Source organism: Streptomyces rishiriensis (genome assembly GCF_030815485.1).
Lineage (GTDB): Bacteria > Actinomycetota > Actinomycetes > Streptomycetales > Streptomycetaceae > Streptomyces > Streptomyces rishiriensis_A.
This window is the reverse complement of record NZ_JAUSWV010000002.1, coordinates 740,513-853,381: the sequence shown is the minus strand read 5'-3', so window position 1 is coordinate 853,381 and position 112,869 is coordinate 740,513. Positions and strand designations below refer to the sequence as shown.

The window sequence follows — 112,869 nt, the reverse complement described above, 5'->3', positions numbered from 1 at the left end:
ACCGTCACGGTGAACGCCCTCAAGAGCGCGTTCCTGCCGTTCGACGAGCGCAAGGCCCTCATCGAGGACGTCGTCCTTCCGGGTTACGCCGCGCTCTGAAGCAGTCCGCGGACATAGGCGGCCTGTCCGACGTGCTGGAGGTCGTCGGACAGCACGCTGACCAGCCGTACGCCCAGGGTGACGGGCGGATCCCAGCGCTCGTCCACGACGCGCTCCAGGTCGGTCGCCGTCAGCGCGCGCAGGGCCTCCATGCTCTGCGCGTGCACCGCGTCGTAGTACCCGGTCAGCAGGCCGCCGTCGGAGACCCGCACCTTCGCGACCTGCGCGTCGCTGTGCCCGTACCCCGTGTCCTGGCGCGGCAGGTCGAGGCCGAACCGCTTCTCCCAGTCCTGGGCCGGCCACACCTGGTCGCGTCCGAAGGCGTCGGCGAGATGGTCGTCCTGGACGCGGGTGAGATGCCAGACGAGCCAGGAGATGGAGTTCGACCCGTCGGCGGGCCGGGCGTTCAGATCGTCGGGGTCCAGGCCCTTGACGGCGGCGTGGACCTCTTCCCGGATGCGTTGGTACCCGTCGATGAGGATGTCCTTGGCATGCATGCATCCACCATCGCGCAGTCCGCGTTCACCCGCTCCCCGTTTCCAGCAGGGCCATCAGCGCCCGGGCCGCCGGGCTGGTCGAGCGCGCGGGGGGCAGCAGCGCGACCGTCTCGTACACCGCCTCGCCGGTGCCCCTGAGGGGCAGCGCGGTGAGCGCCTCCCGCTTGTGCCGGAAGTGGCGCGGTACGACGGCCACGCCGAGGTTCTCGTCCACCAGGTCCAGGAGACTGTGCACGTCGTTGACCTCCAGGGCGACCGTGCGCCGCACCCCCGCCTCGGCGAACGCGGCGTCGGTGGCGCGGCGCGGGCCCCAGTCGGGGTGGAAGTCGACGAACACCTCGCCCGCGACGTCCTCCGGCGTCAGCGCCGCCGACGCCCCGGCGAGCCGGTGGTCGGGATGGCACAGCACGTACATCGGCTCGGTGGCCAGCCGGGCGCAGCGGAGCTGGTCGCTGTCCGCCTGGGTCCGGTAGGCGAAGGCCAGGTCGAGCCGGCCGGCCGCGACCTCCTCGCCGAGCGCGCCCGAGCCGGTCTGCCGCAGCCGGATCTCCACATCCGGATGACGCCGCCGGAACGCCGCCAGCAGCCCCGCCACATGCACCCCGGCGATGCACTGCTCGGTGCCCACGGAGAGGGTGCCGCGCACCACGCCCTGCACGGCCGCCACCGCCTCGTGGGCCGCCCGCACCTGCGCCAGGATCCGCTCGGCCTCGGCCAGCAGCGCCCGGCCCGCCTCCGTCAGCGTGACCCGGCGGGTGGTGCGGACGAACAGCGGAGCGCGCAGTTCCCGCTCCAGAGCCCGGATCGACGCCGACAGGCCCGACTGGGAGACCATCAGGCGTTCGGCGGCCCGGGTGAAGTGCTGGTCCTCGGCGACCGCGACGAAGTGCTGGAGGTGGCGCAGTTCCATGATTGAGAAGCGTAGCCGCACAATTCCATCGGATTCTTCTGTTGGACCACTACCCGCAGGTCGCGCCAGAGTGGGTAGCGGTTCCTGAAACCGATCTTCTTGGAGTCGCGTTGTACACCGCACACCCCGACCGCTACGCCGACATGCCCTACCGGCGCACCGGACGCAGCGGCCTGAAGCTCCCCGCGCTGTCGCTCGGACTGTGGCACAACTTCGGCCCGGACCGCCCGGTCGAGACGCAGCGCGCCATCCTGCGCCGCGCCTTCGACCTCGGCATCACCCACTTCGACCTGGCCAACAACTACGGGCCGCCGCCCGGTGCCGCCGAGTCCGCGCTGGGTGAGGCGCTGAAGGCGGACTTCGCGCCGTACCGCGACGAGCTGGTCGTCTCCACCAAGGCCGGCTACCTGATGTGGCCGGGCCCGTACGGCGAATGGGGCTCGCGCAAGTACCTGCTGTCCTCGCTCGACCAGAGCCTGACCCGGATGGGCCTGGACTACGTCGACATCTTCTACTCGCACCGCCCCGACCCGGAGACTCCCCTCGAGGAGACGATGGGCGCCCTGCACACCGCCGTCCAGCAGGGCAAGGCGCTCTACGTCGGCGTCTCCAACTACTCGGCGGAGCAGACCCGCGAGGCCGCCCGCATCCTCGGTGAGCTGGGCACCCCGCTGCTGATCCACCAGCCGCGCTACTCGATGCTCGACCGCCGCCCCGAGAGCGAGGGCCTGCTCGACGCCCTGGACGAGCTCCAGGTCGGGTCGATCGTGTTCTCACCGCTGGAGCAGGGACTGCTGACCGGCCGCTATCTGAACGGCATCCCGGAGGACTCGCGGGCGGCGAGCGACAGCCCGTTCCTGAACTCCGAGGCGGTCACCGAGGAGCTCACCGGCAAGCTGCGCGCCCTCGACGACATCGCCAGGTCCCGCGGCCAGTCCCTCGCCCAGCTGGCGCTGGCCTGGGTGCTGCGCGGGGGGCGGGTGACCTCCGCGCTGGTGGGCGCGAGCAGCGCCCGGCAGATCGAGGACAGCGTCGGCGCCCTCGCCCACCTGGACTTCGACGCGGAGGAGCTGACCCGGATCGACGCGGTGATCAACGGCTGAGCCGTTCCTTCAGGCGTACGGTCGCCGAATCGCCCTCACGCTTTCCGAGCGCCTTGCGGAGTTCGGCATCGACGGAAGTTCGTGGGTGCCGTTCCCGGGGGCCGTGAACGAACTCCGGAACGCGTGCCCGTCGGCCGTTCCGCGGATCTTGGCCGGTCCGCGCGTACCGAGGAATTCGACGCACTCCGGCCGGACGGCATACGTCCGGCCGCCTTTTGCCGGACTCCCGCGCGATACGTCGGTGAATTCGGCGTTCATGGTTCCGGTTGTGCCTGTGACGTCCTCCGCTCGTGGTGATCTCCATGGGGCAGATCACCGCGAGCCGAGGAATTCGTCGCCGGGCGGCCTCAGGCTCCGGCGGGCACCCGGTCGAGGAATCCGAGGACGGCGGTGATCCGGTCCTGCCCGTCCACAGTGATGACGTCCGATCCGGCCACCGGCGCCGAACCGTCGGCCTCGCTCACCAGCTCCCAGGAGAATCGGGCCGTGTCGTGGTGCCCGTCCACGGCACCGGCGAGCCGGAAGGCGAAGCCCGGGAACCGGGCGTGTGCCGCCGCGATCACCGCCGCGATCTGCTCGTGACCCCGGACGTCGGCCAGCGGGTCGGTATAACGTCCGTCCGCGGCCCATGCGGCCGTAACAGCCTTGGCCAAAGCCTCGGGGTCACGTGCGTTCCAGGCCTCGAAGTAGCGGGCGACGGCATTCTCGTGACGGTCGGTGTGGGCGGACATCGTGAATCGGCCTCCAATGAGGTCATCGATACTGGTCAGGACCCGGATTTCGGTATTCGCCGATCCGGTGTGACCAGCTTCCCCGCACCCGCCGCCCGGGTCGATTACCTCGCGGGTAATGACGACGGACTCCGGTGCTCGCAGCATTTCGGCCATGAACGGCACGGAATATGCCAAGAGACTGGCCGGAAAGTCATGGTGACAGTGTTTCAGTAGTGAACATACTCGAAGGTCAGGGGCAGTTCACCCCACAGGAGCCGCACGGAAAGCGAGGCACGACCGGCCGGCGAGCACCGGGGGAGAGAAACGTGCACGACGAATTCCTGTGCCATGTCACCGCATACGGCGTCTGCGACGGCCGGCGGATCGGCGTACCGCTCGGCACCTATCGTGCCCCGACACTGGCGCTCGCCCTGTGGTGGCTGCGGGACCGCGCCTCCTGGATGGCCGAACGGCTGGATCCGCGGCCCGAGAGCGAGCACATCCCGCAGGGCGCCCTGGTCCCCGTCGCCGACAATGTGCCGGACGTACCCGAACTGCTGCGGGCCTGGTGTGCCGACACGGGCCGGCAGGAGCTGGTCGCCGACGAGTTGGCGGGTGGCCGGCTGGTGCGGATCGCGATCAGTGACGAGACCACCGAGTACGAGCTGCTCGCCGAATCCGTCGACGCGCTGCGGATGCAGCGGACCGTCCCGGCGCTCTTCCTGCCCGTCGGCTGAGCCCGGCCGCCCATTGGGCACACGAGGGTGCGAATCGATAGAATTCGGGCATGGTGGAGCGACCGGTCTCCTCGACCGCGCCCGAACTCGTGCTGGAGACCGAGACGGGCTCCAGCGTGCTGATCCCGGGCCACGACTACCGCATCGGACGGGACCCGCTCAGCGACATCGTCGTCGACGACACCCGCGTCTCCTGGCACCACGCGGTGCTCCGGCCCGACGGCGACCACTGGACCCTCGCCGACGAACACAGCACCAACGGCACGTACACCGACGGCCTGCGCGTCCGCGAGCGGTGCGTCGGACCCGGCAGCGTGATCCGCATCGGCAGCCCGGACGACGGCCCGTACCTGGTCCTCTCGGGCCGTCCCCCGCCTGTGGCGCAACGTCCGTCGGCGGTCTCCATGCCCGGCGTGACGGGCACCTTCCGGGAGCCCACCACCGTGCGGCCGCTGCCTTCGCGCACCGTCCGCATCGGCCGGGCCGCCGACAACGACCTCGTCGTCGACGACCTCGTCGTCTCGCGCCGGCACGCGGAGCTGCGCGCGCTGCCCGGGGGCGGCCACGAGATCGTCGACCTCGGCAGCCACAACGGGACCTACCTCAACGGGCTGCCCGTCACCCGGGCTCCGCTCGACCCCGGCGACATCGTCGGCATCGGGCACTCGGACTTCTGCCTCGTCGGCGATCAGCTCCAGGAGTACGTCGACACCGGCGAGGTCTCCCTCGACGTACAGGACCTGACGGTCGCCGTGGACCGGGGCCGCAAGGTGCTGCTCGACCACGTGTCCTTCCCGGTGGGGGAGAAGTGCCTGCTCGCGGTCGTCGGCCCCAGCGGCGCCGGCAAGTCCACGCTGCTGGGCGCCCTCACCGGCCAGCGTCCCGCCGGTCACGGCACGGTCGTGTACGACGGCCGCGACCTCTACCGCGACTACGCCGAGCTGCGCCAGCGCATCGGACTGGTCCCGCAGGACGACATCCTGCACGCCCAGCTGACCGTGCGCAGCGCGCTGGCCTACGCCGCCGAGCTGCGCTTCCCGCAGGACACCGCCAAGACCGAGCGCCGTGATCGGGTCGCGGAGGTCATCCGCGAACTCGGCCTCGAACAGCGCGCCGACCAGCCCGTGCACAGCCTCTCCGGCGGCCAGCGCAAGCGCGTCAGCGTGGCCCTGGAACTGCTGACCAAGCCCTCGCTGCTCTTCCTGGACGAGCCGACCTCGGGCCTCGACCCGGGCATGGACCGCTCGGTGATGCACATGCTGCGCGGCCTCGCCGACGACGGCCGTACCGTCATCGTCGTCACGCACAGCGTCCTCAGCCTCGACGTCTGCGACCGGCTGCTGGTGCTCGCGCCGGGCGGCAGGGTCGCCTACTACGGACCGCCCGAGGACGCCCTCGCCTTCTTCGGTTTCGAACAGTGGCCGGAGGCCTTCGAGGCCTTCGACCGTGATCAGGACCGGGACTGGGCGGGGGAGTACCGCGACTCGCCGTTCCGGCGGCAGTACGTCGTCAACGACAGCGAACAGCCCCGGCTGCCCCGCTCCGGCCCGGTGATCATGCTGCCGCCGCCCCGGCCCCGCAGCAGACGCGCCCAGCTCGGCACCCTGGTCCGCCGCTACGCGACCGCGCTCGCCGCCGACCGCACCTTCCTCGCGATCATGATCGCGCTTCCGTTCGTCATGGGCGCCATGGCCCGCGCCCTGTCCGGCGGCGAGCTCGACCGGGAGCACGCGATGAACGTGCTGCTCATCCTGTGCGTCGGCGGTGTCCTCACCGGAGCGGCCAACGCCGTGCGCGAACTCGTCAAGGAACGCGTGATCTACCAGCGCGAACGCGCCGTCGGCCTGTCCAGATCGGCGTACCTGATGTCCAAGGTCGTCGTCCTCGGCACGGTGACCGTCGTACAGGCGGTGGTGCTCACCCTGGTCGCCCTGCTCGGCGTCGACCTCAACGCCCCCGGAGGCGAGGGCGTCCTGATGCCGCCCCTGGTCGAGATCACGGTCGCCGTGGCCCTGCTCGCCTTCACGGCGATGATGCTCGGCCTGCTGATCTCGGCGCTGGTCCACAAGGAGGAGGTGACGATGCCGCTGCTCGTCCTGCTCGCCATCGTCCAGGTCGTCTTCTGCGGGGCGCTGCTGACCCTGGACGGCGTGCCCGGTCTGGAACAGCTGTCGTGGCTGGTGCCCGCGCGGTGGGCGCTCGGCGCGATGGCCGGCACCATCGGGCTGGCCGGGATCGTGCCCGGGGAGATCACCGCCGATCCGCTGTTCGAGCACGCGGCGGCCGTGTGGTTGCTCGACGTGGGCATGCTCGTCGTGCTCTCGGCGCTCTGCGGAATCCTCGTCTCCCGGCTGCTGCGCCGGCACGAACCCGCCGTGATGCGGAAGTAGGGCGGCCCATGACGACGCCCGGATTCCGGCCCACCCACGTGGTCCCTCAGCACGGCATGCCCGCCTGGGAGGCCCCCGACCCGGCCCGCCCCACCGTTCCCCTCGATCCGCTGCTGCCCGTACGGCTGGAGGAGCGACGCGGCGACTGGGGGCGCGTCCTGTGCTCCAACGGCTGGTCGGCCTGGGTCGACGCCCGCTATCTGGTCGCCGTACCCCAGGACCCGCCCCGTTCCGACGCCCCGCTCGCGACCGCCGCCGACCCGCGCCCGCTCCTCGGCCGGGCCGAGCGGGCGCTCGCCCGGTACCGGGCGGCGGTGGAGGAACTGGCCGACGCCGGCCTCGACGGCGAGTCCTTCCGGCGCCGCACCCGCGGTCTGCGGATCGGCGTGGTCGTCGACGGCGAGGACGTGTGGCTGTACGACCCGGCGCGAGAGCGCTGGCTGTACGGCGACGGCACCCGACTCAGCACCTACGCGACCGACCGGGCGCCGGACGCGGCGGAGGATCGTGGCCACACCGCCACCCGCATCGTGAACCCCGACCGGGGAGCGGGATGACCCGCGGAACGACCCCCTTCTCCGGCCGGCCCTCCGAGCTGGTCGGCCGGCGCATCGCCGGGTACCGCGTCGAGAGCGAGATCGGACGCGGCGGCATGGCCGTCGTGTACCGCGCCCACGACCTGCGGCTGGACCGGACCGTCGCGCTCAAACTGCTCGCCCCGGAGCTGGCCCGCAACGACGTGTTCCGCAAGCGCTTCACCCATGAGTCGCGGGTGGCGGCCGCCATCGACCACCCGCACATCGTGCCCGTCTTCGAGGCGGACGAGACGGACGGCGTCCTGTACATCGCCATGCGGTACGTCGAGGGGAGCGATCTGCGCCACCTCCTCGACCGGGAGGGTCCGCTGCCCCCGGCGACCGCCGTCCGCATCGCCGCGCAGGTCGCCTCCGCGCTGGACGCAGCCCATGAGCACGGGCTGGTCCACCGGGACGTCAAACCCGGCAACGTCCTCGTCGCCCGGGGCACCGACAGTGACCATCCCGAGCACGTCTACCTCACCGACTTCGGCCTGACGAAGAAGTCGCTCTCCCTGACCGGCTTCACCTCGGTGGGCCAGTTCGTCGGCACCCTCGACTACGTCGCCCCCGAGCAGATCTCCGGGCAACCGGTCGACGGCCGCTGCGACGTCTACGGCCTCGCCTGCGTGGTCTACGAGTGCCTCGCGGGCCGTCCGCCCTTCCTGCGCGACGACGACGTGGCCCTGCTCTGGGCCCACCAGAACGCCGATCCGCCCCCGCTGACGGAGGTCCGCCCCGACCTGCCCCCGTACCTGGACGCGGTGTTCGCCCGGGCCCTCGCCAAGACTCCCGAGGCACGCCACCCCACCTGCGGCGCCTTCGTCGCCGGGCTGAGGCCGGCGGCGGGCGGCGGCATCGGGCTCGCTCATCCGCCGACGGAACTGGCGGCCGGCGCGCCGGCTTCGCCGCCCCAGCCTCCGAGCTGGGCACGGCCGGTCTTCCACCCGCTCGGTCCCGAGTGACCGGAAGGCCACGAGCGACCTGGGCGGCCCTGGTGATCGGAGGGATGCCGGTGGTCGAGGGGCCCCGGGGGCCGAGGCGTCCCGGGGGCCGAGGGGTCCCGGGGATCCGAGGAATTCGCCACCGCTGTCAGCGGCGCCCCGCCCCGCCCCGGCGGCGCGCCACCCCGGCCAGCAGCCCGCCCAGGAAACCGGCGGCCAGCCCCCACAGCGCGGCGAGACCCAGCGCCGGCCACACCTCGGGACGCAGGTACAGCTCCCCGGACAGGTCGCCGCCCAGGTCGCCGATGCCGAGCACGGAAAGGCCGTAATGAGCCGAGATCCGGCCCACCAGACAGATCATCAGCACCGTGAGCACCAGGGCCACCGCCATACGCACCGCGTGCCGCCAGGCGCGCGTCCCGGCGGGGGAGTGGGCCGCCATCACGAACGCGGCCACCGACAGCAGGGCCGCGTCCACGGCCACGAGCCACCACACGCGGCTGTCGTGCTCGGCGAGGGTGGCGAGATTCAGCCGGGCGTCGTCCGGGCCGCGCAGCACCTCGTCCAGCACCCGCGGCATCGGCAGCCCGAACGGACCCTCGACCCGGCCGTTCCAGGTGGCGCCCAGCCCGATCGTGAACGCGAGCCACACCAGATTGGGCAGACCGAGCAGGATCACGGCCGAGGTCTCGGCGGCGTGCCCCCGGCCGGCCGCGACGACGAGCGCGACGACGAGGCCCAGGACGACACAGCAGAGCAGCAGCAGGACCATCGCGTGGGCGGCCGGCCGCACCGACCGGTGCAGACGCAGCAGCCGTGGCGGCAACGGAGCCCCGGGCGAGACCAGCAGCGCCAGCACCAGCACACCCGCCAGCCACACGAGCCCGACGAGGAGCGTGACGGGGACGTCCGTCGTGAAGCCGGCCTCGGGGCTGACGTCGAACAGTTCGCCCAGGTCGCTCAGCGTGTCGTCACCGAGCGGAATGGCGAAGGTCTGCCGTGCGGCCAGGGACCAGCCGAGGAGGCCGAGAAGCCACACCACGGCGATCCGGGCCGCCCATCCGGCCAGTTCCGCCGCTCCCGCCACCGCCCGGTGGCGCAGCGGCCGCAGGAATCCGGCGCCCACCACGAGCGCCCCGACGAGGGTGACGGACAGCGGGATCACCGTCAGACCGGCCCGGGTGTCGGCGAGCCCACCGGCGTCGCCGGTGATCTCGACGGTGCCGCCGACGCTCGTCACCACGGTCGCCGCGATCACCCGGGGGAAGGCGCCCTGCGGCAGGTCCCCGGCTCCGGCCGCCCACAGCCCCAGCGCGGCCACCACGCCCATGGAGAGCAGGCCCGCCAGTGCCACGACGAACGCCCGCACCCAGCCGTGGCGGGGAACTGCCTGGTCGTGCGGGGTGTGCGCGCTCACCCCGCCACGCTAAGCAGCGCCAGGAGAGCGCGCCTGTCGGGAGGGCCGTCCGCGCCCCGCTTGCGAGCCGTGCCCGACCGGCGCACACAATGGTGCGTTGCGGAAGAAAGCGGCGCTCATCCGGCAAGTCGCCCTTGCCGGGGCCTGCCGGGGCCCGCCCGGCCCGGGCCGGACTTCTCGGGCCCTCCGCGGAAGCGCTGCGGGAAACCCACGTCGGGAGTGCTCGTGAGCGACGAACCGCCGTCTTCCGGCCGCCCCACGGGCCCGCCCTCCGGCCCGCTGTCGGGTCCGCCTTCCGGCCCGCCCTCCCCACCGCCCTCCGGTCCGCCTTCGGGTCCGCCCTCCTCACCTCCCTCGGGCCCGCCCTCCCAGCCGTCCGGCGCCGGCTCACCGGAGGGCGGCGACGGGGAACCGCGCCGGGGCCGGTGGTCCGTGGCCCGGATCGCGCTGATCACCACGGCGGTGGTGGCCGTGACGGCGCTGGCCCTGGTGCTCGCCCTGGGGAACGGAGGCGGCAGCGGATCCGGCGGAGGCGGCTCCGGCCAGGTCGGCGAGGTCTTCCTGCAACCGGCCGGCAAGACGGGCCCGGAGCCCTACACGGAACCCCCCACCACCGACAGTTCCTTCCCGCCGGCCTCCGTCGCGCCGTCGGGCTCCTCCCCGCCCACGGACACCGTCCCCGGTGTCGACGGCGGGGACGCAGGACTGTACGGCGGCACCCGCAACGTCTCGAGCTGTGATGTCGAGCGGCAGATCAAGGCCCTCCGGGCGGATCCCGCCAAGAACAGGGCGTTCGCCTCCGTGGCCGGCGTCGCCCCCTCCGGGGTCCCGGCCCACCTGCGCTCCCTCACCCCCGTGCAGCTGCGTCTGGACACCCGCGTCACCAACCACGGATACCGCGACGGCGCCGCCACCACCTACCAGGCCGTCCTCCAGGCCGGGACCGCCGTCCTGGTCGACCGGCACGGCGTGCCGCGGGTGCGGTGCGCCTGCGGCAACCCGCTGACCCCGCCGCTCGCCCAGCGGGCCGGATTCAAGCGGACCGGCGACCCGTGGCCCGCGTACAGTCCCGCGACCACCGTGGTGGTCAAGCCGTCGGTGACCGTGATCGACGTGTTCGTGCTCTACGACCCCGCACACGACCATCACTGGTTCGCCCGCCGACCGGGCGACAGGCCTTCTCAGGACCGGCCGACCCGCCCGCCGGCGAAGCTCACGCCGTCCATCACGGTCAGCACGCCGAGCGCGCCGAGGAGCGACGGTCCGCGGACGCCCCCGTCGTGCGTCTCGCCGCCCGCCGACCGGCCGCCGGGCTGCCCGCTGCCGCTCTCCTCCGGGTCGTCCACGTCGTCCCCGTCCTCGGAACCGCCGCCGTCGTCGGAACCGCCGTCGTCGGAGCCGCCGTCCTCGCCCTCGTCGAGCGCGGAGTCGAGAAGGTTCGCACCCCAGACGTCCGAGTCCCCGTCGTCCGAGTCCCCGCCCTCCGAGTCCCGGTCGTCGCAGCACCTGGCGCCCGACTCACCGGGCGCCGAGTCGCAGCCGACCTCACCGTCCGAACCCATGAGCGGGTCCGGCGGCTCCGGCAGCTCCTCCTCGCCGCCGCGACTTCCGCTGACCGGCGAGGGTACGAGCCATTCGCCGCCGACCTCGGCGGTTTCCTCCGGCGTCGGCTCTCCGGCCCCCGGCCCGGCGGCCGGCTCGACCGCCGTGTGAAGCATCCGGCGGCGGCCCCGGAAAGGAGAAAAAACTGACCTGGACTGTGTGGCGCGGCACGGGGTACGAGCACAGATGCACACCCAGCGGCGTCCGGCCATTTCCGGCCTTCGAGGAAGAAACGCATGATCGAGTACCTGGACGGGGCAGTGATACCTACTGGTTTCGACGTACCCGTGGAACCGCTGCGGCGAGCGGCGCACTACACCGGTGAGCCCGGCTGCATAGCCGACGCCCGCGCCTTCGCCGCGCACTTCGTCGACCAGCTCAGGACAGAGTGGTGCGCCACGATCGGCGACCGGGCCATCGGTGACGTGTTGCTGGTGGTCAGCGAGCTGATCACCAACGCCGACCGGCACAGCAACGGGCCGTACATCCTCGACCTGGAGGGTACGGAGTTGTCGGTCACGGTCTGCGTCTACGACAGCAGCGACGCACTGCCCCTGCGGTTCCCGAAGGACCCCGAGCGCATCGGCCGGCACGGTCTGGAGATCGTGCACGCGGTGGCGGCCGAGGTCACCGCCGAGCGGGTGCCGGTCGGCAAGCGGGTGCGGGCCGTGCTCACCTTCGGACCCTAGGACCGCGGGGGCGCACGCCCCCGGGCCCCGCGGCGGTCAGGCGCAGCCCAGCTCGTCCAGCATCCCGTGGCGCAGTCGCGCGATGATCCGCTTGATCAGGCGGGACACGTGCATCTGCGAGCAGCCGAGCCGCTCGCCGATCTCCGCCTGGGTGGCTTCCTCCACGAACCGCATATGGATGATCTGCCGGTCGCGGTCGCTGAGCTCGGCCATCAGCGGGGCGAGCGAATGGAAGTCCTCGACGAGCCGCAGGCCCTCTTCCTCCACGCCGATGAAGTCCGCGAGGACGGCCTCGCCGTACTCCGGACCGTCCCCGGTGAGCGCCGCGTCGAGCGAGGAGGAGTTGTAGCCGTTGGCGGCGATCTGCGCCTCGACCACCTGGCTCTCCGCCAGGTTCATCAGCGTGGCCAGTTCGGGCACGGACGGGTCCCGGTCCAGTCGGCTGGAGAGTTCGTCACGCGCCTTGGCCAGCTCGACGCGCAGCTCCTGCAGCCGGCGCGGGACGTGCACCGCCCACGTCGTGTCACGGAAGAAGCGCTTGATCTCACCGACGATGTACGGCAGCGCGAACGAGGTGAACTCCACCTCGCGGGAGACCTCGAACCGGTCGATGGCCTTGATCAGGCCGATCATCCCGGTCTGGACGATGTCCTCCATGTCGTCCCCGCGGCCGCGGAACCGGCCGGCCGCGAACCGCACCAGGGACATGTTCATCTCGATGAGGGTGTTGCGGGCGTACTGGTACTCGTGGGTCCCCTCCTCGAGCACGGCCAGCCGCTGGAAGAACTGACGGGACAGCTCCCGTGCGTCCCGCGGAGCCACGCTGCGCGGTGCCTCGATGCCCGGGAGCTGGGCGCCGGCCGTGCCGACGGCCATGGCGGTGTCCTCGACGGCCTCGGCCGCTGACCGGATCACGGCGGTGTCCATTGCCTCGCCCCTCCCAGGAAGGTCACGGTTCGACGTCTGCTGTGCTCGCTCCGTGAGCGAGCACCGGTGCGCAGACCCGCTCCCGGGGCGACTACCCCGTACGGCGGAACCCATGCATACGGACGCGCACGATCGCAACGCTTTTCCGTCACGTGATTCCACCGAGGGCGCAACGCCCCGCCCTTCCGCGGGCGGCCCGTTTTCCTAGGCTGGGGAGGTGAGCAACCAAGCGCCGAACCGAGCCCGCGTGATCCCGCTGCGCCCGCCTGCCGAGCGCCCGGGCATCGCTGCCACCGTCTCTCCCACCGCTCCCGCACAGGTTCCCCGGCCTGCCCCCCGCGAGCCCCTGTGGCGGGACCTGGTCGGGGATGTCCTGCGCCGAGAGCGCCAGGTCCAGGAACGCACGCTCAAGGACGTCGCCGACTCGGCGCGTATCTCCATGCCGTATCTCTCGGAGGTGGAGCGCGGCCGCAAGGAAGCCTCCTCGGAGGTCCTCGCGGCCGCCGCCCACGCCCTCGGTCTGAGCCTGGGCGACCTGCTGGCGCGGGCGCAGGGAGAGCTGGTCCGGCTCAGCAGCCGGTCCTCGGCACGGAGCCGTACGGCCACGTCGTCGTCGTACGACGGCCTCTGCCTGGCCGCCTGACGAGCCGCGCGGGCCGGCGTCTCACACCAGCGCGGGACGCCGGCTCAGCACCTCGTCGGCCAGGCCGTACGCCACCGCCTCCTGCGCGGTGAACACCTTGTCGCGGTCCATGTCCGTGCGCAGGGTCGCGATGTCGTGGCGGGTGTGGCGGGCCAGCACCTCCTCCACCTGGGCGCGGATGCGGACCATCTCCTTGGCCTGGAGCGTGAGGTCCGAGACGGTGCCCTGGCGGCCGCCGCTGGCCGGCTGGCCGAGCAGCACGCGCGCGTGCTCCAGGACGAGCCGCCGGCCGGGGTCCCCGCCCGCCAGCAGCACGGCCGCCGTCGACGCCGCCTGTCCGACGCACAGTGTCGCGATCGGCGCCTGGACGAACGTCATCGTGTCGTAGATCGCCATCAGCGAGGTGAACGAGCCACCGGGGGAGTTGAGGTAGATCGAGATCTCGCTGTCCGGTGACGCCGACTCCAGATGGAGGAGCTGCGCGATGACGACGTTGGCGACGCCGTCGTCGATCTCGGTGCCGATGAAGATGATCCGCTCCGACAGCAGCCGGCTGAACACGTCGTAGGACCGCTCGCCCTGCGGGGTCCGCTCGACCACGTTCGGAATCGTGTAGGTCCCCATGTCACAACCCCACCCGTCGCTTCTGCGCGGCCGGGCGGACGTCCGCGAGGGACTCCACGACCCGGTCCACGATGCCGTACTCCCTGGCCTCCTCGGCCGTGAACCAGCGGTCGCGGTCCCCGTCGCGCGAGATGGCCTCCGGGGACTGGCCGGTGTGTTCGGCGGTGATCCGCTCGATGGTCCGCTTGGTGTGCTCCAGGTTCTCCGCCTGGATCTCGATGTCCGCCGTGGTGCCGCCGATCCCGGCCGACGGCTGGTGCATCATGACCCGCGCGTTCGGCAGCGCGTACCGCTTGCCGGGCGCGCCGACGCTGAGCAGGAACTGGCCCATGCTGGCCGCGAAGCCCATGGCGAGCGTCGAGACGTCGTTGGGGATCAGCTGCATCGTGTCGTAGATGGCGAGGCCCGCGTGCACCGACCCGCCCGGGCTGTTGATGTAGAGGCCGATGTCGGTGCGCGGGTCCTCCGCCGACAGGATCAGCAGCTGCGCGCAGATCCGGTTCGCGGAGACCTCGTCGACCTGGGTACCGAGCAGTACGACGCGCTGGCCGAGCAGTTGCGCGGCGAGCAGGTCGTCGAAGCGGGAGGGCGCGGTGTCGCCCTCCTCGGCGCGGGGAGCGAGCATGGTCAGTGGAGTCATCGGTTCTCCTCGTCGTGGTGTGACTGCCGTCGACCCACTCTTGACCTCGGACCATGCCCGTACGCGGTTTCTCTGCCCCTGGCAGATTCGCCACGGGCAGAGCACTCCTCGCTCCGTCGCGGACCCACCCTTGTCGCCCAACTGCCGGAAGGACGCCCGTACATCGCCCACCGGCGGGTCGGGCACCTTCGCTGGGGACTGCGGACTCGGCGCGTGAGCGGGCGAGCGCCGTCGGCACGGTCGACGGCTCCCGGGGCGCGTGCGGGTCGTCGAGATCGCTCCGCGCGGTGTCGCGACGGAACGGCCCGCTGCCGCTGCCGCATCCGCTGCCGGACGACCGCCCGCAGCGGATGCCGGTTCCGTGGCCGGCACCGGCCGTCCGGATCGCCCCACACGGTCCGAGCGATGAGTTTCGGGGCGGCGAGGAGTCGACACCATGACCGCGTTCCACGCCCAGGAGGTATGCATGACCACCGACGGATTCACCACGTGTCTCTGGTTCGACGGCCAGGCCGAGGAAGCCGCCCACCACTACGTCTCGATCTTCAAGAACTCCAGCATCGGGAACATCGGCCGCTACAACGAGGCGGGTCCGGGCCCGGCCGGCTCCGTGCTGGCCGTGGAGTTCACGGCCAACGGGCAGAAGTTCGTCGGCATCAACGGCGGTCCGCAGTTCACGTTCAGCGAGGCGGTCTCCTTCCAGATCTACTGCGCGGACCAGGAGGAGGTCGACCACTACTGGACCCGGCTCACCGAGAACGGCGGCGAGCCCGGCCCCTGCGGCTGGCTCAAGGACAAGTACGGCCTGTCCTGGCAGGTCATCCCCGACGGACTGATCGAGATGATCAGCGACCCCGACCCCGAGAAGGCCAACCGCACCACCAAGGCCATGTACGCCATGAGCAAGCTCGACGTCGCCGCCCTGAAGAAGGCCCACGACGGCGCGTAGGCGACCGGTGACGAGGGCGCGCTAACGGGCCTCCGCCAGGATCTCGCCGATCACGTGCCGGGAGTTCTCCGCCAGCGGCGGATTGGTCTGCCAGTAGTACGGCAGCTGGATCAGCGAGATCGACAGGGCCCAGCCCCGCCCGCGCGCCCACTCCGCGTCGTCCGCGCCCACCGCCTCGCGGAAGGTTCCGCGGGCCGAGGCGGGCAGCAGGTTCCAGGCGACGATCAGGTCGACGGCCGGGTCGCCCACCCCGACACCGCCGAAGTCGATCACCGCCGTCAGCCGCCCGTCGCGCACCAGTACGTTCCCGGGCGACAGATCGCCGTGGGCCCAGACGGGCGGCTGTGCGCGCCCGGGTGCCCGCAGTGCCTCCTCCCACAGGGCGGTGACCGCGCCGGTGTCGATCCGCCCCGCGAGCCGGGAGAGGGCGTCGCGGGTGGGGGCGTCCCGTTCGGTGAGCGGCACGCCCCGGTCGTTCGGCGGCCCGCCCCGCGTCCCGAGAGCGCGCAGGGCGATGACGAACTCCGCCAGGTCCGCCGCCAGCCCGTGGGGCTTCTCGACGGCGCCGGCGACCGGGTTGGAGCCGTCCAGCCAGCGGTAGACCGACCAGGGCCAGGCGAACCCCTCACCCGGCCCGCCCAGCGCGAGCGGTACGGGCGCGGCGACGGGCAGCCCCGGCCCCAGCCGGGCCAGCCAGCGCTGCTCGTGCGCCACGCTCCCGACCGCGCCGGGATGCCGGGGCAGCCGCACCACCTTGTCGGCGCCCAGCCGGAACATCGCGTTCTCCGTCCCGGAGGACTCCAGGCGCCGCACGGGCAGTCCGGCCCACCGCGGGAACTGGGCGGCGACGAGCCGGCTCACCAGCGGGGCGTCGAGGTCGACCTCGTCCGTATGCATCCTCACCGCGCCCATGCGGCTCATTGCACGGGACGGACCTCGCCGCTGTCCAACGGAATTCAGATCCGGTCGGCCGCGATCAGCAGGTACTGGAAGCTGCCGTTGCGGTAGGCGGTCAGGAACGTCTCCTCGATGCCGGTCACCAGGTGGTCGGCCTGGCTGCGCAGCTCCCAGTAGGGGACGGCCGCCGCGGTGAGGTCCTCCACATGGACCGGCACCAGCCGGTTGCGGGCCAGCGCCCGGAAGTACGCCGAGCGCGGGTGGATGTCGCAGATGTAGTGGGCGTTGATGAGCGACACCTCGCGCGAGGCCCGGCCGTAGGCGTCGTTGTAGCAGCCCGTGATGACGACATAGCGTCCGCCGCGGCGCAGCAGCCGGGCGTGCTCGGCGAACAGCAGGTCCAGCTCGACGTACATCGTCGACTCGTTGTTCCACGACGCCGCGTAGGCGCCGGTCTCCAGGCCGGTGTCGAGCATGTTGCGGTGGTGGTAGCGCACCTGGTCGTCGATGCCCCGCTTGCGGGCCTGCTCGTTCGCGAACTCGGCCTGTTTGCCGGAGAGGGTGACGCCGTCCGCGTGGCAGCCGTAGCGCAGATGGGCCGTGACGCTGCCGCCACCGCGTCCGCAGCCGGCGTCGAAGACGCGGTCGGCGGGAGTGAGCCGGCCGAGGTGGGCGGCGAGCAGTTCGGCCTGGGCGTGCTCCAGCCGGTGCAGCTCGGCGGTGACCCGCTCCCGGCGCAGCTCGGCGTCGGGCTCGTCGAGCACGGTCCAGTCGGCCTCGCCGACACCGTAGTGGTGGTGGTAGAGGTCGTCGATCCTGCCGAGTTCGAGGTTGACCGGGTTCTCTTCCGCGTTCCAGTAGTCCGCGACGCGGTTCTGGTACGTGGACTGGGTCGGCACGGGGACGGACTTGGTGCCGGCGTCGTGGGCTGTGGTCAACGGTGGCTCCTCATGGTGCTGTGCAGGGCGGTGTGTCAGGAAGCGGGCGGTCACCAGTAGTCGGGCAGGTGGTAGCGGTGGGTGTTGGTCGCGTGCCACTCGTGGTTGCCGGCCACCCAGTCCGACAGACCCCTCAGGTAGCGCTCGAGGAGCGGCGAGGTGGCGGCGAGCAGGGCGGACTCCTCCTCGAACGCCTCCATGACCTGGTTGTGGATCTCGACCGACTTCAGATAGGCGGCCTTGAGTCCGCGCCGGTCGTTGGCGGCCACGACCTGCGGCAGGTTCAGATGGGTGGGATCGGACGCCAGCTCCTTGGTGAAGGAGTAGAGGTCGTTGACGATCGTGGTGGCGTTGCAGGCCAGCGCGGTGACCCGCTGGATCTCCGGGCGGGCGTAGAGCTGTTCGGGCAGTTCGTAGCCGTCCACCGCGTCGACGATCGACAGACACGGCCGGAAGTTGTTGAACTGCCGCATCACCAGGTACTCCCAGATCCGTGGCACATACCGCGTCTCACCCCAGGCCGCCTCGGCGAGATAGCCCAGGTGGAGGCGCGCGATGTCGTGCACGAACCGGTTGGTCTGGCTGGGGGTGGCCAGCGCCGCGTAGTCCTTGAGCGCCCAGTGGTACGAGCGCAGCGGACCGTCGGCCTGCATTCCCCGCGCCCACTCCTCCTGGTGGTGCGGCGGGCCGTGGAAGGGGTCGAGCGCCGACTGCGCGAGGATCAGCCGCCCGGCGAGACCGCTGCGCGACGCGCCCCTGCCCTCGTCCTCCTCGCAGTAACAGCTGTCGACGACGTTCTCCGCCAGCAGCAGCTTGCCGGCCGCGGTGAGACGCTCCGGGTCCGCCGCGCCCGGGTGCTGGAGGACCACGGCACGGCCGAACTGGAACCCGGCGAAGTCGCCGTTCCAGGCCGCCGGGAAGAGGTCCAGCCCGCGGGCCCACTCCTCCAGCCTGCGGTCCACCTCCGCGGCCTTCTCGGGGTCGGCGGGGGCGACCTTCCGGTAGCGCAGCCCCGGGATCGCCCCGCCGCGCCGGGCCCGCAGGGTGGCGGCGAGATTCGGCGGCCCGGGCAGCGTCCGCCCGGTGCTCACAGGCGTGCTCATCGCGAACTCCCCGTCGTCACTCGGCCGTCCGGCCGACCTGGACGTTCTCCAGGACCCCGGCGGCGTCCGGCACCAGGACGGCCATCGAGTAGTAGGCGGTCACCAGGTAGCGGATGATGGAGTTGGCGTCGATCCCCATGAACCGCACGTTCAGGCCGGGTTGGAACTCCTCCGGGATGCCCGTCTGGTACAGGCCGACGACCCCCTGGTCGGCCTCGCCGGTGCGCAGCGCGATGATGCTGCTGGTGTGCTGCGGGCTGATCGGGATCTTGTTGCAGGGGAAGATCGGCACCCCGCGCCAGGCCGGGATCTCGTGCCCCTCGACGGTGGCCGTGCCCGGCGTCAGACCGCGTCGGTTGCACTGCCGGAAGAAGGCCGCCATCGCCTTGGGATGGGCGAGGAACAGCTTGGTCCCGCGCCGCATCGACAGCAGCTCGTCCATGTCGTCCGGGGTCGGCGGTCCGGTGAACGTGCTGACCCGCTGGGAGTGGTCGGCGTTGTGCAGCAGCCCGAACTCCCGGTTGTTCACCAGCTCCCACTCCTGCCGTTCGCGGATCTCCTCGACGGTCAGACGCAGTTGCTGGTGCGTCTGGTCCATCGGGTTGTTGTAGAGGTCGGCGACCCGGGTGTGGACCTTCAGCACGGTCTGGGTCAGCGACAACTCGTACTCACGGGGCGAGAGTTCGTAGTCGACGAAGCCCGCCGACAGCGTCGGCTCCCCGGTGTGGCCGGCCTGGACCGGCACTTCGGCCTCGCCCTTGCGGTTCATCGGAAGCCGCTGCCGGGCGGCGTAGGCCTCCAAGTGGGCGGCGAGGGACGGCACCCGCCCGACGAACTCCCGCAGGTCTTCCCAGGGCAGTGCCAGCAGCACGCCCGAGGTCTCGGCGCGCACCGAGCTCAGCCACAGCGGGTCGTCCTGCCCGAGGGCCTCGTCGCCCAGCTGGTCGCCGCCGGAGACGACCCCGACGATCTCCTCCTCGCCGTACTTGCCGGCGGTGAAACGGGTGAACCGGCCGTGCACCACGAGGTAGGTCTCGGTGACCGGCTGTCCGGCCTCGAAGACGACCTGACCGGCCCGGACCTCCCGCGTCCGGAAGCGGGAGGAGAGCTCCGCGAGGGTTCCGTTGTCGGAGTAGCCGCGCAGCACGGGCAGCTCGGTGAGGGTCTGCGGGATGACCCGTACGTCGTTCCCGCCGTTCTGCTCGAACTGCACCCGACCCCGGCCGACGCGCAGCTGGAGCCGTCGGTTGACCCGGTAGGTGCCGCCCTTGACGTCCACCCAGGGCAGCATGCGCAGCAACCAGCGCGAGCTGATGGCCTGCATCTGCGGTTCGGACTTGTGGGTGGTGGCGAGCTGGCGGGCCGCCTGGGTGCTGAGACTGGTGAGCTGCGCGTCGGCGGGGGGTTCGGGGGCGGGTTCGTCCAGGGCTGGACCGGTGGCGCTGTCCGGTGTGGACACATTCCCTCCAGGAAGGTGCACGGAGATGAGCGGACCCGTCGAGAGGTTCGGTTCGAAGATCCGCGTGCACCAGCCAAGCACCCTGAGTGACGAGGGGGTACGGCGTGAAGGGGGCGGTTTCATGGTCCGGCGGGTGCAAACCTGCCTGATGGGGCGGAAGAGGCCTCGCGTGTGCCACGGCTTGCTTCGCGTGCTCCCACGCGCCGGAGCGCTCGGGGATCACTTTGGGTTACCCGTGTGTTCGGCGCGCGAGCGGACGGCCGGGTGACTAGCGTGAGAAACCGGACAACCCGTCTCATCGGAAGGCTGCGGTCATGGTCGTACGTCCAGAGGGAATCCCTTGTTGGGCCGACGCGATGTTCAGCGATGTGGAGGCCGCCAAGACCTTCTACGGCGAGGTCCTCGGCTGGACCTTCGGCGATGCGTCGTCGGAGTTCGGCAACTACACCCAGGCGTACGCGGACGGCAAGGCGGTGGCCGCCGTCGTCCCGCCGATGCCCGGCCAGGAGGGCCAGTCGCAGTGGTGCCTGTACTTCGCCTCCCCGGACGCCGCCGCGACCGCCGGCAAGATCCGTGAGAACGGCGGCGAGGTGCTGATGGAGCCGATGCGGGTGGGCGACTTCGGCACGATGTGCCTGGGCCGCGAACCCGGCGGCGCCGTGTTCGGCGTCTGGCAGGCGGGCGTCCACGAGGGCTTCGAGGCGCCGCCCGAGCAGCCCGGCGCGTACTGCTGGGCCGAGGTCTTCACCCGCGAACCGGAGAAGACGGACGCGTTCCTGCCGGCCGTGTTCCCCTACACGGCGAAGCAGCTCCTGGACGACGCGGTCGACTTCCGGCTGTTCGAGGTGGACGGCGACATGGTCCTGGGCCGTATGAAGATGACGGACGAGTTCCCGCCCGAAGTGCCGTCGTACGTCAACGTGTACTTCACGGTCGACGACTGCGACGACGCCGTGGCCCGGGCCACCAAGCTCGGCGGTGTCCTGCGCTTCGGCCCGATGGACACTCCGTTCGGACGGTTCGCGGCGATCAGCGACCCGCAGGGCGCGAGCTTCTCCGTGATCGACGTCACCACCACCGCGGGCGACATGCCGCAGACCGCGGACGTCTCCTAGCCGCCGGACGGGGCGCCGGCAGGGCCGTGGCATGATCGGGAGTATGCGTGAACGAGTGGTGGCCGCGTGCGACGGGGCTTCGAAGGGGAATCCGGGACCGGCGGGCTGGGCCTGGGTGGTCGCGGACGACGCGGAGACACCGGCCCGCTGGGAGGCGGGACCGCTCGGCAGGGCGACCAACAACGTCGCCGAACTCACCGCCCTCGAACGCCTGCTGGCCTCGACCGACCCGGCCGTGCCGCTCGAGGTCCGGATGGACTCGCAGTACGCCATGAAGGCCGTCACCACCTGGCTGCCGGGCTGGAAGCGCAACGGCTGGAAGACGTCCGCGGGGAAGCCGGTGGCCAATCAGGAACTGGTCGTCCGCATCGACGAACTGCTCGACGGCCGTTCGGTCGACTTCCGCTATGTGCCGGCCCACCAGGTCGACGGCGACCCGCTCAACGACTTCGCCGACCGCGCCGCCAGCCAGGCGGCCGTCGTCCAGCAGCCGGCCGGCAGCGAGCAGGGCTCGCCGGAGCCGCCGGCCTCGCCGGACACCCCGAAGGCGAAGTCCGCGAAGACAGACCGCTCCGCCGGGGGCAAGTCCCCCCGGCGGAGCGGTGGTTCGGCATCGGCGTCGCGCACGCTCAAGGCCAGGTTCCCCGGCCGCTGCGTATGCGGCCGCCCGTACGCGGCCGGCGAGCAGATCGCCAAGAACGCGCAGGGCTGGGGACATCCGGAGTGCCGTACGGCGGACGCCGACGCGGGCTGAGCGGCGCGCGGATCACACCACGCCGCGCCAGGCCCCGGTCTCCAGGCCGCGCTCCTCGATGAACTCCTTGAAGCGCTCCAGATCGCCCTTGGTCTGCCGCTTCACGAAACCCAGCTTGTCGCCGACGGTCTCGGTGACGCCCTCCGGCTGGAACTCCATCTGGAGCATCACCTTGGTGTGGCTGTCGTCGAGCCGGTGGAAGGTCACCACGCCGGCCTGCCGGGCCTCGCCGGAGACCGTGGTCCAGGCGACCCGTTCGTCCGGGATCTGCTCGGTGATCTCCGCATCGAACTCCCGGCGCACGCCGTTCACACTGGTCACCCAGTGGGTGAGCGTGTCCGTGCGCTGCTCGATGCGGTCCACCCCGCTCATGAACGCGGGGAAGGTCTCGAACTGCGTCCACTGGTCGTAGGCCGTGTGCACGGGCACGCCGACCTCGATGGATTCCTCGACCTGCGACACGATCGTCTCCTCCTTGGTTGTGATGGTGCGCCTCGACGCTGAGTGTCCGTCGCGGGTACCCGGGGCGCGTGGTGCAAACCCGTGGCCGCTGATCAGTCCGTGTCGAAGGTGTAGTGGGCGGTGTGGTCGAGGAGGTCCGCCGGGGCGGTGTCGTTCCAGGGCTTCATCGTGTCGTGGAGATCGACGACGTCCGGCGTCCCGCCGGCCGGGAGGTACGCCGACCCTGGATGCCGGCGCTGCCACTGGGCCCACAGCTTGTCGATGTAGGCGTGGTGCAGCCAGAACACCGGGTCGTTGGGGGAGACCCCGGTCGCCATCTGCCCGCCGACCCAGACATGGACCCGGTTGTGCAGATTGACCCCGCGCCAGCCCTCCAGATGGTTGCGGAAGCCGTCGGAGCCGCTGTTCCAGGGAGCCATGTCGTACGTCGCCATCGACAGCACCGACTCGACCTCGGCCCGGGTCGGCAGCTCACGGACGCCCGCTCCCAGGGCGCGCCGGAGGTAGGTGCGGCCGTCCACGCGGACGTTCACGGCCCACTTGCCGGCCGACGCGGCGAACGGACCGTCCATCACCTGGCCGTCCCGGCTGCGCCCGCTGCCGCCGAGGAAGTCCGGCGCCCACAGCGAGGAACGCGGTGAACGGTCGGTGGACCAGTCCCAGTACGGCAGCGCCACCGAGGCGTCCACGGCCTGCAGCGCCCGCTCGAACTCCAGCAGGAATCTGCGGTGCCACGGCAGGAAGGAAGGGGAACGGTGGCCGGTGCGCTCGCCGTTGTCGGTGTCGCCGAGGATGAAGCCGTTGTGCGTGGTGACGAAGGCGTCGTAGCGGCCGCTGCGCTTGAGTTCGAGGACGGCGGCGACGAACCGCCGCTTCTCGTCGGAGGTCAGGGACGCCTGGTTCTTGCGGACGGTCATGTGCGGTGCTCCAAGGGTGCGCGGAAGGAGGGTGGTTCGGCCGGTCAGCCGGTGGGGAACGGTACGAGCCGCGCGCCCTGGAGCTCGTCGACCGCGGCCCGTGCGGCGGCCCGCGGGGTGGGCATCGGGTCGTAGTGGCTGACCACGCTGATCCAGGTCCCGTCGGCGTTGCGCATCACGTGCAGTTCGACGCCGTCGACGTACACGCCGTAGCCGCCGCCGTGGTGATGGCCGCCGCCGTCGGTGGGCCGGCCCTGTATTCGGCGGCCCTTGTAGACCTCGTCGAAGGAATCGGGGGAGCCGTGGGGGTCGTGGTGATGGTCGTCCGCGCGGGCGGCGGGGGCGGCGACCAGTACGGCACCGGTGAGGGCGGCGGCCGCGGTGAGTGCGCGACGGCGGCTGAGTTCCGGCATGCGGGACCTCCGGGGGTTGCGTTCGGTTGACGACCCCGTATGCCTATCGACCTCGGGGAGAAAGGGAGAAACCGCCCGGGAGGGGTTGGCTGTGATCAGGACAATCAATTACATGTCGTGCAATCCTCAACGAAGATGATCTTGTTGTGGGTGAGGGGCGGGGGTGGGCGGAAGGGGCAATTCCTTTCCGCGAACCCACCGCTTCCGGTGATCTTTCGCGCGCCGACCCGTCCGCGGTGGTGTGGCCCACGTGGGGAAAGTGGCGCGATCGGGCAGGTGGGGCGTCCGGGTGCGGGCGCCGTGCACTGCTACCCTGCGTCGTCAATCAACCACGACTGGTAACTCCTGGGAGTGTGCGTGAAGGTCGCCTGTGTCGGCGGCGGGCCCGCCGGCCTGTATCTCTCGATCCTGCTCAAGCGGCAGGATCCGTCCCACGACGTCACCGTCCACGAGCGCGACCCGGAGGGCTCGACCTACGGCTGGGGTGTCACGTACTGGCAGGGCCTCCTCGACAGACTCCGCGTCTGCGACCCCGAGTCGGCGCACGCGATCGAGGAGGAGTCCGTCCGCTGGAACGAGGGCGTCGCCCACGTACGGGACCTGGCGACCCGTCAGCCGGGCGACGAGGGGCACGGCATCGGCCGGCACAAGCTGCTGGAGATCCTCGCCGCCCGGGCCCGCGCGCTCGGCGTACGGCTGGAGTACGAGAGCGGGATCACCGCAGAGAACCTCCCGGACGCCGATCTGGTCGTCGCCGGCGACGGTGTCCACAGTGCCCTGCGCACGCACCACGCCGACGACTTCGGCGCCGAACTCACGCCGGGGCGCAACTCCTACATCTGGCTCGGCACCACCAAGGTCTTCGACTCCTTCACCTTCGCCTTCGTGGAGACCGAGCACGGCTGGATCTGGTGCTACGGCTACCCCTTCAGCTCCGAGCAGAGCACCTGCGTCATCGAGTGCGCCCCCGAGACCCTGGCCGGACTCGGCCTCGACCGGGCGAGCGAGGGCGGACGGACTGGCCCGGCTGGAGAAGCTCTTCGCGCACATCCTCGACGGCCGGTCCCTGATCGGCCGCGCCGCCGCCGACGGCAGCACCCAGTGGCTGACCTTCCGCACCCTCACCAATCGCAGCTGGTACCGCGGCAAGCTCGTGCTCCTCGGCGACGCCGCCCACACCACCCACTACTCGATCGGCGCCGGCACCACCCTCGCCCTGGAGGACGCCATCGCCCTGGCCGACGCCCTGCGTGACTGCGCCGACCTGCCGGAAGCCCTCGCCCGCTACGAGCGGGAACGCAAGTCGGCCCTGCTGTCGCTCCAGAGCGCGGCCCGCTACAGCGCCCAGTGGTACGAGAACCTCGCCCGCTACATCGACCTCCCCCCGGAGCAGATGTTCGCCCTGCTCGGCCAGCGGCACTCACCCCTGCTGCCCTATGTCCCGCCCCAGCTCTACTACCGGCTCGACCGGGCAGCCGGGCAACTGGAGGCCCTGCGCCGGCTCAAGCGCTGGCTGGGCCCGAGGCTGGCGCGCGGCGCGCACGCCAGGGCGCTGACCTCCCGGAAGTAGCCGGGAGGCAGGTGCAGCGGCTGGACCGGGGCATGAGGTGAATGGCAATTCACTGATACGGTGAATTGCCATTCACCTTTTTTGTTTCCTTCAGGCCGCTGGAGTGCTCATCGCGTCGCCCGCTCCGATACCCGCCCCGGCCGGGAGGGCCGCCGGTCTGCGGGCCCGGCTCACCATCCCGGTCCTGGCCTACTGCGGCATCCTCATGGCGGTCATGCAGACCGTCGTCGTCCCCCTGCTGCCCGACCTGCCCCGGCTGACCGGCGCCTCGGCTGGCGCGGTCTCCTGGATGGTCACCGCCGCGCTGCTGTCCGGCGCCGTCCTCACCCCCGTCCTCGGCCGCGCCGGGGACATGTACGGCAAGCGGCGGGTGCTGCTCGTCTCGTTCGCCCTGATGGCCGCCGGGTCGGTGATCTGCGCCCTGACCTCCGACATCGGCGTGCTGATCGCGGCCCGCACCCTTCAGGGCGCCGCGTCCTCCGTCGTCCCGCTGTCCATCAGCATCCTGCGCGACGAACTGCCGCCCGAGCGCCGGGGATCCGCCGTGGCGCTGATGAGCTCCACCGTGGGTATCGGCGCCGCGCTCGGGCTGCCGGCGGCGGCCGTGATCGTGCAGTACGCCGACTGGCACGTGATGTTCTGGGTGACCGCCGCGCTGGGCGCGACCGGTGTCGCGCTGATCCGCTGGGCGGTACCGGAGTCGCCCGTGCGCGAGCCCGGCCGGTTCGACGTGACGGGGGCGCTCGGGCTGGCCACCGGGCTGATCAGCCTGCTCCTCGCCGTGTCCCAGGGCGGCCAGTGGGGCTGGGGAAGCCCCCGGATCGTCGGCCTGTTCCTCGCCGCCGTGACCGTCCTCGGCCTGTGGTGGTGGCACCAACTGCGCGCCCGACAGCCGCTGGTGGACCTGCGCCTGGTGTCCCGGCCGAGGGTGGGCCTGTCCCATGTGGCAGCGCTCCTGACCGGCTTCGCCTTCTACGCGAACTCCCTGGTGACCGCCCAGTTGGTGCAGGCGCCGGAGGCGACCGGGTACGGCCTGGGGCTGTCCATCGTCCAGACGGGCCTGTGCCTGCTGCCCGGCGGCATCACCATGCTGCTGTTCTCGCCGCTCTCCGCCCGCATCTCGCAGACACGGGGGCCGCGGATCACCCTCGCTCTCGGGGCCGTCGTCATCGCCTGCGGCTACGCCCTGCGCGTCGTCGACAGCCGTGACCTGTGGATGATCATGGTGGGGGCGACGGTCGTGGCGACCGGTACCACCCTCGCGTACTCGGCGCTGCCCTCGCTGATCCTGCGCGCCGTCCCGCCCGGGCAGACCGCCTCGGCGAACGGCGTCAACGTCCTGATGCGCACGATCGGCCAGGCCACCTCCAGCGCCGCCGTCGCCGCCGTCCTCGTGCACCACACCGGCCTCGTCGGCGGAGCCCCGGTGCCGACCCTGCACGGCTATCTGCTGGCGTTCGGCGTCGCGGGCGCGGTGGCCCTGGCCGCGTGCGCGGTGGCGCTCACCATCCCCGGCGACGCCGGACCGGACGACACGCGGCGGGTCCGCGGCCGCACCCGCTCCGTCGGCGACGGGGCGCTGGAGGGAGCATGAGTGCCGTGAGCACTCCATCCGACGCCCCGGCCGCGACCGATCCGCCGGCCCCCGCCCGGCGCGACGCCGAGGCGACCAAGGCGGCGATCCTGCGCGCCGCCCGGTACCTCCTCGCCCGCCAGGCGCACGCCGACATCACCCTCAAGGCCGTCGCTGAGCGCGCCGGGGTGAGCGCGCCGCTGGTCCTGAAGTACTTCGGCAACAAGGACGCCCTGTTCGCCCGGGTGATGTCCTTCGCACAGGACGCCGACGCCCTGCTGGACGCCCCCCTGGCGGCGCTGGGCCCGCACATGGTCCGGCACGTGGTGGCGAGCCAGCGCGAGCGCGGCGCCGACCCCTTGCTGCGCATCGCGTTCGCGCCCCTGCACGGCGACCACGGTGACATCCTGCGCGCCAACTTCCGCACCCAGGTGACCGAACGCCTGGCCGCCCGCCTCACCGGCCCCGACCCGGGGCTGCGCGCCGAACTCGCGGTGGCCACCGTGCTCGGGCTGGGCGTGATGGTCGGCATCGCCCGCGGGACCGAGCTCAGGGCGACGCCGGTCGAGCACATCGTCGAGCGGTACGGGCCGACGGTGCAGGTCCAGCTGGACGGTCCCCCACCGTCCCAGGCCGTCCCCGGCAGCCCCTAGGGGAACAGCCGCTCGTGCAGGGGCGCGCGGAACACCCGGTGCGGGTCCAGCCGCTCGAGCACGGCCGCCGCCTCGTCCCAGGCGCCCCCGAAGGACTCCGGCACCGCGGTCCCGAGCACCTCCCCGTCGCTCCATGCGGCCTCGTCCGTGTAGGCCCAGCCCTTCGACCACTCCACCCGGGCGCGGGCGTACGTGCCGTCGTACGACGAGAGCAGGAAGCGCTCCAGCTCGCGGTAGAACGCGTCGGCGTACGGCGTCCCCGGCAGCGTGAGCACGTCCAGCCACACGGCCGTGTCCCACTCGGGGTGGTCCGGGTCGGGCCGCAGCGCGGAGAGCGACGGCGCCAGGGCGCCCGCGAGTCCCGCCTCCGCCGGATCGTCGAGCCCGGTCACCCGGATCTCCACGGATCCGTTGACGGGGAAGCGTCCCCGGGCGGCGTACGCGGTCAGCCGCTCCCGGTAGAAGGAGGTGAACTCGGAGACGACACGCTGGACCCGGTCCCGGCCGGTCAGGACCGCGTACCCGTTGGCGTGCACGCGCAGGGTGGTCGGCCTGATGTAGAGCAGCGTGTTCTTGGACGGCCCCCAGATGTCCGCCGACAGGGTCGCCACGAGCCCGAGCGCGGCCACGTCGAGCTGGGCGTTGCCGAGCACCGGCGCGAGGTACCAGGCCGCGTCCGCCACCATCCGCCCGGCCAGGTCGGCCACCGGCGTCGGCACGTTGTCGGAGAAGGGATAGGGGTACGGCGACGTCACGCGCCGCGAGGTGAGCGGCTTGGCCGGTTCGACGGACCACACCTTGAGCCAGGGGAACTCGGTGAACGCGAACCAGATCGCCTCGACCCGCCCCTCGGCCTCCAGGAAGTCCGCCAGGCTCCGCCCGCCCGCGCCGGGCGCCGCGAACAGTTCCTTCGCCGGAATGTCCGTACGGCTCACGCACCGCAGGTTGCTGTTCGCCCCCACCCGCAGCACCACCTCGGTGACCAGCGACCGCCCGAGATGCGTGAGCAGCGCCGCGCAGTCCGCCTCGTCCCGGCGGTACGTCCGCAGGGCGTAGGCAGCGGTGTCCGCGTCCCACACCACGGCCGTCAGGGAGAGCACGCGGTTGCTGAGCGAGCCGTACGTCTGGCCGGGCAGCCGTTGCTCGCCCCGTGCCGGTACGGCGGTGCCGTGCGCGTCGATGGCGAGGGCGCCGCCGAGGGTCAGGTCGCCGGGAGCCGGCGCGGCGGTGACGCCGAGTCCGTGCCCTTCCAGGAAGGTGAGCAGGGCCTCCAGCGTGACCCCCGCCCCGGCCCGCACCTCGTCCGCCGACTCCAGGGCGAAGCCGGTCAGATGCGCCGAGGTGTCGAGGAGCAGGACCGGTGCGTCCGGGGACAGGCCCTCCGGGACGGTCAGCGGCGACCAGCCGTGCGAGGCGCCCCGGGGCCGGACCGTCCAGCCGTGCCGCCAGGCCCAGTTGACGACGTCCACGGCCTGGGCCGGGTCCTCGGGCGCGCAGGCCCACAGGCCGGTCACGGTGATCTCGCCGTCCCAGTTGCGGTACGCGGTACGGGAGAGGGACACGTCCGGGGGGAAGTCCGGCAGCTCCTGCGCCGCGACGGCCGGATCGGCGGCCACCAGGAGAGGCGTGCCGAGCAGGGCGGCGGCCGCGGTGCCCAGGAAGCCACGGCGGGTCCAGGAGGGGTGTTCCGGCAGATGGTTGCTCACTGAACGATCAGTCACGCGTTCACGGTAGGGGCCGGTCGGCGCGTCCGGTCGCCGTGTCGAACACCGTCACTCCTGAGGGGGAAATATTCACAGGTGGCGCCCGGAGCGGCCGGTTCCGCACCAGGTCACGGCGGATGACAGACTGACGTCATGGACGAGCGCGAATTCGGTAGGTCTGGTCAGCACGCATCCGTCGTCGGTCTCGGCACCTGGCAACTGGGCGCCGACTGGGGAGACGTCGACGACAAGGAGGCCCTGACCGTTCTGGAGGCGGCGGCCGAGTCGGGGGTGACCTTCTTCGACACCGCCGACGTCTACGGGGACGGCCGCAGCGAGCAGACCATCGCCGCGTTCCTCAGCGGCCGGCCCGACCTGCACGTGCTGGTCGCCACCAAGATGGGCCGCCGCGTCGACCAGATCCCCGAGAACTACGTCCTGGACAACTTCCGCGCCTGGAACGACCGCTCCCGCCGCAACCTCGGCGTCGACCGCATCGACCTGGTGCAGCTGCACTGCCCGCCCACCCCCGTCTACTCCAGCGACGAGGTCTTCGACGCCCTCGACACCCTCGTCGAGGAGGAGCGCATCGCGCACTACGGCGTCAGCGTGGAGACCTGCGCCGAAGCCCTCACCGCGATCGCCCGGCCGGGCGTCGCGAGCGTGCAGATCATCCTCAACCCGTTCCGGCTGAAGCCCCTGTACGAGGTGCTCCCGGCGGCCCGTGAGGCCGGGGTCGGCATCATCGCCCGCGTCCCGCTCGCCTCCGGCCTGCTCTCCGGCAAGTACACCAAGGACACCGTCTTCCCGGAGAACGACCACCGCGCCTACAACCGGCACGGCGAGGCCTTCGACCAGGGCGAGACCTTCTCCGGTGTCGACTACGTCACCGGGGTCGAGGCCGCCGTCGAGTTCGCGGCCCTCGCGCCCGAGGGGTACACGCCGGCCCAGCTCGCGCTGCGGTGGATCGTCCAGCAGCCCGGCGTGACCACCGTCATCCCGGGCGCGCGCTCGGCCGAGCAGGCCCGTGCCAACGCCGCCGCCGCCAAGCTCCCGGAGCTGACCGAGGAGACGCTCGCGGCGGTCCGCGAACTCTACGACCGGCGCGTCAAGGAGCAGGTCGAAGGACGCTGGTAGCCGGAAACGGGGCGGCGGGCCGGAGAGAACCGCCGCTCACGGGGTACTCGCGGGGAGAGGGGACCGACCACTCGAACCGGGAGGACGACACACGTGACGGACACGGCGGCCAAGGCCGAGCAGCGCAGGGGGCGGAACGAGACCGAAGAGGAAAGAGCCGACCGCATGTGGGGGGAGCTCATCCAGGAGATCCGGGTCGCCCAGACGGGCGTGCAGATCCTCTTCGGCTTCCTGCTGACCGTCGTGTTCACCCCGCGCTACGCCGACCTGCAACACGTCGACCAGGTCATCTACATCGTGACCGTGGTCCTGGGCGCCTGCGCGACCGGCGCTCTCATAGGCCCCGTCTCCCTGCACCGCCTGGTCTCCGGGCGGCGGGTGAAACCGCAGGCGGTGCGGTGGGCGTCCCGGCTGACCCTCGTCGGACTGCTCCTGCTGCTCGCCACCATGACCGCCTCGCTGCTGCTGATCCTGCGCGTGGCCACCCACAACGACTTCGTGCCGTATCTCGTCGCGGGTGTGGTCGCGTGGTACGCGCTGTGCTGGTTCGTGCTGCCGCTGTGGACCCGGCGCCGCTACACGACGCGCGGCTAGCCGGCTTCGGGCGCGGCGCCCCGGGCGCCGCGCAGCGCGGTGATACAGCTGCCGATCGCCTGCTGAAGCTCCTCCAGCCGCTGGACCATGTCGTCCTCGTAGAACTCCTGCGCGTCGACGTCGTCGAAGGTCAGCTCCTCGAACACCTTCGTCGCCCGCTGGAGGCTGCTGTAGAACTTCGTGCGCCGCTCCTGGACGCGCAGCTCGGGGTCCGCCTCGACGGTCTCCACGACGAGACTCTTCATCGTGTCGTAGGCATCGCCGGCCCACTCGCCGGCGTCCTCGTCGTCGTTCAGCTCGTCGAGCAGTGAGAGGTGCCGTTCGGCCTCCTGGCGCAGTTCGGCCGGCGCGTCGAGGATCTGTCCGGCGGGCGTCCTGATCCGGCCGGACTCGGCGATCTGACGCACGTACCCGATGCGGTCGGCCGAGCGGCTCTCGGTGGCCACGGCCTTCTTCAGGTCGTCGGTGCGTACCACGTCCCGGGCCAGCTCCAGCTGGAGATCGGGGTCCTCCTTGACGCGGTCCAGGAGGGCGGCGCGGGCCGCGCGGGCGGTCGAGGGGTCGGCGAGGATCGCGGCGCGCAGGGCGGTGGGGTTCTCCGCGACCTCCAGCGCCTTGGTCGGGCGGATGCCCTCGGCCTCGGCGGCCTCGGCGATGGCGGTACCGCGCTCGGAGCCGGCGCCGGACCGGGACACGTAGTAGGTCAGCCACACCTCCGCGTCCGGCAGCTCGACCTGCTGGCCCGGCGCGAGCTCCTCGAAGTGCGGCACGAGACCGTCGTCGGCGGCCCGGTCCCAGGCCTTGTAGTACCGCATGACGCGGTCGGGGGAGCAGCCGGCCAGCTTCGCGAACTCCTTCGCCGACACCTTCGGCGTCTCGTCCGCGCCCTGCCCGCCCGGCCGGACGCTGCGCGCCACCATCAGGCCGAAGGCCCACCCGCCGGTCCGCGCGTAGACGCCGAACTCACGGGCGTCCCGCGCCACGAGGTCGGACAGGGGCGCGGGAGGCGTTTCGGGGGACGTCTCGGGCAGGTCGATCGCCAGGGTCACGGATGACTCTCCTCTACGGCTGCTGGACGGAGTACCGGCACTGCGGCAGTGCGGAACGGCAGCCTATATGCACCTCTTGGCGATGCTTTGCCAGACCCGTGTGCGGGCCGCGCGGCCCGTCGGCGGCCCGTCAGCCGAACGCGCTGCGCAGCGCGGGCAGCAGGGTCTTCTCCGACCAGTCCAGGTACGCGTGCTGGGCGTCCCCGCCGATCTGCACCAGGGCGACCTCCGTGAAACCGGCCTCGACGTACGGTCGTACGGCCTCGACGAAGTCGTCCGGGTCGTCGCCGCAGGGGATCGAGGCGGCGACGTCGTCGGGCGTCACGAACTGGGTCGCCGCCTCGAAGGAGTCCGGGTGGGGCAGCTCGGAGTTCACCTTCCAGCCGTTGCCGAACCAGCGGAACTGGGAGTGCGCCCGCTTCACGGCGGTGTCCCGGTCGGCGTCGTGGCAGATCGGCAGCTGACCCACCCGCGGCTTGCCCTCGCCGCCGTTGCGGTCGAACGCCTCCAGCAGACCCGCCTGGGGCTCGGTGGCGATCACGAGGTCGGCCAGCCGGCCCGCGAGGGCGCACGACCGCTCGCCGGAGACGGCGACGCCGATCGGCGGCGGTTCGTCGGGCAGGTCCCACAGCCGGGCGGAGTCCACGTCGTAGTGGGTGCCGTGCCGTGTCACGTGGCCACCCTCGAACAGCGCGCGGATGATCTCCACGGCCTCCTCGAACATCTCGTGGCGCACGTCCACGGAGGGCCAGCCACCGCCGACCACATGTTCGTTCAGATTCTCCCCGGCGCCGAGTCCCAGCCGGAAGCGTCCCTCGGACAGCAGTTGCATCGTCGCGGCCTTCTGCGCCACCACCGCCGGGTGGTAGCGGAAGGTCGGGCACGTCACGTACGTCATCAGCGGGATGCGTGACGTGGCCTGGGCGGCGGCGCCGAGCACGGTCCAGGCGTACGGCGAGTGGCCCTGGGCGCGCAGCCACGGAAAGTAGTGGTCCGAGGTCACCGAGAAGTCGAAACCCGCCTCCTCGGCACGCACCACGTGGTCGACCAGGTCACGGGGGCCGGCCTGTTCGGTCATCATCGTGTATCCGATTTGCACCATGAGGCCCGAGTCCCCGGCCGCCGGATGAGGAAACGGGCGCCCGGAGAGGAAACAGAACCGCCGTCCGTGGTCCGTAGTCCGATCGGGACCCCGCACCGCCTGCGGGTGACCTGCTTCCTCGACGGACGGTACGTTCACCGCCCGCTGGGACACGAAACCCCTGCACGGCGGCCCGCTGCGCGCACCACGCCGGTCGCCCCGGTCAGGCGGCTGAACCGGGCCGGAAGGTCCGCAGGAACGTCTCCAGCGCCTCGCCGTTGGCGCGCTTGCCCCAGTCCGCGGCGGGCGTCGTCCAGCGCAGCGAGAAGCTGCGGTGCCCGCCGAGCAGGAAACCGCGGCCGAAGGTGCGCACCTGGGTGCCGTCGGCGTTCATGAGCCACTCCATGTCGGCGGCCTCGTATCCCTGGTACGTCGTCGCCTCGATGGCGCCGAGCCGACGGAAACCGTCGTCGTTCTTCAGGCCGGGCTCGACGTCCTCGCGCCAGACGGCCACCGGGTCCGGTCCCGCGCTCTCGCTGTAGGTCACCGCGAGGGTGCGCGGATCGCCGGACGCCCCGAAGGTGACGCGGTAGGCCTCGTCGGCGCCGCGCGTGGTCTCCAGCGGCTTCCAGCCCCCGGGAAGCGCGACCGAGAAGCCCTCGGGCGCGCGGTAGACGCGGTAGCCCTCGGGGAGGGCGTCGGCGGTGGCGGACGCCGAAGGGGAGACATCCGGGGGCGTGCTCGGCGCCGGGCTGCTCGGCGCGGTCGGGCTCGGCGCCGGGGAGTCTCTTTCGCCGGCGTCCTCGCCGGGTCCCGCGGCGGACGCGGACGGCCGGGCCGGCGCACCGCTCCCCGCCGTGTCGTCGGTGTCGGGCAGCGTGTGGGTGACGGCGAGGGCGGCGACCGCCACGGTCACGACGGCCAGTGCCGTCCCGGCCGCCATGGCCCGGCCGCTCCACCGCGGACCGACGTACCGGGCTGCGGCACAGGCACGCTTCAGCGCGGGAGCCTGGAGGACGGCGTGCGGATCCTCCTCCAGCACCCGGGTGAGCGACTGGCGTACGACGGTTCTGGTCAGCCGTTCCCGGGAGTCCTTGCGCAGCAGCCCCTGCACGGTCGGGGTGAGCGGACCGGCCCGCAGCGGGGTGCGCAGCGGCAGCCGGTCCACGCCCTTCAGCGTGCTCTCGGGCCGGTCCCGGTCCCGGTACGGCGGCCTTCCCTCGACCATCGTGTAGAGGATCGCGCCCAGCGCCCACAGGTCGGCCGCCGGGCCGATCCGGTCGTCCCGGGCCTGCTCGGGGGAGGCGTACGCCGGGGCCGCCACCCGGGGGGCGAGGGTCGCGCCCGCCAGCCCGAACCCGGTGAGCACGAGGGGCCCCCGGGACCGCACGAAGAGCTGACCGGGGCTCAGCTCGCCGTGGGTGATGCCCTCGCCGTGCGCCACCTCGAGCACGTCGAGCAGCTCCAGCCCGACTGAGGCGGCCTTGGCCGGACTGAACGCCCCCTTCTGGGAGAGGAGTTGACTCAGAGGCAGACCGTCGATCCACTCCGTGACGGTCCACAGGGAACCCGCCTCCGCCACGGCGTCCACGACCGCGGCGATCCGGCCGGGACACAGCCGCGCCATCGTCTCGGACATGCGCAGGACCCGGTCGGCGGCCTGGCGGGCCTTCTCCTCGCCCTGGCCGGCCGGCAGCCCGATCCTGGTGACCAGGCACGGCCGCGCCGTCCCGGTGTCCTCGACGTACTCGCCGTACCAGCCGACGCGGTTCGTCTCCCGGTGGACGACGTCGAGCAGCCGGTACCTCCCGGCGACCAACTCGTGCGTGGAGACGTGCGTCTTGACCATGGTCATCCCTCGCTGAAACGCCGGCACTCACCTTTCCCAGTGGTACGACCGGCGCGAGGGGGTCCGTTCAATTGACGGGCGACTCCGGTGTGTTTTCTGTCTTTTATTCAAAAAAGGCGCCGCTTCGGCCCGAGCGCATGTACGAGAAAAGGAATTGCCGGCCGTCGTCCTGGGTCGGTCCTGCGGTGTAACCAGCGGTAAACGCGCCGGACGGGCTCTGCGGGGTTCCCGGGAACGCACCCTCTCGACCGCGCTGCATTCCTGCTCGGAAGTGATCCCGTCGATTTCCCCGATCCGGCCGGTCGCCTTCGCACAGCGATCCGGCCGGGACGACCGGAACCTCGTTCCGGGGATCCACGCCCACACGCCCGGCATCCCGTCAGCGGCGCCCGTCCAGCACGCCACGCGCCGTCCCGTTCGTCGCGCCCGTCTCGTTCGTCGCGCCCGTGCCGTCCGTCGCGGCCGGGCCGGGGCCGGCCGGGTCAGCGCGGCGCGCCCGGCTGCGGTTCGAGCAGCCGCTCGCGATAGGCGATCGCCACGGCCTCCGTGCGGCTCGCCGCGCTCAGCTTGGCGAGGATGTTGGAGACGTGGACGCTCGCCGTCTTGCCGCTGATGAACAGCTCCTCGCCGATCTGCCGGTTGCTCCGGCCGAGCGCGAGCAGCCCGAGCACGTCCCGCTCCCGGGCCGTCAGGGGCGCCGGACCGCCCCCGGCCGTGGACCCGGCGTCGGTGAGGCGCCCGCGCCGGAGCAGGTCGTCCGCCCGTTCCAGCAGGGGCGTGGCGCCCAGCCGTACGGCCGTCTCCCGGGCGGCGCGGGCCTCGGCGGCCGCCTCCTCGCGCCGCCCGGCCGCCAGCAGGGCCTGCGCGTACCGCAGTCGGCAGCGGGCGAGCTCGTAGGCGTCGCCGTAGCCGAACGCCGCCACGGTCCTCTCCCAGGCCGCCGGGTCCGGCCCGCTGGTGGCCCACGCCCACTCGGCCTCCGCGCGGGCCAGCCAGGCGCGCCCCTCCGGGCCCTGCGGCACGCCGGTCGCGCCCCGCCGGGCCACCGCCCGCGCCGGTTCCAGGAGCTGCGTCGCCACCGCCGACCAGCGGTCGGCCGCCGCCGCGTCACCGCCGCGCCGTGCCCCGGCCGCCGCCTCGGCGACCGCGGTGAGGGCGAGCGCGGTCAGCCGGACCGTGACGTCCGGGAGCGTGCCCGCGTCGTCCGTCAGGGCTTCGACCGAGGACCGCAGCCGGGCCACCGCCGCCTCGGCGTCACCGCTCAGCACCGCCGCGTCGGTCAGCACGATCCCCGCGACGAGCGCCGCCATCCAGTCGAAGCGCCCCCCGATCAGAGCCCGGGCCCGGTCCGCGACGCCCTTGTCGCCGCGCGCGAGGCCCACATACAGGGCGGGACCCACCGCGTAGCCCCCCGACGCCGGCAGCACCGCCAGGTCGGTCGCCGCCGTCTGCAGGCACTCGTCCCAGCGGCCCAGCGTGTAGAGCACCAGCAGTTGGAGGTACCGCATCTCCAGCGGATACGGCGAGGACAGCAGCCCCGCCCGGCGGGCCCGGTCCAGGCCCTCGGAGAGCCAGGGCAGGCACTCCTCCAGCTCCCCGGCCTCGTAGGCGCCGATGGCCAGGGTGAACAGGGCGCGCATCTCCACCGGCGCGTTGCCGCCGCGCCGGGCCAGTTCGCGCGCCTGCGTCAGCCGCGCGCGCCCCTCTGCGGAGCGCCGGCCGTCGCCCTCGAGGTTGGCCAGGGAGACCAGGAGGTCGGCACGCGCGTCCGTCAGATCGAGCCGCTCGGCGGCGCGCAGCGCCCGGCGCGCGACCCGCAGGGCGGTCGGCAGCTCACCGACCTGCCGGGCCGCCAGCACATGCGTGGCGGCGGCCCACACCCAGGTCGGCGACGGCGGTTCGGCGGGGATCATCGCCAACGCCTCGCTGCTGTAGGCGAACGCGGCCGTCAGACTGTCGACGCCCATGAGGGTGCCGGCCAGCGTGTACCGCACACGGGCGGCGAGTTCGGAGTCGGCGTCCTGGCCCACGCCGGCGAGCGCGGCCCGGGTCAGGGAGACCGCGCGGTGCGCCTCCCCGGCGTGCGCGGCGGCGGCCGAGGCGCGCAGCATCAGCGTGACGCGGTCGGCCCCGTCACCGGAGGGGAGGGCCGTCGCGGGCACCGACTCCCAGAGGTCGAGCAGGGCTTCCAGCTGGCGGAGTTCCTCGGCGGGCGCGCCGACCCGCCGGGCGTGGTCGGCGGCCTCCAGCGAGGCGGCGAGGGCCTGGCCCAGATCGTGGCTCTCGCGGTAGTGGTGGGCGCGTTCCGCCGCGGTCTCGGCACGGTGGCCCCGGTCGGCCAGCAGCGCGGCGAACGCGCCGTGCAGCCGCGACCGTTCACCCGGCAGCAGATCCGCGTACACCGCCTCGCGGGCGAGGGCGTGCCGGAAGGCGTACGCGCCGTCCTCGCCCGCGACCAGGAGCTGGTGGCCGACTGCCTCCCGCAGCGCCGACTCCAGCTCGTCCTCGGGCAGTCCGACCGCGTCCCGCAGCAGATCGTGTTCCACACGCCGCCCCGCGACGGCGGCGGTGCGCAGCACCTGCTGGGCGGTTTCGGGGAGTTGCTCCACGCGGATGAGGAGGAGGTCGGCGAGCCCGCTGGGCATTCCGCCGGCCCCTGTGTCCGTGGCCGCCAGCAACTCCTCCGCGTAGAAGGCGTTGCCTTCCGCGCGCTCGACGATCCGGCGCACCGTGGCGTCCGGCAGCGGCCGGTCCTCCAGGGCGCGCAGCAACCGGGCCACCTCCGCGTCCGCCAGCGGCCGCAGCTCCAGCCGGTCCACGGCCGGCAGCCGCACCAGCTCGGCCAGCAGCGGGCGCAGCGGGTGCCGGCGGTGCAGGTCGTCCGCGCGGTAGGAGGCAAGGATCGCCAGCCGGTGACCGGTGCCGTTGCCCGCGGGCCGCTGGAGGAAGCCCCGGCTGAGCAGGAAGCGCAGCAGGTCCCGGGAGGACTGGTCGGCCCAGTGCAGGTCCTCGAGAACGAGGAGCAGCGGTGTGACGCCCGACAGGTCGGCGAGCAGCGCCGCCATCCCCTCGAACAGCCTCAGCCGGCCTTCCCCGCTGCCGGACCGCGGGCCGGGACCCGCCTCGTCGGGGTCCGTGTCGCCCGCGCCGAGCAGCCGGTCGACCAGGGGGTGTGCGGCGAGCACGGCGGAGAACCGCTCGTCGGCGGCGAGCAGGCCCAGGATCTCGGTGAACGGCAGATACGGCAGCCCCACGTCACCGAGGTCGACGCAGTGTCCGGTGAGCACGGTCATGCCGGCAGCGGCCGCCCGTGCGGCGGCCTCGCCCAGCACCCGGGTCTTGCCCACGCCGGCGTCCCCGGCGATCAGCACCGCGCGCGACGCACCGCCCCGGGCGCCCTCCAGCACGTCGGAAAGCCGGGCGAGTTCCTCTTCCCGGCCGATGAACGGGGTGGCGAACACGGTCTGCGACACGACTCCATCCTGGCATGCGCCACCGACGACGCGGCCCCCGACCAGGAACGGAGCCCTGCCGGGACGATCTCGACAGCGCTCTTCCAGGCGCTCTTTCCTGTGTGCGCCCAGCAGTGCGCACTCGACGGTGCGGTCTCAGCGGCGCGCACGCAGCGGCGCGCACTCGTCGGGCGCCCTCGGCGGGGCGGTCTTGAAGGCGGCCCTAGCGGTGCAGTGACCGCGCCCAGTCCTCCGGCACCCGGCCTGTCGGACCCGGGGCGGGCTGGTCGGCGGGATGACTGGCCGGAGGGGCGAGCTCGGGCCCCGACTCGTACAGTTCGTCGCTCGAGTAGTCCCAGAACCACTCCTCGCCCGGCTCGAAGCTGCGGACCAGGGGATGCCCGGTCGCCTTGTAGTGCGCGGTGGCGTGCTGCGCGGGGGAGGAGTCGCAGCAGCCGACATGTCCACAGCTCGCGCAGCGCCGCAGGTGGAACCACCAGCCGCCCGCCGCCTCGCAGTCCACGCAGCCGGCGCTGCTGGGCGGGACGCTCGGGTCGATCGCGTCTACGTCGGTCATACGGGCTCCTCGGCGGTCTCGGCGTCCGGTGCGCTGTCGGGGTCGGGGGCGGTGAGCGGCAGCAGCACCTGGAAGCGGGTGTCGCCCGGCACGGACTCCACATGGAGGCTGCCGTGATGCTTGTTGACGACGATCCGCCAGGAGATGTCCAGGCCGAGCCCGGTGCCCTGGCCCACCGGCTTGGTGGTGAAGAACGGGTCGAAGATGCGGCCCCGCACGTCCGGCGCAATGCCGGGGCCCGTGTCGCGGAACTCCACCAGCAGCCGGTCGCCCTCGCGTGCCGTCCGCACGGTCAACGTGCCCTCGCCGCCCGCACTGTCCATGGCGAAGACGGCGTTGTCGACGAGGTTCGTCCACACCTGGTTGAGTTCCGCGGGGTAGGCGGGGATCGCCGGGAGCGTACGGTCGTAGTCCTTGACGACCTCGATGCGCTGCCCGATCTTGCCCGACAGCATCAGCAGAGTGCTGTCGAGGAGTTCGTGCACGTCGACGACCCGGTAGGGGGCGCGGTCGAGCTGCGAGTACTGCTTGGCGGCGTCGACGAGGTGCGAGATGCGGTTGGTGGAGTCGTCGATCTCGTCCATCAGCAGCTCGGTCTCGACCGTGTAGTTGAGCCAGCCCACCGCGCTCGGCAGGGTGTCCTCGTCGACGGTGGCCGCGACCTGCTCCAGCCAGTCCACGTCCAGGCCGGCCTGGACGAAGGTCGGCGCGAGCCGCCAGCCCTCCTGGATCCCGTGGTCGTCGAGCCAGTCGGCGAGGTCGTCCTCCCGGTCGGAGGCCTCCAGCGGGCTCAACGCCGGTGCCTTGGCCACCAGTTCGGCCGTGCGCTCCTGGATCTCGATCAGCCGGGCCAGTGCCTCCGGGTCGTACGCTCCGGAGGCGATGACGGCCAGCTTGTGCCGCATCTTCCCCACCCGCTCCCGCAGCGTCGCGGTGGCGCGTACGGCGGCCGCGGCCGGGTTGTTGAGCTCATGGGTGAGCCCCGCCGACAACGAGCCCAGGGCGAGCAGCCGTTCACGCTGCCCGACGGCCCGCTGGGTGTTCTTCGAGCCGAAGAACAGTCCCTCCAGCAGATGGGCCGCCATCGGGAACCACTCCCGCATGACGGCCGAGAACGACTCGGCGGGCAGGACGAAGAACCGCGTCGGCTCGGTCACCCGCATCGAGTTGTTGTAGACCTGCGGCACCTGGTCGCCCAGGTACGCCTGCATGGCCCCGGCGTACACCCCGCGCTGCGAGGTCCGGCTGACCTCGACGTCGTCCCCGCCGACCCGGCGGTACAGCACGACCGTGCCCTCGACCATCACGTAGAAGCACGTCGCCGGATCGCCCTCGGTGTACACCGGACCGGGCTCGAACCTCTCCACCCGGCCCTCGCTGCACAGCCGTCCGAGCTGTTCGGGGGAGAGCTTCTCGAACAGGAAGAGCGAGCTGATCTCGGTCGGGCTGCACGGCATCACCTGCCCGCTCATGACTGCTCCAGGTACCGGTGGACGAGCATCACGGCCATGGCTCCCTCTCCTACGGCGGACGCGACGCGCTTGGCGGACTCGGCGCGCGCGTCGCCCGCCACGAACACGCCGGGAATGCTGGTCTCCAGGTGGTACGGCGGCCGGTCCAGCGCCCAGTCCGCCGGTGGCCGCCCGTCGGGCGTGAGGTCGGGCCCGGCGAGGATGAACCCGCGCCCGTCGCGCAGCACGGTGCCCTCCAGCCAGTCGGTCAGCGGGGCCGCGCCGATGAACACGAACATCCACTGCGCGTCGACGAGTTCGGTCTCGCCCGTCGTCACGTCCCGCAGCGTCAGCTGCTCCAGGTGCCCGTCCCCGTGCGCGGCGTCGACGACGGTGCCGGGGCGCACGGTGATGTTGGGCGACTCGTCGATCTGCTGGATCAGGTAGTGCGACATCGACGCGGTCAGGGACTCCCCGCGCACCAGCAGGGTGACGGACTTGGCGCCCCTCGCCAGGTACATGGCCGCCTGGCCGGCGGAGTTGGCGCCGCCCACGATGTAGACGTCCTGCCCCTGGCAGGAGGCCGCCTCGGTGAGCGCCGACCCGTAGAACACCCCGCAGCCGGTCAGGTCTTCGCAGCCGGGCGCCGCCAGTTGCCGGTAGGACACGCCCGTCGCGAGGATCACGCTGTGCGCGGCCACCGCCGAGCCGTCCGAGAACCGCACGACGCGCGCGGAGCCGTTGACCTCGAGCCCGGTCACCTCGCGCGCGGTGAGGATCTCGGCGCCGAACCTGGTGGCCTGCCGTCGCGCCCGGTCGGTGAGCTGGGCCCCGGACACGCCGTCGGGGAAGCCCAGGTAGTTCTCGATACGGGAGCTCTGCCCGGCCTGTCCGCCGGTCGCGGACCGCTCCACGAGCACCGTCCGCAGGCCCTCGGAAGCCCCGTACACCGCCGAGCCGAGCCCGGCCGGGCCGCCGCCGATCACCACCAGGTCGTAGAAGTCGGCCGTCGGCGTCGTCGCCAGCCCCACCCGGGCGGCCAGTTCGGGCGCGTCCGGTTCGACCAGGGGCGTGCCGTCCGCGGTGACCACCAGCGGAAGCCGCTGCCCGTCGACCCCGGCCGCGGCCAGCAGCCGCTGCCCCTCCGGCTCGTCGGCGGAGTACCAGCGGTACGGCACCTGGTTGCGGGCCAGGAACTCCCGCACCTCCGACGACCGGGCCGACCAGCGGTGCCCGACCACCTTCGTGGCGGGCACGGGCCGGTAGTCGCTGGAGCGCCAGGCGTCCAGCAGATCGTCCAGGACGGGGTAGAGCTTCTCCTCCGGCGGGTCCCACGGCTTCAGCAGATAGTGGTCGAGGTCGACGACGTTGATCGCGTCGATCGCCGCGCTCGTGTCGGCGTACGCGGTCAGCAGCACGCGCCGGGCACCCGGGTACACGTCCAGGGCCTGTTCGAGGAACTCGATGCCGTTCATCCGGGGCATCCGGTAGTCGGCGAGGATGACGGCGACCAGGTCGCCGCGGAGCTTCAGCTCGCGCAGCGCCTCCAACGCGGACTCCCCGGACTCGGCGCGCACGATCCGGTACCCGGCGCCGTAGCGGCGCCGCAGGTCACGGGCGACGGCACGGGAGACACCCGGGTCGTCGTCCACGGTCAGGATGACGGTCCGCGCCGAATCGGCGGCCTGTGCCATACGTCTCCCACCCCGAGAGGGTCGTCACTCACGGCGGCACGGCGAAGCCCGCGCCGGCTTCGCCCATCGTATGTTCGATCGCCCCGGTCCGCTCCGGGATATCGGCGGGCCGTGCGCTGTGGGGCCAGTACAGGGCACCCCCGGTCAAGAAGGCCGCCGCTCGCCCAGTACGCAGAACTCGTTGCCCTCGGGGTCGGTCATCGTCACCCACGGCTGCTCGCCCTGTCCGATGTCCGCGCGGCGGGCGCCCAGGGACAGCAGACGGGTCACCTCGGCCTGCTGGTCGTCAGGGCGGAAGTCCAGGTGGAGCCGGTTCTTGACCGTCTTCCGCTCCGGCACCGGGACGAAGAGCAGGCCCGGCGTCCGGTCCTGCTCCGGTCGGATCTCGTACTCGTCGGGTGCGTCGTTGACCACGACCCAGCCGAGGGCCGCCGCCCACCAGCGTCCCAGCGCCGACGGGTCGGCCGCGTCGACGATCACCTGCTCCCAGTCCAAAGCCATGCCCGAAGCGTAGTGAAGACTGGGGTCCGACGGATGTGATCACGACTGAAGGAGGCGGCGGGATGACGGTCCCGATCACGGCAGGGGTCGACGGGACGGACGAGAGCCTCGCGGCGCTCGCCTGGGCGGCCCGCGAGGCCGTCCGGCGCGACCTGGGACTGCGGGTGGTGCACGCCTGGCGGTTCCAGCCGAACGCGGCGGCCGACGTGGCCGACCGGGACGCCCAGGAGCAGTGGGTGCGGGACTCCGTGCGGCAGGCCGTCGCGACGGTCGCCGAGCGGTACCCGGCGCTCGCCGTCACCACCGACGTCCAGGAGGGCACCCCGATCGGGACGCTCGTCGCCGCCGCGGCGGACGCGGAACTGCTGGTCCTCGGCTCGCGCGGGCACGGGCCGGTGGTCGGGTTCCTGCTCGGCTCGGTCGGCCAGCAGGTGATCGCCGAGGCCGCACGCCCGGTCGTGCTCGTCCGCGCCGGTGACGAGCCGTCGTCCGAGGCGGCCGGCCACGAGATCGTCGTCGGCCAGCACGGCGAGCCCGAGGACAGCGCGCCGGCGCTGCGCTTCGCGTTCGAGACGGCGGCCGCCCGGGGCGCGGGCGTCCGCGCGGTGCGGGCCTGGACGCTCCCGCCGGTGTTCGCCTACAGCCCCGGCTCGCTCCGGCTCGCCGACGAAGCCGGCGGTCTGGAGCCGTACGAGAAGAAGGCGCTGGCGGCGGCCCTGGATCCGTGGCGGGAGCGGTTCCCCGACGTGCCGGTGGTGGAGCACGTGGAGATGGGCAGCGCCGGGCAGGTGCTGCTGTCGGTGTCCGGGCGGGCGCAGCTCATGGTGGTCGGCCGCCGCGCCCACCGCACGGCCGTGGGCGCCCGGATCGGCTCCGTGGCACACGGTGTGCTGCACCACGCGGGCTGCCCGGTCGCCGTCGTGCCCCACGACTGACTCACTCCGGGAGGGTCGGCTCCAGGGTCTCCCGGGCCTTGGGCAGGATCCTCTTGATGTAGTCCTCGACCACCGTGCCGAGACCGATGTCGTGCTGCGCGTGCTCCGAGAGGTACCAGCGGTGCTCGAGGAGCTCGTGGTAGATCTCCGCCGCGTCCATGGAGCCGCGCAGCTCGAGGGGGACCGCCCGTACGGTGGGCCGGAAGACGTCCCGCACCCAGCGGTGCGCCAGCACCTCGGGGCGGGCGGCGAGGGGGTCGCCCGGGGCGTAGTCGTCCTGGGTCGCCATCCAGCTCTCGAGGTCGTTCAGCAGTCGCCGGGCCTGGTTCTCCTCGGTGTCCAGACCGGTGAGGCGCAGCAGCTGACGCTGGTGGTGGCCCGCGTCCACGACCTTCGGCACGAAGGTGACCGTGTCGCCGTTGGAGGAGTGCTCGATCTGCATCTCGGCGACGTCGAAGCCGAGCTCGTTGAGCCGGCGGATCCGGCGCTCGATGTAGTGGTACTTGCCGGCGGGGTAGACCGAGGTGCGGGTCAGTTCCTGCCACAGGGCCCCGTAGCGGGCGCAGATCTCCCTGCCGAACTCGATCGGATCCACCGAGGGATGCAGCGCCCCGGACGCCTCCAGGTCGAGCAGTTCGCCGCTGATGTTGACGCGGGCGAGGTCGAGGTCGTAGTCCCGTTGGCCGGGGCTCAGCTGGGGGTGCAGGTCGCCGGTCTCGGCGTCGACGAGGTAGGCGGCGTAGGCGCCCGCGTCCCGCCGGAACAGCGTGTTGGACAGTGAGCAGTCGCCCCACGCGAAGCCGGCCAGGTGCAGCCGCACCAGCAGCACCGCGAGGGCGTCCATGAGCCGGTGCATGGTCGCCGGGCGCATCGTCGTCTCGAACATCGAGCGGTACGGCATCGAGCCGCCCAGATGCCGGGTGACCAGCACCGACTCCAGCGGGACGCCGCCGTGGTCGGCGCGGCCGGTGACCACGGCCAGCGGGTCGACGGCGGGGATGCCGAGACGGTCCAGATCGCGCAGCAGCTCGTACTCGCGCAGGGCGGGACGCTCGGCGAGCTCCTTGACGGCGATCACCTCGTCCCCGGCCTGGGCGTAGCGCACCACGTGGCGGGAGATGCCGCGCGGCAGCGGGACGAGGACCTCCTCGGGCCACTCCTCCAGGGGCAGGTGCCAGGGCAGCTCCAGCAGGAGTGCCGGATGCTCCGGGTTGGTGGCGCTGATCTGCAAAGCCATGGCCTGACCTTAGACGGCGAGTTCGCGGGCCCGCTGGGCCGCCGCCTTCACGGATCCCTGGTGCAGCGGGCCGTGGCCGGGCAGCAGGAGATCGGCCGCCAGTCCCTCGATCACGCCCAGGGACTCCACCGCGCGGGCGCGCTCGTGGTGGAACATGTCCGGCAGCAGCTGCGGCCCCTCCAGCCGGCTGGTCGGATGACCGCTCACCAGGGCGTCACCGGTGACGACGACACCCGCTTGCGGAAGGTGGAAGACGGCGTGGCCGCTGGTGTGGCCGGGGGTGTGCACCGGGACGGGCCGGCCGGGCAGGTCGAGCGGGCCGCCGGCCCCGGGGAACGCCTCGGGCGCGGTGACCGGGTGCTGCTCGGTGCCGCCGGAGCGCAGCGCGTGCACCATCCAGGGCAGCACACCGGGCCGCCAGGCGTTCCTCAGCACCTCGCCCACGGTCACCTGCTGGAGGAACTCCCGGCGGGCGTGCGGCACTTCGGCCTCGTGCAGATACACCGGGGTGCCGTACTCCGAGCGCAGGTGCTCGGCGGAGCCCAGGTGGTCGTTGTGGGCGTGGGTGATCAGCACGGCCGTGACGGCCTCCGGGGAACTCCCCACGGAGGCGAGGGAGTCGAGGACCAGCTGCCGGTCTCCCGGATAGCCGGTGTCGATCAGTGTGACGGCGTCCCCTTCGGTGAGGATCACCCAGTTGGTGTTGCTGCCGTGCACCAGGTAGGTGCCGTCCGCCACTTGCCGTACTTCTGCCCGCATGGCCGTCCCGTGTCCTGGAGGTTCGTGCCCGAGGGGGACAGCAAAGCAGATCACCGGCGGGCTGCGGAGGGTGGGGTTCCACCGTCCCCCCGGTCCTCGCGACGCCGACCGTCGTCCCCGTCCCGCAGCGCGCGGGACGCCCGGTTCGGTCCGCCGGGGCCAGCGCGTGCGGGCGGCCCGGCGGTGGACGCGGGCCCCGGCGGGTCGGTCGTGCGGTCGCACCACGCACCCCCGAGGGCGGGGGCAGGGGTACCGCCGGCTCCGCTTCAGCGCACGCCGCGCGTGCGGAACTGGATGCTGATGCGCGGCCCTGCGGCGCGGGTGGACTTGGGGACGCAGTGCTCCCAGGTCCGTTGGCACGAGCCGCCCATCACGATCAGGTCCCCGTGCCCGAGCGGACGCCGTACGGTCTCGCCCCCGCGTGCCGGGCGCAGCAGCAGGTCGCGCGGGGAACCCACGGAGAGGATCGCGACCATGGTGTCCTCCCGGGCGCCGCGGCCGATCCGGTCGCCGTGCCAGGCGACGCTGTCCCGGCCGTCGCGGTAGTGGCACAGGCCCGCGGTGGCGAAGGGCTCACCCAGCTCCTCGGCGTAGTGCGCGGACAGCGCCTCACGTGCCTGGGCCAGCACAGGGTGGGGCAGCTGCTCGCCGGCTCCGTAGAACGCCAGCAGACGCGGTACGTCGATGACGCTGTCGTACATCTTCCGGCGCTCGGCACGCCACGGAACCTCGGTGGCCAGCTGTTCGAACAGGGCGTCCGAGCCGGTGAGCCAGCCCGGCAGTACGTCGATCCAGGCGCCCGCGCCGAGCGTGGTCCGGCCGATCCCGTCGAGGGGGCCGAGGCGCAGTTCGTCGGTCTGGTCGAAGAGGGAGCCCTGGAGGTGGTGCGCGGTCATGGTTCCAGCGTACGCCGCAATCGAAAATATGTTCCCTTCAGTCGTCCCGCAGGTGAGGCGGGGTGGGAGGCCGTCGCGTCGCGACCCTCTTTCGATACATCGGTGTATCGGATACATTCCCGTATCGAACGGAGGGCCGGGATGGCGGCGGAGCAGACCGAGCAGGCCGGGCGGACGACCGCGCGCGTCACCAGGCGCAGGGTCCGCACGCGGGCCAGGCTGCTCGACGCCGCCTTCGAGGTGTTCGCCGCGAAGGGCTTCGGACGGGTCTCCATCGAGGAGGTCTGCGAGGCCGCCGGTTACAGCAGAGGCGCCTTCTACTCCAACTTCGACAGCCTGGACGAGCTGTTCTTCGCCCTCTACCGGCAGCGGGCCGACCTGATCGCCGAGCAGGTGTCCGGCGCCCTCGCCCTCGACGGACCCGACCTCGACGTGCCCGCCGCCGTCGACCGGGTCACCGAGGTGCTCCTCCTCGACCTGGACTGGCTCCTGGTGAAGACGGACTTCCTGGTGCACGCCGCGCGCGCTCCGGACGTCGCGCTGACCCTGCTGGAACACCGGGCGCGGCTGCGGCGGGCGATCGCCGAGCGGCTCGCCCGGGCCCGGGGCCTCGCCGAACCGCCGGCCGTGCTCGGCGACGTCGACAGCGCGGCGCACGCCGTGGTCGCCGCCTACGACGGGGTCACCGCCCAACTGCTGCTGGACAAGGACGTCGAGGGTGCCCGCGTCTGGCTGAAGCAACTGCTCACCGCGCTGCTGACCGACGGCAGCGGCACCCCGGAATGACATCCTCAGGAGAAAGGCAGCGGACGCCATGGACGCGGACGTCATCGTCGTCGGAGCGGGCCTCGCGGGCCTGGTCGCGGCGCACGAACTCACCAGCAGGGGCCGGCGGGTCGCCCTGGTCGACCAGGAGAACGCCGCCAACCTCGGCGGCCAGGCGTTCTGGTCCTTCGGCGGGCTCTTCCTCGTCGACTCCCCGGAACAGCGCCGCCTCGGCATCAAGGACTCCTTCGACCTCGCCTGGAACGACTGGCAGGGCAGCGCGCAGTTCGACCGCGCCGACGACGAGGACTCCTGGGCGGTGCGCTGGGCGCGCGCCTACGTCGAGTTCGCGGCGGGGGAGAAGCGGACCTGGCTCGCCGGGCACGGGATCTCCTTCGTGCCGACCGTCGGCTGGGCGGAGCGCGGCGACCTGCGCGCCGACGGACACGGCAACTCCGTGCCCCGCTTCCATGTCGCCTGGGGCACCGGCACCGGCGTCGTCGAGCCGTTCGCGCGGTACGCCAAACAGGCGGCGAAGGACGGCCTGCTGACCTTCTACCACCGGCACCAGGTGGACGAACTGGTCCTCGAGGACGGCGCCGCCCGCGGGGTGCGCGGCACGGTCCTCGCCCCCGACGACCGCGCGCGCGGAGTCGCCTCCAACCGCGACCGCGTCGGCGACTTCGAGCTGACCGCCCAGGCCGTGGTCGTCACCAGCGGCGGCATCGGCGCCAACCACGAGATCGTGCGGCGCCACTGGCCCGAGCGGCTGGGCACACCGCCCGCCGAGATGGTCACCGGTGTCCCCGCCTACGTCGACGGCCGCATGCTCGACATCAGCGCCGGGGCCGGCGTCCGGCTGGTCAACCGCGACCGCATGTGGCACTACACCGAGGGCATCCAGAACTGGGACCCGATCTGGCCCGGCCACGGCATCCGCATCCTGCCCGGCCCGTCCTCCCTGTGGTTCGACGCCCTCGGCCGCCGCCTGCCCGACCCGTGCCTGCCGGGCTACGACACCCTCAACACGCTCAAGCACCTGCGGACGACCGAGGACATCGCCGGGCACGACCACTCCTGGTTCATCCTCACCCGCAAGATCGTCGAGAAGGAGTTCGCCCTGTCGGGCTCCGAGCAGAACCCCGACATCACGGCCAAGGACCGCAAGGCGGTCCTCCGTGACCGGCTGCTCGGCAAGGGCGCCCCGGCGCCGGTGCAGGCCTTCCTCGACCGCGGCGCGGACTTCGTCATCGCCGACACCCTCGACAAGCTCGTCGAGAAGATGAACGGGCTGACCGAGAAGGCGCTGCTCGACGTGGACGTGCTGCGTCGTCAGATCCAGGCCCGCGACCTCCAGCTGGCCAACCCGTACGCCAAGGACTCCCAGATCCAGGGCATCCGCAACGCGCGCCGCTACATCGGCGACCGGCTCGGCCGGGTCGCCACGCCGCACCGCGTCCTGGACCCCGAGGCAGGCCCGCTGATCGCCGTCAAGCTGCACGTCCTCACCCGCAAGACCCTCGGCGGCATCCAGACCGACCTCGACTCGCGCGCCCTGGGCGTCGACGGAGAGCCGGTCGAGGGCCTGTACGCGGCGGGCGAGGTGGCCGGCTTCGGCGGCGGCGGCGTGCACGGCTACAACGCCCTCGAAGGCACCTTCCTCGGCGGCTGCCTCTTCTCCGGCCGGGCCGCAGGCCGCGCCGCGGCCCGGCAGACGGCCTGACGGGCGGCCCGTCAGACGGGCTGCTGGACGAGGCGCCGGACGAGCAGGTGAGCCGATGATCCGGGTGGCGCTCCCGGATCATCGGCGCCTTCCCGGATCATCGGGGCCGGCCCGTCCCCGCCTCCAGCAGGCGGACCAGCACCGCCGTGTGACTCTGCTCGGGGGACTTCGCGGACGTCAGCAGCGTCACCGGGCCCTCGCGGACCGACTCGCGCAACCGGTCGAGCAGTTCGGCCGCCCCGGGCTCGCTCAGCTCGTCCTCGTAACGGCTCGCGAACTCCTCGTACGGTCCCTCGCCCGCGTGGTACCAGCGGCGCAGTTCGGTGGACGGGGTGAGTCCCTTGGGCCACTCGTCCACGCGGGCCGCGTCCTTCGACACGCCGCGCGGCCACAGCCGGTCGACCAGGACCCGCACCCCGTCGTCGGGCTCGGGCGGGTCGTAGACGCGACGCACGCGGACACTCATGGGCGGGCCGTCCGTTCGTCATCGGGGTGGGCAGCTCCTGGCGAGCGTAGACCGCGGCCACCGGCCGACACCGCTCGGCTTGACCTGAACGAGGGAGAAAGCCGGGGCGCCCGGTCCCTAGTCTGAGGACGTTTGATCACACGCCACCCCCCTCAGGAGCGCACGTGACACACCTTCGCAGACGCGCCACCACCCTCCTGCGCCGCGACACCGTTGCCTTCACCGTCCCCGTCGCCCTGGCGGCGCTGCTCACCGCGGCCGGACCCGCCACCGCGGCCGGACCGGCGGGCGCCGCCGGCGTCGGCGACCCCTACTTCCCGCTCGCCGGCAACGGCGGCTACCACGTCAGCCACTACGACCTGACACTCCGCTACGACCCGGGCAGCCGGCACCTCGACGGCAAGGCGGTGCTGACCGCCCGCGCCACCCGGCCGCTGGCCCGTTTCGACCTCGACTTCCAGGGGCTGAAGGTCACCGGCCTCACCGTCGACCACGTCAAGGCCGCACACCGGCGCGAGGGCCAGGAACTCGTCGTCACCCCGCGGCGCGCCCTGCGCGAGGGCGAGCGGTTCCAGGTCACCGTCACCTACCAGGGCATCCCCGGCCCGGTCACCGACCCCGACGGCTCACTCGACGGCTGGATCCCCACCGACGACGGGGCCTTCGTCGCCGGCGAACCACAGGGCGCCATGACCTGGTTCCCGGCCAACAACCATCCCCTCGACAAGTCCTCCTACGACTTCACGATCACCGTCCCCGAGGACCGCGCCGCCGTCGCCAACGGCGTCCTCCTCGGCCGGCGCACCACGCACGGCCTGACCACCTTCCGCTGGCGCCAGACGGAACCCATGGCCGCCTACCTCGCCACGGCGACCGTCGGAAAGTTCCAGGTCAAGCAGTACACGACGCGCGAGGGCCTCAAGGTGTACGACGCCGTCGACCCGCGTGAGGCCGCGGCCGCGGCGCCCGTCGTCGGGCAGCTGCCGGCCGTGCTGGAGTGGGAGAGCGCGCTGTTCGGGCCCTACCCGTTCCGCGCCGCCGGCTCGATCGTCGACCACGCCCCGAACGTCGGCTACGCCCTGGAGACCCAGTCGCGGCCCCTGTACGACCGCGCCCCCGACCTGAGCACCCTCGTCCACGAGAGCGCCCACCAGTGGTTCGGCGACTCCGTCTCCCTCACCTCCTGGAAGGACATCTGGCTCAACGAGGGCTTCGCCGTCTACACCGAGTGGCTCTACGCCGAGCAGCACGGCGGCAGCACCGCCCAGAAGAGCTTCGACGCCCTCTACGCCCGTCCCGCGACCGACGGCCTGTGGGAGTTCCCGCCCGGCGACCCCGGCAGCGGCGCGAACATCTTCGGCACCCCCGTCTACGCCCGTGGCGCCATGACCCTGCACGCCCTGCGCACCGCCGTCGGAGACCGCGCCTTCTTCCGCATCCTGCGCGCATGGGCCGCCGCGCACCGCTACGGCCACGGCACCACCGCCCAGTTCGAACGGCTCGCGGAACGGGAGTCCGGGCAGGACCTCGGCACGCTGTTCCGGACCTGGCTGTACGGCCGGGGCAAGCCCGGCAAGCCGTAGCGCCCCCGAACGGGCCGCGGAACCTGACGAGTTCCACACACCCGTCGGCGATGGTCGAACGATGATCACCCCTCGCCGCCGGGCCGTGCTGCTCGCCGCCTCCCTCCTGCTCACCGGATGCGGCGGCGTCGCGGCCACACCGGAGCACCGGCCCGCCACCACTGCCGCCGGCACCCCGACGACGCCGCCGGGCAGCCCCGCGCCCGCGATCTCCGTCCAGGCGGCACCGCAGCGGATACCCGGCCTGGGGACGAAGACCCGGGCCGCCGTGTCCGAGGACGCGGCCCAGGTGGTCGTGGTGACCGGCCGGGGCCGCGACTCCCCGCACTCCACGGTGGTCCTGTACCGGCGGACCGGGGCCGGCTGGCAGGCCGGGGAGACCTGGCCCGCGCACAACGCGCTGCGTGGCTGGAGCGACCACCACATGGGCGGCGACCTGCGCTCGCCCATCGGCGTGTACGGCCTCACCGACGCCGGCGGCCTGCTCCGCGACCCCGGCACCCGGCTCTCCTACGACCGGGGCGTCGGCTTCACCTCGCCCGGCACCGGGTTCGAGGGCGAACCGCTCCAGGGCTCCTTCGACTACGTGATCGCGATCGACTACAACCGCGAGCCCGGCACCTCGCCCCTCGACTGGACCCGTCCCCTCGGCGCGGAACGCGGCGGCGGCGTCTGGCTGCACGTCGACCACGGCGGTCCCACGCACGGCTGCGTCAGCATCGCCGAGCAGCACATGAAGGAGCTGCTCCTCGCCCTCGACCCCGCCCTGCATCCCGTGGTCGTCATGGGCGACCATGCCTCTCTGGCCCGCTGAACGAACGGAGTTGTCGCGTGTGCGCTCATGTACTCGTCGCCGAGGACGACGCGATGCAGGCCGAACTCATCCGCCGCTCGCTGCTCGCCGAGGGGCACACCGCCACCGTCGTGCACGACGGCGCGGCCGCGCTGGACGCGGTGCGGCGCAACCGGCCCGACCTCGTGGTCCTCGACCTCATGCTGCCGGTCATCGACGGTTTCGGGGTGTGCCGGGTGCTGCGCCGCGACGACGACATCCCGGTCCTGATGCTGACCGCCCGGGCCGGCGAGGACGACGTGCTGCTCGGCCTGGAGCTGGGCGCCGACGACTACATGACCAAGCCGTACAGTCCGCGCGAGCTGATGGCCCGCATCCGTACCGTCCTGCGGCGCAGCGGACGGGCCGCCGCCGACAGAAGGGACGACCCCGTCGTCCGGGCCGCGGGGCTCGCAGTCGATCCCGAGCGGCACGAGGTGCGCTGCGCCGGCGAACCGGTGGAGTGCACGCCGGCCGAGTTCCAGATCCTGCTGGCCATGGCAGCCGAACCCGAACGGGTCTTCTCCCGGCGGCAGTTGCTCCAGTGCACCCGAGGGTTCGACCGGGCCTCGACCGAACGGGCGATCGACGTGCACATCATGAACCTGCGCCGGAAGATCGAGGCCGACCCGCGCAGGCCCGTACGGCTGCTGACGGTGTTCGGCGTCGGCTACAAGCTCAGCGGAGGTCACGCGTGAGCGCGGCCCGCACCCGCATACCGCTGCGCAAGCGCCTGCTGGTCCGGCTGCTGATCGCGTCCGTCCTGATCGCCGTGTGCTCGGTGGCCGCCACCGCCTGGCTCGCCGTCACCACCACCACCCGCGCGCTGCGGGAGGAACAGGGCCAGGCGCTCGCCGACGACATGGACATCCTCGCTCGGCTCAGCGGCTACGCGGCCACCCATCCGGGCTGGGCCGGCGTCGAGGCGACGGTCCGTGACCTGTCCGCGCGCACCGGCCGGCGCATCGCCCTGACCACCGCCGACCGCACACTCCTGGCGGACTCCGCGCCGCGCGGCACCTCCCTGCCGCCGCGTGCCGCCGCCACCGTCGACCCGCTGCGCACCGACACCTGGAGCGAGCCGGGCGCGCAGCTGAGCGGCACCGACCCGCGCGTGGTGGGCCCCTACCGGCTCACCGCGCTCGAACGCACGAAGCTCGACGCCGCGGCCCGGGCGCGGCAACGCTGCCTCGCCCGCTACGACGTCGACACGACCGTCACGCACACCCCGAGCGGGCGCCCGGTGGTCACCGCCACGGACTCGACCGCCGTCTCCGGTTACGCGTTCGACGAGTGCGGGGACGGGCAGCTCGACACGCCCGCGCCCACCGAGGAGAAGGCGCTGACCGCCCTCCAGAGCCGGGCAGGCGGCTGTCTGACGCGGGCCGGCCTCGATCCGGACATCCCCCTGCTGTTCGGCACGGGCGTCCCCGGCGCGTCCGGCCGGGCCCCGACCCTGGCGCCCGTGTTCGCCAAGGTGGTGGGCGGCGGTGACAGGAACGGCAAGGCGGCCCTGCGCGCCGCCCAGACCTGCTTCGAGACCGCGCGGCGCGGCCAGCTCGATCCGTACGTCGCCCCGGTCGCCGAGTTGTTCCTCGGTGTCGGGGACGACGGCCCGGCTCCGCGCTGGGTCATGTCCCCGGCCAACAAGGCGAAGGTGATCGGCGCGGCCGGGCTGGTACTGGCCGTGACCGTCGCCGTCACCGCCGTCGTCGCCACCCGCCTGGTGCGGCCGCTGCGCGCGCTGACCGAGGCCGCCCAACAGCCCCCGGAGCGGCACGCCCGCGTACCGGTCACGACACGCGACGAGACCGGGATCCTCGCGGAGGCCTTCAACGACCTCGCCGAACGCCGGGAGCGGCTGGAGGCCCAGCGAAAGGCCCTCGTCAGCGATGTGGCCCACGAACTGCGCAGCCCGCTCACCAACATCCGGGGATGGCTGGAGGTCACCCGGGACGGCCTGGTGGAGCCCGACACCGAGCTGCTCGGCGCCCTGCACGAGGAGGCCCTGCTCCTGCAGCGCGTCATCGACGACCTGCGCGACCTCGCGGCCGCCGACGCGGGCACCCTGCGGCTGCACCGCGAGCCGGTGCCCGCCGACGACCTGCTCGCCCAGGTCGCCGCCGCCCACCGGGTCGCCGCCGACACGGCCGGCGTGCGCCTGCGCACCGAGACCGAGGGGGCTCCCTGGCTGGACGCCGACCCGGTGCGGCTGCGGCAGGCACTCGGCAACCTCGTCACCAACGCGGTGCGTCACACCCCGCCCGACGGCACGGTCACCCTGACCGCACGGGGCGACGGCGCGCGCGTCGTCCTGGAGGTCGCCGACACCGGTACGGGCATCGCCCCGGAGGACCTGCCGCATGTCTTCGAGCGGTTCTGGCGGGCGGAGAAGTCACGCAGCCGCCGCACCGGCGGGAGCGGTCTGGGGCTGCCGATCGTCCGCCAGCTGACGGTCGCGCACGGCGGCACGGCGCAGGCGACGAGCACCTCGGGCGCGGGCAGCGTCTTCACCCTGCGGCTGCCCGCGGCGTCGGCCCCGAAAGACGCCTGAACCGGCAGCCCGAGGACACGGCGTCCGGCGAGAACACGGTGCCGTGCGGGAAGGCGAACGCCGGGTGCCGGCGGGAGGAGCGAACGCCGGGTGCCGGGCGGGGAGCGTTGATTCCCTTCGGCCGACGGGGGTACTTCGTCCGACCGAGGGCGTAGCCGCAGCACAGGAGAGGGAGGTCCACGCCATGAATCCGTCGGACGGCCTGCCGATCGCGCGATCCCTGACCGAACTGACCGAGCTGGTCGAGCGGCGGCGGAGGCTGTTCGTCCGCTGGTCCCGTGGTCCCGCCACGGACCTCGACCGGGTGTCCAGCACGGACGAGCTCACCGGCGTGTCCCTGCCCGGGCTGTCCGCCAACCCGCTCGACGTCGAGGAATGGTGGGAGGACCGGTCCCGCGAGCTGTGGGTGGCCCGGCGGCTGTACGACTACGCGCACCTGCCGCACGAGAAGGGCCCCGGTGTCCGCCCCTGGGTCCTGACGGGCCGGGAGGCGGGCCGGGGCCCGGACAACGAGCCGCTCGTGGTCGAGGTGCGGCCACTGGCCTGGATCGATTCCGCGGTGATCGAGGAGGCGCGGGCCGAGGTGCTCCGGCAGGAGGCCCGGTGGGGGCCGCTGCGCCGAACGGGCGGGTGAGGGGCCGCGGTCGGCCCCCCACCCGGGCCCCCGGTCACGAACTGCGTCGTGCCTTGATGCGCCGCTTCAGGGCGCGTCGTTCGTTCTCGCTCGTGCCGCCCCACACTCCCAGCGTCTGGTCGGTCTCCATGGCCCACTCCAGACACTGCTCCCGCACCGGACAGCGTCGGCAGACCGTCTTCGCCTGCTCCGTCTGGAGCAGGGCCGGACCGGAGGTACCGATCGGGAAGAAGAGGTCGGGGTCCTCGTGGCGGCACTCGGCGTGCTCTCGCCAGTCGTCCATCGAAGTCACCTGCGATCTCGTCGTACGTGCTTTCCGGATGAGTTGCTCACGACCGGGTCACCGCAGGGGCTGCGGTGAAACAGGCCGGGCCCGGAAAACGTTCACTGCTCGCGCTGCCCCCACGGGGAGCCGTACGCCGTGAGCAGGTCCAGGAACGGACGGGGAGGGAACGCCTCGGGGCCGAGGACGCCCGCGCCGGACCACGCGCCGGTGGTGAGGAGTTCGAGGGCGACCACGGGGTTGACGGCGGTCTGCCACACCACGGCCTGGCTGCCGTACTCGGCCATGGACCACTGGTTGTCGACCACGTGGTACAGGTACACCTCGCGCGGCGCGCCGTCCTTCACGCCCCGCACCCAGGTGCCCGCGCAGGTCTTGCCGTGCATCAACTCACCCAGCGTCGCCGGGTCGGGCAGACAGGCGGCCACGACGTCCCGGGGCGAGACGGACACCGGTCCCGACGCGCTCGGCACGGTCACGGGCGCGGTGCGGTCGAGGCCCAGGAGGTGCAGCGTCTTCAGGGTCTCGATGAACGCGTTGCCCAGGCCGTACTTGAAGGTGACCCGGCGCGCCTTCACCCAGCGCGGTACGAGCAGCACCTCCTCGTGCTCGACGTTCACGCACTCCACCGGCCCGATGCCCTCGGGGAAGTCGAACACCTCGGGCTCGCTGAAGGGCGCCGTGGTGAACCAGCCCCGGTCGGCCTCGTAGACCACCGGAGGGTTGAGGCATTCCTCGATGGTGGTCCAGATGTTGAAGGAGGGCGCGAAGTCGTGGCCCTCGACGGTGAGGTTCGCGCCGTCGCGGATGCCGATCTCCTCGATCTCGTCGAAGAGTTCGTCGGCGGCGTACCGGGCGAAGACGTCCGAGAGACCCGGTTCGACGCCCATGCCGACCAGTGCCAGGGCGCCCGCCGCGGCCCAGTCGCCGGCCTCGGCGAACTGCGCGTCGCCGAGCCGGACCCCGCACTCCTCGTAGGGCCGGTCCGGGTGCGGCCGTGACAGGGACATCGCCATGTCGACATAGGTGGCCCCGGTGGTGCGCGCCGCGCGGAACAGCGGCATCACGAAGCGCGGGTCGGTGGCGTTGAGCAGCACGTCGCAGCGGTGCCGGGCGAGCAGGTCGGCCACCGCCGCCTCGTCGCCGGCGTCGACGCGCTCGGCGTGGAAGCGGTCGTCGCCGTCGAGCGCGGCGACGGCTGCGTCGGCACGGGCGGGATCGTAGTCGGCGACCACCAGCGCCTCGAAGAACGAGCGGCGGGCGGCGATCCGGGTGATGGCGGTGCCCACACCGCCGGCGCCCACGAGCAGGACACGCATGACGAGAACTCCCTCGGCTGATACGGCGAACGAAGGTGTGCGAAAGGGGGGCCCGAGAGCGATACAACGCCGTGCTCCCGTATAAGGTCAATGGTGTTGGCATAAGGGCGCCCGAGTCCGGGACATGGGCCGAGACCCGGACCGAGGACCGAGGACCGAAACCCGGGACCGAGGCGCGCAGAGCACGGACGCAGGTTGAGGGACGAGAGGGACGAGAAGGGACGGGGGACCGTGGCCAAGCCGGTCGTACCCGAGGAGAAGCGGCGTCGTCGCCGGCCCACCCGGAGCGGTACCGTGCTGTCCGAGCGGCTGATCGTCGAGGCGGCGCTGCGCCTGCTGCGCGAGCACGGCAGCGCCGGCCTTTCCGCCCGACGTCTCGGCATCGCCCTCGACTGCGACCCCAGCACCCTCTACCGGTACTTCCGCGGCATGGACGAGCTGACCCTGGCCATCGGTGACGCGCTCGTCGGCGAGGCACTGCGCGGGTGGCGGCCGACGGGGGAGTGGCGCACGGATCTGCACACCGTCGGGCTGCGCATCCACGCCGCCTACGTCGCCCACCCGCAGGCCGCCCAGCTCACCGCGAGCCGGGTGACCGGCCGGGCCAACGAACTCGCCGCCGACGAGGCCGTCCTGGACGTCCTGCGCACCGCCGGGTTCCCGCTGGCGGACACCGTGCGGATCTACCACGCCTTCATCGACCAGACGCTGGCCTTTGCCGCCCTGGACGCCGCGTCCCTCGCCCTGCCCCGCGCCGCGCAGCGCGCCGATGACGCGGTGTGGCGTTCGACGTACGCGCGGCTGCCCGCCGAGACCCATCCCCGGATCGCCGAGGCGGCCCCGCTGCTGTCGGCCCGTATGGTGACCAGCGCCTATCCGACGGCACTGGGGATGCTGCTGGACAGCGCGCAGGCGACGCTGGCCCGGCTCGGCTCCCGAGTGCCTCCGCTCAGCTCCTGAGAGTCTCGGCCGCCGTCGCGGTCACCGCGTCCGCCACCGCCGCCAGCGCCGGGGAGTCCAGCTTCCACTGCTGCCAGTACAGCGGGACGTCCACCGGGTGCGCGGGAGCGAGGGACACGAGGCGGCCGGAGCGCAGCAGCGGGCCGGCCTGCACCTCGGGCACCATGCCCCAGCCCAGGCCGGCGACCACGGCGGCGACGAATCCCTCCGAGGTCGGCACGGCCTGTCGTACCGGACCGGCGCCGTCGGCGCCCCGGCGCAGCCCGCGCACGAACGCGTCCTGGAGGTCGTCGCTCCGGTCGAAGGTCAGCACGGGCGCCCGGCCGAGGGTCTCGTGCAGCGGCCCGTCGCCCAGGTGGCGGTCGGCGAAGTCCGGGGTGGCGGCGGCCAGGTAGCGCATGGTGCCCAGGGCCCGCACGGAGCAGCCGGTCACGGCCTCGGGCGACGAGGTCACCGCGGCCATCACGAGCCCCTCCCGCAGGAGTTCCGCCGTGCGGGTCTCGTCCTCGCGGTGCAGTTCGAAGCAGAACTGCGGCTCCCGCGGCACCCGGGTCAGGGCCGGCAGGAACCAGGTGGCGAGCGAGTCCGCGTTGACCGCGACCGTCACCCGGGCCGGCTCGCCCTCGCCGCTCATGCCCAGCTCGGACCGCGCGTCGCGCTCGAGCCGGGCCAGCTGGCGGGCGAACCGGACGACGATCTCGCCCGACTCCGTGGGCCGCACCGGCTTGGTGCGCAGCAGCAGGACCCGGCCCGTGCGCTGCTCCAGTGCCTTGACGCGCTGGCTGACCGCCGACGGCGTCACGTGCAGGGCGGCGGCGGCCGCGTCGAAGGTGCCCTCGTCGACCACCGCGAGCAGGGTGCGCACCTGATCGAGCGGGAGGTCCGTCATCATCCGGTCATCACGACAGCTAATGATACGTAAGAATCTTTAGCTGTACGGGCGGTGATCGCTTCCCTAGCGTGGACGGCATGTCCCACACCCTCACCGCCGCGGCCGCCGGGTTCGGCACCGGGCTCTCGCTCATCGTCGCCATCGGCGCCCAGAACGCGTTCGTCCTGCGCCAGGGCATCCGCCGTGACGCCGTCCTCGCCGTCGTCGGGATCTGCGCCCTGTCCGACGCGCTGCTCATCGCCCTGGGTGTGGGCGGGGTGGGCGCCCTGGTGGTCGCCTGGCCCGGGGCGCTGACCGCGGTCGGCTGGATCGGCGGTCTGTTCCTGCTCTGCTACGGGGCTCTGGCCGCCCGGCGGGCACTCCGGCCCGCGGGTGCGCTGGCGGCCGAGGGTGAGAGCACGGGCTCCCTGCGCCGGGCCGTGCTGACCTGTCTGGCGCTGACCTGGCTCAACCCGCACGTCTACCTCGACACGGTCTTCCTGCTGGGTTCCGTCGCCGCCGACCGTGGCCCGCTGCGCTGGACCTTCGGTCTCGGCGCGGCCTTCGCCAGCCTGTGCTGGTTCGCCGCGCTGGGCTTCGGCGCCCGGCTGCTCGGCCGGTTCCTGACCAGGCCGGCCGCCTGGCGCGTCCTGGACGGGCTCGTCGCCGCCACGATGATCGTCCTCGGCGTGACGCTCGTCGTCGGGGCCTGATCAGCCGCACGCTCAGGCGCGGTCCGGAATCTGGGATCCCGTGTCCACGCGCGGTGCGAGCACAGCTGTTGCTGGGATAGTGACCTCCGAACCAGAAAGATGTATCGAGCAACCAGGAAACGCGTGGACACGAGCGAGAGCAGCACCGCAGCCGAGGCCGAGGAGGCCGACCCGAGTCCGCAGGACCGGCCCCGGCGCGGCTGGCGCCGCTGGGCGATGGACACCCGGCCGCTGCGCCGGCCGGCCTACCGGCGGCTGTGGTCCTCGACCATCGTCACGGCCGTGGGCAGCCAGCTCACCGCCGTCGCGGTGCCCAAGCAGATCTACGACATCACCGGCTCCTCCGCCTGGGTCGGCTACGCGAGCCTCGCCGGCCTGGCGCCGATGGTGCTGTTCGCGCTGTGGGGCGGCGCGGTCGCCGACACCGTCGACCGGCGCAAGCTGCTGCTGGTCACCAACAGCGGTATCGCCGTCACCTCGGTGCTGTTCTGGCTCCAGGCGGCGTCCGGACTCGACTCGGTGGCCGTGCTGATGGTGCTGCTCGCCACCCAGCAGGCGTTCTTCGGGCTCAACGCGCCCGCCCGCAACGCCTCCATCGCCCGCCTGGTCCCGGCGGGCGAACTCGCCGCCGCCAACGCCCTCGGCTCGACCGTCATGCAGACCGGTCTGGTCGCCGGACCGCTGCTCGCGGGTTCCCTGATCCCCGTCATCGGGCTGCCCGAGCTGTACCTCCTCGACGCCGTCGCGCTGTGCGTGACGCTGTGGGCCGTGGCCCGGCTGCCCGCGCTGCCGCCCCTGGCGAGCGCCACCGCCCGGCGCGCCGGTGTGCGGGAGGTCGCGGAGGGCTTCCGTTACATCTCCCGGCACAAGGTCCTGCTGCTCTCCTTCCTCGCCGACGTGATCGCCATGGTCCTCGGCATGCCCCGCGCCCTGTTCCCGCAGCTCGCCGCCGAGACGTACGCCCCCTACGGCGAGGGGCTCGCCCTCGGTCTGCTGTTCGCGGCGATCCCCGTCGGCGCGGTGCTGGGCGGACTGTTCTCCGGCACGTTCTCGCGGGCGCGCCGGCACGGCTGGATGGTCATCGGGGCGGTCGTCGCCTGGGGTGCGGCGATCGCCGGGTTCGGACTGAGCGGCAGCCTGTGGCTCGCCCTGGTGTTCCTGGTCTGTGCCGGCGTCGCCGACATGGTCTCCATGGTCTTCCGCGGGGCGATCCTGCTGTCCGCCGCCACCGACGAGATGCGCGGCCGCATGCAGGGCGTCTTCACGGTCGTCGTCGCGGGCGGCCCCCGGCTCGCCGACGCCCTGCACGGCACGGCGGGCGCGGCCTTCGGGCCCCGGGTCGCGGTCGCGGGCGGCGGCCTGCTGGTCGTCACGTCGATGCTGGGCCTGGCGGTCGCCGTGCCCGCGCTGCGCCGGTACCGCGTCTGAGAGGGGCGCGGGGACTACAGCACCCCGCGCCGGTGTGTGCCGTACTGCTCCATGAGCTTGCCCCGGGTCGTCTCCAGCCGGTGCGCGAGGATCTCGGCCACGATCCGTATCAGCGACATCCCGAGCGCCGGATCCTCGTCGCACAGTGCCAGCACCGGCCGCGCCTCGAACTCGTAGGCGCGCACCGGGCTGAACGCCTCCGCGCCGAAGTCCCACCGGTACGGCGGGAACATCCACGACCAGCCCAGCAGGTCGCCGGCGCCGAGGCTCGCGACGGTGACCCGCCGCAGGGACGTCACCTGCTGGACGAGTGAGACCGCGCCGGAGCGGATGACCCAGAAGCGGTCGGCGGTGCCGCCCGCGTCGAAGATCCTGGCGTCCTCCGGGAAGGACACCTCGCGGGCCAGCGTCATCAGGCGCTGACGCTGGGGCGGGGGAAGAGCGGTCAGCAGTTTGGTCGCTTTGGTCATGGCCCGGAGCTCCTCGCCGACGATCGGTGGGGTTCCTTCCCCTTCCCATTTCAGCCGCTGCCGACGCCCCGGGCACCTCGACGGCCCGTACTTTCCGCAGGAGGGCCACGAGGGCATGGAAAAGCCCTGGCTGGACGGGGGAGGCCAGCCAGGGCAGCAAAGGGTGGTGCACGGAGGAGGAGTGACTGCGACCCCGCTCACCAGGTATGAATGAACCGTAAACCATTCGCGGAGATTTTGTGACACCGCAACCCGGTCAAGTGACCTGTTTCACTCAGCGCTCCGCGTCCTGGGCGACGACCCGGATCGTCCGCAGTTGCGGATCGCTCGGATCGGGCAGGTTCATACCCGCCGCCAGGCCGGTGCTCAGATAGCGCAGCACGGGCTCGGTGAGTCGTTCTCCGGGCAGGACGGCCGGGATACCCGGCGGGTACGGCGTGATCATCTCGGCGGCGATCCGCCCGGCGGCCCGGTCCAGCGCCACGTTCTCGGCGGGTCCGAAGAACGCGTCCCGGGGCAGCAGCCCCTGCGCCATGCGCAGTTCGGCAGGGGTCGGCACCTCGATCCGCGGAGCCGGGGCCAGATCGGGCGCGGCGTCCACGAGGTCCTTGAGGGCGGCGAGCAGCTCTCCGGTCGTTTCGCGGTCGTCGCCGTGGGTCAACTGCGCGCCGATGCGCCGGTGGTCGGACAGGTGCATGTCCACGGCCTGGTGCTCGCGCAGCCAGTCCGCGGCCTGGAAGCCGGAGATCCCGAGCCCCTGGACGTCGATCACCACGGGCAGGGGATCGAAGTCGTCGGCGAGCCCCGGGCCGCAGAAGTCCTCCCGGCCCTCGACGTGCAGCCCGTCGATCTCCTCGATCGCGGACCGCACCTCCCGCGCCAGCGCGAGAGTCGCGCCGAGCAACTCCTCGCCGTGCAGCGCCATCTGGCGGCGCCAGCCGTCGAGTCCGGCGTACAGCAGCACCGAAGGGCTCGTCGTGCCCAGCAGATCCGCGCGCATGTTCAGCAGTTCCGGCGTGACGTACTCGCCCTGGAGATGGAACACCGACCCCTGCTCCAGGCCGCTGCCCATCTTGTGGATGCTGGTCACACAGATGTCGGCGCCCGCGTCCATCGCCCAGGACGGCAGGTCCGGATGGAAGGGCAGGTGCGCTCCCCAGGCCTCGTCCACGATGAGCGGCACCGAGCGGCGGTGGCAGGCGTCGGCGATCCCCCGCAGGTCGGCGCAGGCGCCGTACGGGGTGGGACTGGTGACCAGAGCGCCCTTCGCCTCGGGGTGGATCTCGAGGGCCCTCTCGAACTCGGCGGCCGACGGCGGATGCGCCAGCCGCCGCTCGGCGTCCCAGCGCGGCTCGACCCACACGGGCTCGATTCCGGAGAGGATCAGTCCCGACACCACCGACTTGTGCGCGTCCCGCCCGATCAGCAGCTTCTCGTGCGGCCCGGCCACGGACAGCATGGCCGCCTTGACGGACAGGGAACTCCCGCACGTCGAGAAGAAGGTGTGCTCGGCGTGGACGGCGTCCGCCATCAGCTCCTCGGCCCGCTTCAGCACCCGGCCCCGGGTGAGCCGGTCGTCGAGACCGCCCGACGCCAGCACATCGCCGAGGAAGACCGCGTCCCCCAGCACCGCCCGTACCTCGGGATCGGCGCCGCGGGCCTGCTTGTGTCCCGGCGGGGTGAACGACAACCGGCCTTGGCGGCGGTAGTCGACAAGGGCTTCGAGAACGGGGGCGCGTGCGTGGTCGGCTGCCATGCCGTCGCGGGTGCCCGCGGCGGCCGCCGCCAACCCGAGCGGCGCCCCGGTCAGAGCGGCTCGGCGCTCCGGCCGGGCGTCACGATCTCGTCCAGCACCCTGAGCACGGCTTCGTAGGCGAGCCCCCGTGTCCGGGCGTCCCGCACGTCCTGCGTGCGTTCCGCGTCCGTCCGGTCGAGGTCCTCGCTCCGGGCCCGCCAGGACAGCAGTTCCTCGTGGGCGCAGGCCCTGGCCCGCTGTATGCGCCGCAGCAGTTCGTCCGAGTCCACCACATCTGTCATCTCGTTCGCGTACCCGGATCCGGCGGGGCGAATGCTCCTCGTCCGGGAGGTTTGGCCGTCGCAGGCGGGGCCAGCCGGTTAGGAGACGAACGCACCGTCCGGTGGCGGAGAGCGCCGGTGCCTCACGGACGCCGAACCCACCGCCCAGGTGCGGTCGGCCGATCGACGGTCCACCGCCGGTCGGCAGGCCGGCTTGAGCCGTCCGACCATTCGGGACCAGCCAGGGGAGCGAAGGGATGTCTACGAACGACTCGACCGACCGTGGGAACACGCAGGACTGCGTCCACGGGCGCGCAGGACAGGAGCAGTGCCGCCCGGCCGACGTCCGCAGCGCCGTCCGGCAGGCGGTGACCGGACGCTGCGGGACCCTGGGCTGCCGGTACGACGAGGACGGACTGTCGGACGCCCTGCTCGTCGCCTCGGAGCTGACGGCCAACGCCATCCTGCACGGCGGCGGCATCACCGCATTCGACGTCGACATGGCGGGGCCGGCCGTGTGCGTCTCCGTCAGCGACCGCAGTGACCGGCTGCCGGTCACCGCCGCACCGGTCGACGAACAGGGGCGACAGCGCGCCGGCGGTCGCGGCTGGTCGATCGTCTGCCGGCTGGCCCGCGACGTCAGGGTGGCCTGTCTGCCCTCCGGCGGTAAGCGCATCACCGCCGTCGTCCCCGTGTTCTGACCCCCGCGCCGACCGGCCCGGGACGCCGGCCGCGACCCTGCGAACGCCTTTCGCGCAGACGGAGTTTGTTCCTCCGGGGGTAGGGCAGACGGAGGTTCGTGCTTCGGACCGGAGGCGCGCCGACGGGAGCGGGCTGTCCGCTCCGGGGCGCTCCACGCGTTCCGGACGGCCGGCTTTCTCCGTCGCCAGTCCCTGAAACCACCGTTCAGGAGAGCGATACCGCATGCCTATCGACATGTCGACAAGCCAGTCTTCCGCATCCGCCCCCTCCACCGCGCAGTTGCGCCGCACGCACGCCGACGCCCCCGACACCATGGGCCGGTTCGCCCTGCTGGTCACCCTGGAGGAAGGCCCCGAGCGGGACGCCGTTCGCGACGAGCTGGTCACCGCCTGGCTGCCCATGGCCCACCGCATCGCCGGTCGCTTCCGCGACCGCGGTGAGGCGATCGAGGACCTGCGGCAGGTCGCGGCGCTGGGGCTGGTCAAGGCCGTCGACCGTTTCGACCCCGAGCGCGGGGCGTTCGAGAGCTACGCCGTGCCCACCATCACCGGGGAGATCAAGCGGCACTTCAGGGACCGGATGTGGGCGCTGCGCGTGCCCCGCCGGGTACAGGAACTGCGCAACAAGGTGCGCGTGGCCCGCCGGGAGCTCACCCAGAACCCCGGGGCGGCCGAGCCCTCGGTGGCCGACATCGCCACCCACACCGGGCTCACCGAGGACGAGGTGAGCGCCGGCCTGGAGGCACTGGAGAGCTTCAGCACCCTCTCGCTGGACGCCGAGACCTCGGGCGGGGACGACGGCTACAGCCTCGCCGACACCCTGGGCGACTCCGATACCTCCTTCGACGTCGTGGTCGACCGCGAGTCCGCCAAAGAAGGCCTGCGCCGGCTGCCGGAGCGCGAGCGCGCCATCCTCTACATGCGGTTCTTCGAGGACATGACACAGAGCAGGATCGCCGACCGACTGGGCATCTCCCAGATGCACGTGTCCCGGCTCATCAGCCGCAGCTGCGAACGGGTACGCCAGGAAGCGCTGCGCTGACGGCACGACACACACGCTGACGGCACGACACACATCCCCTTGCGAACGGAGAGAAGCAGACCGATGCTGATGCCGCACCCCGCTGTCCTGCGCAGACTCGTCGACGAATACGAAGCGCTGACGCGGCCCGGATCCACCGCGCAGCCACCACAGGCACAGGCGCAGGCGCGTGATCTCGCCTACACGCTGTGCGTGTCCACCGGCACCCGCGACGTGAGGCACGCCCTGGAGACGGCACATCAATGGCTCGAGGCGGCGTCGGCCGCCGACGCCGCGATACGACCGCAGACGGGCAAAGAACCACAGGTGTACGCCTGACGGGCGGGGTGGACGGGAGGGATCCCGGGTCCACCCCGTCGCTGTTTTCGGGGGGCCGGTGGTTGGGCCGCTCCGGCCCTGCGCGGCCGCGAGCCGGTGGCGCACCGGCGGTGCCTCACCGCCCCTCGACGCGGCCCAGGGGCGCCGGACGCGTGTGTACCGCGAGACCCGGGGCATCCGGACCCGCAGGAAACGGGGAGATTCGGGGAGGGTTGCATGGACACGAGTGCTCTGGCGCGTAACGGCCGGATCGAGGTGGAGCGGGCGGCACGGGGCTCGGTGACGAAGGGCGCCGCCAAGGCGGGGCTCGCCGCGCGAGGCGTGATCTATCTGCTGGTCGGACTGCTGGCGCTGCAGATCGCCTTCGGCGACGGCAGGCAGCAGGCGGACCGCCAGGGGGCTCTGGAGGAGATCTCCCACAAGCCGTTCGGCGCGGTCCTGCTGTGGGCACTGGGCATCGGACTCGTCGGCATGGCGCTGTGGCGGCTGTCGGAGGTCGTCTTCGGCGGCGCCGGCGCCGACGGGTGCAGCGCCAAGAAGCGGCTGCTCGCCCTCGGGCGGTGCGCCTTCTACTCCTTCGTCGCCTACTCCGTGCTGGCCTTCGCCGCCGGCTCCGGCAGCGGCGGCGGTTCCGGCGACGAACAGTCCCGGGACGTCACCGCCCGGGCGCTCGAGCTGCCCGCGGGCCAGTGGATAGTCGGCGCGGGAGGCGCCGGGATCATCGTCGCGGGCGTGTGGATCGGCGCCCGCGCCGTCATGCGTTCCTACCGCAAGCACCTCCGGCTGGGGGAGATGTCCCCGCGCATGCGGCGGCTGGTGGACATCACCGGTGTGGGCGGCGGCGCCGCCCGAGGTGTGGTGTTCGCCGCCGCGGGAGCCTTCGCCGTACGGGCCGCCGTCGAGTACCAGCCGGACGAGGCCAAGGGGCTCGACGACACCCTGCGCTCCTTCGCCGGCACGCCCGTCGGTCCGGGCCTCCTGGCCTGCGTCGCGGCCGGACTCGTCCTCTTCGGACTGTTCTCGTTCGCCATGGCCCGCTGGCGCAAGGTCTGACGTCCGGATGCGTGGGAACACGGACCAGATGAACGAATCAGAGTTCCCGCGCGACGGACGGCCCGTGGACATGTACCTCGACCTTCTGCGCGTCCGCATGGACAGCGAGGACTACCAGCTGCTGCTGAAGGTCGTCGCACCCGCGCTGCGCGCCCTCGAGGAACAGCCACCCGAGAGTCTCGACTTCGCCCTCGACCCGCAGGACACCCAGCAACTGCCTCAGGAGATCCGCGACGAGGCCGCCCTGGTCATCGCCACCGCCGTCACCGGCCGGCTGGACAACCAGCTGGTGGAGATAGACGTCGACGGAAGCGGCCCGGTCCGGGTGGTCACCGACGCGGGCACCGCGTCCGACCCCACCCGCCTCGCCGAGATCGCCGGCTGCATCCGCCAGCGGCACCAGGACACCGAGGAGCTGCGGGGCATCGCCGCCGCGAGTGACATGTCCACGGACTTCTGACCGTGGACGGAACCCGTCGTCACTTCGGCGGCGGAGCCACCGGTACCGCGAGCGGCCGGGCCAGGCCGACCACCGCTTCGTCCAGGCGCTGCAAGTGCCGCAGGACGCGGGTCGGTCACCCGGCCGTAGCGTGGCGTTCCCGGCCCGTCGGGCGTCAGCAGCGAGGCGATGCTCGGCCCGGTCAGCACCTCGGCGGTGCTCCGCCCGCCCGCCACGCGCGCGGCGATCGCCCCGATGTTGTGCCGGATGCGCTGCCCGGCCCGGCGCAGCGCCGGGTCCGCCACGATCGACCGCTGTGTCGGCAGCAGCTCCGCCGTGGCCGCCAGGGCCCGCGCGTGGTACGCACAGGTCTCGAGCAGCGCGACGACGTACCGGGCCGTGTCCCGCCGGGTCCGCAACGGCGTGACCGGGTGCGTCAGGGGCTGCGTGGCAGCCCGCAGATCGGCCAGTGCCTGGTCCAGATCACGGGCCCGGTCCAGCAGCTCGGCCGGGGGACCGCCGCTCAGCTGCTCCACAGCCGCCTCGGTGACGTCGGTCAGCCGGTCCAGCACGGTCGCCAGCAGCTCGTTCGTACGCCGGTCCGTGTGCACCGGCAGCACCAGCGCCGCCGCGAAGATCCCGCAGGCCGCCCCCAGCGCGGTCTCCTCCACCCGCAGCACCAGCACCGACATGCTGTAGGTGTGCAGCAGCGTGTACAGCACGCCCAGCGCGGCCGTCACGAAGAAGGACATCAGCGTGTACGACAGCGGCGCCGTGTAGAACATGGCGAACACACACAGCAGCACCACGGCGAACGCCGTCCACGTGTGGTGCCCCACCAGTCCCGCCAGCAGGATGCCGGCCACCACCCCGAGCACGGTGCCCAGCAGCCGCCGCGAGCCCTTGACCAGGATCTCCCCGGTGGACGCGGTGTTGATGAACACGATCCAGCAGGTCAGCACCGCCCAGTACCAGCGGTGCGAGGAGAGCAGCTCGCCGCCGACGATGGCCAGCGACGACCCGACCGCGACCTGCACGGCGGCCCGGGTGGTCGGCCGCCGCAGTCCCGTCTCCTTCCCGGCCGCGGCGGAGTCCTCGTCCCCTTCGCCCCCGCCGATCGCCGCGTCCTCCGCGTCCAGCTCCTCGCGCGAGCGCGCCGTCTCGGGACTGTCCTCGGACTCGTCCTGCGGGCCGTCCAGCGCGACCCGCAGCCCCAGCACCGCGCGCGCCGTCTCACCGACGCCCCGGAAGACGTCCTGGACGGCGGGCGACGCCTTGGGCAGGTTCTCCTCGTCCCGGTAGCCGAGCAGCCGGTTGCGGACGTGAGCGGTGGCCGCGCCCTCCGCGACGGGAATCCGCACCAGCAGCCGCAGCGCCCCCAGATCACGGCGCAGGGCGGCGAGAGCCTCGTCCCGGACCGGGAGATGACCGCCCTCCGGCAGCGGCGCACCCGGCAGGTGCAGGGTCAGCGTGTCGGCCCGTTCGACGCTGCGGGCGGTCAGCAGGAGCAGCCCGAGCCGCTCGGCGGCGATCTCGGCGTCGGCGATCCGGCGCTGGACCAGCCGGGCGGTCGCCTCGTCCGGAGTGCCCTCGTCCAGCCGGCCCTGGATCATCATCGCCGTCTCGTGCAGCCGGGCGGTGCCCTCGCGCACATGGGCCAGCGCCTTCTCCACGTCGTCCGGACCCGCGTCGAGAAGATCGAGCTGGGCGGCCAGCAACTGTGCGAGCCGCGCCCGGAAGGCCTCGCGCAGGCGCTGGAGGATACCGGTCGGCGTCTGTGGCACCAGCACGAAGCGCGCCAGCGCGCTGCACACGAAGGCGACGGCCAGCACCGCCCAGTACTCCGGGAGAGCCGATCCGGTGACCCCGACGAACAGGGACAGGAAGTAGACCTGGAAGCCGACCAGTCCGAGCGCCGTCCCCCGGTCGCCGAACCGGCGGCCGTAGACCGCGCAGAAGATCAACGCCACGAAGAAGACGTCACCGGCCACCGTCCGGGAGCTGAGCAGCGCCGCCAGCGACATCGAGGCGAACGCCACCGGCAGGCCCAGCGCGAGCGTGACGGCCTGCCGGTCGCGCTGCTTCTCCCGGATCGCGAACGTGGCGACCATCGCTGCGATGGCGCCCGCCACCAGGTGCGAGACGTCCGACCCCATGAGCGAGAGCACGGCCAGCGTGAGGGCGATCGCACCGACCGTGCGCAGCCCGGCCGCCAGACGCAGCAGCCCGGGGTCGGACGCCGCGATCCGATCCCGCCACCGTGCCCCGAACGACCGTGCCGCCGCCCTCACGCCGCCGTACTCTCTCCCACGTCCGGAAATCAGGCGCTCTCCGACCCGGTCCCCTCGATCTGCGCCCGCACCTGCTCGGGCGTCAGATAGCTGTCCGTGTACTCGAAGTCCTTCAGCTTCGCCGCCCGGCGCGCCTGGAAGCCGGTGCGCACGAAATCGTCGCCCGCGACCGCGTTGAGCGTCCAGTTGGTCAGCACCCGTGCCTTGGCCACCCCCGTGCGCAGCGCCGACCAGTGGTAGCCGCGGGCCACCGCCTGCGCGGGCAGCCCCCGCAGCTCGATGCCGAGCGGCTTGGAGACGGCGTCGGTGCCGCCGAGGTCGACGACCAGACCGAGGTCCTTGTGCACGTACGGCCGCATCGGCCGGCCACGCAGCGCCGCGATGACGTTGTCGGCGACGACCTTGCCCTGCCGCATCGCGTGCTGCGCCGTGGGCGGGCAGACAGCGCCCTCCTCGCCCTTGGCCTCGTCGGGTACCGCGGCGGCGTCCCCGAGCGCGAACACCCCGTCCTCACCGGGCAGGTTCATCTCCGCGGTGATGGCGAGCCGCCCGCGGACCGTCTCCGCGCCGAGGGTCGCGATCAGCGGGCTGGCGACCACTCCCGCCGTCCAGATCAGGGTCCGGGTCGGGATCACCCGTCCGTCGGTGAAGGTGACCTCCTCCGGGCCCGCCTTGGCGATGGACACGCCCAGCGAGATGTCGACGCCCCGCTTGCGCAGCACCTCCTGCGCGCTGCGGCCGAGCTTGTCGCCGAGCTCGGGCATCAGCTTCGGCGCGATGTCGATCAGATGCCACTTGATCAGGCTCGGGTCCAGGTTCGGATAACGCTTGACCGCGTTGTGGGTGAGGAGTTGCAGACAGGCGGCGGTCTCGGTGCCGGCATAGCCGCCGCCGACGACCACGAACTGCAGCCGCGAGGTCCGCTCGGCGGGGTCGCGGCTGGCGTCGGCGAGGTCGAGCTGGCTGATGACGTGGTCGCGGATGTACGCGGCCTCCGCGAGGGTCTTCATCCCGAAGGCGTGCTCGGTCAGCCCCGGGATGTCGAAGGTGCGGGTCACGCTGCCGGGAGCGAGCACGATGTAGTCGTAGGGCTCGTTGACGATCTCGTCGGTGATGGTCCGGATGACGCAGACCTTCGACTTGAGGTCCACGCCGATGGCGCCGCCCGGAATGATCCGGGTGCGGTACTTCTTGCTGCGGCGCAGCGAAACGGCGATCGACTGGGGCGTCAGCACCCCCGAGGCGACCTGCGGCAGTAGCGGCAGATAGAGCTGGTAGGCGAACGGCGTCACCAGAGTGACGTCGGCCTCCGCGGCCGAGAGGGCGCGTTCCAGCCGTCGAACGCACTCCACTCCCGCGAAGCCCGCGCCCACCACCAGGATCCTGGGTCGTGTCACGATGTCCATCCCTTTCTGCGGCTCCAGGCGGTCTGCCCGACGTCATGCGCGTGCCCCGCCCGCGGGCGTCTCGCACCTCGTCGATCCCACCGCGCCCGGACTGGTTCCGCCAGCCGGGCGAGGCATGCAGACGAACGTTTCTCCTGAGGTCACCGACGTACCCCCCGAAGGGCCTGTGTACGCCCGTTGCCTTCGGGTAGGCCGACGTACATGACAATCGCGGAGGCCGGAGGATAGTGGCGGTGTGGTGCGCGGACGGCTCCGACGACGGCCGGTGGGAGAGCCGTCGGACACAGGCCGGGCAACTCGCCGAAGCGGTGGAGAGCCTGGTGGCCTGCTGGATCACGGCCGCTGAGGAGACCAGACCCCGGCTGCCCGCCCGGCAGTTGCTGGCGCTGCGCACGGTGCTCAGCCGCCCGGAACTCAATATGACGGCCCTGGCCGAGCACCTGGGCGTCGGGCTGCCCACCGCGAGCCGCCTCTGCGACCGGCTCGAGGCCGCCGGGCTCCTGGAGCGGACCGTGCAGCCCAGTGACCGGCGCGAGGTGCAGCTCGTGGTGACCGTCTACGGACAACGCCTCCTCGCCGACGTCGCCGAGCGGCGCGTACGGCGCCTCGCGTCCGTCTTCGAGGCGATGACCCCGTCCGAGCGCACCGCGCTGGAACACGGGCTCACCGGATTCCATCAGGCGCACACGTCGAACCGGGGCCCCGGCGAGCCGCTGGACCGCTGACCGCTTCTCAGGACCCGGGCCGGGGGCGACCGGCGACGTGACCGCCGGCGGGGCGGCCGGTGTCAGATGCCACCGTCGATGTGGCACAGCAGCAGGCAGACGTCGTCGTCCCGCTCGGAGTCGCTCAGCATCGGGTCCAGGATGCGCTCCGCCGCGCCGTCCAGGTCCGCGTCCAGCTCCTCGCCACCGAACGCGCCGAGCGCCGCCGACAGCCGCTCGATGCCCGGGTCTATGCCCTGGGCCCGTCTCTCGACCAGCCCGTCGGTATAGAGCGCCAGGGTGGAGCCCGGCTCCAGCGGCACCGTGTGGTCGGAGATCTCCTGGTGCAGCGGGATGCCGAGCATGGCCCCCGGCTTGGCGTCCAGGGTGCGCACCCGCCCGTCCGGGTCGCGCAGCACCGGCGGCGGATGACCCGCCGCCGCCCATGTCAGCACCGGCTCGTCCGGCTGGAAGCGGGCGATCACGGCGGTCGCGTACAGGTCGGGCTGCAGATGGTGCAGGAAGGTGTGCAGCCGGGTCAGCAGCTCGCCGGGGCTGCCGCCGTCCACGGCGTAGGCGCGCAGCGCGGTGCGCAGCTGGCTCATCATCACCGCCGCGTGCAGGCCGTGCCCCGTCACGTCGCCGATGACGGTGATCAGGCTGCCGTCGGGCTGCCGGAACGCGTCGTACCAGTCGCCGCCGATGTTCAGCCCGTACGTCGCCGGCAGGTAACGGGCCGCCAGCCGCAGGCCGGGGGTGGTCGGCAGATCGGTCAGCAGGGCGCGCTGGAGGGTCTCGGCGATGTCCCGGTTGTGCTCGAAGCGGCGGGCGTTGTCCAGCGCGCCGCCGGCCCGCCGGGTGAGCTCCACGAGCATGACGGCGTCGTCCGGGTTCCAGCGCTCGCCGGGCGGGGTCAGCGTCACGACGCCCAGCGGCGCGCTGCGGGTCGGCAGCGGCACGCACAGCAGGGGCCGGCCGGGGTGCAGCGCCGACGGCGGCTGGTCGTCCACGCCGGGCAGACCGCCGGGCCGCGCGGCCGCGTACTGCGGGCGGCCGGTGCGGGCCGCGATCACGGCGGCCGCCGGGCGCGGAACGGACGGCGCCCGCTCGTCCTCGGCGTCGAAGAGCCAGACGTCGGCCGTGCGGGCGTACTCGGGCACCAGCAACTCGGGCAGCAGGCGGGCGATCTCCTCGTGGTTCAGGGAAGCCGTCAGCGCCGCGCTGGCGTCGGCGAGGAACGTCAGCCTGCGCCGGGCGTCCTCCGCCTCCCGGCGCGCCGCGCGTTCGGCCGCGAAGGCCTCGCGCTGCGCCCGTCCGGCGGCGTCCAGCTCGGCGTGCAGCGCCAGCACTCCCTGGTTGGTCTGGTGCAGCTCGTCCCGGTGGAAGGCGACGAGCTCCTCCTGCTCGGCCAGTCGCTCCAGCACCAGGGCGGTGTCCTCGTCGGCCCCGAGCAGGGCCTCCGGAAGCGCTGTCGCGTCCCCTGCCACCGCTTCGCTGACGGGGCCGGCGGCCGGTTCCGGACAGAGCGCCGTGACGGACCACGGGCGCTCGCCGTCGGCGGCTGCGGGGGAGACCTCGACCCGCAGCGAGCCGTCGGCGACCGTCAGGACGCAGAACCACAGGCCGCCCTTGTTCAGACACTGGCGCAGCCGCGCGCTGAGGCCGGCGGCCAGCCGGGTGCGTTCCAGCGGCGGTACACCGTACGCGGCGGCCACCCGGGCGGTGGTGATCCGCGCGCGTGCCGCGTCGCTGACGGTGGTGATCGGCCAGGTGTGGTTCATGGGCCATCCGGCGGCGTGGGGGACAGGACGGCCACGGCGGTGTCGTCACGCACCGGGCGGGCGGAACTGCCGGCGTCGCGGACCGTCACGGCGGCGGTGACCGCGGGGTCGCAGGACAGCAGGCGGGGGTCGGCCGGGGGCGCCCAGCGGCTGGGCAGCCCGTCGCTGTGCAGGACGAGCAGGCGGTCCGGGGCCCAGACCGCCTCGGACTCGGGCAGGGTCGTGGGCCGGTGGGCGCCCACTATGCCGGGCCGGGACAGCAGATGGCGCCAGGAGTCGCCCTCGCGCAGCCGCGCCCCCACATTGCCGACGCCGGCGAACAGCAGCCGTCCGGTCCGCAGATCGAGCTGGGCCACCGCGACCGCGGCGCCCCTCGTGCCGCGCAGCGCGTCGTCGAGCCGGCGCAGCAGCGCGGCCGGCGGCAGGTGGGGCGAGCGCCGCACTTCGTGCACGGCCGTGGTCGAGGCGCGGGCGGCCTCGGGTCCGTGGCCCAGCCCGTCGGCCAGCATCAGGGTCAGCCGGTCGCCCTCCCGGACGCAGGTCCAGGCGTCCCCGGAGCACGCCGCGCCCCTGAAGGGGATGTTGACGCCACCGACCCGCGCGGCGAACGGGGCGGACGCGCCGTCCGGAGCGCCGGCCCCGGCCCGGGCGGAGGACTGCTCACGGCGGCCGCGGGTGCGGGCCGGGCCGCCGATCCGGGCCAGCGCGACCGTCCCGCGGCCCGGGACGCTGTGCAGGCCGAAGTCGTCGGCGAGCCGTCGGCAGGTGCCGAGGCCGGCGCCCAGGGAGCCCGCCGTGGAGAACCCGTCGCCCAGGGCGGCGGGCACGTCGGACATGCCCGGCCCGTGGTCGATCGTCGTGACCTGCACCAACAGGCCTCCCGCCCGTCCGCTCGGCGGGACGACCGCCTCCACCAGGAGCTGTCCGCCGCGCGCGTGCTTGAGCAGGTTGGTCGCCAGCTCGGTCGCCACCAGGGCGGCGTCGGCGGTGCGCGACCCGTCCAGACCCGCCAGCGCCGCCGCCTGCTCCGCGGCCACCCGCGCGTCACGCACCCGCGTCGAGTCGTGCACCGGGACGTCCCACACCTGGGTCATCGTGGCTCCTCACGCTGCCGCGGCGGGCGGACCGCCCAGGAGGTCACCGTGACCGTGGTGCCGACGCCGGGGGTGCTGTCCAGGGAGAAGTCGTGCACCAGACGGCGCGCCCCGCCCAGGCCGAGTCCCAGACCGCCGCCGGAGGTGTAGCCGTCGCTCAGGGCCTGCTCCAGGTCGGCGATGCCCGGCCCCCGGTCCGAGAACGTCAGGCGCAGCCCCTGGGCCCGCCCGTCGCCGACGTGTTCCGCCGCCATCTCGCCGCCGCCGCCGTACACCAGGGTGTTGCGGGCCAGTTCGCTGGCCGCGGTCACCAGCTTGGTCTGGTCCACCAGACCGAAGCCGAGCGCGGCGGCGGCCCGGCGCACATGCTGGCGCACCCACACCAGGTCCAGGTCCGAGCGGATCGGCAGGCGGGCCTCGACGCCCGCGACCGTCCCGCTCACCGCGGCTCCCGGCGCGGGCCGCCCGGAACCGCGACGGAGAGCAGGTCGAGGGCCGCCTCGGTGCTGAGCGCGGTCCGCAGTCCCGGCAGCGAGAGCCCCAGCTCCACCAGCGTGATCGCCACCGCGGGGCGCATGCCGGCCACCACGGTCTGCGCGGCCAGCAGCCGTGAACTCGCCGCGATCTCGGCGAGGACACGCCCCAGGAAGGAATCGACGATCTCCACCCCGGAGATGTCGATGACCACGCCGGTCACCCGGCTGCGGACGATCTGCTCGGCGATGTCCTGCTGGAGCTGCTCCGCCGTACCGTCGTGCAGATCGCCCTGGAGGGTGATCAGCAGGACGTCGCCGAGCCGGAGCACCGGCACGTGCGCGCCCGAGTGGGAGGGGTCGTGGTTCACCGGGAACCCGCGCTGCCGGGCGTCGCGAGCACGATGTCGGCGCCCAGCCGGTTCAGGGCGTAGGCCAGGGCGTCGGCGAGGCTCGACCGGGTGACCACGGTGCCCAGGTCCAGGCCGAGGTGCACGATGGTCTGCGCGATGGCGGGCCGGATGCCGGAGACGACGCACTCCGCGCCCATCAGCCGGACGGCCGCGACCGTCTTCATCAGGTGCTGGGCCACCAGCGAGTCGACCATCGGCACACCGGTGATGTCCAGGATCGCGAAACGGGCCTGCTGATCGACGACCGACTCCAGCAGTGTCTCCATCACGACCTGACTGCGGGCGCTGTCGAGCGTCCCGATGAGCGGTACGGCGACGATGCCGTCCCACAGCCGGATGACGGGGGTGGCGGCCTCCAGCAGCTCCAGCTGCTGCCGGTCGATGAGAGCCTGGCCCTCGCTCAGCGAGGTCTCCAGGACCACCAGCCGCAGGGTGCCCATGAGCACGGTCAGCACGGTCGTGCACTCCCTGAGGTGCTCGGGCGTCGCCTCGGGCAGATCGGCGACCAGCAGGTCCACGGCGGGCGGGCGCAGGCCGTCCACCTCGGTGGACACCTGACCCGAGGTGAGCCCGAAGCGGGCGCGGGAGGCCACCATCCTGGCCAGCTGTTCCCGTACCGCGGTGAATCCGGCCGCGTCCGTGTCGGCCACGAGGCCGGTCTCGGCCACCTGGGCGAGCGCGTCGACGACGACCCGGCCCGCCTCCACCGCCTCGTCCCGCGAGACGGCGAACACCGTGCGGAACAGGGGTTCGTCGGCCCAGCGTTGGGCGATCTGCTCGCGGCGGCGGTGCAGGAACCTCCCGACGTCACTCGTCGGTGTGGTCTGCTCTGCGGCCGTTTCGTGCTCCGGCACCCGGTTCTCTCCTTGTCCTGGTCGGTTTCTGTGTCGCCACAAGGCGGCGGTCGGTGGGCGGCGGGCTAGGACGCGGGCCGTCTGCCGAACCAGTCGAGACACACGACCAGCGCGTCGTCGTCCGGCTCGGGTCTTCCCCGGTGCCCGGTCAGCCCGCGCAGCACCGCGGCCGGGACGTCCGCCGCCGGCAGCAGGGAGGCGTTGCCGACCGCCCGCGCGAGCCCGTGCTCGCCGTACGACTCGCCGCCCGGTGCCACGACCCCGTGGACACCGTCACTGACGAACAGCAGTCGGTCGCCGGGCAGCAGGGTGAGCTCCTGGGCGACGTAGTCGGTCTCCTCGAACATGCCCAGCGGCAGCTGCGCGTCGAGTTCGACCGGGGACAGGACCCGGTCGCGCACGAGCAGCAGCCGCGGTGAGCCCGCGTCGACGATCCGCATCCGGCCCGTGGACAGCTCGATGTCCACGAGCAGGACCGACAGATGCGCCTCGCCCCGGTAGTGGGCGTAGATCGCCTGGTCGGCGAGGGCCGCCTGGTCCTCGATCGGGATGCCGGCGCGGCGCGCGTTGCGCAGCGCGTTGATGCCGAGACTGGTCAGCAGGGAGGCCTCGATGCCCTCGCCCATCCCGTTGGTGACGTAGACCAGCAGATGGTCGGCGGACGCCTCCCAGTCGAAGTTGTCGCCGAAGACGGCGTAGGCGGGCTCGAGCTGAGCGCCCAGGGCGTACTCCTCCCGGGCGCACGAGCGGGCCGGGAGCAACTGCCACTGCATCTCTGCCGCCAGGGTCAGCCGTTCCCTGCGGCGGGCCCGCGCGTACAGGTCGGTGTCGCGTTCGGCGACCACCATCTCGTGCCCCAGGTTCTCGGCCAGCTCGGTGAGTTCGGCGAGAGACTCCCGGGTTGCCGCGGGCAGCGTCAGCGACAGCACACCCAGCCGGTCGCCGCGCACGGTCACCGGCAGATGCGCCCGCACCCGGCCGTCGGCGGGCTCCTCGACGTACGGCTGCTGCGAGCCGAAGGCCCGCCCGGGCGCGCTGCCCTGCACGGGCACCGGCGTCGTGCCGCCCGGCGCGGGCGGCACGGGCAGCAGTACCGTCAACCCGTAGTCGGCCAGCCGCACTTCCACGGCCTCCGCCGCGTACCGGGTGCGCAGCACCTGGCGCAGGGCGTCGGGGAGCTGGTGCGGGGCCGCGGAGCGCAGGGCACGCGAGGCCGCGGCGAGTCTGTTCACCGGGTCGGTCACAGCGTCCCCCGGGATGCCGTGGCGTCGAATCCGTGGCGCCCCCCGCGGCGGGGGCGGGCTGACAGCCGTCGAGAACCCTGCGAGAGTGTGACCGTGATGTCCCCCGCCTCGCGTCCGCAGCCGCTCCAGGTGGCCCGTGTGACCTCAGAGGCGGCCGAGCTGCTGGAAGTCCTCTGGGGCCGTGCCTCGACGGCGCCCGTCTCCGCCTCCCAGTTGCGCGTGCTGTTCATCCTGGAGCACCACCAGGGCATCAACCTGCGCACCCTCGCCGAGTTCCTCGGTTCCACACCGCCGTCCACCAGCCGCCTGTGCGACCGCCTCCAGGCTGTGGGCTTCGTCGAGCGCAGGGTCGCCGCCGAGAGCCGACGGGAGCTGGAGCTCTTCCTGAGCCGTCGCGGGAGCGTCTTCCTCGCCGACCTCAGATCACGTCGTGAGGCCGCGCTGGAGAGCGTGCTGGAACAGATGCCCGCCGTGCAGCGCGGCGCCCTGCTGAGAGGGCTGGAGGCGTTCTGTTCGGCGGCGGCCGAGCAGATCCACGACTCCGACGCCACGGACGCCCGTACCGCCTGACGGTGTCCTCGGGTGACCGGCTGCGCCCACAGGCTCATCCGTCTTCCCTCCCGCATCACTGTCCCGCTCACTCTGTTGCCTTATGTACACAGTTGTCAAATGACAAGTATTGGACGGCGATCGGCCGTCCCTGCGTGTTTTCCGATGCCTCCGGAGAGCCGCCGCTCAGCCCTGCGTGCCCTCCGCGAGCTGCTGCCGGTCGACGAGCTCCAGAGCCTCCTCGACCTTCTCCGATATGGGCACCGTGAGGCTGACCCCGGTCAGGTCCAGGACCCGGCGCACGGCCGGCGTGGGAGCGATCACGTGCACACTTCCCGGCAGCCCCCGGGCCTCCTGGTACACCCGCAGGATGATGTTCATACCGGACGAGTCCATGAACGGAACCGCCGCGAGGTCGAGGAGGAAGTGCCGCCGGCCGTGGTGCAGCTGGTTGGCGAGATGAGCCTGCAGATCGGTCGCGGTGTCGAGGTCGAGATGGCCTTCGACCGTGACCAGGGCGACGTCCTCGCGAGGCAGGGTGACCTCGACGGACAGGGGGTTCTGGGCAATGGACACACGTACCTCCGAAAGCTGACGGTCGGGAGCGTCTACCCCGATGGGCGACTTCGATGCGCGGCGACGGCGGACGAGGACGGGCGGCAGGCCGCACGGGACGATCGTCATGGTGCGTGTGCCCTGCCCTTCCGCCTGCGGATCTCCGACCTGGTGTCGCGCACAGGCGAATACCCCCGAAGTTCCTCACCATGCACACGAGAAGGAAGACAGGAAAGCGACGGCCGGGACGGGAGGGGCGGGGACGGTTCAGCGCAGCCGGATGCCCACGATGCAGGTGTCGTCGTCGGTGTCGGACCGGCTGTAGGTGAGCAGCCGGTCCAGCTGCTGGTCCAGCGTCGGCGTCACCGTGCGCGCCTGTACCAGCAACTGGGTCAGCGACTCCTCCACGGACCGGTCGCGGCGCTCGATCAGACCGTCCGTGTACATCAGCAGGGTGTCGTCGGCCGCCAGCTGGACCTCCTCCTCCTCGTACACCGTCTCCGGCAGGGCGCCCAGCAGCATCCCCCTCAGCAGGGGCAGCGGCGCCGCCTGGCGGCCCCGCACCAGCACCGGCGGCAGATGGCCCGCCCTCGCCCAGCGCAGCGTGTGCCGGGAGGGGTCGTACAGGCCGCACACGGCCGTGGCCGTGATCGAACCCGTCAGATGGTGGGCGACGATGTTGAGCCAGGACAGCAGCTGGCCGGGCCCCGCCCCGGTCACCGCCAGCCCGCGCAACGCGTTGCGCAGCACCACCATGCTGGTCGCCGCCTCGATGCCGTGCCCGGCCACGTCGCCCACGCACAGCAGCACCAGGCCGGAGGGCAGCACGACGGCGTCGTACCAGTCACCGCCCACCAGGTGCTCCTCCTCGGCGGGCCGGTAGCGGACCGCCACCTGGAGACCGGGGGCCTCCAGGGGCGCTCGGGTGGGCGGCATGATGGCGTGCTGGAGCTGAAGGGCCAGCCGGCTGCGCTCGCTGGCGTGCTGCTCGCTCTGCGCGAGCTGGTCGCGGGTGGCGGCGAGAGCCACCTCCGTCCAGTGCTGCGAGGAGATGTCCTGGTAGGCCCCGCGCACGGCCACCAGCCGTTCGTCGGTGTCGAGCACCGGCTCGGCGACGATCCGCATGTGCCGGGTCACCCCGTCCGGCCGCTGGAGCCGGAAGGCGGCGGACGCCGGACGACGGCGGTGCAGCAGCGTGCGCAGCAGCCGGCCGACGACGACCGCGTCATCGGGGTGGGTGTGCGCCGCCAGGTCCTCCAACGGAACCGGCGAGCTGGACTCGGGCCGCCCGTACAGGGTGAACAGCTGCCCGTTCCAGGTGGTCTCGCCGGTGAGCAGGTCCTCCTCGAAACCGCCGATCCGGCCGAGTCGCTGGGCGTTCTGCAACAGACTGGCCAGCCGTGCCGTCTCGTCCTCGATCCGCCAGATCAGCAGCACACAGCTGCCGTGGCGGCTGATGCTGACATCCGCGACCGCCGCCAGCGGCACCTCGCCGACGAGCGCGGTCAGACTCATCCGGCGCGCCCGGAAGGGTTCGCCGGTGGCGTGCACGCGCTCGATCCGCTGGAACAGGTCGCCGCCCCCGACGGCCATCGGATAGGCCTCGAGCAGCAGGGCCCCGTTGACCACGGCGCGGGGCCGGCCCGCAGGGTCGAGGAAGCGGTCGTTGACGTGCTGGATACGGAAGTCCACCAGCTTTCCCGCCGGGTCGACGTGCGGCACCAGGACCAGGGCCGGATCGTGCAGCCCGTCCGTCAGGTCCATCAGCTCCGCGGTGTCCGGCAGGACGAGCGGCTGCTGGTCCGGGCCCCGGCCATGCGCGTACGTCTGGAGCGTGTGGGCGCACAGATCGGCCAGGGCCTCGACCTGGCGCACCACCTGGGGCGGCTGCCGGTCCAGCGGGGCGGGCCAGGCGATCTCCAGGATCCCGTCCACGCGTCCGGCGCTGCCCGCGGGCACGGCCGCCCGGCCGCCGTCCGGGTGCATATGGCGGCCGATGGTGGGCAGCCCGGTCCCGGCCAGCGACCCGATCCACTGGGTCGCCCCCTCGGTGAGGCCGCCGCGTGCCACCGTGGCCACGTCCGGCGGCACGTACCGCCAGCGCTCCGCCTCGCCGGGGGAGAACCCCGCGCTCCCGGCGAGGGTCAGCGAACCGTCGGAGCCCGCCGCCCAGATCGCCACGGCGACCGCGCCCAGCGGACCCAGCGCGTGCTGGAGCAGGGAGTCGGCGACGGCCTGGGTGTCGTGCGCCGCCGCCAGCGCCCCGCTCTCCGCGGTCCGCAGCCGCACGGCCGCCGACTGCTCCCCGGGATCCTCCGGCCTTCCGACGGACGCCAGGAAGGCCTCCGTCACCTCGGACACCCGGTCCTTGGCCGCCTGGTTGATGACGTCGACCGCGAACTCCAGCGGGCTCAGCCCGGCCTGGCCCGCCAGCACGGACAACTGCTGTGCCGCCTCGCTGGGGCCGCAGCCGAGGCGCTCCACCAGGATGCCCTTGGCGAGTTCGACCAGGGCGCGCCCGTCGGCCTCCGCCTGGGCCGCCATGACCTCCCGGCGCAGCCGGTCCACGGTCGCGGCGAGCCGGCCCACGGGTGAGGGCGTGCCGGCGCCGGCCGGCTCCGGCAGGCTCACGCCCTCCTCGGGGCCGGGCTGCTCCCCGGTCGGTGCGGGCAGGGCCCGGCCCTGGCCGGGCTTGGTGGGCTGTGCGGGAATGCTCACGGTGTGCGGACTCCTCGGCTGGGACGCCTGGTGGCTCGGGCGGGGCGAACGTCCTCAGACGGTCAGCCAGCGTCGGACGCAGGACATGAGGTCATGGGTGTCGACGGGCTTGGTGACATAGTCGCTGGCCCCGGAGTCGAGGCTCTTCTCCCGGTCCCCGGGCATGGCCTTCGCGGTCACCGCGACGATGGGCAGATCGGCGTACTCGGGCATGCGGCGGATCTCGGCCGTGGCCGTGTACCCGTCCATCTCGGGCATCATCACGTCCATCAGCACCAGCGCGATGTCCGGGTTGTTGCGCAGCGTGTCGATCCCCTCGCGCCCGTTCTCCGCGTGCAGGACGCGGATGCCGTGCAGTTCCAGGATGCCGCTGAGCGCGAACAGGTTGCGGGCGTCGTCGTCGACGACCAGGACCGTCCGGCCCACGACGGCATCGTCCGGCAGGTGCGGCGCCACGTGCTGGGGCTCGTCCGGACGGACCAGGGCGAGAACGTCCCCCGGCTGCTCGGCGGAGAGATGCAGAGTGATGCGCTCGCGCAGTTCGTCCAGGCTGGACAGGAACTCCATCGGCTGGCCGGCCGCCCGGGACTGGAGCGTCTTCTCCTGGGCGAGGTCCGCGCGGTGCCCGCTGTGCACGAGCACCGGGACGCCCGTCAGCACCGAGTCGTCGTGAAGGGCCTCCAGGAACCGGGACGCCTCCGCGTCGGGCATGCCCAGCTCCAGGACGACGCAGTGGCAGGGCTCGGCGGCCAGCGCGCCCGCGGCCTCGTGCGCCCCGACGGCGGTGACGATGTCGACCGGGGCGGCCGAGGTGCCGTCCTCGCGCCCGCGCGCCATGTCCGCCACGACGCTCTCGGCGACCAGGGTCAGCAGGCCTCGGGGCCGTTCCTCCACGACCAGCAGCCGACGCGGACGCCGTGCGGCCGTCACGGTGACCGCCGTCGTGCCGGGGGAGCTCAGCGGGATCGCCGTGGGCGGGCCGACGAGGGCGCGCTCCACCGGGCGGCCCCCTTCGAGGACCTCCTGGAAGTCCCGCCGGGCGACCGGCAGATAGAGCGTGAAGGTGCTGCCCCGGCCCGGTGTGCTGTCCACGGTGACCGCGCCGCCGAGCAGGTGCGCGATCTCCCGGGTGATGGACAGCCCGAGGCCCGTGCCGCCGTACTTGCGGCTGGTGGTGCCGTCCGCCTGCTGGAAGGCGCCGAAAATGGTCTCCAGCTGCTGCTCCGGAATGCCGATGCCGGTGTCCTTCACCCGGAACGCCACCACGGTGCCGCCGCGGACCACGCCGCTCGGCACCTCCTCGTCGGAGGCCGGCTCGATGCGCAGCTCGACGCTGCCCCGCTCGGTGAACTTCACCGCGTTGGACAGCAGATTGCGCAGCACCTGGCGCAGCCGGGAGTCGTCCGTGAGCAGGTCGGCGGGGGCGCCGGTGGCCGTGCTCACCGTGAACTCGAGGCTCTTCTGCGTCGTCATGGGGCGGAAGGTCGCCTCGACGTACTCGATGAGCTGCCGCAGCGACACCTGCTCCGGCGAGACGTCCATCTTGCCGGCCTCGACCTTCGACAGGTCCAGGATGTCGTTGATCAGCTGGAGCAGGTCCGAGCCGGCCGAGTGGATGATCCCCGCGTACTCGACCTGCTTCGGAGTGAGGTTGCGCGAGGGGTTCTGGGCCAGCAACTGGGCCAGGATGAGCAGGCTGTTGAGCGGGGTGCGCAGCTCGTGGCTCATGTTCGCCAGGAACTCCGACTTGTACTTCGACGCCAGGGAAAGCTGCTGCGCCCGCGCCTCCAGCTCCTGCCGGGCCTGCTCGATCTGGAGGTTCTTCGCCTCGATGTCCCGGTTCTGCGCCACCAGCAGGGAGGCCTTCTCCTCCAGCTCCGCGTTGGAGTGCTGGAGCTCCTCCTGCTGGGACTGCAACTCGGCGGAACGCGCCTGGAGTTCGGCGGTCAGCCGCTGGGACTCGTCGAGCAGCTCGTCCGTGCGGGCGTTCGCCACGATGGTGTTGACGTTGACGCCGATGGTCACCCGCAGCTGTTCCAGGAAGTCCCGGTGGATCTGGGTGAACGCGGCGACCGCCGCCAGTTCGATGACGCCGAGCACCTGCCCCTCGAAGACGATGGGCAGCAGGACCAGGGCGCTCGGCTCCACCTGGCCGAGCCCCGAGGAGATGGTGACGTACCCGGCCGGCAGCTCGTCGACGAAGATCGTCCGGCGGCTGCGCGCGGCCTGGCCGACGAGCGAGCGGCCGAACGGGATCCGGGTGGGACGGTCGTCGTCGGCCGGATAGCCGTAGGCGCCCACGAGCCGCAGCTCCGGGCCGTTCTCACCGTCCTCGGCGAGGTGGAAGGCGCCGAACTGGGCCGACACCAGCGGCACCAGCTCGTCCATGATCAGCTCGGCGACCACGGGAAGGTCGCGGTGGCCCTGCATGAGCCCCGAGATACGCGCGAGGTTGGTCTTGAGCCAGTCCTGCTCCTGGTTGGCCCGGGTGGTCTCGCGCAGGGACTCCACCATCGAGTTGATGTTGTCCTTGAGCTCGGCGACCTCGCCGGAGGCGACCACGGTGATCGAGCGGGTCAGGTCGCCCTCCGCGACGGCGCTCGTGACCCCCGCGATCGCGCGCACCTGCCGGGTCAGGTTCCCGGCCAGCTCGTTGACGTTCTCCGTGAGGCGCTTCCAGGTGCCCGAGACGCCCTCCACCTCGGCCTGGCCGCCGAGGCGGCCTTCGGTGCCGACCTCGCGGGCGACGCGGGTGACCTCGTCGGCGAAGGCGGAGAGCTGGTCGACCATCGTGTTGATGGTCGTCTTGAGTTCGAGGATCTCGCCGCGGGCGTCCACGTCGATCTTCTTCGACAGGTCGCCGCGGGCCACCGCCGTGGTCACCAGCGCGATGTTGCGGACCTGGCCGGTGAGGTTGTTGGCCATCGAGTTGACGTTGTCGGTGAGGTCCTTCCAGGTGCCGGCCACGTTCGGCACCTGCGCCTGGCCGCCGAGGCGGCCCTCGGTGCCGACCTCGCGGGCCACGCGCGTCACCTCGTCGGCGAACGCGGAGAGCGTGTCCACCATGGTGTTGATCACATCCGCCAGCGCGGCGACCTCGCCCTTGGCCTCGACGGTGATCTTCTGCGAGAGGTCGCCGCGGGCCACGGCGGTGGCGACCTGGGCGATGGAGCGCACCTGGCCCGTCAGGTTCGACGCCATGACGTTGACGTTGTCGGTGAGGTCCTTCCAGGTGCCCGAGACCCCGCGGACCGTGGCCTGTCCGCCCAGGTTGCCCGCCGTGCCGACCTCGCGGGCGACGCGGGTGACCTCGTCGGCGAAGGCGGAGAGCTGGTCGACCATCGTGTTGATGGTGTTCTTGAGTTCGAGGATCTCGCCACGGGCGTCGACGGTGATCTTCTGGGAGAGGTCGCCCTTGGCCACCGCGGTCGCCACCTGGGCGACGTTGCGGACCTGGTTGGTGAGGTTTCCGGCCATGAAGTTGACCGAATCCGTGAGGTCCCGCCAGGTGCCCTTGACCCCCTTGACGTCGGCCTGCCCGCCGAGGCGGCCTTCGGTGCCGACCTCGCGGGCGACGCGGGTGACCTCGTCGGCGAAGGCGGAGAGCTGGTCGACCATCGTGTTGATGGTGTTCTTGAGTTCGAGGATCTCGCCGCGGGCGTCGACGGTGATCTTCTGGGAGAGGTCGCCCTTGGCCACCGCCGTCGTCACCTGGGCGACGTTGCGGACCTGGTTGGTGAGGTTTCCGGCCATGAAGTTGACCGAATCGGTGAGATCCCGCCATACCCCGGCGACCCCGGGCACCTGTGCCTGCCCGCCGAGGCGGCCTTCGGTGCCGACCTCGCGGGCGACGCGGGTGACCTCGTCGGCGAAGGCGGAGAGCTGGTCGACCATCGTGTTGACGGTCTCCTTCAGCTGAAGGATCTCGCCGCGGGCCGGCACGTCGATCTTCTGCGAGAGGTCGCCCTTGGCCACCGCGGTCGCCACCTGGGCGATGTCCCGCACCTGGGTCGTCAGGTTGCCCGCCATGGCGTTCACGGAATCCGTCAGGTCGGCCCAGGTCCCGGAGACCCCGGGCACCTCCGCCTGGCCGCCCAGGGTGCCCTCGGTGCCCACCTCCCGGGCCACCCGGGTGACCTCGGAGGTGAAGACGGACAGCTGGTCGACCATGCCGTTGAAGACGGTGGCGATGTCCCCCAGCAGACCGTCGCCGTCGGTGGGCAGGCGGGTGCCGAAGTCCCCGTCCCGTACGGCCGTCAGTCCGGCCAGGAGCTGCCTGAGCTCGTGGTCGCCGGGAACCGTGTCCAAGGACTCGGTCGCGTTGCTGGTCATGCCTACCCTCGTTCCGCTCCCCAGGAGCCCCCGGGCGGGGACTCGGAACCGGGCCGCCCGGGTGGACGGCCCCGCATGTCGTGCATGGATTTCCGCAGTTCACGGATGTGCGCGATGAGAGAAATCCGCCGCAGGCTAACCCACCGGAGGGCGGTGCAACAAAGCCTCACGTCACTTCGCACGCACAGGAATTCCAGAAGAGGAGCACCATGCATACACGAGCGGAACCGGGGTACACGAACAGCTTTGCCCGGAACGGCGAACGCCGTTCCGGGCAGTGACCGGACTCCCTCGGGGTCAGGCGATCTCGGCTCCCAGCAGGCCGGTGCGCAGCCGCTGCACCATGCGGCTGATCAGCCGGGACACATGCATCTGGGAGATGCCGAGTTCCTTGCCGATCTCCGCCTGCGTCCGCTCCTCGACGAACCGCATATGGATGATCCGCCGCTCCCGCTCGTCCAGCTCGGCGATCAGCGGCGCCAGCGAGTGGAAGTCCTCCACCAGCTCCAGCGCCGGCTCCTCGGCGCCGAGGAAGTCGGCCAGCACGGACTCGCCGTCGGCGCCGCCGTCGGAGGTCAGGGCCGCGTCGAGGGAGGCGGAGGTGTAGCCGTTGGACGCCTTGCGCGCCTCGACGACCTCCTCCTCCGACAGCGACATCAGCTGCGACAGCTCACGGGTGGTGGGCATCCGGCCCAGCCGCGTCTGCAACTCCTCCGTGGCCTTGGCCAGTTCGACCCGCGCCTCTTGGAGCCTGCGCGGCACGTGCACGGCCCAGCTCGTGTCCCGGAAGAAGCGCTTGATCTCGCCGACGATGTACGGAATGGCGAAGGAGGTGAACTCGACCTCGCGGGTCAGCTCGAACCGGTCGATGGCCTTGATCAGTCCGATCGTGCCGACCTGGACGATGTCCTCCATCGAGTCGCCCCGGCCGCGGAAGCGGGAGGCCGCGTACCGCACGAGGGACAGGTTCATCTCGATCAGCGTGTTGCGGACGTACTGGTGCTCGTGCGTGCCCTCCTCCAGGTCGGCGAGCCGGTCGAAGAAGCGGCGCGAGAGCTCGCGCGCGTCCTTCGGGCTGACCTGGGTGGGCGACTCGATGAGCGGAACCCCTCCTCGCGGGCTCTCCGTGCCCGCCCGCGCTGCCGTGGCCGTCGTTGCGTGTGCCGTCACGGCATTCATGCCGCTCACTCCGTTCGTCGAGCCGGTCGATGACGGAGTGGCGTCTGCCCCGGGTCGCGGATCTCATGCCGAACTTTCCGCACCGATTTTTCAGCGGCTCCTTATACCCCCTCTCATCGGTCCGGAACGGACAGACGTGTCCCGAATGTGTCAGCCACGGGCGGGTAAAGGCAGCTGTGGAGCGCGAGAAGGGAGCAGTGTGACCATCGACGGAATCTGGTCGTACACGCCGGACAGTGGACATGCCGAGGGGCGGGATCTCACCGACTACGCCGTCATGACGGCCGACGGCACCCTCGGCCATGTCGAACGCGAGGCCGACCCTCACGGAATGCGGCACCTGGTCGTCGACACCGGCGTCTGGCTGTTCGGCCGAAGCGCCGTCGTCCCGGTGGGCGTCGTGACGGGTGTCGACCACGCCGACCGCAAGGTGACCCTGGGCTGCAGCGGGGACGACGTGAAGGACGCACCCCGCTTCCGCACCGACAGCGAGACGACGGACCCGGCGTACCTCACGGCCGTCGGCGACCACTATCGCCGGCTGTCCTCACGGGGAACGCCATCGGTATGAGGGAAGAGGGACTCGCGCCCGCGCGCCCGGTGCCCGCCCGGGGGGCGTCGAGGACCTCGGTGAAGACCGCCGCGGCGGCCCGGGCCCATGCCCGCGCGGTGGTGGAAGCACGGTGGAACGACGCCGGCCGGCCGGCGCGTGAGGAAGACGTCATCGACCTGCTGCTGGTCGTCTCGGAGCTGGTGACCAACGCCCTGCGGCACGGCGGCGGACTGGCCGGGTTCGAGATGACGCCGCTGCGGGACGGGATCCGGATCGCCGTGCGCGATCACAGCGACACGGTGCCCGCCGTCAAGGGCGGACCCGGCTCCGGCCCGGCCGGCCACCGGGTGGGCGGCTACGGCTGGCCGCTGGTCGTCCGGCTGGCCCGGGACATCGGCGTGGAGAAACGGGCCGGCGGCGGGAAGACGATCACCATGTTCGTGCCGATCCGGACCGTCGGCCGACCGGACTGACGGGACCGGCGCCGCGCCGGAACATCACCACGGCAGGAAGACGTGCACGTCCTTGCCCTCGCCCTGGCCGGCCTCGTTCGGCACCACGCTCACCTGACTGCACAGCGTGTGCACCAGGTACCAGCCGATGCCGCCGCCCCCGCTGTCGGGGTGGAACGGCCGGGGGGACGGCGGAGTGCTGTTGGTGTCGTGCAGCGTCACGTGCACGCCGTCGAAGGTGGGACGCAGGCGCAGTTCGAACGGACCCGGCGCGTACTGGACCGCGTTGGCCGACAGCTCCGTCACGATCAGCACGATGTCGTGCCAGCACTCCGGTGCCGTGGGCGGCACGGTGTGGGCCAGCTCACGGAGGAATTCCTCCGTGGCCAGTCGTGCTCCCGTCACGTCCTGGGGTTCACCGCCGAAGCGGGCCGTCCGGCTGGGAATCGCCCAGGAGGAGAGTGCGTCGTTACCACGCGGCTCGGTTGCCATGTCGTCAGTGCGGCCCCTGAGTCTCCGGGACCGTTGTCCTTTCTCGTACGGCTCTCTGGCGTCGCCCCTACTGGGTTCCCGAGGGCTCTCAGGCTACGCGTCCGTCATCCGTCGGCATATGGGTACGGCGGAACACGATCGCGGGCTCCGCGGCCACGCGGCGTGTCCGGCCCGGCCGTCCACCGGTCGTACGGCTACCGGAACACGTCGTCGGAGTCGTCCCAGCCCAGCACCTCCTCCGGTGGTGCACTCTGCCGCGGCAGCCGCGCCCGGGCCTGGTACATCGCCTCGATCTCCGCCGCGTAGTGCGCCACGATCGAGTCGCGGCGCAGCTTCATCGAGGGCGTGAGCAGGCCGTTGGTCTGGTCGAACGGCTGCGGCAGGATGCGGAAGGCACGGATCGACTCCGAGCGGGACACCGTGCTGTTGGCGGCGGCCACCGCCCGTCCGATCTCCTCCCGCAGGGCGTTCTCCTCGCGGGCCTCCCGGCTCTGGGTGTCGCCGTGCAGCATCAGGTTGCCGCGCCAGTGCGCCAGGAAATCGGGGTCCAGGGTGATCAGCGCGCCCACGCAGGGCCGGTTGTCACCCACGACCACGGCCTGATGGACGAGCGGATGCATCCGCAGCCGCTGCTCCAGCGAGGCCGGGGCCACGCTCTTGCCGCTGCTGGTGATGATGACGTCCTTCTTGCGGCCGGTGATCGTGAGGTAGCCGTCCGAGTCAAGGAACCCGAGATCACCGGTGGCCAGCCAGCCGCCCCACAGCGCGGCCCGCGTCGCGGCCTCGTCGTTGACGTAGCCCTGGAACACCGACGGGCCGCGCACCAGGATCTCCCCGTCGTCCGCCACCCGGATGTCCATGCCGGGCAGGGCCTGTCCGACGGTGCCCGTCTTCTCCCGGCCGAGTGGCTGCATGGTGATCCCGCCGCTGGTCTCGGTCAGTCCGTACCCGTCGTGCACATAGATGCCGATGCCCTCGTAGAACAGGGACAGATCGCGGTGGAGCGGGGAGCCGCCCGAGGTGGCGCGGTGGACGCGGCCGCCGAGCGCGGCGCGCAGCCTGCGGTACACCGTCCGTTCGAACAGGGCGTGCTGGAGCCGCAGGTCGAAACCGGGCCCCGAGCCGCGGCCCAGCCGCTGCCGTTCGACGGCGGCCGCGAAGTCCCGGGCCGTCTGCGCCGCGCGCTCGAACAAGGCGCCGCGGCCGGCCTCCTGGGCCGCCCGCAGGAAGTTCTTGTAGATCTTCTCGAACACCGACGGCACCGCGTACAGATACGTCGGACGGAAGGTGCGCAGCGACTCCGCGAGCGCCTCCGCGCCGATGTCGGGTTGGTGGCCCATCAGGATGCCGCCGCGCAGACACAGGCCCTGGATCATCAGCCCGTACACGTGGGAGAACGGCAGGAAGGCGAGGACGCTCGGCTGCCGGCCGGCGGGCGCGGCCGTGTGGCCCCAGCCGGCCAGCAGCGTGTCGCAGGGGCTGGCCAGACTGCGGTGGCTCAGCGCGCAGCCCAGGGGCCTGCCCGAGGTCCCGGACGTGTAGGCGATCACGGCGGTGGAGTCCGGCAGCACGATCCGGCGCAGTGAGTTCACCGTGGTGAGCGGCACCAACTCGCCGCGCTGCGCGAGCTGTTCCAACGCCCCGGCGTCCAGCTGCCAGACGTTCCGCAGCGAGGACAGGGCCGCGCACACCGATCCCACGGTCATGACGCTCTGTTCGTCCTCGACGACGACGCCCACACAGTTGGCGTCCCGCAGGATCCACTCGACCTGTTCGCGCGAGGAGGTCGGATAGACCGGGACGACCTCGGCGCCCACCGTCCACAGCGCGTTGCACAGGACCGTCCACTCGTACCGGGTCCGCGCCATGATCGCGACGCGGTGGCCTGGTGAGATCCCCGACGCCACGAAGCCCTTCGCCAGGTCGACCACCTCGTCCCGCAGCTCGACGGCCGTCACCTCTTCCCAGTCGGTGGAGGCGCCGTCCGGACGGCGGGAGAGCACCGGGAGTGTGGGGGTGCGGGCGGCTGTCTCGAAGACGGTGTCGGCGAGCCCTCCGGTCAGGGGCGTGGTGACTGGGGGAGCGAGGGCGAAGTCGCGCATGCGCTGCTCCTGAGGTGTACGGGCTGTGACTCCGCCGACGGGGACTGTTATCGACGGTGGTCGAATCTAGCCCAGGCGGGACCGGTTGTGGCCTGGAACGAATAAGTAATCCGCGTTGATGATCTCGGCCTGCCGGCTCCCGGCACTTCCGACGGCCCCGCACTGAGAAAGTCGGCGCTCCGTGGGGACTCGGAGACCATGAGCCACAACAATCCCGACCCCGAACCCGAACGCACCACCGGACTGGAACCGGGCGGCGGCGTCCCCCCGGGCGAGACCCCGCCCGCGGAGAGCAGCATGCCCGGCGCCGGCCCTCGGGAGACGCACAACCCGACCAAGGGCTGGGCCAAGGGCCCGCTCACCGTGATCATCGTCCTGGTCGTGCTGTTCGCCGCCTTCTTCCTGGCGTACGCGATCGTCCTCATGCTCTGACCGGGAGCCGCAGCGGCAAGGCAGCAAGGGAGGTGTGACCTCAGGCCTGGGTGCGCTCCACACAGGTGGTGACCACCTCGCGCAGACTGCCGGTGCTCTTCCACACCTCGCGCTGGAGCCGGGACCCGTTGCCGTTCCGCAGCAGCTCGGCACAGGACGTGCGGGCCCGCTCCAGGTCGCCGGTGTCCGCCAGCGCGTCCTCGACATGCTCCAGCAGCGCCCGCACGACGGTCTCGGCGGGCGCCGGCCGCATGGTCGCGGGGTGCAGCAGGTCCTCGGTGAGCCCCGAGCGGGCGGCCCGCCAGCCGGCCAGCCGGAGCAGGCTCACGCTGTGGTCCGCCGGCTCCCGGCCGGCCGCACTGTCCCGGGCCGCCGTCTCCACGAGCCCGCGCACCAGCGTGGCGATCAGCACCGCGGTGTCCGCGTGCAGACAGACGTCCGCCACCCGCACCTCCACCGTCGGGTAGTGCGCCGATAGCCGGGCGTCGAAGTAGACCATGCCCTCGTCGAGGATGGTGCCGGTGGCCACCATGTCCGCGACCCGGCGGTGGTACCGGTCCGCCGAACCGAACAGCTCGGTCGGACCCGCCGACGGCCAGCGGTTCCACACCCGGCTGCGATAGCTGCTGTAGTCCGTCTCCGTGCCCTGCCAGAACGGCGAGTTGGCACTGAGTGCCGTCAGCACCGAGAGCCAGGGCCGGATCCGGTCGACGACCGCGACGCCCTCCTCGTCCGAGTCGACGGACACATGGACATGGCAGCCGCACACCATCTGCTCACGCGTCGCGATGCCGTACTGCTCCGCCATCCACTGGTACCGCCGGTTCATGCTGACGGACGGCCGTACCGGCAGCGGTGACGTGGCCAGCGCGACGACCGCGCACCCGGCCTCCCGCGCGTGCCGGGCCGCCTCCCCGCGTATCCGGACGATCTCCGCGCCGAGTTCCCCCATGCCCGACTGCGGGTGGGTGTTGAACTCGAGCATCTGGTTGTGCAGTTCCTTCTCGAAGACGTCCTCCTCCGCCCCGCGCCGGGAGGCGCGGGCGAGGACGGCGGCGGACAGGGCCTGGGGCTCCCCGGTCTCAGGGTCGACCAGGAGGAGTTCTTCCTCCACTCCTACGGTGCGCACGGGACGAAGCCTCTCTCTGGCGGGTGGTACGCACCCGAATGCCCCGCCCGGGGCTGTTCACACGGACGCGGGCGCCAGCCACACCGTGGCCAGCGGCGGGAGCGTGAGCGCGATCCCCCCGTCCCGCGCCACGACCGGTGCGGCGTGGACGACGCCGCTGCCGCCGTAGCACTCGGCGTCGGTGTTGAGCAGCTCGCGCCAGGCGGGCACCCCGTCGGGCACGGAGAGCGGGTAGTCGTGACGCACGACCGGGGAGAAGTTGCTGACGGCGAGGAGCGGAGCGCCCTGGGCGTCGTGGCGCAGGAACGCGAAGACGTTGTCCTCGGCGGCGTCGCCGACCACCCACCGGAAACCGGCGGGATCGGTGTCCCGCTCCCACAGGGCGGGGGTCGCCCGGTACACCGTGTTGAGATCACGCACCAGGTCCCGCATCCCGCGGTGGTCACCGGCGGACGCGTACTGCGGGTCCAGCAGCCACCACTCGGGACCATCGGCCTCCGACCACTCCGCGCCCTGGGCGAACTCCTGGCCCATGAAGAGGAGCTGCTTGCCCGGGTGGGCCCACATGAAGCCCAGGTAGGCGCGGTGATTGGCGCGCCGCTGCCACCAGTCGCCGGGCATCTTGGAGACCAGCGCCTGCTTGCCGTGCACGACCTCGTCGTGGGAGATGGGCAGCACGTAGTTCTCGCTCCAGGCGTACACCATCGAGAAGGTCATCTCGTTGTGGTGGTACTTGCGGTGCACCGGCTCCTTGCCGATGTACTCCAGCGAGTCGTGCATCCAGCCCATGTTCCACTTCAGCCCGAACCCCAGACCGCCGCTGTCGGTCGGCCGGGTCACCCCTTCCCAGGCGGTGGACTCCTCGGCGATCGTCACGACCCCCGGGTTGCGGCGGTAGACCGTCGCGTTCATCTCCTGGAGGAACGCCATCGCGTCCAGGTCCTCCCGGCCGCCGAACACGTTGGGCGACCACTGGCCGGAGTCCCGCGAGTAGTCGAGGTAGAGCATGGAGGCGACGGCGTCCACGCGCAGCCCGTCGACGTGGAACTCCTCGCACCAGTAGGTGGCGTTCGCCACGAGGAAGTTGCGCACCTCGACGCGCCCGAAGTCGAACTCGTACGTTCCCCAGTCCGGATGCTCGGCCCGCCGCGAGTCGCCGGGCTCGTACAGCGGGTCCCCGTCGAAACGGCCCAGCGCCCAGTCGTCCTTGGGGAAGTGCGCCGGCACCCAGTCCACGATGACGCCGATCCCGGCCCGGTGCAGGGCGTCCACCAGGAACTTGAGGTCGTCGGGCGTGCCCAGGCGCGAGGCCGGCGCGTAGAACCCGGTGACCTGGTAGCCCCAGGAACCGGAGAACGGATGCTGGGCGACCGGCATGAACTCCACATGGGTGAAACCGAGTTCGCTGACGTACGGCGGAAGCTCCTCGGCGAGCTCGCGGTACGACAGACCCGGCCGCCAGGACGGCAGATGGACCTCGTACACGGAGAACGGCGCCACATGCACGGGGACATCGCCCCGGTGCGCCATCCACTCCCCGTCCGCCCACTCGTGGTGCGAGGCGTGCACGATCGACGCGGTGTCCGGCGGCACCTCCGCGCGCCGGGCCATCGGGTCGGCCTTGAGGAAGCGGTGGCCGTGGCGCGAGGTGATCTCGAACTTGTACCGGGCGCCCTCGCCGATCCCGGGCAGGAACAGCTCCCACACCCCCGACGAACCGAGGGATCGCATCGGGAAGGCGGTGCCGTCCCAGAAACAGAAGTCACCGGCGACGCGCACCCCCTGGGCGTTCGGCGCCCACACGGTGAACCGGGTGCCGAGCACCCCCTGGTGGGCCATGGGCTCGGCGCCGAGCGCCTTCCAGAGCTCCTCGTGCCGCCCCTCGCGGATGAGATGCAGATCGAGGTCGCCGAGGGCCGGCAGGAAACGGTAGGGGTCGTCCACCTTGTGCTCGGCGCCTTCGTACGACACCAGCAGCGTGTACGCGGGCACCGCGTCGAGCGGCAGGAGGACGGAGAAGAGACCGTCGCCCTCCGAGACCAGCGGGGTGGGGTCGCCCTCGATCACGACACTCACGGCGTCCGCGAAGGGCCGCAACGCCCGGAAGACGATCCCGCCCGGCGCCGGGTGCGCGCCCAGCAGGGCGTGCGGATCGTGGTGGGCGCCCGAGAGCAGGCGCCCGCGGTCGGCCGGATCGAGACCGGGCGCCGTGCGGGGGCGGGGGCCGGCCGACTCGGGCGGAGAGGTGTCACGCAGGGCCACAGGGGTCAGCCTCCTCGGACGGCGAGTCGTTCGATCGCCGCCATGGGTACGGGCAGCCAGTCGGGACGGTTACGGGCCTCGTACAGCACTTCGTACACGGCACGGTCCGTCTCGTAGGCACGCAGCAGGGCATGCTTCTTGCGGGGGTCCCAGCCCGCGCGGGCCGCGTAGCCGGCGCAGTAGGCCTCCCGGCAGCGGCGCGCCCACTCCGGCCGCCACGGGCGGCGCTGGCGGGCGGCGTAGTCGAACGAGCGCAGCATCCCGGCGATGTCCCGGACCGGGGAGTGGGCGCTGCGGCGCTCGGCCAGCGGGCGGGACGGCTCGCCCTCGAAGTCGATGACGAACCAGTCGCGCCCGGCGCGCAGGACCTGCCCGAGATGCAGGTCCCCGTGGATGCGCTGGGCGGGCGGGCCCGCGTCGCACACGGAGAGCGCGCCGAAGGCGGTAGTGAGGCCGGGGACGAACGGGCGCAGCGCCGGCACGTGGTGCGCGGCCGTCTCCAGCCGCTCGGTCATCGCCGCCGCCGTCCGGCCGTCCTCGGCGTCCGGACCGGCCGGCAGCGCGGCGGCCAGCGCGAGGTGGACGTCCGCCGTGGCCCGCCCCAGTTCCTCGGCCTCCGCCGTGAAGTCCTCCCCGCGGGCGAGGGCACGCAGCGCAAGAGTCCAGCCGTCCGACGCGTCGGGCAGGAACGGCTGGAGCACGCCGAGGGTCGCCTCCTGCGGATGCGTCGTGCGGAACCAGGCCACGGGCGCGGGCACCCGCCCGCACCCCTGCCCGGCCAGCGCGACGGGTACCTCCAGGTCGGGGTTCACCCCGGGCTGGATCCGCCGGAAGATCTTCAGGATGAACGCGTCCCCGTACACCAGGGAGGTGTTGGACTGCTCGGCCTCCAGCAGCCGTGGGGCGAGTCCGGCGGGCAGCGACACGGACGGATCGGACTCGAAGCACAGCGGTCCGAGCGTGCCGGGGTGCCGCATCCGCTCCAGGAGCAGATGCGCCGACCGGGGGTCCTGCAGCGCGTCGTGGACCGTCAGACCGGCCAGCGGCCCGTCCTCGACCCTGCCGATCAGTGCCCGTCCCAGGCGCGGCGACAGGTGCTCCTGGAGCCCGAGGAGCAACTGGTAGCAGTCGCCGGCCGGGGGCGTGCCCCCGGGAGTGGGCACGCCCGACTGATCGGCGTGCACGAGCAGATGCAGACAGCCCGGATACAGCTCGGTCATCGACAGCATGCGCAGGTCGGTGAGCGGCCGGTCCTTGCCGGCGAACCACCGCTGACGCGGCAGCCACTCGCACAGCAGCGCGGCGAGCGGCCCGACGGAGCGGACGCCGCTCGCGCTGCTCGGTCGCAGGGGTGCGGTCTTCGTCACGGTGACCCATCCTTTCCCCGGCGCTCGCTCACAGGCGGCGGCCGATCCGGGACGCGGCTCTGGTGAGCCGGAACCAATAGAAGCCGTGTCCCGCGAGGGTGAGCAGGTAGGGCAGTTCGCCGATGGCCGGAAAGCGGACTCCACCGAACAGCTCGACGGGATGGCGGCCGTCGAAGCGGCGCAGGTCCAGTTCCGTGGGCTGCGCGGACCGCGAGAAGTTGTGCACGCACAGCACGACGTCGTCCCCGCCGTCCCTGCCCACCGGCGCCACGCGCAGGAAGGCGAGGACCGCCGGGTTGGAGGACTGGAGTTCGGTGTAGGTGCCGAGGCCGAAGGCGGGGTTCTGCTTGCGGATCTCGATCATGCGCCGGGTCCAGTGCAGCAGCGAGGAGGGCGACGACATCGACGCCTCGACGTTGGTGACCTGGTACCCGTAGACCGGATCCATGATCACGGGAAGGGACAGGCGTCCGGGGTCGCAGGAGGAAAATCCTGCGTTGCGGTCCGGTGTCCACTGCATGGGGGTGCGGACGGCGTCGCGGTCGCCGAGCCAGATGTTGTCGCCCATGCCGATCTCGTCGCCGTAGTAGAGGATCGGCGAGCCGGGCAGGGAGAGCAGCAGGGCGGTGAAGAGCTCGATCTGGTTGCGGTCGTTGTCGAGGAGGGGTGCGAGCCGGCGGCGGATGCCGATGTTGGCGCGCATGCGCGGGTCTTTCGCGTATTCCGCGTACATGTAGTCGCGTTCCTCGTCGGTGACCATTTCGAGGGTGAGCTCGTCGTGGTTGCGCAGGAAGATGCCCCATTGGCAGCGGGAGGGGATCGCGGGGGTCTTCGCGAGGATTTCGGAGACGGGGTAGCGGGATTCCCGGCGGACCGCCATGAAGATGCGGGGCATGACGGGGAAGTGGAAGGCCATGTGGCATTCGTCGCCGCCGGAGGCGTAGTCGCCGAAGTAGTCGACGACGTCCTCGGGCCACTGGTTGGCCTCGGCGAGGATGACCGTGTCCGGGTAGTGGGCGTCGATCTCCTTGCGGACCCGCTTGAGGAACTCGTGGGTGGCCGGCAGGTTCTCGCAGTTGGTGCCCTCCTCGGCGTAGAGGTAGGGCACGGCGTCGAGGCGGAAGCCGTCGATGCCCAGGTCCAGCCAGAACCGCAGCGCGGCAAGGATCTCTTCCTGGACGGCCGGGTTCTCGTAGTTGAGGTCCGGCTGGTGGGAGAAGAAGCGGTGGAAGAAGTACTGCTTGCGGATGGGGTCGAAGGTCCAGTTGGAGACTTCGGTGTCGACGAAGATGATGCGGGCGTCGGCGTACTGTTTGTCGTCGTCGGCCCACATGTAGTAGTCGCCGTAGGGTCCGTCGGGGTCTTTCCTCGATTCCTGGAACCACGGGTGCTGGTCGCTGGTGTGGTTCATCACGAAGTCGATGATGACGCGCATGCCGCGTTGGTGGGCGGCGTCGACGAACTCGACGAAGTCGGCGAGGTCACCGAATTCGGGGAGGACGGCGGTGTAGTCGGATACGTCGTATCCGCCGTCCCGTAGGGGGGATTGGAAGAAGGGCGGCAGCCAGAGGCAGTCGACTCCCAGCCATTGCAGGTAGTCGAGTTTGGCGGTGATGCCTTTGAGGTCGCCGACGCCGTCACCGTTGCTGTCCTGGAAGGAGCGGACGAGGACCTCGTAGAACACGGCGCGTTTGAACCACTCGGGGTCGAGGTCCTTGGCGGGTGTGTCCTCGAAAGTGTCCGGGACAGGGGAGTTGACGGTCATGGCGGGCTGGGGCCTCCGATCGGCGGTGCGGGTCACCGGACGTGGAACACGTGGGCAGGTGTCCGGCCGGGCTCCAGGCGCACGTAGTTCGTCCTGCCCCAGGCGTACGTGTCGCCGGTCAGTTCGTCGTGCACGGACAGCGAGGCGCCGTCGTCCAGGCCGAGTTGCGGCATGTCCAACGACACCGTCGCCTCCTGGGTGTGGTGGGGGTCGAGGTTGACGACCACCAGAACCGTGTTCGAACCCGCGCGCTTGCTGTAGGCGATGACCGACGGGTTGTCGGTGCCGTGGAACCGGAGGTTCCGCAGCCAGTGCAGCGCCGGGTTCGCCCGCCGGATCTCGTTGAGCCGGGTCAGCAGCGGGGCGATGCTGCGGCCCTCCCGTTCGGCCGCCGCCCAGTCACGGGGCTTGAGCTGGTACTTCTCCGAATCGAGGTATTCCTCGCCGCCTTCCTCCAGCGCCGTGTTCTCGCAGAGTTCGTAGCCGCTGTAGACGCCCCAGGTCGGCGAGAGGGTCGCGGCCAGGACGGCGCGGATCTCGAAGGCGGGGCGGCCGCCCTGCTGGAGATAGGCGTGCAGGATGTCGGGGGTGTTGGCGAACAGATTGGGCCGCATGTAGGAGGCCGCGTCCCCCGAGAGCTCGGTGAGGTACTCGGTGAGCTCGTCCTTGGTGTTGCGCCAGGTGAAGTACGTGTACGACTGCTGGAAGCCGATCTGCGCCAGGGTGTGCATCATCGCGGGGCGGGTGAAGGCCTCGGCGAGGAAGATCACGTCGGGGTCGGTGCGGTTGACGTCCGCGATGACCCGCTCCCAGAACACGACCGGCTTGGTGTGCGGGTTGTCCACCCGGAAGATCCGCACCCCGTACGACATCCAGTGCCGCAGGACCCGCACGGTCTCGGCGACCAGGCCCTTCATGTCGGCGTCGAAGGCGATCGGGTAGATGTCCTGGTACTTCTTCGGCGGGTTCTCGGCGTAGGCGATGGTCCCGTCGGGCCGGTGATGGAACCACTCGCTGTGCTTGTGCACCCAGGGGTGGTCGGGGGAGCACTGCAGGGCGAAGTCGAGGGCGATCTCCAGGCCGAGCTCGCCCGCCCGCTCCACGAACCAGGCGAAGTCCTCGATGGTCCCCAGCTCCGGGTGGACGGCGTCGTGGCCGCCCTCCGGCGAGCCGATCGCCCACGGCACGCCGACATCCTCGGGGGCGGCGTTCAGCGCGTTGTTGCGGCCCTTGCGGAACGTCGTGCCGATGGGGTGGACGGGCGGGAGGTAGACGACGTCGAAGCCCATCGCGGCGATGGCGGGGAGCCTGCGCGCGGCGGTGCGGAAGGTGCCGTGCGGGCGCCCGGGGGTGCCCTCGGAGCGGGGGAAGAACTCGTACCAGGCGCCGTACAGGGCGCGTTCGCGCTCGACCAGCAGCGGCAGCGGCTCCGACGCGGTGACCAGCTCCCGCAGCGGATACCGGCCGAGCACGGCGTCGACCTCCGGCGTCAGCGCCGCCGCGTAGCGCTCGGCCACCGGAGCCGAGTCGTCGAGCAGCTTCTTCGCCGCGTCGCGCAGCAGGCTGCGCTCCGGTCCGCGCGGGGCCCGGGCGGCCGCCCGCTCGTAGAGCTGACCACCCTCCTCCAGGACCAGACCCGGGTCGATCCCGGCCGGGATCTTGATCTGCGCGTGGTGGCGCCAGGTGGCGATCGGGTCGCTCCAGGCCTCCACGGTGTAGGTCCAGCGGCCCATGGTCTCCAGGGTCACATCGGCTCCCCAGCGGTCGCTGCCGGGGGTGAGCTCGCGCATCGGCGTCCAGGGCGCGCGGCCGCCGTCCGGGTTCTTGAGGACCACGTTGGCGCCGATGGCGTCGTGGCCCTCGCGAAACACCGTCGCGGAGATCCGCACCGTCTCCCCGGTCACGGCTTTCGCCGGTCGCCTGCCGCACTCCACGCGCGGTTCGACGTCCCGCACCGGGATACGGCCGATCGCCCTGGTGGACTTCACCCTTGCACCTCCGCTGGCTCTCAAATGGCTTCGTCCGCCCGGTGTTGGGCGAACCGACTGCACCCGCGCGGAGCGCTACGTCTCCGCGGGCAGGCAGGGGAGCTGCCGTGCCGCGGAGAGCCGCGTGCCGGCGTTTCTCCGGTTCAGGCTCCAGCGCTCCCGGTGGAGGGCGTCCACACCGGCCCGCAGGTACTGCTCGGCGGCGTCCGCGGCCTCCCGCGCGCAGCGCTTGCCCATGAGCACGCACAAGGTGTAGCCGCAGTCCTCGAACGCGGCCCGCGCGGTGCGGTCGTCGGGATTCGTCAGCATGTCCCGCTCCCAGGCCCGGTAACTGCGCAAGGTCCTGGCGACTTCTGTCTTCGCTGGTTGCAGCATCGCGCTGTGCACCTTCCGGGAGTTCGGGCAAGAGGGAGGTCGCTCGAGGCGGCCGACAGACCCGTGGCGCGGAGGCGCGTAAGCGACCAGCCTCCCGTGGCCTTCACTTATGGTGCACGGCGCATCACCCAACGTCCTGTTGGATCTTGTTTGTGGTGTGCTCGTGTTGCACGAATGGCGTAGCAGCCCCACTGTGGTTGTGACTCTGGAGCGATTACCGCTCACGCTTCGTGTTGGACACCCGGCCCGTCGGGCCGCAGGAGTGAGAGCCTCGCCGGTGAGGAGCGAACGACGATGAAGACAGCAGTCCCCTGCTACTACCACCTCGATGTGGACGTCAGTCCGGAACGGGTCGGACAGGTCAGGCGCATCCTGGCCGCCCACCTGTCGTACTGGGACCTCGAGTCACACGTCGAGACCGTCTGCCGCGGCGCCGAGATGCTGCTGACCGCCATCGACGAACACGCCACGGACAAGCACACCTCGATCGAGATGTGGTGGAACGGGCAGCACCTGATCACCGCCATAGGGGGCAGCGACCGCCGACTGCGGCCCGACCAGGACCTGCGCGCCTGCCTGGAGCGCATCGCCGTCATGAGCGACGGCTGGGGCTGCTGCGCCACCGGCACCGGAAGCAACGTCATCTGGTTCTCCCAGCGGGCCCGGTCCGGCGAGCGCGTCCCGCTCGTGCCGACCGGGCCGGTGCCGAGCCTGCGCGAGGTGCGCCAGGTACCCCGCGAACTGCCGGTGGCGGCCCTGGCCGCTCCGGCGGACGAGGCGCACGGCGTCCTGGAGGCCGCCCTGTGACCTCACGGCCGCACCGGAAGGACCGCAAGGACCGCGAGAACCGGACGGACCGGATGGACCGGAGTGCCGGGGTGCCCGCCTGGAGCGGGCACCCCTTCCCGCTGGGCGCCGACTTCGACGGGCAGGGCACGAACTTCGCGCTGTTCAGCGAGGTCGCCGAACGGGTCGACCTGGTACTCGTCGACGACGACGGCACCACCCGAGGGGTCCCGCTGACCGAGGTCGACGGCTTCGTCTGGCACGCCTACCTGCCCGGGATCGGTCCCGGTCAGCGTTACGGCTTCCGGGTGCACGGGCCGTGGAATCCCGGCTCCGGGCACCGGTGCAACCCGGCGAAGCTGCTCCTCGACCCCTACGCCCGTGCCGTCGACGGCCAGATCGACAACCACGCCTCCCTCTTCGAGCGGGCCGGCGACCGCCCCGACCCGGCGGACAGCGCCGGGCACACCCTGCTGGGCGTGGTCACCGACGCCGCCTTCGACTGGGGGGACGACCAGCCGCCCCGGCGCCCTTACGCCGACACGGTGATCTACGAGGCCCATGTCCGCGGTCTGACCCGCACCCATCCCGAGGTCCCGCCCGCCCTGCGCGGCACCTACGCCGGTCTCGCGCACCCCGCGGTGACCGAGCACCTGACCTCGCTGGGCGTGACGGCGATCGAGCTGATGCCCGTGCATCAGTACGTGCAGGACGGCGTGCTGACGGACCGGGGCCTGTCCAACTACTGGGGCTACAACACCATCGGCTTCTTCGCCCCGCACAACGCCTACGCCGCCCACGGCACCCGCGGGGAGCAGGTCACCGAGTTCAAGTCCATGGTGAAGGCGCTGCACGCGGCCGGCCTGGAAGTGATCCTCGACGTCGTGTACAACCACACCGCCGAGGGCAACGAGAGGGGCCCCACCCTCTCCTTCCGCGGCATCGACAACGCCTCCTACTACCGGCTCGTGGACGGCGACTGGGCGCACTACTACGACACCACGGGGACCGGCAACAGCCTGCTCATGCGGCACCCGTACGTCCTCCAGCTGATCATGGACTCACTGCGGTACTGGGTGACGGAGATGCATGTCGACGGCTTCCGCTTCGACCTCGCGGCCACCCTCGCCCGCCAGTTCCACGAGGTGGACCGGCTGTCCGCGTTCTTCGACCTCATCCAGCAGGATCCCGTGATCAGCCGCGTCAAGCTCATCGCGGAGCCCTGGGACGTCGGTGAGGGCGGCTACCAGGTGGGCAACTTCCCGCCGCTGTGGTCGGAGTGGAACGGCCCCTATCGCGACGCGGTACGGGACTTCTGGCGTGCGGAACCCGGTTCACTCGCGGAGTTCGCCTCCCGGCTGACCGGCTCCTCCGACCTGTACGGCCACAGCAGGCGACGCCCGCGCGCCAGCGTCAACTTCGTCACCGCGCACGACGGCTTCACCCTGCGTGACCTCGTCTCGTACAACGACAAGCACAACGAGGCGAACGGCGAGGACAACCAGGACGGCGAGAGCACCAACCGCTCCTGGAACTGCGGGGCCGAGGGGCCCACCGAGCGAGGGGCGGTCCTGGCGCTGCGGGCCCGGCAGCAGCGCAACCTGTTCGCCACGCTGCTGCTGTCGCAGGGCATCCCGATGATCAGCCACGGCGACGAACTGGGCCGCACCCAGGGCGGCAACAACAACGCCTACTGCCAGGACAGCGAAGTCTCGTGGGTGGACTGGCGGTTGACCGACGAGCAGCGGGGCCTCGCGGACTTCTGCCGGCGTCTCGTCGCCCTGCGCTCCGCCCACCCCGTGCTGCGCCGGCGACGCTTCTTCCGGGGCGAGACCGTCAGGCACGCCAAGCAGCCGCTGCCCGATCTCGTCTGGCTGCGGCCGGACGCGCGCGAGATGACGGACCGCGACTGGCACCGCGACGACGCGCACAGCGTCGGTGTCTTCCTCAACGGCGACGCCATCGCCGAACCCGACCCCCGCGGCCGGCCGGTCGTCGACGACTCGTTCCTGCTGCTGTTCAACAGCTACTGGGAACCCGTCGTCTTCCGGCTGCCCGACGCCGCGTACGGCGAGCGCTGGACGGTGTGCGCCGACACGGCGGAGCCCGCCGGGGGTCCGGACGAGACGGAGTACAAGGCGGGCGTGGAAGTGACGCTGGAAGCCCGCAGCCTGATCGTGCTGGCCCGGCCCCCGCGCCGCCGTTCGGCCTGAGACCGGGCCGCTCAGCGCTGCCGACGCGAGGTCACCGTGAACTGGGCGCCGTCCGGGTCGCGCAGCACGGCCTCGTGATCGGTCTCGATCAGCACGCTGCCGCCGTGCTTCTCGGCCGCCCGCGCACACGCCGTCACGTCCGCGACGGCGAAGTGGACCTGCCAGTGCGGACGGATCGTCGGGTCGGGCGCCGCCTCCAGCGCGCCCGACTCGATCCGGGCGACGACATCACCCCGGCTGCGCAGCACGACCTCGCCGCCCTCGTAGTGGACCTCGACGCAGCCGGGGCGGTCCGTGGCCCAGTCGAGGATCTCGCCGTAGAAGATGGCGGAGTCGAAGGCGTCGCGGGTGTGGAGCCTGATGAAGGCGGGCGCGTCCTGCCGCCAGGCCTCCCAGTTGCCGATCAGCTCGCCCTCCCAGACACCGAAGGTCGCGCCGTCCCGGTCGGCCAGCAGGGCCGCACGGCCCGGCGGCAGCGAGATGGGGCCCACGGCCACGGTTCCGCCGCGCTCCCTGGTCCGGGACGCGGCCTCGTCCGCGGCGGGTACGGCGAAGTAGGGCGTCCAGGCGACCGCCATCTGCCACATCGCGGCGACGGCCGCCACCCCGGCGACCGGGACGCTGCCGACCAGCGCGGTGCGGAAATGGTCGCCGAGGACGCCCCTGCGCCACTCCCAGCCCAGTACGGCCGCGTAGAAGTCCTGCGTGGCGTCCAGGTCGCGGCTGGTCAGGCTCACCCAGCAGGGCGCGCCGAACACGGAGTGCGTGGAGACGGCTCCCCGGGCACCGGGGGCGGATGTCGGGCGATGGTTCATGGCACTCGTGTTCCTGGTCTCTCGTCCGGCGGGCGGGCTGCCACCAGTGTCCGGCCGGAACCGTCCCGGGCGCCTGCCGAGCGACCCGGTGGCACGATGGAGCGGTGGCACGAGTACCGCAGGGAACGAGTGACGAAACGGCCCGGATCCTCGCGCTCCAGGAAGAGGTCGGCCAGCTCAAGGAGGCGATCGCCTCCCACGCCGTGGTCGATCAGGCGATCGGCGTGGTGGTCGCCCTGGGGCGGATGACGCCCGAGGAAGGCTGGCTCGTGCTGAGAGAGGTCTCCCAGCACACCAACATCAAACTGCGCAACGTCGCCGAGCTGATCCTCGTATGGGGGCGGCTGGGAGAGATGCCCGAGCAGATCCGCGCGGAACTCGAGGACCTCCTGGACCGGCACGGCCCGACCCAGGTCCCCGGCGCGCCCCCGTTGGAGTGACGCCGGCCGGCGGTCAGTCCGCCTCGGCGGCGATTTCCTCGCGCAGTCGCGCGAAGCAGCTGCTGAGCAGGCGGGAGACATGCATCTGCGAGATGCCCAGCTGCTCCGCGATCCGGCTCTGCGTCATCCCCGCGAAGAACCGCATGTACAGGATCGTCCGCTCGCGCTCCGGCAGGGCCCGCAGACAGGGAGCCACCGCCACCCGGTCGACCACGGCGTCATAGCCGGGATCGGGGTCCCCGAGGGCGTCCTCGAGCGCGTAGCCGTCGGTGCCGGGCAGCTCGGCCTCCAGCGACAGCGCGGAGAAGCATTCCAGCGCCTCGGCGCCGGTGCGCACCTCGTCCTCGGTCAGCTGCGCGTACGCGGCGATCTCGGCGACGGTGGGCGGGCGCCCCGGAGTCGTCTGCGACAGCTCCTTCGTGGCGTTCCGGACCCGGTTGCGCAGGTCCTGGACCCGGCGCGGTACGTGCAGCGTCCACATGTGGTCGCGGAAATGCCGCTTGATCTCACCGGTGATCGTCGGTACCGCGTACGCCTCGAAGGCACGGCCACGGTCCGGATCGTAGTGATCGACGGCCTTGACGAGTCCGAGGGCGGCGACCTGGTAGAGGTCCTCCAGATTCTCGCCGCGACCCCGGAAGCGGACGGCTATCCGCTCGGCCATGGGCAGCCACAGCCGGACCAGCTCGTCCTTGAGCGCCTGACGCTCCGGCCCGTCGGGCAGACCGACGAGCCTCACGAAGGACTCGCCGGTGTCCGGCGCGTCGTCGTGCGGGTGCTGCTTGGTTCTGACGGTGCTACGCATCACGCGCGCCTTCCTCAGAAGGGTGCCGATGAGGAATCGGTCGGAACACCGCGGGAATCGCGCACTCGGGCTGACGGGAGGTACCCGGGACCGGCCGCTCGGCGGAATCCCACGGACGTGCCTCCTGTCCGAAGCACTTTGCTCGATTTTCCCCGCATTCGACCGTATTGAAACCAGCTGGAACTATTTAAGCCGCTTCGTCCCTACTCTCTCATCTCGCGCCGCGCGCTTCTCGTCCCGGCCTCTCGCTCTTGACTCTCCTTTGGGTGGATCACCTCTGACACAGAGGTAATCTCGGCCGCATGGATCAGGAGCGGCGGGATCAGGAACGGCGGGACCGGGAGACGTTCCCGGAAGAGCTCGCCGACGCACTCGTCGGCGTCCAGCGGCTGCTCAGGCGGCGACTGCGGGCCGGCCTGAAGGTTCCGCGGCTGCGCGGCGCCGAGGTCGAGCTGCTGCGCCTGATCGAGACGCGGCCCGGCATCGGGGTCTCGGAGGCGGCCAAGGAGCTCTACCTGGCGGGCAACTCCGTCTCGACCCTCGTCAACCAGCTGGTCAAGGACGGCTACCTGGTCCGCGAGACCGACCCCGCCGACCGGCGCGTCGCCCGGCTGCTGCTCACCGAGGCGGCCGAGGAAAGGCTGCGGGCGTGGCGGGAGCGGCGCGCCGCGCTCGTCGGCCGGCACGTCGCGCGCCTCGACGCGGCCGACCGGGAGGCCCTGCGCGCGGCGCTGCCCGCCCTGCGCGCGCTCGCCGTCACCCTGCACGAGGAGGCCGGGGAATCATGACGACCGACAGCGCCACGGACGCCGTCGCCTGCACGGGGCTCGCCCACGCCTTCGGTGACACGAAGGCGGTCGACGGGCTCGACCTGACCGTCCGGGAGGGCGAGGTCTTCGGCCTGCTCGGGCCCAACGGCGCCGGCAAGACCACCGCCATCCGCTGCATCACGACCCTGCTGCCGGTCCCGTCCGGCATGGTGCGCGTCTTCGGGCACGACGCGGCCGGCGACCGCATGGCCGTACGGAGGCTGCTCGGGTACGTCCCGCAGCAGCTGTCCGCCGACTCCGGACTCACCGGCCGGGAGAACGTCTCGCTGTTCGCCCGGGTCTTCGACGTGCCCCGGCGCGAGCGTGCCGAACGCGTCGACCAGGCGCTGGGCGCCGTCGGCCTCACGGAGGCCGCCGACCGGCTCGCCGGCACCTACTCCGGCGGCATGGTCCGGCGACTCGAACTCGCCCAGGCGCTGGTCAGCGCACCCCGCCTGCTGATTCTCGACGAGCCGACGATCGGTCTCGACCCGATCGCCCGAACGGGTGTCTGGGAGCACATCACCGTCCGCGAGGCCACCGGCATGACCGTCCTGGTGACCACGCACTACATGGACGAGGCCGACCAGTACTGCGACCGGGTCGGCCTGATGCACCACGGCCGGATCCGCGCCCTGGGCACCCCCGCCGAGCTCCGGCAGGGGCTCGGGGAACGCCGACGCGCCGAGGGCGCGCCGGCCACGGCCCCGCTGCCGACCCTGGAGGACGTCTTCCGGGAGGTCGCCGGCAGCGGCCTCGACGAGCAGGCAGGAGATTTCCGCGATGTCCGAAGCACCCGCCGTACCGCTCGGCGCGTCGGCTGACCGCGCCCGTCCGCAGAACATCGATCTGCTGCTGCGGCCGCCCCGGCCCCGGGTCGGCCGGCGGCTGCTGCCGGCCCGGGTCGCCGCCCTGTGCGCCGTCGAACTGCAGAAGCTGCGCCACGACCGCACCGAGCTGTACACCCGGGCGGTCCAGCCCGCCCTGTGGCTGCTGATCTTCGGTCAGACCTTCACCCGCATCAAGGCGATCCCGACCGACGGCATCCCCTACATCGACTATCTGGCGCCCGGCATCATCGCCCAGTCCGCGATGTTCATCGCTATCTTCTACGGCATCCAGATCATCTGGGAGCGGGACGCGGGCGTCCTCGACAAACTGCTCGTCACGCCGACTCCGCGCTCCGCGCTGATCACCGGCAAGGCGTTCGCGGCCGGGGTGAAGTCGGTGATCCAGGCGGTCGTCGTGGTCGTCATCGCCGCCCTCCTCGGCGTCGCCCTGACCTGGAACCCGCTCAAGCTGCTCGGGGTCGCCGCGATCGTCGTCCTCGGCTCGGCCTTCTTCTCCTGCCTGTCGATGACCATCGCCGGCATCGTCCTCAGCCGCGACCGTCTCATGGGCTTCGGCCAGGCGATCACCATGCCGCTCTTCTTCGGCTCCAACGCGCTCTACCCGGTCGCCATCATGCCGGGCTGGCTCCAGGCCGTCAGCAAGGTCAACCCCCTCAGCTATGAGGTGGACGCGCTGCGGGGGCTGCTCCTCGGCACACCCGCGCACCTCGCCCTCGACTTCGGGGTGCTGATCGTGGCCGCCGCTCTCGGCATCGCCGCGGCCTCCTCGCTCCTGGGCCGGCTGGCCCGGTGATCACGTCCGGGAACGTGATGTGCGGCACGCCCGCGGCAAGGCCTTGGGCGGGCTGTCGGCGGATTCTGCCTGCGCACGGCTTGATCAGCGATCAAAGGGGATGAATTCCCTGGCCACAGCGCATTCTGCTCATTTGACAGTGCGATCGGCGCACGGATAGGAAGCAGCCGGTAGAAGTCGAGAGGTGGACTGTGTACGAGCCGAACGTGGTCGGGGACTGGCAGGAGTACGACGAGCATGCCGGTCTGCGGGTCCGCGTCCACCGTCTGGAGCAGAGTGAGCCGCCCAGGGGACGCGACGACGCAGCCGAGGGGCTCACGTACTTCTGCCTGCGGGTGACCGTCGAGAACCGGGGCGGCAACCACTCCACGATCCACCTCGAGGACGGCCAGATCGACGTACGGCTCGGGGCCGAGGGCGAGAGCGCGTTCATCGACTGGCGCAACTCGCAGTTCATCGAGGGCTTCGACGTCTATCCCCTGCGCCGGGCCACCGCCGTGCTGTACGGGGCGGGCCCCGAGACCTCGCTCGCCCAGGTGGACGTGCAGATCCAGCTGCGGGTCGACGACGACTGGGCGGACCGCCGGCTGTGGACGGGCGGCATCGGCCTGGACGAGGGATCCGGCGGGGCCCCGGCCGGCGCGGGCCGCGACAGCCTGGCCCGTCAGGTCAGCAACTTCCTTCGGGACCAGGCCGAAGAGGGCAGCGCCTGAGGGTGCCGCCCCCTCCCGCGGGTCGCGAGTCGGCGGGGTCTGCGCACGGTCAGTGCGGGATGCCGTCGATGATCTCGCGCGCGCCCTGACGCAGCAGCGACACCGCCACCGACGTGCCGAGCGTCGCCGGGTCGAGCCGGCCCGCCCATTCGTGCGCGTTCAGCCGGGTCTTCCCGTCCGGGGTGAACACGCAGGCCCGCAAGGACAGTTCGCCGCTGCGGTCCACCCGCGCGAAGCCGGCGATCGGGCTGTTGCAGTGCCCCTGGAGCACATGCAGGAACATGCGCTCCGCCGTGGCCTCCCGATGGGTGGCCGGATCGCCCAGCCCACTGACGACGTCGATGACGTCGGTGTCGCCCTCGCGGCATTGCAGGGCGAGGATGCCGGCGCCGATCGGCGGCATCATCGTCTCAGGCGACAACACCTCGCTGATCACGTCCTGCCGCTCGATGCGCTCCAGGCCGGACACGGCGAGCAGCAGTGCGTCCGCCTCACCCGCCGCCAGCTTCTCCAGCCGCCGGTTGGCGTTGCCGCGGAACGGCACGCACTGCAGGTGGGGATGGGTGGCGGCGAGCTGGGCGACCCTGCGCACCGAGGAGGTGCCGATACGGGTACCGGCCGGGAGCTCGTCCAGGGTGCGGCCACCCGGGTGCACAAGGGCGTCGCGGATGTCGTCCCGCTTCAGGAACGCGGCGAACACCGTGCCCGCGGGCAGCGGCCGGTCCGCCGGCACGTCCTTGACGCAGTGCACCGCGAGGTCCGCCGCACCCGCCAGCAGCGCCGCGTCGACCTCCTTGGTGAAGGCGCCCTTGCCCTCGACCTGCGACAGGTCGCCCATCCACTTGTCGCCGGTCGTCCTCACGGGGACGACCTCGGTGCGCAGACCGGGATGCAGGGCGGCCAACTCCGCACGCACGCGCTCTACTTGGGCCAGTGCCATGGGCGAGTCACGGGAGACGATACGGATCATTTCCGGAACGGACATGCGGGACACGATAGTCCCTCGCGGCCCGTGACCCGTGCCGCTGCCGGGTTTCGGCCATGGGCGGGCGGCCCGTCGACGGCAGGCGCCTGGGCGCGCGGACGAGTGCGGGCGACCGCGTCCTCGCCGTCAGGACGTCACGTCGAGGACGAAGCGCCGCTTGTCGGTGCCGAGAGCGCCGAGCCGGGCGTAGAAGCGGATCGCCCCCTCGTTCCAGGCGGGGGTCTGCCACTGGACCTCGCTCATGCCCAGGCTCCGGGCCTGCGCGGCCACGGCCCCCATCAGCAGCGCGCCCAGACCCAGCCCGCGGTGGCCGGGGGTGAGGAACAGACAGTCCATGTGGAGGTACTCGCGGCCCTCCCAGGTGGAGATCTCGGGCGCGCACGTCGCGTAGCCGACGACCTCGCCGTCGGGCAGTGCGGCGACCAGGCAGTACAGCCGGGGCGTCGGGGTGTCGAAGAGGAGCCCGGCCAGCCGCTTCGCGAGGTCGGGCACGGGCGGGGCGGCACGCTCGTACTCCGCGTGCTGCGCGGCGAGTTCGACGACGCGCGGCAGATCGGACCGCTCGGCGTGCCGGACCCGTGCTGCGGCGCTCACCTTGCGGCGACCTTCGGCGTGTCCAACCGCCTTGCGGTCAGGGCGTGGTGATCGTCGGCGAGGGCCGGCAGCTCCTTCGCCGGCACGGCCGGCGGCAGTTCGTCGTGAAGATCCATCCGGACATCATGGGGGCGTGCGTGCGCCGCCGTCCACGGCCGGGGAGCGCACACTCCCGGCCGCGGACGGCGGGCGGGGCTCACGCGGCGGGATCGAAGGCGATCCCGGACGGTTTCGCCGAGGAGAGGTGGTTGGCGAAGTTGGCGTCCTTCAGGCCGAAGTTGGCGCTGCCGAAGTTGTAGGCGCTCAACTTGTCCCGCAGGCCCGCCGGGTATCCGTTCCAGCCGACCAGCGGCGGGTACTGCCAGGTGCCCTCGTGGTTCTCCGGCGGTTCGTCGTTGGAGTTCGCCAGCCGGAAGCAGTGCGTGCTGATGCCGTCCTTGTGGTACACGACCTTGGCGTGCGAGCCGTCGAATCGGACGCCGGAGGCCGCGGTCACCGTGAACGAGCCGTGGTTGGACGTCGAGACGTACTGGACCTGGCCGTTCTGCACCCAGACCACCACGTGCTCCCAGTCGTGCCGGTGCCCGCCGATGCTGCTCCCCGCTATGGCCTGGTCCTTCTCGAAGTAGAGGCCGTACAGATACGCGCACCAGCCGTTGTTGCACTTGTAGCGCGAGTAACTGTTGGTGTTGTCCAGGTCGGAGGCGTCCCGGCAGTTGCCGTTGAGGGCGCCGGTCGGGTTCAGCCCGCCGTTGATCGTGCCGTCCGGGCCGATGGCGGGGGTCGAGTAGCAGCCGTCCGTGTCGTAGTCGAACGCGGGCTGATACGTGAGTTCGGCGGCTTCGGCGTTGGACGGCAGAGCCGTCGGCGGGGCGGCGAAGGCCGCCGACGGGAAGGCGACGACGAGGGCGGCGGCACCGGCGAACCCGGTGAGCCACCTCCTGCCGTGGGACGTGAACTTCGATGACGACACTGCGTCCTCCTCAGGGTTCGGGCGCAGCCGAACGGCTGTGTGGGGAGAGGGGGTTGAAAAGCAGCTCAGCTTCCCGGGTTTTCCCTCCCGCGCCAAGGGGGCGCAGGCGTATCAGTGGTGAAGCACAGCCCAATATTTGGCTGCTGGGGCCGGGTCAGGCGGAAATGTCCGGCAGATCCGCCGCCGACTCCTCGGGCGTCAGGTCCGGCCGCAGCCGGAGCCAGGACGGCTGACGCAGCAGCCCCGCCCGGGTCCGCGTGCTGTACCGGACCTCGCCGACCAGCCGGGGCACCACCCACCGCGCGCCCGGCGCCTGCGGGACGGCGTCGAAGGGGCACTGGTCGGTGGCGGCGGCCCCCAGGAGGGCCGCGAGTTCGACCCGTTCGGCCTCGCTCCAGCCGGTGCCCACACCGCCGACGTAGCGCAGTCCGGTCGCGGCCCGCTGCCCCACCAGGACGGCGCCGGGCAGCCCGGTCAGCCGCCCCTTGCCCGGCAGCCACCCGCCGACCAGGACGTCAGCGACCCGCATGTTCCGGATCTTGATCCAGGCGCGGGAACGCACCCCCGGTTCGTACACCGAGTCCAGACGCTTGCAGACCAGCCCTTCCAGGCCGTGGGCGCGGGTCGCCTCCAGGGCCTCCCGTCCGTGTCCGACCAGGGCCCTCGGCGTCGACCAGGACGGCCCCTCCAGCGCCAGCGCCTCCAGCCGGGCCCTGCGCCGCGTGTACGACAGCGGGACGAGGGACTGCCCGCCGAGATGCAGCACGTCGAACAGGACGAGATGCACGGGTGCCGTCGCCGCCAGCCGAGCGGCCCTGCCGGGCGCCCGGACCAGACCCATCCGGGACTGGAGCAACTGGAAGTCGGCCCGGCCCCGGCCGTCCAGGGCGAGGATCTCGCCGTCCAGCACGGCAGGCGTGGCGCCGAGGGCTGCCGCCAGCGGCCGCAGCTCGGGATAGGCGCCGGTGATGTCCTCCCCGGAACGGGCGCGCAGGGTGAGGCTCCCGTCGCCGACGAGGTACACCACCGCCCGCTGCCCGTCCTGCTTGGTCTCGTAGGCCCAGCGCGCGTCCTGGGAGGTGGGGGGCAGCCGGCCCGACGTGGCCAGCATGGGGGCGATGAGAGGGAGTGTCACGGGTGAGTTGTGGACGCGGCCGGGCCGAAACACGCGGAAGTGGCCCCGGTTTCGCCTGAACGGCGCTGCGCCGGTGGCGCGCTCGGTCGTCGCCGGGCAGGCGGCGACCCGGTCCTGCGGAGCAAGGGCGGGACGGACGCCGCCCCAGCTGCCGGGACGGTGGAGGTGCTCCGGCGCCCGCACCGGCCCCGGCCGCTGCGCGATGACGGCGGGCGGATGCGGTCACGGGCGCCGCGCGAAGAGAGCCGGCCGGGTGTGGTCCCGGTCGCCGGCTCCGGTCATGGCGCTCCGCGCCTGCGTCGGTGCCGCAGGTCGCAGACGGGAGGGCCGATCCCCGTCGGCGTCGGCGTCGGCGTCGGGGTCACCGTCGGGGTCGCCCTCGGCATCGGGTCGCCGTCGGGGTCGGGATCGGCGTCGGGGTCGGCCCCCGCGCGGCGCGGCGCGGTACGGGCCGTCGTGCCGGTCGTGGTGAGGGACGGCCGGGGCGCCCCTCACCACACGCACGGCAGCTCCACCTCGATCACCGTCGGCCCGCCCACCGGGCTCGTCACCCGCACCCTCCCGTCGAGCGCGGCGACCCGGCGCCGCATGCCCAGCAGACCGGACCCGGCGCTCTCGTCGACGCCGCCGCACCCCTCGTCGCGCACCCGCACGCTCAGCCCGGTGCGGGAGCGGGCCAGCACGACCTCGGCCCGGCCCGCCCCGCTGTGCTTGGCGGCGTTGGTCAGCGCCTCGGCGATCACGAAATAGGCGGCCGCCTCCACCGCGGCCGGCGCCCGGGGCCCGTCCGGAAGCCCCTCCGTGCGCACGGTCACCCCGAGTGCGCTGCTGCCCGCCAACGCCCGTACGGCCCCGTCCAGTCCCCGGTCGGTGAGGATCGGCGGATGGATGCCGCGTACGACGTGCCGCAGTTCGGTCAGAGCCTCCTCGGCCTGGTCCTGCGCGTCGGAGAGCAGCTCCCGCGCGGTGCCGGGGTCGGTCCCGTACGCCCGCTGGGCCAGGCCGATCCGCATCGACAGGGCGACCAGTCGCGCCTGGGCGCCGTCGTGCAGGTCCCGTTCGATCCGGCGCAGTTCGGCGCCGTGCGCGGCGACCGCGTCGGCCCGGGTCGCGGTGAGCTGCTCGACCCGCCTGGCCAGCAGCGCCTTGGGGGAGGGGCTGAGCAGCGCGGCCGACCAGTCCGCCTCCAGGTCGGCGAGCCGGACGAGCAACGGCAGGAGCAGCGGCTCGCGGTCCAGCAGCGCGCGCCGCACACCGTCGACGAGGAGGCCCACCGGCCACAGCGGCAGCATGAGCACCGTCAGCCAGCCGTAGGCGTAGTAGGCCCCCATCCAGCGCAGATCGGTCAGGGTGCCGGGGTCCGCGACGGCCGTCCGCAGCCGCTCGCGCAGCGGGCCGTCGATCGTTCGGTAGGCCTCCGGTATCTCCCGGCCGGTCCAGGACGCCGTCGACCGCCGCTTGGCCCCGGCGATCCGGCGGATCAGGAGCACGGTCTCGGGCAGCATCCAGATCCCGACCCCCGTGACCGCACCGGTGGCGGCTATCAGCAGGACGGTCAGGAAGAGGTACGACCCGAAGGCCATCGCGGCGGCCAGGAAGAGATGGACCGTGGCCCGAGCCGCCTGTGGCAGGGTCGCGCGCATGGAGCGCCGTTCCTCTCGTGAGGAGAAGCGGGGAAGGGGGCGGTGGGGCAGAGCGACGCGGGGGGCCGTCCGATGGACACGACCGGCTGCCCGGCGGGCCCGCGTGCGGAGGTCCTGGAGCCCGTCCGGCGGACCGGGGCGGACGAGAGCCGCGGCACCGGAGCAGTGGGGCCCGGCGGGCCCGGCCCCACGCCCGCGGCACGACGCCCCGGACCCGGCCTAGTCGTCCAGCGTGACGACGACCTTCTCCGCCGCGCCCGGTGTCAGGGCCAGTCCGAAGGCACGGTCGGCCTCGGCGAACGGGACGCGGTGACTGATGAGCCGGGCGAACCGCTCCTGGTGCTCGACCAGTTCCGGCGTCACCTCGAAGATCTCGGTCGGGTAGCCCTGGGAGGCGATGAGGGTG

General features: G+C 72.2%; 103 protein-coding genes and 3 pseudogenes (2 of these 106 only partly in view). 45 read left to right on the top strand and 61 right to left on the bottom strand.

Going from position 1 to position 112,869, the window contains the following annotated elements:
* Positions 1-99, top strand: the 3' portion of a protein-coding gene (locus tag QF030_RS06180; protein ID WP_307161629.1) for an adenosine deaminase. Its footprint begins 969 nt before the window's first position; the window shows 99 of its 1,068 coding nt (coding positions 970-1,068); its start codon lies off the left edge, out of view; the stop codon is at positions 97-99.
* Here QF030_RS06180 and QF030_RS06175 read toward each other — a convergent pair.
* Both QF030_RS06175 and QF030_RS06170 read right to left on the bottom strand, forming a co-directional pair.
* Positions 84-596, bottom strand: coding sequence for a mycothiol transferase (locus QF030_RS06175; RefSeq protein WP_307161628.1), 513 nt, complete (start codon positions 594-596; stop codon positions 84-86). The two genes, QF030_RS06180 and QF030_RS06175, sit on opposite strands and share 16 nt — an antisense overlap.
* 25 nt (positions 597-621) lie before the next feature.
* Positions 622-1,506, bottom strand: coding sequence for a LysR substrate-binding domain-containing protein (locus QF030_RS06170; RefSeq protein ID WP_307161627.1), 885 nt, complete (start codon positions 1,504-1,506; stop codon positions 622-624).
* Positions 1,507-1,616: 110 nt separating this feature from the next.
* On the opposite strand from QF030_RS06170, the gene mgrA reads away from it, so the two are divergent.
* Positions 1,617-2,609: an L-glyceraldehyde 3-phosphate reductase gene (mgrA, locus tag QF030_RS06165; protein WP_307161626.1), complete on the top strand. Its 993-nt coding sequence runs from the start codon at positions 1,617-1,619 to the stop codon at positions 2,607-2,609.
* Positions 2,610-2,956: 347 nt separating this feature from the next.
* Here the strand turns inward: mgrA and QF030_RS06155 are convergent, their stop codons facing one another.
* Positions 2,957-3,340 (bottom strand): nuclear transport factor 2 family protein, encoded by a 384-nt coding sequence (locus QF030_RS06155; RefSeq protein ID WP_307167486.1) that lies wholly within the window; start codon positions 3,338-3,340, stop codon positions 2,957-2,959.
* Between the two features lie 308 nt (positions 3,341-3,648).
* Between QF030_RS06155 and QF030_RS06150 the strand changes: the two genes are divergently transcribed.
* From QF030_RS06150 to QF030_RS06135, 4 genes are read left to right on the top strand one after another with little or no spacing between them, the layout of a single operon-like run.
* Entirely contained in the window at positions 3,649-4,059 is a 411-nt protein-coding gene (locus tag QF030_RS06150) for a hypothetical protein (RefSeq protein ID WP_307161625.1), read from the top strand.
* A gap of 50 nt (positions 4,060-4,109) precedes the next feature.
* Positions 4,110-6,449 carry an ABC transporter ATP-binding protein/permease gene (locus QF030_RS06145; protein ID WP_307161624.1) on the top strand — a complete coding sequence of 780 codons (2,340 nt, stop codon included), beginning with the start codon at positions 4,110-4,112 and terminating at the stop codon, positions 6,447-6,449.
* An 8-nt stretch (positions 6,450-6,457) separates the two neighbouring features.
* The gene (locus tag QF030_RS06140; RefSeq protein WP_307161623.1) at positions 6,458-7,006 is read left to right on the top strand and encodes a hypothetical protein; all 549 of its coding nucleotides are present in this window, start codon (positions 6,458-6,460) and stop codon (positions 7,004-7,006) included.
* The gene (locus tag QF030_RS06135; RefSeq protein WP_307161622.1) at positions 7,003-7,989 is read left to right on the top strand and encodes a serine/threonine-protein kinase; all 987 of its coding nucleotides are present in this window, start codon (positions 7,003-7,005) and stop codon (positions 7,987-7,989) included. The genes QF030_RS06140 and QF030_RS06135 overlap by 4 nt, the downstream gene beginning before the upstream one ends.
* A 127-nt stretch (positions 7,990-8,116) precedes the next feature.
* Here QF030_RS06135 and QF030_RS06130 read toward each other — a convergent pair whose 3' ends face one another.
* On the bottom strand, positions 8,117-9,385 hold the full coding sequence (locus QF030_RS06130; RefSeq protein ID WP_307161621.1) for a streptophobe family protein: 1,269 nt from the start codon (positions 9,383-9,385) through the stop codon (positions 8,117-8,119).
* A 225-nt stretch (positions 9,386-9,610) separates the two neighbouring features.
* Between QF030_RS06130 and QF030_RS06125 the strand changes: the two are divergent.
* Together QF030_RS06125 and QF030_RS06120 are read left to right on the top strand one after the other, a co-directional pair.
* Positions 9,611-10,885 (top strand): annotated as a pseudogene (locus QF030_RS06125) (DUF6777 domain-containing protein); the annotation flags it as partial.
* A gap of 338 nt (positions 10,886-11,223) precedes the next feature.
* A complete protein-coding gene (locus tag QF030_RS06120) occupies positions 11,224-11,676 on the top strand; it encodes an ATP-binding protein (RefSeq protein WP_307161619.1) in 453 nt (150 codons plus the stop codon).
* A 36-nt stretch (positions 11,677-11,712) separates the two neighbouring features.
* Here QF030_RS06120 and QF030_RS06115 read toward each other — a convergent pair whose 3' ends face one another.
* Positions 11,713-12,603, bottom strand: coding sequence for a SigB/SigF/SigG family RNA polymerase sigma factor (locus QF030_RS06115; RefSeq protein WP_307161618.1), 891 nt, complete (start codon positions 12,601-12,603; stop codon positions 11,713-11,715).
* 217 nt (positions 12,604-12,820) lie between these two features.
* Here QF030_RS06115 and QF030_RS06110 point away from each other — a divergent pair, with 217 nt between their 5' ends.
* Positions 12,821-13,246, top strand: coding sequence for a helix-turn-helix domain-containing protein (locus QF030_RS06110; RefSeq protein ID WP_307161617.1), 426 nt, complete (start codon positions 12,821-12,823; stop codon positions 13,244-13,246).
* 21 nt (positions 13,247-13,267) lie between these two features.
* On the opposite strand, the gene QF030_RS06105 is transcribed toward QF030_RS06110, so the two are convergent.
* Both QF030_RS06105 and QF030_RS06100 read right to left on the bottom strand, forming a co-directional pair.
* Positions 13,268-13,870 carry a ClpP family protease gene (locus QF030_RS06105; protein ID WP_307161616.1) on the bottom strand — a complete coding sequence of 201 codons (603 nt, stop codon included), beginning with the start codon at positions 13,868-13,870 and terminating at the stop codon, positions 13,268-13,270.
* Between the two features lies 1 nt (position 13,871).
* Complete coding sequence (locus QF030_RS06100) at positions 13,872-14,510, bottom strand: ATP-dependent Clp protease proteolytic subunit (RefSeq protein ID WP_307161615.1); 639 nt, start codon at positions 14,508-14,510, stop codon at positions 13,872-13,874.
* A 466-nt stretch (positions 14,511-14,976) separates the two neighbouring features.
* Here QF030_RS06100 and QF030_RS06095 point away from each other — a divergent pair, with 466 nt between their 5' ends.
* Positions 14,977-15,459, top strand: coding sequence for a VOC family protein (locus QF030_RS06095; RefSeq protein ID WP_307167485.1), 483 nt, complete (start codon positions 14,977-14,979; stop codon positions 15,457-15,459).
* A 21-nt stretch (positions 15,460-15,480) separates the two neighbouring features.
* Here the strand turns inward: QF030_RS06095 and QF030_RS06090 are convergent, their stop codons facing one another.
* Genes QF030_RS06090 through QF030_RS06075 form a run of 4 tightly spaced genes read right to left on the bottom strand, consistent with a single transcriptional unit; the run spans position 15,481 to position 19,856 of the window.
* Positions 15,481-16,371: an aminoglycoside phosphotransferase family protein gene (locus tag QF030_RS06090; RefSeq protein ID WP_307161614.1), complete on the bottom strand. Its 891-nt coding sequence runs from the start codon at positions 16,369-16,371 to the stop codon at positions 15,481-15,483.
* Positions 16,372-16,415: 44 nt separating this feature from the next.
* Positions 16,416-17,294 (bottom strand): geranyl diphosphate 2-C-methyltransferase, encoded by an 879-nt coding sequence (locus QF030_RS06085; protein ID WP_307161613.1) that lies wholly within the window; start codon positions 17,292-17,294, stop codon positions 16,416-16,418.
* Positions 17,295-17,344: 50 nt separating this feature from the next.
* Positions 17,345-18,397: a family 2 encapsulin nanocompartment cargo protein terpene cyclase gene (locus QF030_RS06080; RefSeq protein ID WP_307161612.1), complete on the bottom strand. Its 1,053-nt coding sequence runs from the start codon at positions 18,395-18,397 to the stop codon at positions 17,345-17,347.
* A gap of 16 nt (positions 18,398-18,413) precedes the next feature.
* On the bottom strand, positions 18,414-19,856 hold the full coding sequence (locus tag QF030_RS06075) for a family 2B encapsulin nanocompartment shell protein (protein ID WP_307161611.1): 1,443 nt from the start codon (positions 19,854-19,856) through the stop codon (positions 18,414-18,416).
* Positions 19,857-20,170: 314 nt separating this feature from the next.
* Between QF030_RS06075 and QF030_RS06070 the strand changes: the two genes are divergently transcribed.
* Together QF030_RS06070 and QF030_RS06065 are read left to right on the top strand one after the other, a co-directional pair.
* Entirely contained in the window at positions 20,171-20,971 is an 801-nt protein-coding gene (locus tag QF030_RS06070; RefSeq protein ID WP_307161610.1) for a VOC family protein, read from the top strand.
* A 31-nt stretch (positions 20,972-21,002) separates the two neighbouring features.
* Positions 21,003-21,725 carry a ribonuclease H family protein gene (locus QF030_RS06065; RefSeq protein ID WP_307161609.1) on the top strand — a complete coding sequence of 241 codons (723 nt, stop codon included), beginning with the start codon at positions 21,003-21,005 and terminating at the stop codon, positions 21,723-21,725.
* 12 nt (positions 21,726-21,737) lie between these two features.
* Here the strand turns inward: QF030_RS06065 and QF030_RS06060 are convergent, their stop codons facing one another.
* The 3 genes from QF030_RS06060 to melC1 form a co-directional block, all read right to left on the bottom strand.
* Complete coding sequence (locus QF030_RS06060; RefSeq protein ID WP_307161608.1) at positions 21,738-22,187, bottom strand: SRPBCC family protein; 450 nt, start codon at positions 22,185-22,187, stop codon at positions 21,738-21,740.
* Between the two features lie 92 nt (positions 22,188-22,279).
* Positions 22,280-23,104 (bottom strand): tyrosinase MelC2, encoded by an 825-nt coding sequence (gene melC2, locus QF030_RS06055; protein ID WP_307161607.1) that lies wholly within the window; start codon positions 23,102-23,104, stop codon positions 22,280-22,282.
* Positions 23,105-23,148: 44 nt separating this feature from the next.
* On the bottom strand, positions 23,149-23,517 hold the full coding sequence (gene melC1 / locus QF030_RS06050) for an apotyrosinase chaperone MelC1 (RefSeq protein WP_307161606.1): 369 nt from the start codon (positions 23,515-23,517) through the stop codon (positions 23,149-23,151).
* Between the two features lie 351 nt (positions 23,518-23,868).
* Here melC1 and QF030_RS06045 point away from each other — a divergent pair.
* The 3 genes and pseudogenes from QF030_RS06045 to QF030_RS06035 all read left to right on the top strand — a co-directional run bounded on the left by QF030_RS06045 (position 23,869) and on the right by QF030_RS06035 (position 27,313).
* Positions 23,869-25,087: pseudogene (locus tag QF030_RS06045) on the top strand (FAD-dependent monooxygenase).
* Positions 25,088-25,196: 109 nt separating this feature from the next.
* Positions 25,197-26,681, top strand: a complete 1,485-nt coding sequence (locus QF030_RS06040) for an MFS transporter (RefSeq protein WP_307167484.1) — start codon at positions 25,197-25,199, stop codon at positions 26,679-26,681.
* Complete coding sequence (locus tag QF030_RS06035) at positions 26,678-27,313, top strand: TetR/AcrR family transcriptional regulator (RefSeq protein WP_307161605.1); 636 nt, start codon at positions 26,678-26,680, stop codon at positions 27,311-27,313. Before QF030_RS06040 ends, QF030_RS06035 begins: the two co-directional genes overlap by 4 nt.
* Here QF030_RS06035 and QF030_RS06030 read toward each other — a convergent pair.
* On the bottom strand, positions 27,310-29,034 hold the full coding sequence (locus QF030_RS06030; protein WP_307161604.1) for a cholesterol oxidase substrate-binding domain-containing protein: 1,725 nt from the start codon (positions 29,032-29,034) through the stop codon (positions 27,310-27,312). The two genes, QF030_RS06035 and QF030_RS06030, sit on opposite strands and share 4 nt — an antisense overlap.
* Positions 29,035-29,169: 135 nt before the next feature.
* Between QF030_RS06030 and QF030_RS06025 the strand changes: the two genes are divergently transcribed.
* Entirely contained in the window at positions 29,170-30,153 is a 984-nt protein-coding gene (locus QF030_RS06025; protein ID WP_307161603.1) for an aldo/keto reductase, read from the top strand.
* A 93-nt stretch (positions 30,154-30,246) separates the two neighbouring features.
* Positions 30,247-30,747: a DUF6328 family protein gene (locus QF030_RS06020; protein ID WP_373428740.1), complete on the top strand. Its 501-nt coding sequence runs from the start codon at positions 30,247-30,249 to the stop codon at positions 30,745-30,747.
* Here the strand turns inward: QF030_RS06020 and QF030_RS06015 are convergent.
* The 8 genes from QF030_RS06015 to QF030_RS05980 form a co-directional block, all read right to left on the bottom strand.
* Entirely contained in the window at positions 30,744-31,796 is a 1,053-nt protein-coding gene (locus tag QF030_RS06015) for a hypothetical protein (protein ID WP_307161602.1), read from the bottom strand. The two genes, QF030_RS06020 and QF030_RS06015, sit on opposite strands and share 4 nt — an antisense overlap.
* 130 nt (positions 31,797-31,926) lie before the next feature.
* Positions 31,927-32,898, bottom strand: coding sequence for an LLM class F420-dependent oxidoreductase (locus tag QF030_RS06010; RefSeq protein WP_307161601.1), 972 nt, complete (start codon positions 32,896-32,898; stop codon positions 31,927-31,929).
* Between the two features lie 202 nt (positions 32,899-33,100).
* Positions 33,101-34,732, bottom strand: a complete 1,632-nt coding sequence (locus QF030_RS06005) for a serine/threonine protein kinase (protein ID WP_307161600.1) — start codon at positions 34,730-34,732, stop codon at positions 33,101-33,103.
* A gap of 476 nt (positions 34,733-35,208) precedes the next feature.
* Positions 35,209-38,199: an ATP-binding protein gene (locus QF030_RS06000; RefSeq protein ID WP_307161599.1), complete on the bottom strand. Its 2,991-nt coding sequence runs from the start codon at positions 38,197-38,199 to the stop codon at positions 35,209-35,211.
* 202 nt (positions 38,200-38,401) lie between these two features.
* The gene (locus QF030_RS05995) at positions 38,402-38,755 is read right to left on the bottom strand and encodes a UBP-type zinc finger domain-containing protein (protein WP_307161598.1); all 354 of its coding nucleotides are present in this window, start codon (positions 38,753-38,755) and stop codon (positions 38,402-38,404) included.
* Positions 38,752-40,227, bottom strand: a complete 1,476-nt coding sequence (locus QF030_RS05990; RefSeq protein WP_307161597.1) for an ATP-binding protein — start codon at positions 40,225-40,227, stop codon at positions 38,752-38,754. Before QF030_RS05990 ends, QF030_RS05995 begins: the two co-directional genes overlap by 4 nt.
* Positions 40,224-41,900 carry an FAD-dependent oxidoreductase gene (locus QF030_RS05985; protein ID WP_307161596.1) on the bottom strand — a complete coding sequence of 559 codons (1,677 nt, stop codon included), beginning with the start codon at positions 41,898-41,900 and terminating at the stop codon, positions 40,224-40,226. The genes QF030_RS05990 and QF030_RS05985 overlap by 4 nt, the downstream gene beginning before the upstream one ends.
* A gap of 144 nt (positions 41,901-42,044) precedes the next feature.
* A complete protein-coding gene (locus QF030_RS05980; RefSeq protein WP_307161595.1) occupies positions 42,045-42,401 on the bottom strand; it encodes a VOC family protein in 357 nt (118 codons plus the stop codon).
* A gap of 62 nt (positions 42,402-42,463) precedes the next feature.
* On the opposite strand from QF030_RS05980, the gene QF030_RS05975 reads away from it, so the two are divergent.
* A complete protein-coding gene (locus QF030_RS05975) occupies positions 42,464-43,336 on the top strand; it encodes a universal stress protein (RefSeq protein WP_307161594.1) in 873 nt (290 codons plus the stop codon).
* 1 nt (position 43,337) lies between these two features.
* Here the strand turns inward: QF030_RS05975 and QF030_RS05970 are convergent, their stop codons facing one another.
* From QF030_RS05970 to QF030_RS05960, 3 genes are all read right to left on the bottom strand, one after another.
* A complete protein-coding gene (locus QF030_RS05970) occupies positions 43,338-44,573 on the bottom strand; it encodes a DUF4032 domain-containing protein (RefSeq protein ID WP_307161593.1) in 1,236 nt (411 codons plus the stop codon).
* 9 nt (positions 44,574-44,582) lie between these two features.
* Positions 44,583-45,332 carry an MBL fold metallo-hydrolase gene (locus QF030_RS05965; RefSeq protein WP_307161592.1) on the bottom strand — a complete coding sequence of 250 codons (750 nt, stop codon included), beginning with the start codon at positions 45,330-45,332 and terminating at the stop codon, positions 44,583-44,585.
* A 266-nt stretch (positions 45,333-45,598) separates the two neighbouring features.
* Positions 45,599-46,228, bottom strand: coding sequence for an alpha-ketoglutarate-dependent dioxygenase AlkB (locus tag QF030_RS05960; protein WP_307161591.1), 630 nt, complete (start codon positions 46,226-46,228; stop codon positions 45,599-45,601).
* A gap of 141 nt (positions 46,229-46,369) precedes the next feature.
* Between QF030_RS05960 and QF030_RS05955 the strand changes: the two genes are divergently transcribed.
* On the top strand, positions 46,370-47,014 hold the full coding sequence (locus QF030_RS05955; RefSeq protein WP_307161590.1) for a TetR/AcrR family transcriptional regulator: 645 nt from the start codon (positions 46,370-46,372) through the stop codon (positions 47,012-47,014).
* A gap of 28 nt (positions 47,015-47,042) precedes the next feature.
* The gene (locus tag QF030_RS05950; protein ID WP_307161589.1) at positions 47,043-48,716 is read left to right on the top strand and encodes an FAD-binding dehydrogenase; all 1,674 of its coding nucleotides are present in this window, start codon (positions 47,043-47,045) and stop codon (positions 48,714-48,716) included.
* 97 nt (positions 48,717-48,813) lie between these two features.
* Here the strand turns inward: QF030_RS05950 and QF030_RS05945 are convergent, their stop codons facing one another.
* The gene (locus QF030_RS05945) at positions 48,814-49,182 is read right to left on the bottom strand and encodes a DUF488 domain-containing protein (RefSeq protein WP_307161588.1); all 369 of its coding nucleotides are present in this window, start codon (positions 49,180-49,182) and stop codon (positions 48,814-48,816) included.
* A 164-nt stretch (positions 49,183-49,346) separates the two neighbouring features.
* Here QF030_RS05945 and QF030_RS05940 point away from each other — a divergent pair, with 164 nt between their 5' ends.
* The 5 genes from QF030_RS05940 to QF030_RS05920 all read left to right on the top strand — a co-directional run bounded on the left by QF030_RS05940 (position 49,347) and on the right by QF030_RS05920 (position 54,785).
* Positions 49,347-50,765 (top strand): M1 family metallopeptidase, encoded by a 1,419-nt coding sequence (locus QF030_RS05940; RefSeq protein ID WP_307161587.1) that lies wholly within the window; start codon positions 49,347-49,349, stop codon positions 50,763-50,765.
* Positions 50,766-50,826: 61 nt separating this feature from the next.
* Positions 50,827-51,579 (top strand): hypothetical protein, encoded by a 753-nt coding sequence (locus QF030_RS05935; RefSeq protein WP_307161586.1) that lies wholly within the window; start codon positions 50,827-50,829, stop codon positions 51,577-51,579.
* 17 nt (positions 51,580-51,596) lie between these two features.
* Complete coding sequence (locus QF030_RS05930; RefSeq protein WP_307161585.1) at positions 51,597-52,295, top strand: response regulator transcription factor; 699 nt, start codon at positions 51,597-51,599, stop codon at positions 52,293-52,295.
* Positions 52,292-54,151, top strand: coding sequence for a sensor histidine kinase (locus QF030_RS05925; protein WP_307161584.1), 1,860 nt, complete (start codon positions 52,292-52,294; stop codon positions 54,149-54,151). The genes QF030_RS05930 and QF030_RS05925 overlap by 4 nt, the downstream gene beginning before the upstream one ends.
* Before the next feature lie 184 nt (positions 54,152-54,335).
* The gene (locus QF030_RS05920; protein WP_307161583.1) at positions 54,336-54,785 is read left to right on the top strand and encodes a DUF6098 family protein; all 450 of its coding nucleotides are present in this window, start codon (positions 54,336-54,338) and stop codon (positions 54,783-54,785) included.
* Between the two features lie 34 nt (positions 54,786-54,819).
* On the opposite strand, the gene QF030_RS05915 is transcribed toward QF030_RS05920, so the two are convergent.
* A complete protein-coding gene (locus QF030_RS05915) occupies positions 54,820-55,068 on the bottom strand; it encodes a WhiB family transcriptional regulator (RefSeq protein ID WP_307161582.1) in 249 nt (82 codons plus the stop codon).
* Positions 55,069-55,169: 101 nt separating this feature from the next.
* Positions 55,170-56,387 carry a saccharopine dehydrogenase family protein gene (locus QF030_RS05910; RefSeq protein WP_307161581.1) on the bottom strand — a complete coding sequence of 406 codons (1,218 nt, stop codon included), beginning with the start codon at positions 56,385-56,387 and terminating at the stop codon, positions 55,170-55,172.
* Between the two features lie 231 nt (positions 56,388-56,618).
* On the opposite strand from QF030_RS05910, the gene QF030_RS05905 reads away from it, so the two are divergent.
* Positions 56,619-57,347: a TetR/AcrR family transcriptional regulator gene (locus QF030_RS05905; RefSeq protein WP_307161580.1), complete on the top strand. Its 729-nt coding sequence runs from the start codon at positions 56,619-56,621 to the stop codon at positions 57,345-57,347.
* Here QF030_RS05905 and QF030_RS05900 read toward each other — a convergent pair.
* On the bottom strand, positions 57,337-58,239 hold the full coding sequence (locus QF030_RS05900) for a LysR family transcriptional regulator ArgP (RefSeq protein WP_307161579.1): 903 nt from the start codon (positions 58,237-58,239) through the stop codon (positions 57,337-57,339). The two genes, QF030_RS05905 and QF030_RS05900, sit on opposite strands and share 11 nt — an antisense overlap.
* 77 nt (positions 58,240-58,316) lie before the next feature.
* Here QF030_RS05900 and QF030_RS05895 point away from each other — a divergent pair, with 77 nt between their 5' ends.
* On the top strand, positions 58,317-58,931 hold the full coding sequence (locus tag QF030_RS05895; protein WP_307161578.1) for a LysE/ArgO family amino acid transporter: 615 nt from the start codon (positions 58,317-58,319) through the stop codon (positions 58,929-58,931).
* A gap of 123 nt (positions 58,932-59,054) precedes the next feature.
* Complete coding sequence (locus QF030_RS05890) at positions 59,055-60,359, top strand: MFS transporter (protein WP_307161577.1); 1,305 nt, start codon at positions 59,055-59,057, stop codon at positions 60,357-60,359.
* Between the two features lie 14 nt (positions 60,360-60,373).
* Here the strand turns inward: QF030_RS05890 and QF030_RS05885 are convergent, their stop codons facing one another.
* From QF030_RS05885 to QF030_RS05875, 3 genes are all read right to left on the bottom strand, one after another.
* The gene (locus QF030_RS05885; protein ID WP_307161576.1) at positions 60,374-60,829 is read right to left on the bottom strand and encodes a cyclic nucleotide-binding domain-containing protein; all 456 of its coding nucleotides are present in this window, start codon (positions 60,827-60,829) and stop codon (positions 60,374-60,376) included.
* Positions 60,830-61,103: 274 nt separating this feature from the next.
* On the bottom strand, positions 61,104-62,585 hold the full coding sequence (locus QF030_RS05880; protein WP_307161575.1) for an aminotransferase class I/II-fold pyridoxal phosphate-dependent enzyme: 1,482 nt from the start codon (positions 62,583-62,585) through the stop codon (positions 61,104-61,106).
* A gap of 50 nt (positions 62,586-62,635) precedes the next feature.
* Positions 62,636-62,866, bottom strand: coding sequence for a hypothetical protein (locus QF030_RS05875; RefSeq protein WP_307161574.1), 231 nt, complete (start codon positions 62,864-62,866; stop codon positions 62,636-62,638).
* A 236-nt stretch (positions 62,867-63,102) separates the two neighbouring features.
* On the opposite strand from QF030_RS05875, the gene QF030_RS05870 reads away from it, so the two are divergent.
* The 5 genes from QF030_RS05870 to QF030_RS05850 all read left to right on the top strand — a co-directional run bounded on the left by QF030_RS05870 (position 63,103) and on the right by QF030_RS05850 (position 66,419).
* Positions 63,103-63,546 carry an ATP-binding protein gene (locus QF030_RS05870; protein WP_307161573.1) on the top strand — a complete coding sequence of 148 codons (444 nt, stop codon included), beginning with the start codon at positions 63,103-63,105 and terminating at the stop codon, positions 63,544-63,546.
* A gap of 223 nt (positions 63,547-63,769) precedes the next feature.
* Complete coding sequence (locus QF030_RS05865) at positions 63,770-64,588, top strand: SigB/SigF/SigG family RNA polymerase sigma factor (RefSeq protein WP_307161572.1); 819 nt, start codon at positions 63,770-63,772, stop codon at positions 64,586-64,588.
* Between the two features lie 63 nt (positions 64,589-64,651).
* The gene (locus tag QF030_RS05860; protein ID WP_307161571.1) at positions 64,652-64,906 is read left to right on the top strand and encodes a DUF5133 domain-containing protein; all 255 of its coding nucleotides are present in this window, start codon (positions 64,652-64,654) and stop codon (positions 64,904-64,906) included.
* A gap of 216 nt (positions 64,907-65,122) precedes the next feature.
* Positions 65,123-65,959 (top strand): DUF1206 domain-containing protein, encoded by an 837-nt coding sequence (locus tag QF030_RS05855; RefSeq protein WP_307161570.1) that lies wholly within the window; start codon positions 65,123-65,125, stop codon positions 65,957-65,959.
* Positions 65,960-65,987: 28 nt separating this feature from the next.
* The gene (locus QF030_RS05850; protein ID WP_307161569.1) at positions 65,988-66,419 is read left to right on the top strand and encodes a hypothetical protein; all 432 of its coding nucleotides are present in this window, start codon (positions 65,988-65,990) and stop codon (positions 66,417-66,419) included.
* A gap of 19 nt (positions 66,420-66,438) precedes the next feature.
* On the opposite strand, the pseudogene QF030_RS05845 reads toward QF030_RS05850, so the two are convergent.
* Positions 66,439-68,689 (bottom strand): annotated as a pseudogene (locus QF030_RS05845) (FUSC family protein).
* Positions 68,690-68,718: 29 nt separating this feature from the next.
* The gene (locus QF030_RS05840) at positions 68,719-70,095 is read right to left on the bottom strand and encodes an NAD(P)/FAD-dependent oxidoreductase (protein WP_307161568.1); all 1,377 of its coding nucleotides are present in this window, start codon (positions 70,093-70,095) and stop codon (positions 68,719-68,721) included.
* Between the two features lie 233 nt (positions 70,096-70,328).
* Between QF030_RS05840 and QF030_RS05835 the strand changes: the two genes are divergently transcribed.
* Positions 70,329-70,820, top strand: a complete 492-nt coding sequence (locus QF030_RS05835) for a MarR family winged helix-turn-helix transcriptional regulator (RefSeq protein ID WP_307161567.1) — start codon at positions 70,329-70,331, stop codon at positions 70,818-70,820.
* Positions 70,821-70,882: 62 nt separating this feature from the next.
* Here the strand turns inward: QF030_RS05835 and QF030_RS05830 are convergent, their stop codons facing one another.
* The 6 genes from QF030_RS05830 to QF030_RS05805 all read right to left on the bottom strand — a co-directional run bounded on the left by QF030_RS05830 (position 70,883) and on the right by QF030_RS05805 (position 76,658).
* On the bottom strand, positions 70,883-72,580 hold the full coding sequence (locus tag QF030_RS05830; RefSeq protein WP_307161566.1) for a PP2C family protein-serine/threonine phosphatase: 1,698 nt from the start codon (positions 72,578-72,580) through the stop codon (positions 70,883-70,885).
* Entirely contained in the window at positions 72,577-73,674 is a 1,098-nt protein-coding gene (locus tag QF030_RS05825) for an ATP-binding SpoIIE family protein phosphatase (RefSeq protein ID WP_307161565.1), read from the bottom strand. The genes QF030_RS05830 and QF030_RS05825 overlap by 4 nt, the downstream gene beginning before the upstream one ends.
* Positions 73,671-74,117, bottom strand: a complete 447-nt coding sequence (locus tag QF030_RS05820; RefSeq protein ID WP_307161564.1) for an anti-sigma regulatory factor — start codon at positions 74,115-74,117, stop codon at positions 73,671-73,673. The genes QF030_RS05825 and QF030_RS05820 overlap by 4 nt, the downstream gene beginning before the upstream one ends.
* On the bottom strand, positions 74,114-74,518 hold the full coding sequence (locus QF030_RS05815) for an STAS domain-containing protein (protein ID WP_307161563.1): 405 nt from the start codon (positions 74,516-74,518) through the stop codon (positions 74,114-74,116). The genes QF030_RS05820 and QF030_RS05815 overlap by 4 nt, the downstream gene beginning before the upstream one ends.
* A complete protein-coding gene (locus QF030_RS05810) occupies positions 74,515-75,414 on the bottom strand; it encodes an STAS domain-containing protein (RefSeq protein WP_307161562.1) in 900 nt (299 codons plus the stop codon). Before QF030_RS05810 ends, QF030_RS05815 begins: the two co-directional genes overlap by 4 nt.
* A gap of 65 nt (positions 75,415-75,479) precedes the next feature.
* Positions 75,480-76,658 carry a PP2C family protein-serine/threonine phosphatase gene (locus QF030_RS05805; protein WP_307161561.1) on the bottom strand — a complete coding sequence of 393 codons (1,179 nt, stop codon included), beginning with the start codon at positions 76,656-76,658 and terminating at the stop codon, positions 75,480-75,482.
* A gap of 96 nt (positions 76,659-76,754) precedes the next feature.
* Here QF030_RS05805 and QF030_RS05800 point away from each other — a divergent pair, with 96 nt between their 5' ends.
* On the top strand, positions 76,755-77,228 hold the full coding sequence (locus QF030_RS05800) for a MarR family winged helix-turn-helix transcriptional regulator (RefSeq protein ID WP_307167482.1): 474 nt from the start codon (positions 76,755-76,757) through the stop codon (positions 77,226-77,228).
* A gap of 165 nt (positions 77,229-77,393) precedes the next feature.
* On the opposite strand, the gene QF030_RS05795 is transcribed toward QF030_RS05800, so the two are convergent.
* The 4 genes from QF030_RS05795 to QF030_RS05780 all read right to left on the bottom strand — a co-directional run bounded on the left by QF030_RS05795 (position 77,394) and on the right by QF030_RS05780 (position 85,991).
* Positions 77,394-77,783: an STAS domain-containing protein gene (locus QF030_RS05795; RefSeq protein ID WP_307161560.1), complete on the bottom strand. Its 390-nt coding sequence runs from the start codon at positions 77,781-77,783 to the stop codon at positions 77,394-77,396.
* A gap of 246 nt (positions 77,784-78,029) precedes the next feature.
* Positions 78,030-80,480, bottom strand: coding sequence for a SpoIIE family protein phosphatase (locus QF030_RS05790; RefSeq protein ID WP_373428739.1), 2,451 nt, complete (start codon positions 80,478-80,480; stop codon positions 78,030-78,032).
* Between the two features lie 54 nt (positions 80,481-80,534).
* The gene (locus QF030_RS05785) at positions 80,535-84,812 is read right to left on the bottom strand and encodes a HAMP domain-containing protein (RefSeq protein WP_307161559.1); all 4,278 of its coding nucleotides are present in this window, start codon (positions 84,810-84,812) and stop codon (positions 80,535-80,537) included.
* Between the two features lie 297 nt (positions 84,813-85,109).
* Complete coding sequence (locus QF030_RS05780; RefSeq protein ID WP_307161558.1) at positions 85,110-85,991, bottom strand: RNA polymerase sigma factor SigF; 882 nt, start codon at positions 85,989-85,991, stop codon at positions 85,110-85,112.
* 199 nt (positions 85,992-86,190) lie between these two features.
* Between QF030_RS05780 and QF030_RS05775 the strand changes: the two genes are divergently transcribed.
* On the top strand, positions 86,191-86,562 hold the full coding sequence (locus tag QF030_RS05775; protein ID WP_307161557.1) for a PRC-barrel domain containing protein: 372 nt from the start codon (positions 86,191-86,193) through the stop codon (positions 86,560-86,562).
* The gene (locus QF030_RS05770; protein WP_307161556.1) at positions 86,559-87,017 is read left to right on the top strand and encodes an ATP-binding protein; all 459 of its coding nucleotides are present in this window, start codon (positions 86,559-86,561) and stop codon (positions 87,015-87,017) included. Before QF030_RS05775 ends, QF030_RS05770 begins: the two co-directional genes overlap by 4 nt.
* Positions 87,018-87,041: 24 nt before the next feature.
* On the opposite strand, the gene QF030_RS05765 is transcribed toward QF030_RS05770, so the two are convergent.
* Positions 87,042-87,488, bottom strand: a complete 447-nt coding sequence (locus QF030_RS05765; protein WP_307161555.1) for an ATP-binding protein — start codon at positions 87,486-87,488, stop codon at positions 87,042-87,044.
* A 194-nt stretch (positions 87,489-87,682) separates the two neighbouring features.
* A complete protein-coding gene (locus QF030_RS05760) occupies positions 87,683-89,590 on the bottom strand; it encodes an AMP-dependent synthetase/ligase (protein WP_307161553.1) in 1,908 nt (635 codons plus the stop codon).
* 198 nt (positions 89,591-89,788) lie between these two features.
* Here QF030_RS05760 and QF030_RS05755 point away from each other — a divergent pair, with 198 nt between their 5' ends.
* Positions 89,789-90,022: a DUF6480 family protein gene (locus tag QF030_RS05755; protein WP_307161552.1), complete on the top strand. Its 234-nt coding sequence runs from the start codon at positions 89,789-89,791 to the stop codon at positions 90,020-90,022.
* Positions 90,023-90,062: 40 nt separating this feature from the next.
* Here QF030_RS05755 and QF030_RS05750 read toward each other — a convergent pair whose 3' ends face one another.
* From QF030_RS05750 to QF030_RS05725, 6 genes are all read right to left on the bottom strand, one after another.
* The gene (locus QF030_RS05750; protein ID WP_307161551.1) at positions 90,063-91,151 is read right to left on the bottom strand and encodes a glutamate--cysteine ligase 2; all 1,089 of its coding nucleotides are present in this window, start codon (positions 91,149-91,151) and stop codon (positions 90,063-90,065) included.
* Positions 91,152-91,208: 57 nt separating this feature from the next.
* On the bottom strand, positions 91,209-93,413 hold the full coding sequence (glgB, locus tag QF030_RS05745) for a 1,4-alpha-glucan branching enzyme (RefSeq protein WP_307161550.1): 2,205 nt from the start codon (positions 93,411-93,413) through the stop codon (positions 91,209-91,211).
* A gap of 5 nt (positions 93,414-93,418) precedes the next feature.
* On the bottom strand, positions 93,419-94,780 hold the full coding sequence (locus QF030_RS05740; RefSeq protein ID WP_307161549.1) for a maltokinase N-terminal cap-like domain-containing protein: 1,362 nt from the start codon (positions 94,778-94,780) through the stop codon (positions 93,419-93,421).
* A 28-nt stretch (positions 94,781-94,808) separates the two neighbouring features.
* A complete protein-coding gene (treS, locus tag QF030_RS05735) occupies positions 94,809-96,545 on the bottom strand; it encodes a maltose alpha-D-glucosyltransferase (RefSeq protein WP_307161548.1) in 1,737 nt (578 codons plus the stop codon).
* 32 nt (positions 96,546-96,577) lie between these two features.
* Positions 96,578-98,533 carry an alpha-1,4-glucan--maltose-1-phosphate maltosyltransferase gene (locus QF030_RS05730; protein WP_307161547.1) on the bottom strand — a complete coding sequence of 652 codons (1,956 nt, stop codon included), beginning with the start codon at positions 98,531-98,533 and terminating at the stop codon, positions 96,578-96,580.
* A gap of 75 nt (positions 98,534-98,608) precedes the next feature.
* Entirely contained in the window at positions 98,609-98,908 is a 300-nt protein-coding gene (locus tag QF030_RS05725; protein ID WP_307161546.1) for a DUF5133 domain-containing protein, read from the bottom strand.
* Between the two features lie 294 nt (positions 98,909-99,202).
* Between QF030_RS05725 and QF030_RS05720 the strand changes: the two genes are divergently transcribed.
* Positions 99,203-99,715 (top strand): pep a2, encoded by a 513-nt coding sequence (locus QF030_RS05720; RefSeq protein WP_307161545.1) that lies wholly within the window; start codon positions 99,203-99,205, stop codon positions 99,713-99,715.
* Between the two features lie 53 nt (positions 99,716-99,768).
* Positions 99,769-101,907, top strand: coding sequence for a glycogen debranching protein GlgX (gene glgX / locus QF030_RS05715; protein WP_307167480.1), 2,139 nt, complete (start codon positions 99,769-99,771; stop codon positions 101,905-101,907).
* A gap of 11 nt (positions 101,908-101,918) precedes the next feature.
* On the opposite strand, the gene QF030_RS05710 is transcribed toward glgX, so the two are convergent.
* Complete coding sequence (locus tag QF030_RS05710) at positions 101,919-102,722, bottom strand: VOC family protein (RefSeq protein WP_307161544.1); 804 nt, start codon at positions 102,720-102,722, stop codon at positions 101,919-101,921.
* A gap of 104 nt (positions 102,723-102,826) precedes the next feature.
* On the opposite strand from QF030_RS05710, the gene QF030_RS05705 reads away from it, so the two are divergent.
* On the top strand, positions 102,827-103,162 hold the full coding sequence (locus QF030_RS05705; RefSeq protein WP_307161543.1) for an ANTAR domain-containing protein: 336 nt from the start codon (positions 102,827-102,829) through the stop codon (positions 103,160-103,162).
* Between the two features lie 13 nt (positions 103,163-103,175).
* Here the strand turns inward: QF030_RS05705 and QF030_RS05700 are convergent, their stop codons facing one another.
* A complete protein-coding gene (locus QF030_RS05700) occupies positions 103,176-103,967 on the bottom strand; it encodes an RNA polymerase sigma factor SigF (RefSeq protein WP_307161542.1) in 792 nt (263 codons plus the stop codon).
* A 302-nt stretch (positions 103,968-104,269) separates the two neighbouring features.
* Between QF030_RS05700 and QF030_RS05695 the strand changes: the two genes are divergently transcribed.
* The 4 genes from QF030_RS05695 to QF030_RS05680 all read left to right on the top strand — a co-directional run bounded on the left by QF030_RS05695 (position 104,270) and on the right by QF030_RS05680 (position 107,133).
* Positions 104,270-104,755 carry a MarR family winged helix-turn-helix transcriptional regulator gene (locus tag QF030_RS05695; protein ID WP_307161541.1) on the top strand — a complete coding sequence of 162 codons (486 nt, stop codon included), beginning with the start codon at positions 104,270-104,272 and terminating at the stop codon, positions 104,753-104,755.
* The gene (locus QF030_RS05690) at positions 104,752-105,600 is read left to right on the top strand and encodes an ABC transporter ATP-binding protein (RefSeq protein ID WP_307161540.1); all 849 of its coding nucleotides are present in this window, start codon (positions 104,752-104,754) and stop codon (positions 105,598-105,600) included. Before QF030_RS05695 ends, QF030_RS05690 begins: the two co-directional genes overlap by 4 nt.
* A complete protein-coding gene (locus QF030_RS05685) occupies positions 105,560-106,420 on the top strand; it encodes an ABC transporter permease (RefSeq protein ID WP_307161539.1) in 861 nt (286 codons plus the stop codon). Before QF030_RS05690 ends, QF030_RS05685 begins: the two co-directional genes overlap by 41 nt.
* A 191-nt stretch (positions 106,421-106,611) precedes the next feature.
* Positions 106,612-107,133 (top strand): hypothetical protein, encoded by a 522-nt coding sequence (locus QF030_RS05680; RefSeq protein WP_307161538.1) that lies wholly within the window; start codon positions 106,612-106,614, stop codon positions 107,131-107,133.
* A gap of 49 nt (positions 107,134-107,182) precedes the next feature.
* On the opposite strand, the gene hemC is transcribed toward QF030_RS05680, so the two are convergent.
* The 6 genes from hemC to QF030_RS05650 all read right to left on the bottom strand — a co-directional run.
* Positions 107,183-108,118 (bottom strand): hydroxymethylbilane synthase, encoded by a 936-nt coding sequence (gene hemC, locus QF030_RS05675; RefSeq protein ID WP_307161537.1) that lies wholly within the window; start codon positions 108,116-108,118, stop codon positions 107,183-107,185.
* A gap of 126 nt (positions 108,119-108,244) precedes the next feature.
* The gene (locus tag QF030_RS05670) at positions 108,245-108,712 is read right to left on the bottom strand and encodes a GNAT family N-acetyltransferase (RefSeq protein WP_307161536.1); all 468 of its coding nucleotides are present in this window, start codon (positions 108,710-108,712) and stop codon (positions 108,245-108,247) included.
* Positions 108,713-108,908: 196 nt separating this feature from the next.
* On the bottom strand, positions 108,909-109,685 hold the full coding sequence (locus tag QF030_RS05665) for an NPP1 family protein (protein ID WP_307161535.1): 777 nt from the start codon (positions 109,683-109,685) through the stop codon (positions 108,909-108,911).
* Between the two features lie 154 nt (positions 109,686-109,839).
* Positions 109,840-110,820, bottom strand: a complete 981-nt coding sequence (locus tag QF030_RS05660) for an ATP-dependent DNA ligase (RefSeq protein ID WP_307161534.1) — start codon at positions 110,818-110,820, stop codon at positions 109,840-109,842.
* Positions 110,821-111,311: 491 nt separating this feature from the next.
* Positions 111,312-112,463, bottom strand: coding sequence for a sensor histidine kinase (locus QF030_RS05655; protein WP_307161533.1), 1,152 nt, complete (start codon positions 112,461-112,463; stop codon positions 111,312-111,314).
* A gap of 219 nt (positions 112,464-112,682) precedes the next feature.
* On the bottom strand, positions 112,683-112,869 hold the 3' portion of the coding sequence (locus tag QF030_RS05650) for a zinc-dependent alcohol dehydrogenase (protein ID WP_307161532.1). 854 nt of this gene lie beyond the right edge of the window; the window shows 187 of its 1,041 coding nt (coding positions 855-1,041); its start codon lies off the right edge, out of view — the gene reads right to left on this strand; the stop codon is at positions 112,683-112,685.

Bases quoted from the DNA above. Each gene is read 5' to 3' on its own strand.
- QF030_RS05960 (WP_307161591.1), bottom strand. From the start codon at position 46,228: ATGACCGCGCACCACCTCCAGGGCTCCCTCTTCGACCAGACCGACGAA.
- QF030_RS05865 (WP_307161572.1), top strand. From the start codon at position 63,770: ATGCCTATCGACATGTCGACAAGCCAGTCTTCCGCATCCGCCCCCTCC.
- treS (WP_307161548.1), bottom strand. From the start codon at position 96,545: ATGACCGTCAACTCCCCTGTCCCGGACACTTTCGAGGACACACCCGCC.
- QF030_RS05720 (WP_307161545.1), top strand. From the start codon at position 99,203: ATGAAGACAGCAGTCCCCTGCTACTACCACCTCGATGTGGACGTCAGT.
- QF030_RS05760 (WP_307161553.1), bottom strand. From the start codon at position 89,590: ATGCGCGACTTCGCCCTCGCTCCCCCAGTCACCACGCCCCTGACCGGA.
- QF030_RS06090 (WP_307161614.1), bottom strand. From the start codon at position 16,371: ATGGGCGCGGTGAGGATGCATACGGACGAGGTCGACCTCGACGCCCCG.
- QF030_RS06115 (WP_307161618.1), bottom strand. From the start codon at position 12,603: ATGGACACCGCCGTGATCCGGTCAGCGGCCGAGGCCGTCGAGGACACC.
- QF030_RS06170 (WP_307161627.1), bottom strand. From the start codon at position 1,506: ATGGAACTGCGCCACCTCCAGCACTTCGTCGCGGTCGCCGAGGACCAG.
- QF030_RS05690 (WP_307161540.1), top strand. From the start codon at position 104,752: ATGACGACCGACAGCGCCACGGACGCCGTCGCCTGCACGGGGCTCGCC.
- QF030_RS05995 (WP_307161598.1), bottom strand. From the start codon at position 38,755: ATGACCGACGTAGACGCGATCGACCCGAGCGTCCCGCCCAGCAGCGCC.
- QF030_RS06005 (WP_307161600.1), bottom strand. From the start codon at position 34,732: ATGACCATGGTCAAGACGCACGTCTCCACGCACGAGTTGGTCGCCGGG.
- QF030_RS05920 (WP_307161583.1), top strand. From the start codon at position 54,336: ATGAATCCGTCGGACGGCCTGCCGATCGCGCGATCCCTGACCGAACTG.
- QF030_RS05770 (WP_307161556.1), top strand. From the start codon at position 86,559: ATGAGGGAAGAGGGACTCGCGCCCGCGCGCCCGGTGCCCGCCCGGGGG.
- QF030_RS05970 (WP_307161593.1), bottom strand. From the start codon at position 44,573: ATGGCTTTGCAGATCAGCGCCACCAACCCGGAGCATCCGGCACTCCTG.
- QF030_RS06140 (WP_307161623.1), top strand. From the start codon at position 6,458: ATGACGACGCCCGGATTCCGGCCCACCCACGTGGTCCCTCAGCACGGC.
- QF030_RS05700 (WP_307161542.1), bottom strand. From the start codon at position 103,967: ATGCGTAGCACCGTCAGAACCAAGCAGCACCCGCACGACGACGCGCCG.
- QF030_RS06105 (WP_307161616.1), bottom strand. From the start codon at position 13,870: ATGGGGACCTACACGATTCCGAACGTGGTCGAGCGGACCCCGCAGGGC.
- QF030_RS05935 (WP_307161586.1), top strand. From the start codon at position 50,827: ATGATCACCCCTCGCCGCCGGGCCGTGCTGCTCGCCGCCTCCCTCCTG.
- QF030_RS05965 (WP_307161592.1), bottom strand. From the start codon at position 45,332: ATGCGGGCAGAAGTACGGCAAGTGGCGGACGGCACCTACCTGGTGCAC.
- QF030_RS05710 (WP_307161544.1), bottom strand. From the start codon at position 102,722: ATGAACCATCGCCCGACATCCGCCCCCGGTGCCCGGGGAGCCGTCTCC.
- QF030_RS05850 (WP_307161569.1), top strand. From the start codon at position 65,988: ATGAACGAATCAGAGTTCCCGCGCGACGGACGGCCCGTGGACATGTAC.
- QF030_RS05950 (WP_307161589.1), top strand. From the start codon at position 47,043: ATGGACGCGGACGTCATCGTCGTCGGAGCGGGCCTCGCGGGCCTGGTC.
- QF030_RS05885 (WP_307161576.1), bottom strand. From the start codon at position 60,829: ATGACCAAAGCGACCAAACTGCTGACCGCTCTTCCCCCGCCCCAGCGT.
- melC2 (WP_307161607.1), bottom strand. From the start codon at position 23,104: ATGACCGTCCGCAAGAACCAGGCGTCCCTGACCTCCGACGAGAAGCGG.
- QF030_RS05655 (WP_307161533.1), bottom strand. From the start codon at position 112,463: ATGCGCGCGACCCTGCCACAGGCGGCTCGGGCCACGGTCCATCTCTTC.
- QF030_RS05725 (WP_307161546.1), bottom strand. From the start codon at position 98,908: ATGCTGCAACCAGCGAAGACAGAAGTCGCCAGGACCTTGCGCAGTTAC.
- QF030_RS06100 (WP_307161615.1), bottom strand. From the start codon at position 14,510: ATGACTCCACTGACCATGCTCGCTCCCCGCGCCGAGGAGGGCGACACC.
- QF030_RS05895 (WP_307161578.1), top strand. From the start codon at position 58,317: ATGTCCCACACCCTCACCGCCGCGGCCGCCGGGTTCGGCACCGGGCTC.
- QF030_RS06070 (WP_307161610.1), top strand. From the start codon at position 20,171: ATGGTCGTACGTCCAGAGGGAATCCCTTGTTGGGCCGACGCGATGTTC.
- QF030_RS06135 (WP_307161622.1), top strand. From the start codon at position 7,003: ATGACCCGCGGAACGACCCCCTTCTCCGGCCGGCCCTCCGAGCTGGTC.
- QF030_RS06120 (WP_307161619.1), top strand. From the start codon at position 11,224: ATGATCGAGTACCTGGACGGGGCAGTGATACCTACTGGTTTCGACGTA.
- QF030_RS05765 (WP_307161555.1), bottom strand. From the start codon at position 87,488: ATGGCAACCGAGCCGCGTGGTAACGACGCACTCTCCTCCTGGGCGATT.
- QF030_RS06175 (WP_307161628.1), bottom strand. From the start codon at position 596: ATGCATGCCAAGGACATCCTCATCGACGGGTACCAACGCATCCGGGAA.
- QF030_RS05990 (WP_307161597.1), bottom strand. From the start codon at position 40,227: ATGAGCGGGCAGGTGATGCCGTGCAGCCCGACCGAGATCAGCTCGCTC.
- QF030_RS05980 (WP_307161595.1), bottom strand. From the start codon at position 42,401: ATGGCTTTGGACTGGGAGCAGGTGATCGTCGACGCGGCCGACCCGTCG.
- QF030_RS06035 (WP_307161605.1), top strand. From the start codon at position 26,678: ATGAGTGCCGTGAGCACTCCATCCGACGCCCCGGCCGCGACCGATCCG.
- QF030_RS06025 (WP_307161603.1), top strand. From the start codon at position 29,170: ATGGACGAGCGCGAATTCGGTAGGTCTGGTCAGCACGCATCCGTCGTC.
- QF030_RS05915 (WP_307161582.1), bottom strand. From the start codon at position 55,068: ATGGACGACTGGCGAGAGCACGCCGAGTGCCGCCACGAGGACCCCGAC.
- QF030_RS05685 (WP_307161539.1), top strand. From the start codon at position 105,560: ATGTCCGAAGCACCCGCCGTACCGCTCGGCGCGTCGGCTGACCGCGCC.
- QF030_RS05800 (WP_307167482.1), top strand. From the start codon at position 76,755: ATGTCCCCCGCCTCGCGTCCGCAGCCGCTCCAGGTGGCCCGTGTGACC.
- QF030_RS05695 (WP_307161541.1), top strand. From the start codon at position 104,270: ATGGATCAGGAGCGGCGGGATCAGGAACGGCGGGACCGGGAGACGTTC.
- QF030_RS06095 (WP_307167485.1), top strand. From the start codon at position 14,977: ATGACCACCGACGGATTCACCACGTGTCTCTGGTTCGACGGCCAGGCC.
- QF030_RS05910 (WP_307161581.1), bottom strand. From the start codon at position 56,387: ATGCGTGTCCTGCTCGTGGGCGCCGGCGGTGTGGGCACCGCCATCACC.
- QF030_RS06145 (WP_307161624.1), top strand. From the start codon at position 4,110: ATGGTGGAGCGACCGGTCTCCTCGACCGCGCCCGAACTCGTGCTGGAG.
- QF030_RS05870 (WP_307161573.1), top strand. From the start codon at position 63,103: ATGTCTACGAACGACTCGACCGACCGTGGGAACACGCAGGACTGCGTC.
- QF030_RS06065 (WP_307161609.1), top strand. From the start codon at position 21,003: ATGATCGGGAGTATGCGTGAACGAGTGGTGGCCGCGTGCGACGGGGCT.
- QF030_RS05945 (WP_307161588.1), bottom strand. From the start codon at position 49,182: ATGAGTGTCCGCGTGCGTCGCGTCTACGACCCGCCCGAGCCCGACGAC.
- melC1 (WP_307161606.1), bottom strand. From the start codon at position 23,517: ATGCCGGAACTCAGCCGCCGTCGCGCACTCACCGCGGCCGCCGCCCTC.
- QF030_RS05755 (WP_307161552.1), top strand. From the start codon at position 89,789: ATGAGCCACAACAATCCCGACCCCGAACCCGAACGCACCACCGGACTG.
- QF030_RS05825 (WP_307161565.1), bottom strand. From the start codon at position 73,674: ATGACCCAGGTGTGGGACGTCCCGGTGCACGACTCGACGCGGGTGCGT.
- QF030_RS05875 (WP_307161574.1), bottom strand. From the start codon at position 62,866: ATGACAGATGTGGTGGACTCGGACGAACTGCTGCGGCGCATACAGCGG.
- QF030_RS06010 (WP_307161601.1), bottom strand. From the start codon at position 32,898: ATGGTGCAAATCGGATACACGATGATGACCGAACAGGCCGGCCCCCGT.
- QF030_RS06080 (WP_307161612.1), bottom strand. From the start codon at position 18,397: ATGAGCACGCCTGTGAGCACCGGGCGGACGCTGCCCGGGCCGCCGAAT.
- glgX (WP_307167480.1), top strand. From the start codon at position 99,769: ATGGACCGGAGTGCCGGGGTGCCCGCCTGGAGCGGGCACCCCTTCCCG.
- QF030_RS05855 (WP_307161570.1), top strand. From the start codon at position 65,123: ATGGACACGAGTGCTCTGGCGCGTAACGGCCGGATCGAGGTGGAGCGG.
- QF030_RS05880 (WP_307161575.1), bottom strand. From the start codon at position 62,585: ATGGCAGCCGACCACGCACGCGCCCCCGTTCTCGAAGCCCTTGTCGAC.
- hemC (WP_307161537.1), bottom strand. From the start codon at position 108,118: ATGTCCGTTCCGGAAATGATCCGTATCGTCTCCCGTGACTCGCCCATG.
- QF030_RS05975 (WP_307161594.1), top strand. From the start codon at position 42,464: ATGACGGTCCCGATCACGGCAGGGGTCGACGGGACGGACGAGAGCCTC.
- QF030_RS05780 (WP_307161558.1), bottom strand. From the start codon at position 85,991: ATGAATGCCGTGACGGCACACGCAACGACGGCCACGGCAGCGCGGGCG.
- QF030_RS05785 (WP_307161559.1), bottom strand. From the start codon at position 84,812: ATGACCAGCAACGCGACCGAGTCCTTGGACACGGTTCCCGGCGACCAC.
- QF030_RS05955 (WP_307161590.1), top strand. From the start codon at position 46,370: ATGGCGGCGGAGCAGACCGAGCAGGCCGGGCGGACGACCGCGCGCGTC.
- QF030_RS05830 (WP_307161566.1), bottom strand. From the start codon at position 72,580: ATGAACCACACCTGGCCGATCACCACCGTCAGCGACGCGGCACGCGCG.
- QF030_RS05900 (WP_307161579.1), bottom strand. From the start codon at position 58,239: ATGATGACGGACCTCCCGCTCGATCAGGTGCGCACCCTGCTCGCGGTG.
- QF030_RS06155 (WP_307167486.1), bottom strand. From the start codon at position 3,340: ATGTCCGCCCACACCGACCGTCACGAGAATGCCGTCGCCCGCTACTTC.
- QF030_RS05985 (WP_307161596.1), bottom strand. From the start codon at position 41,900: ATGGCACAGGCCGCCGATTCGGCGCGGACCGTCATCCTGACCGTGGAC.
- QF030_RS05840 (WP_307161568.1), bottom strand. From the start codon at position 70,095: ATGGACATCGTGACACGACCCAGGATCCTGGTGGTGGGCGCGGGCTTC.
- QF030_RS05860 (WP_307161571.1), top strand. From the start codon at position 64,652: ATGCTGATGCCGCACCCCGCTGTCCTGCGCAGACTCGTCGACGAATAC.